The organism is Eggerthella timonensis (assembly GCF_900184265.1).
Classification (GTDB): Bacteria; Actinomycetota; Coriobacteriia; order Coriobacteriales; family Eggerthellaceae; genus Eggerthella; species Eggerthella timonensis.
This window is the reverse complement of the sequence record NZ_FXXA01000002.1, coordinates 3106538-3220850: the sequence shown is the minus strand read 5'-3', so window position 1 is coordinate 3220850 and position 114313 is coordinate 3106538. Positions and strand designations below refer to the sequence as shown.

Here is a 114313-nt window from a genome sequence, read left to right as displayed (position 1 = left end):
CATGCACATCATGAACGCGCCGGGCTACTTCGCTTTCTCCGGGTGGGACGCCGCGAGGGATCAGCCGACCGACCTGGGATTCGTGTTCGCGAGCGGCGGGATGGCCGTGAAGGCGCGCGAGATGAACGTCAACGGCGCTCCCGTCCTCGGGAGGAGGAAGCTCTGGAGCGGTTCGTTGAAGCTCAACGCCTCGGTGAACGTGCCCGGTGTGTCGGACTACATGCTGTTCGCCGTCAAGACGGAAGGCCCCGCGTGCGTCGGGGTGAAGCCTGGCGGGTACCTCGATTTCACGGGCGGGTCGACTACCCATCAAGGCGGAACCCTGCAGATAACGGGTACGACCGCCAAGTACATACTCGCGTCCAGCGGGGTCGGCAACGTGACCGAGATATGGGGGCTCGCGTAGTTTCCTCCGCGTTTCGCGAAGGGCCGCTCTCCCGAGGGAGGTCGGCCCTTTTTTTGCGTCAGGAGCCCTCCTGCTCGACCGCCTCGCGCAGCACCTCGTCGTACTCGGCCTCGCTCGTCGGCTCCATCCCGTGCGCCTCTAGCACCGGGTCGAACAGCTCCTGCTCGGCCTCGCGGCGCGCTTCGGCGGCCTCCGCGAGCGTCCTGAACGAGCCGAGGTGGCGCTTCTTGCCCTTGAGGCCGATGTATGCGACGTACGTCCCCGTCTTTGGTCGGTACGAAACCCCGCGGACTCCGGTCGAGTTGTTGGCCGGAGGACGGTTCCCGAGCATCTTGATGCACGTGCCGTCGACGTAGCCCTCTTCGAGCTTGGCGAGGTTCTCGGCGGCCCGCGCCCGCGCCTTCTCGGCATGGACGCATCCGCACGATGTCTGCGCGCCCGACACCAGCGCGCCCTTGCTCACCACCGCCTGCCGGGTGCAGTCGCATTCGCACCGGAGGTACAGGCCGTCGGCGTCCGACCTTTCGAGGCTCTTCACCACGAGCTTGCCGAAGCGCCGGCCCAGCACCGAGTGATCCCACCTCCCGCAGCTCTCCCGCTTCCCAGATGCGAGGTCGTAGCCCATGACGATGCAGCTTCGCGAGCAGTCGCATTCGCAGCGGTAGGCGATCCCCCGCTTCGTGCGCACGCGCTCCTTCGCAACGAGCCAGCCGAAACGCCGATCCGTCAAATCGGGGACGGCCTTGCCGTTCCTCGCCATGCCTACAGACCGCCGATCAGCTCTTCGACGATGGCGGATTGCGTCTTGCCCGTTCGCGACGCCTCGCGTTCGAGCTTCGCTTTGGCCGTCGCGCTCAGCTTGAGGGTGGCGACCACGGCACCGTCGTCGTCCGGCTCGCCGAACGCATCGGCGTACTCGTCGGCCGTGAGGTTCTTCTCGGCCCACGAGCGCGCATCATCGTACGCGAGCGGGCGCAACTCCTCTCCTCCGACCCACCCCGACCCGTCGGCTTTGGCGCAGCGGCTCCGGGGGCCGCCCTCCAAATGGAGGAAGAACTCGCCCGTGCGCTTGCGGTAGAGCGTCTCGCAGTAGTAGTCGAGGTCGCCGGGGTAGAGGCCGTTGCCCGATTCCCCCACGGGCTCGGCCTTGTCGGTGTCGTACCGCTTACCGTTGATAACCTTGTTCATGGTTCCTCATCCTTTTCAGGCTCATAGGTTCCGCCGAAGCGGAGCCGAATTCTATCCTACCAGGCCAGCCCGAAGAAGGGGGCGAACTCCTCGCCGCCGTGCTTCTCTGCGTGGCGCTTGGCGTACTCCTCGATGTAGCCCTGCTCCTCGCCCTCCTCGAACATGCCGTCCATGTCTTCCGTGATCTCGCCGTCCATCAGGTTGCAGGCGGCCTCGAAGTTGATCTCGTTGCCGTTGAAGTCGTTTACCTTCGTCATTGCCGGTTCCTTTCCTCGTCCCCTTCGATGCTCTCATTATAGAATACGTATATGTAAACGTAAATATGTATCGACTATAAATATTCGTAAATATTTGGGCAAAGAAAAAGCCCGCCGAAGCGGGCTGTCCATGGTTTTCCTCTTACTTGCTCACGATGAACGTTTCTCCCTCGCCGGAGTCGACTATCCCGTACTCTGCCTGGTCGTAGCCGTTGAGGAGGTCGGCTGCCATCCGCTCCGCGTCCTCTCGAGTCTCCGCTTCGAACTTGTCGCTGCACATGAGCGATCCGTTCGCTTTCGTGTAGTATTCGATATCGTACAGCTTCATAATGTGGTATCCTTTCGGTTGGCCGGAGCCGGGGAGTTTCTTCCCCGGCCCCTTCTCGTTTAGCTGATCGTTTCGCGATATCTGGCGATGATTGCGTCGATCTCCGCCTCCGCCTCTTCGCTTACCCCCATCTTCTTGATCCTTTCGAGGTCGGCGATTACGGCTCGAAGATGATCGTAATACTGCTTGTCGGTCATTTCTTCCATCCTTTTCTCCTCTCGGTAAAGCCCCTTGCCTTACCTTGTAGGTATAGTATAGTACATGTACTATATATCTGCAAGGGGCTATTCGGAACTTTCCAGCATCTTTTCCGCGAACTCGGGGTTCTCCATCGCGTAGCGGAGCATGTTCTTCACGTAGACGGATTTCTTCCCGCCCCGACTCTTAACGTCTTCGAGATGCTCCCACACGTCGAACTCGCGAGGGGAGAACTCAAGCGCGAGCGTCTTCTTCTTCTCGCGGTACTTCGCGCTCGCGCGCTTCTGCGCTTCGCTCACCATCGGTGCACCTCCTTTCTGTTGCCGCTATTGTACAGGTTGCCCCGCCGGAGCGGGGCGCACTGTTGTCACTTGACCTCTTTCCAGCTTCCGGAAATGCCCGCATAGTGTCCCATCGCGATGCGGGCTCCGCGCTCGCTGGCGTACTTCTTACTGATGACGGGGTTGCCGTAGCAGGTGCAGATGCGCAGCGTTGCGGTTCCGTCGCGGTGTGTCTGGATGCTTGCGGTGCTGCCGTAAATGCCCCGGTAGTAACGTTTCATGGTTCATCCTTCCAGGTAGCCCCGCCGAAGCGGGGCGGTGACTGTCATCGGTAGTAAAGGCATGCGATCGTTTCGATCGGCACTTGCTTGCCGCCCTCCGCGATGGCGTCGCTTGCGAAACCGTCCCGCTCTGCGGCGCGCTCGAACCAATCCGAGTACACGCTGTACTGGCTGTTCGAGCAAGACCCGCTTTCGGGCTTCTCGTTGAGCTTCTCCTCGCTCGTCGCGTAGAGCACGCTCCCGTCGTTGCCGAACATCGTGACGATCCTGTAGTAGGTTTTCATCTTCCCCATGGTAAAATCCTCTCGTTCGTCCGGCGCGCCAGCCGCCAAGCATTCGCGCGCCGGGGGTTCCTGTGCCGCCCCTGCACTCTGCGGGGGCGGCTGCTTCCTCTGACAGCTAGCAACCCAATCCCACGTAGTCAGCGCCGTCGAAGTAGTAGCAACCGTGCACAGTTCGGATGTACTGCGTGTGGATCTCATCGAGGACGCGATGCATCTGGCTCGCAACCATATCCTCGTCCGTGATACTCTCGTCGATGAGGTTCATAAACTCGACGAACTCGGCATTTTCCTTTTCCCAGTTCTCGAACATTTCCGTTCCTTCCTGTCGCTTCCCTGTGATCAGTATTATAGTACATGTACTATATATAGTGCAATAAGCAATCCGCAAAAACTTGCGTTGATGTTTTGCTGGAGCGGTGGGGTTGGGATTGCTCTATTCGCCGCGCGGCACGTGTTCGAGGATGTCGCCCGGCTGGCATCCGAGCGCCTCGCACAGCGCGTCGAGCGTGCTGAATCGGATGGCGCGCACCTTGCCGGTCTTGATGTGGGAGAGGTTGGCGTTGGACAGGCCGATCTCCTCGGCGAGGTCTACGAGCTTGATGCCGCGCTCGGCCATCAGCTCGTCCAGATGCAGCTCTATTGCCATGCAAAACGCCTCCTCCCAGGGTCTTGCGATCATCTCACGTGGTCGCGGTTCGGTCAAACCGACAACATATATGACCAGGTAAAACAAAGATTAGCTAGCATATAATTTTATTGCTTATCGTTAAATCTCACGCTACCATAGATGGCTAGAGGAACAACGGGGAAACGCTGAAAATCTATGAGCTTTCATCGCATTCGGCTGCAAGGCTGACAAGATCGTTGCGCTCAAGAGGGGAGATACCACCATGGGAAATGCATTGGCTCTGTGTGACGCTTCTGATTTTGCCGATGAGGCACCTGGTACAGACCGGGCGCTGCGTGGAGCAAGTGAAATCGTCAACCAGTGTGCTGGGATCGTCGGACTATGCGCGCTTGGTCTTGACCTGGTAGCGCACGACGAGATCGACGTTCCCGATCCATGTATTGATCTGGTAAAATCAGCAGCACCTAAACTGATTGCTAAATGCTGGGATGACCTTGCGGTTGCTGCCAGTTTAATTGACTGATAGACGACATGTATCATCAATCTAAACATGGGTGCTTCTGGCATCGCTGCCCGCGGTGCAAGCCCAGCATGCCGAAGCGCAATGTGGAGTACTGGGTGGTGAAGTTCGAGCGCAATGTCGAGCGGGACGAGCGCAGCCGGGCCGCGCTCGAGGAGCTCGGCTGGACCGTCCATGTGATCTGGGAGTGCCAGCTCAAGAAGAAGACGATCGACGAGACGATGGCCGAGCTCTTGCCTGTGCTCGCCGAGGAGTTGGGGAAGGAACTCAAGGGCATCTAGCGAGAGGCTCGCGCCGAAGGGGTCTGCAGCGAGTTTCGCGCGAGCAGGACTGTTTGAGCAGCAGACCCCTTCGGCGCGAGCCTCCGCCGTCTACCGACGCGGGCGACCGCGACGTGCCGCCCGTCGTATTCCCCGTACCGCAACGCGAATTCGGGCTGGTATCATGAATGCCGTGTATTCTGTCAAGCGAAGCAATCTGAGCTAGAGGAGAAGGTCGGGGCCCCGATGCGCTCGGTCGGGCGAGCATCCCCTTCGAAGGAGAGGAATATGACGAGAGAATTCAAATCTATGGACGGCAACAACGCCGCCGCGTACGTCTCCTATGCGTTTACCGAGGTGGCGGGCATTTATCCCATCACCCCGTCGAGCCCTATGGCCGACTTGGTGGATCAGTGGTCTGCCGCAGGAAAGAAGAACATCTTCGGCACCACGGTGAAAGTGTGCGAGATGCAGTCCGAGGGCGGCGCCGCGGGCGCGGTGCACGGCTCGCTGGCCGCCGGCGCGCTGACCACCACCTACACCGCCTCCCAGGGCCTGCTCCTCATGATCCCCAACATGTACAAGATGGCCGCCGAGCAGCTGCCGTGCGTGTTCCACGTGAGCGCACGCACGCTGGCCACCCAGGCGCTGTCCATCTTCGGCGACCACTCCGACGTCATGGCGTGCCGCCAGACGGGCTTCGCCATGCTCGCCGAGACGAACGTGCAGGAGGTCATGGACCTGTCCGCCGTGGCGCACCTGTCCGCCATCAAGGGCCGCATCCCCTTCATCAACTTCTTCGACGGCTTCCGCACCTCGCACGAAGTGCAGAAGATCGCCGTGTGGGACTACGAGGACCTCGCCGACATGTGCGACATGGAGGCCGTGAGCGAATTCCGCGACCACGCGCTGAACCCCGAGCGTCCGGCCATGCGCGGCAGCCATGAGAACGGCGACATCTTCTTCCAGCATCGCGAGGCGTGCAACGGCGTGTACGACGCGCTTCCCGCGGTGGTCGAGGACTACATGCACCAGGTGAACGCCAAGCTGGGCACGAACTACGAGCTGTTCAACTACTACGGCGCCGCGGACGCCGACCGCGTGATCGTGGCCATGGGCTCGTTCTGCGACGTGGTCGAAGAGGTCGTCGACTACCTCAACGCGCAGGGCCAGAAGGTGGGCCTCGTGAAGGTGCGCCTGTACCGTCCGTTCGTGTCCGAGAAGTTCATGGCGGCGTTGCCCGCGACGGCGAAGAAGATCGCCGTCATGGATCGCACGAAGGAGCCGGGCGCGCTCGGCGAGCCTCTGTACATGGACGTCATCAACGCGCTCGCGCACGAGGGCCGAAGCGACCTCACGGTGGTGGGCGGCCGCTACGGCCTGGCGTCGAAGGACACCCCGCCGTCTTCGGTGTTCGCCATCTACCAGGAGCTCGAGAAGGACGCGCCGGCGCGCGAGTTCACCGTCGGCATCGTCGACGACGTGACGAACCTGTCGCTGCCCGAAGATCCGAACAGCCCGAACACCGCGGCCGAGGGCACCATCGAGTGCAAGTTCTGGGGTCTCGGCGGCGACGGCACCGTGGGCGCGAACAAGAACTCCATCAAGATCATCGGCGACCACACCGACAAGTACGTGCAGGCCTACTTCCAGTACGACTCGAAGAAGACGGGCGGCGTGACCATCAGCCACTTGCGCTTCGGCGACTCGCCCATCCGCAGCACCTACTACGTGAACAAGGCCGACTTCGTGGCCTGCCACAACCCCTCCTACGTCACCAAGGGCTTCCGCATGGTGAACGACGTGAAGCCGGGCGGCGCGTTCATGATCAACTGCCAGTGGAGCCCCGAGGAGCTTGAGCACCACCTCAACGCCGAGGCGAAGCGCTACATCGCCAACAACGACATCAAGCTGTACACCATCAACGCCATCGACCTCGCCCGCGAGATCGGCATGGGCAAGCGCACGAACACCATCCTGCAGTCGGCGTTCTTCACGCTGGCGAACGTGATCCCGCAGGACGAGGCGCTCCAGTACATGAAAGACGCCGCCACGAAGTCCTACCTGAAGAAGGGCCAGGACGTCGTCGACATGAACCACCGCGCCATCGATGCGGGCGCTACGGCGTTCGTGCAGGTGGAAGTGCCCGCAAGTTGGGCAAACGCCGTGGACGAGGGCGAGGCTCCCGTGCTCGAGGGCCGCTCTGAAGTGGTGAAGATGGTGCGCGACATCATGGAGCCGGTCGGCCGCATGGACGGCGACCGCCTGCCGGTGTCCGCGTTCCTCGACCACGCCGACGGCCAGTTCGAGCAGGGCGCGGCCGCCTACGAGAAGCGCGGCGTCGCCGTGAGCGTGCCGGCTTGGGACGCCGCCACCTGCATCCAGTGCAACCAGTGCGCGTTCGTGTGCCCGCATGCCACCATCCGCCCGTTCGCCCTCACCGAGGAAGAGGCCGCCGCTGCCCCTGCCGCCACCGTCATGGTGCCGGCGAAAGGCAAGGCCGCTGCCGGCCTGCAGTACACGCTGGCCGTGTCGCCGCTCGACTGCATGGGCTGCGGCGTGTGCGTGAACGTGTGCCCGTCCGACTCGCTGTCGATGGTGCCCACGGAAAGCCAGCTCGCGCAGCAGGAGGTGTTCGACTACTGCGTGGACAACGTGTCCGACAAGCCCGCGCTCGAGGACGCCACGGTCAAGGGCAGCCAGTTCAAGCAGCCGTTGCTTGAGTTCTCCGGTGCCTGCGCCGGCTGCGCCGAGACGGCGTACGCGAAGCTGGTCACCCAGCTGTTCGGCGATCGCATGTACATCACGAACGCCACCGGTTGCTCGTCCATCTGGGGCGGTCCGGCTGCAACGTCGCCGTACACGGTGAACGCCGAGGGCCACGGCCCGGCGTGGTCGAACTCGCTGTTCGAGGACAACGCCGAGCACGGCTTGGGCATGCTGCTGGGTCACGAAGCGGTGCGCGCCAAGCTGCTGGCCGACACCGAGGCGCTGTTGGCGACCGACGTCGACGAGGCCGTGAAGTCCGTCGCGCAGGCATGGGTGGACGCCCGCAACGACGCCGAGGGCAGCAAGGCTGCCGCCGACGCGTACATCGAGGCGCTCGAGCAGATCGCCGAGGGCAACAAGCTGGCGGCTGCCATCCTCGAGAACAAGGAGTACCTGACCAAGAAGTCCGTCTGGATCTTCGGCGGCGACGGTTGGGCCTACGACATCGGCTACGGCGGTCTCGACCATGTGCTGGCTTCCGGCGAGGACGTCAACGTGTTCGTGTTCGACACCGAAGTGTACTCGAACACGGGCGGTCAGGCGTCGAAGGCGTCCAACATCGGCCAGGTTGCCCAGTTCGCCGCCGCCGGCAAGGACATCAAGAAGAAGAGCCTCACCGAGATCGCGATGAGCTACGGCTACGTGTACGTGGCGCAGGTTGCCATGGGCGCCAAGCCGGCCCAGACCATCAAGGCCATCGCCGAGGCCGAGGCGTATCCCGGACCGTCGCTCATCATCGGCTACTCGCCGTGCGAGATGCACTCCATCAAGGGCGGCATGGCGAACTGCCAGGACGAGATGAAGAAGGCCGTCGACTGCGGCTACTGGAACCTGTTCCGCTTCAACCCGGCCGCCGAGGCGGGCAAGAAGTTCACGCTCGACTCCAAGGAGCCGTCGGGCGGCTACCAGGAGTTCCTCATGAACGAGGCCCGCTACAGCCGTCTGACCCGCGAGTTCCCCGAGCGCGCCGGCGAGCTGTTCGAGCGCAACGAGAAGGCTGCTATGGAGCGCTACGAGCACCTGCTCAAGCTCAAGGACGTCTACGCAGAAGCGTAAGCCGAACCCCTGAGAGCACCGCACGTTGAAAGCCCTCGGCATCCGCCGGGGGCTTTTTCGTGAGAGCGTCACCCTGAGCGGAGGCGGCGTCAGCCGCCGAAGTCGAAGGAGCCTATGCGGCGCGGGCCGTTGGAGCCGGAGGACCCTGTACGGCACCAGCCGCGGCGCTTCCTGCTTTTCGGTGCAACAGCATGGGATGGGATATGATGCAAAATGCCCGTTTTGGCAATCTTCTCATCCTTTTGCGCACGGCATCTTCGGCAAAACCCCAGTTCGCAGTTTCTGGCAGTTCGGAAACGCCTATCCCGGACGTCCCTGGATTGCCAAAAACCCGATTCTGCCACATATACGACCGTGTTTCGGTGCATGCGAAAGGAGGTACGCGCGCACAGCGCTTCCGCGCGTCGGATCGCGAACTCGGAGACATCCTCAGGCTGACAGACGAGTGATAGCACGCAAAAGCGGCGTTCGATGCGCGAGAGAACCCCTGGCAAATGCCGGGGGTTCTTTCCGTAATGAGACGTCAGGGGCGAAGAAGGCCAAGTGTTTTACACTTGGCTGGAAGGGAGGGGCCTTTGGATTTTCTTGCTCGTTAAGAATTTGGAAAGATTCTAGTAAGAAAGTCTCAATCTTTGGAACATGGCAATTAACGTTGGGGATTTTTACCCTAGTAGCAGACTCGAAAAAGCTACTCCTGGGGGGATACGATAAGGGGGAGGGAGAATGACGAGTTGCATGGACGATAGGGGAACCGTGTCGAAGATGAGCCGTCGAGGCTTTATCGAGGCGAGCGTTGCCGCGACTGCCGCTCTTGCGGCGGGAGGCCTCGTCGGTTGCGAAAACAGGGTGACCGCAATCGAAGGCGCGGAAGACCGCGGGCCTTCCGAGGGCGTGTGGGTAAGCGCTGCATGCTGGCACAATTGCGGTGGGCGTTGCGTGAACAAAGCGCTCGTGAGGGATGGAATCGTAGTGCGGCAGAAGACAGACGATTCCCACGAAGACAGCCCCGCATATCCTCAGCAGCGCAGTTGCATTCGCGGCCATTCGCAGCGCAAACAGTGTTTCGCAGCTGATCGTTTGAAGTATCCGATGAAACGCAAGCACTGGAAACTCGAAGATCCTCAAGGCGAGTTGCGCGGTAGAGATGAATGGGAGCGCATCAGCTGGGACGAGGCCTTCAAGTACGTGGCTGAAGCGTTGAGCAAGATATATCGGGAACATGGCCCTCGGAGCGTGCTTTCGCGAGGAGGAAGCACGACGATGAGGGTGCTCGAGGCCATGGGCGGCTGTTGCGGCATCGCCGACACCACGTCCATGGGCACGTATTGCCTCGATACGACAAAGTTGGGCCTGCCTTTGATGGACAGTTCGTCAGCGTCTGCCAACGATCGATTTGATTTGAAGCACGCTGATTGGATCGTATTCGAGGGATGTAACCCCGCATGGGCATCGCCCGGATCGCCCTGCTACCATTTTATCCAGGCGCGCGATGCCGGGACGCGGTTCGTCATGATCTCGCCAAGTTGCAACGCGACGGCCCAGATGCTCGATGCGCGATGGATTCCGGTGCGGGCGGGAACCGATACGGCGTTCATGCTTGCTGTTGCCTACGAGATGGTGATGCTCGACCAAAGGCAGGGAGGCATCGTGGACTGGGATTTCCTGAACGATTGCACGGTCGGTTTCGATGCTCGGCATATGCCCGACGATGCGCGGCTCGATGAAAACTTCAAAGACTATCTCCTGGGCTTGTACGACGGCGTTCCGAAGACGGCGGAATGGGCAAGCGCCCTGTGCGGAACGCCGGTCGAGGATATCCGTTGGTACGCTGAACTGCTGGGAAAAAACAACAAGGTGATGATGCTGCATAGCTTCAGCTTCGCGAGGTGTCGCGATGCGGAAGACGTCCCCCAGCTCTTCATGACGCTCGGAGCCATGGGCGGCCATTTTGGAAAGAGCGGTCACGCATGCGGTTCGACCTATCATTCCGGCGCTGCGAACGGGGGGCCTACGCTCGTGGTTGCGGGGAAAAGCGGACTCGAGCCTATCGAAACAAACGTCGACGACCGCATTCTCGGTCCCGTCCTATGGAAGAGCATCCTCGAGAAACGATACCGCTATATCGGCGATTTCTACGCGAACGTGTTTACCGAAGGGGAGGATCGCGACATCGACATTCGTGCGATCTTCTACGAGCAATCGGCGCGTTTGCAGACGAGCCCTGACCTCATGAGGGGAATCGAGGCGCACCGCTCGGTTGACTTCGTGTTCTGCAATGCCCAGTTCTTCACAACGCAGGCGCAGTATGCCGACATCGTGCTGCCGGTCACAACCGAATGGGAGCGCGTCGGCGGCTTTGCGTCGGGAAACAGGGAGGCGCTCTTTGTTTATACCCAGGTGACCGAGCCCTTGTTCGAGGCGAAGACCGATCAGGAGATCGGGGTCGGCTTGGCGAAGGCGTTGGGCCTTGATCCGAGCGTCGTCTACCCGCTTTCGGAAAAGCAGCAGTTCATGAATCAGATTCTCGGATCAACGGTCATAAACGAGCAGGGAAAGCCAGAGCCGCTTGTTACGGTCACGGAAGACGATCTGAAGGCATGGGAATGCGAGGGCTCCCCTCAAGAAGGTCGCGTCGCGCTGGATACGTTTTTGACGGACGGCTGCTATCAGGTGGAGCGTCGGGAAGACGACGGCTACGGTTTCGTCGCATATCGGGAGTTCGTTGAGGATCCGAACGGCCACCCGCTGCCAAGCGCGTCGGGCAAGTTGGAAATTTACTGTCAATGGAAAGCCGATGCGATTGCAGGGTTCGGCTTCTCGGACGACTTCAAGCCGTATCCAACGTACCGTTCTGCAATCGGAGGCGATGAAACGGGTTCGAGCGACCATGCGCCGGAAGAGCAGGCGGCGTATCCATACGTGGCGTACAACCCACATTATTACCGCCGTTCGCACAGCGTGCTCGACAACGTCGCATGGTTGCGGGAAGCCTGGCCGAATCCCGTGTACATCAGCAGGGCGGATGCGGAGGAGAAGGGCATCGTCAGCGGCGATGCGGTGTGCGTCTACAACGCGTTCGGCAAAATCGTACGTACGGCGAGCGTGCTCGAGACGGTCATGCCCGGCATGGTGGGCGTTCCGCATGGCTCATGGGTCGACCTTGACGAGGGCGAGGAATACGACTTGGGCGGTGCCGACAACGTGCTCTGCGGCCCGGTGGTGAGCGGCATGGCGGTGACGGGATACAACAACTATGCCTGCACCTTCGAAAAGTATGCGGGCGATCCGCTTGTTCCCGATTGCGAGAAGCCGCAACGTTCGGTCGATTTGGGAGGAGTGCGGCGATGACGCGGAATAGCAGCGAAGTTGTCCGCAAGGGCTTCTATTTCAACCAGCGAAACTGCATCGGGTGCAAGACGTGCCAGATCGCTTGCAAGGATAAGAACGATCTCGACGTCGGCGTGCTGTTTCGCCATGTGAACGATTATGAAGTCGGTTCGTACCCGAATGCAAAGGGGTACCACTATGCGGCGACGTGCAATCATTGCATCGATCCCGCGTGCGTCGCGGTGTGTCCCAACGCCGCAACGTTCGTTGACAAAGATGATGGCACGGTGCAACACGATGACGAAAAGTGCATCGGCTGCGAATACTGCGTAAAGGCCTGCCCGTACGGAGTGCCGCACTACATAGCGTCGATTCAGAAAGCTCATAAGTGCGATGCCTGCATCCTCCTGAGAGCGTCCGGCGAGCGTCCGGCTTGCGTAGCCTCATGCCCTATGAGGGCCTTGGAGTTCGGCCCGATCGAGGAGCTGCGCGCCTTGCATCCTGAAGCGGTGAACAGCATCGTCGTGCTTCCCGATGCGTCGCAGACGAATCCGTCGATCGCCGTCGATCCCAAGCCTGCGGCTTTGGAGCCGGATCCTGTTCGGGTGGTGCTGTAAATGACTTTCACGTTCCGACAGAGCCGCAGCGGCGGGTACCATCCCTCCCTCCTCGCCGCTTGCGGCTCGCGTCAGGCGGGGAACGCGACGGACGGCTCCGAACCGGTCGTCCGCATGCGCGTGGAAACGAGCGGGGGCGCGTTATGAGGAACATCAAGCTGAAGACGAAGTTCGCGGGGCTTATCGTCTGCCTGCTTGCGGTGTCGCTCGTTGCCAATATTGGATGGACTTCGGTGAACAATCGCGCCCAAATGGAGAACGAGCTGCGCGAGAAGGGAGAAGTGCTCGCGCAGCAGATGGATGCGGTATGGGAGTTCATGGCATCGAACCAGTATCGTTTGGAGCAGATATCGTACACCGCTGACGGCGTGTACCAGGGCCTGCATTGCGCTATCGTCGGTCGCAGCATCGGCGCGCTGTTCACGTCCGAGTCCACGTACACGACGCGCTTCGTCAATTTCAACCCGCGCAATTCAGCGGATCAGCCTGACGAGTTCGAATCTGCGGCTCTCGAGGCATTCAACAAGGGAGAGAGCGCGGAATACTACGACATCACCCAATACGAGGGCGAAGAGGTGTTCCGCTACCTGGCACCCATGCGAATCGAGGAGAATTGCCTCGACTGCCACGGAGAGCCCGCCGGAGAGATCGATGTGACCGGCTACGCCAAAGAGGGCTGGAAGATCGGGGACATAGGCGGCGCAATCAGCATCGTCATGCCGCTTGATGTGTACATGGAAAGCGAGCAGGCCTCGACGATACAGGATGTCATCTTCTTCGGCGGCATGCTGGTAGTTTGCCTGCTTATCATCTATGCGGCGTTAACGTATTTGGTGACGCGTCCGCTGGAAAAAATTCAAATCGGCGTCGAGTGCATACAGACAGGTGATTTAGGGGTGCGGTTGGCTCAATCGGAATCCTCGCGCGAGATGAACACGTTGATGACCGAATTCAACAGGATGGCGGGCGAGCTGTCCGGCATCTACAACAATCTGGAGTCGCAGGTGGCGGATCGAACCGCGCAGCTTGCGGAGGCCAATGCCGTGCTGGAAAAGCAGCGCGCTCAACTTGAACAGGCGAACGAGCGGTTGCTCAACGACAACCGGTACAAATCGGACTTTCTGGCAATGATGAGTCACGAGCTCCGCACTCCTTTGACCTCGATCCTCGCGTTTGCGGAGTTCCTCAATCGCGATTGCGAGCCGCATGACGAGCGCGAAGCTGAGACGCGACGCGAGATCGAGGCGAACAGTCGTGCGCTCCTTCTCATGATCAACGATATTTTGGAGATGAGCCGCCTCGATGCGGGGAGGACGGATATGAACGTAGAGGTCGTGGACGTTGGCGATGTGGTGGGCATGGTGAGCACCGTGGTGCAGCCGCTCGCAGACAAAGGCAAGATCGACTTCTCGTGCGAGATCGACCCCGATGTTCCCCTTATACAGGCGGACTTCGAGAAGATACGGCACGTTTTGGAGAACCTATGCGGCAACGCGATCAAGTTTACTCCTGAAGGAGGATCGGTTGCGCTGCGCATCTCCCACCATCCCGAATGCGGCGAACTATGGATCAAGGTATCCGATACGGGCATCGGCATAGCGAAGGCCGACCAGCAACGTATTTTCGACCGTTTCGTGCAGGCCGACTCGTCGCCGTCCCGCAAGTACAACGGGACGGGGCTGGGGCTTGCGTTGGCGAAAGAGTACACCGACATGCACGGTGGATCCATTTCGGTGGAAAGCGAACCGGATGTCGGCAGCGTGTTCACCGTGCGTATTCCGGTTGAATCGAAAGGGGAATGACGATGACGAGGGCGAAGGTAATGCTCATCGACGATGACGAGAGCCTGCATGTGCTGATCCGCCGCATAACGGAAGAGGCAGGCTACGAGTTCTGCTCCGCGCTCGATGGGGAGCAGGGGCTGCGGGATCTCACGACCGAAAGGCCGGATCTGTTGCTGCTCGACGTGATGATGCCCGGCATGAACGGGTTCGACGTATGCAGGACCATGCGTGAAGACGGAAGGCGCATTCCCATCATCTTCCTGTCCGCAAAAGGCGACATCGTGGACAAGAGCATTGGCTTCAAGGCAGGCGGCGATGACTATGTGGTCAAGCCGTTCAGCTCGGATGAGCTGCTGCTGCGCATTGAGGCCCACCTTCGCCGGCATCGAGACGATCTGGCGTTCGCCAAGGCTGTGAGTCGCGAGGGCAGCAATAAGACGGGCGATCTGGAGATCCTGTTCAACCAATACGAGGTGCGCTTGCGAGGCGAGAGGGTGGAGCTCACTGCCAAGGAGTTCGAGATACTCGCGCTGTTGGCTGCCAATCCCGGTCAGGTGTTCACCCGCGGTCAGATATACGAGCACATCTGGGGTAGCGAGAGCGAAGTCGACGAGAGCAGCATCACCGTGTTCATGCGGAAGATTCGCGAGAAGATCGAGGACAATCCCTCGCAACCGAAGTACCTTCTCACGGTTTGGCGCGTCGGATACAAATTCGCCGAGCGGGTGTGAGGATGGGAGAAGCGACGGATAAGGGGGTGAGGCTTTCGACCTAGAGCTTGCACAGTTCCCATGCAACGACGAGTCCAACGAAACCAAACAAACAAAGGGGGATTACATGGACGCTTTTGACGTTGGCACGAATGCGACGAACCTGAGCCGTCGGCAGTTCATGAAGGGAAGCATGGCGGTTGCGGCATCGGCTGCAGCGCTCTCCGCTTTCGGATGCGCGCCTTCGACGGAGGTCAAGGAGAGCAAAGACGCAGCAGTTGCGGTCAATCCTGAAGAGGGTGGCACGTGGGTGCCTGCCGCGTGCTGGCATAACTGCGGCGGACGCTGCGTGAACAAGGTCATGGTGAAGGAGGGAGCGGTCGTTCGCCAGAAGACCGACGATTCGCACGAGGACTCTCCCGAGTTTCCGCAGCAGCGCGGATGCGTGCGCGGCAAAGCCCAGCAGCAGCAATGCTTCGGCGCCGATCGCATTCTCTATCCGCTGAAGCGCAAAGGGTGGAAGCCTGGCGGCGGCGAGAACTCGAACGGCTCGATGCGCGGCAAGGACGAATGGGAGCGCATCAGCTGGGACGAGGCGATCGAGCTTTCCTGCCAGGAGATCAAGCGCATCAGCGACGAATACGGCCCGACGGGTTTCTATTGCAAATCGCCCGACGCCACGATCAATGTGATGTGCGGATGCGTGCGGGGTTGGGATACCACGTCGCACGGAACCTACACCCTCGGTTGCGACATGATCGGCTTGCCGCCCACCGATACCGGAAAGGCGAACGATCGCTTCGACCTTCCGAATGCGGAGTACATCATCTTGTATTCCTCGAACCCGACCTGGTCGGCGGCCGGCACGCCCACCTATTACTTCATCCAAGCGAAGGAGGCGGGCACCAAGTTCGTCAGCGTCGATCCGCTGTACAACGCATCCGCCCAGATGCTGGATGCAGATTGGATTCCGGTGCGCAACGGCACCGACATGGCGTTCATGCTCGCAACAGCGTACGAGATGCTGCGCCTCGACGAGGAAGAAGGCGATATCGTCGATTGGGAGTTCCTCGACAAGTATACTGTCGGCTTCGATGCCGACCACATGCCTGCGGACGCGAAGCTGAACGAGAACTTGAAAGACTACGTGTTGGGAACGTACGACGGTACGCCTAAAACACCTGCATGGGCCGAGCCTATCTGCGGCGTTCCGCCCGAGCAGGTCACGGAGTTCGCTCGCATCCTCGGAAAGAACAACAAGACCATGCTCCTGCACAATTACGGCATGGTGCGCTGTAACGGAGCCGAGATGATCCCGCAAATGCTGATGGCGTTGGGGGCCATGGGCGGCCATATGGGCAAATCGGGCCATGCGTGCGGCGGCAACTATCACGCGAACTGCGGCAACTACGGCCCCAATCTTGTTGCTGCCGGAAACGCCAAGAAGCCGAAGACGACGAACCCCTGCTCGACAGGCGTCCGCCAGCCTCAGCTGTACGACATCATCCTCGAAGGCGGCGGAGAGTTCTACGACGTGTCGAACTCGTACGGCAGCTTCCACGAGCCTATCCCCACCACGCTCGGCCCCATCAAGGGCATCTTCCATGTGACGGATGCGACGCTGCAGACGTCTCTTCACCAGAAAGCCGGCATCGAGGCGCATCGCGCGGTGGACTTCGTGCTGACCCGCGCTCAATTCATGACGACGAACGCCCTGTACTCCGACATCATCCTTCCGGTCACGACCGAATGGGAGCGTCCGGGCAGCGTGACGACGTGCAATCGCGAGTTCGTGTATTGCTACTCCAAGGTGACCGATCCGCTCGGCGAGGCCAAAACGGATCAGGAGATAGGCACGCTGCTGCTTGAGGGCATGGGCATGGATCCGAAGCTCGCTTTCGATACGTCGGAAACCCAGCAGTTCTTCGAGCAGATCGCCGGCAGCACCATCATGGGGGACGGCGGCGAAATGGAGCCGCTGGTAACCATTACCGACGCCGACATCAAGGAATGGGGCGTTCAGGGCGAGCCTCAAGAAGGCGTCGTCTCCCTCGCTGATTTCGTGGCGAACGGCGGGTACCAGTACAAGCGCACCCCTGATGACGGTCATGGCTTCATCGGTTACGAGGACTTCGTGACCGATCCTGAGGCCAACCCTCTCTCGAGCGCAAGCGGAAAGCTCGAGATTTACTGTCAGGCCCGCTACGACCTCATGGCGTCCTTTGAGTACGACGGCATCGAGCAGTACAAGCCCTACCCGACGTACGTCGTTCCCTGCGTCGGCTTCGAATCGACGTTCAAGGACGGCAAGATCGACGGCGAAAAGGGCGAGTATCCGTACGTCATGTACAATCCGCACTATCTGCGTCGCTCCCATACGGTGTTCGACAACTGCCCCTGGCTGCGCGAGACGTGGGCGAACCCCGTGTTCCTCAATCGCCAGGATGCGGAGGCGAAGGGCGTCAAGGATGGAGATACGGTTCTCATCAGCACGCCGGCCGGCAAGGGTCTGCGTATGGCCGCCGTGCTCGACATCCTCATGCCGGGCATCGTGGGCGTGCCTCACGGCGCGTGGGTGGATGTCGACGAGGAGACCGGCATCGACCGCGCCGGCTCCGACAACTACCTGATCGGCGCCGAGTATGGCGGTATGGGCGTTTCGGGGTACAACAATCAGATATGCACGTTCGAGAAATACGATGGTGCAGCGCTCGAGGCCGACTGCGACCTGCCGCAGCGCATCGTGAACGCATAACGAGAGGGGGACTGACGAATGGCTATTGGATATTATTTCGATATGACGAGGTGCACCGGATGCCGTGCATGCCAGGTGGCATGCAAGGACAAGAATCGCTTGGATGTCGGAACCATATACCGGCATGCGAAGACGTTCTCGGTGGGGAAGTTTCCGAGCGTGACCGCGTACAGCTACTCGGCAAGCTGCAACCACTGCGAATCGCCGGCATGCTTTTCGGCGTGTCCGACGGGGGCCATCGAGAAGCGGGAAGACGGTGCGGTCGTCATCGATCGGGAGGCGTGTTCAGGAGACGGTTCATGCACGAAGGCGTGCCCGTACGGCATTCCTCAGATTCTTCCGGACGGCAAAGCGGGCAAATGCGATAGCTGCTATCTGATTCGCGAAGCTGGGGGACAGCCTGCGTGCGTCGCTGCGTGCCCGAACCGAGCGCTCGATTTCGGAGAGTACGACGATCTGGTGAAAACGTACGGGTCGGACTGCGTCAGCGAGATCGCGATCCTTCCGAGTGCGGACACCACGAAACCGAGCTTGTTGATCAGCGCCAAGGAGGCGGCGACCGAGACGGGTTTCGTCGACGTTAACTGGTAAATTGCGCGCTGCATGAAACAGCACGGGCGAGGTTCGAGCGCCAAGGCCTCGCCCGTGCTTGTCGCGAGGGTTCGCCCCCGCGTTTGAGCTACACTGTTCGCGTGACGAAACGCCCTTCGACAAGACGGGCAACGAGGAGGAGATATGGAAGAACGGGACATCGAGGCGTTGGGAATGCGCCTTGCGAACAGGGCGTATCTGTATAGGATTTTCCACATCGTATTCGGTGCCGAGCCGAGCAAAGAAGAGCTTTCCGTTCTCGGTTCGAACGAGACGATCGATGCGATGGAGTACCTTGCGGACGACTGCCGTTCCGAGCCGCTGCTTGACGCCGTGCGTTTGTTCGCTTCGTTTGCGGACAGGGCTCAAGATGGCGGCTGCGTTGAGTCTATGAGGTCCGATTTCACGAAACTGTTCCTCGTTCCCGGCGCATCGTACGTGCGTCCATGGGAGTCTCCCTATATCGGCAAAGAGGAGATGCTGTTCCAAGAGAGCACGCTCGACGTTCGCCATCGCTATGCGGAATACGGCTTCATTGCCGTGGAATTCGGCCATTTTCCCGAAGACCATCTGTCAATGATGCTCGATTTCCTTGCCTGTCTCAGCACGCGCGCGTTCGATGCGTTCGGAGAGGGAAGGGACGATGAGGCGCGGCGCATCCTTTCGTCTCAGAAGGACTTCGTGGAATCGCACCTGTTGAACTGGCTTGACAGGTTCCACGAAGCGTTGTGCGAGAAGGACGAGGCGGGCGTTTATCGCCGGTTTGCGGCGGCGCTCCACGCCTTCCTCGTGCTTGACAGAGAGTTCGTTGAGCGGACTCTGGCGAGTCTCGACGAGATGGGTCGGGGACGTTGAACCTGGAGGAGTATAGGGCGGCATTCGACGAAGTGCGCGCCGATTTCGAAGAGGGAGTAGCGCGCTTCGGGCTGCCGTTCGAAAGCGCGGAAGAGCAGCCGAGGGCCGCACGCGCCCTTGCGCCATGCGAGCATTGCGACAACGGTGCCGCGAGCTTGTGGAGCGGTTGGATATCGCCCGCTTGCATTGCCTGCCGTACGGGCGAGGAGACGGCGACGTTCTTCATATCGCTCAAATGCACGCGGCAGTGCTACTTCTGCTTCAACGTGAACCAGGAGGACTACGCATACCATCGCGCGCACGAGCGGGACATCGCCTCCGAGCTGCGGGCGGCCCATGCGGCGGGCGCGCGCTTCCGCCACCTCGCCGTCACCGGCGGCGAGCCGTGCCTCCATCCCGATGCGTTGCTGGCGTTCGTGCGCTGTGCGAAGGAGCTGTATCCGGGCGTGCACGTGCGTGTGTACACGAGCGGCGACTTGCTGAGCGACGAACTGCTCGACGAGCTGCGCGACGCCGGCCTCGACGAGATCCGGTTCAGCGTGAAGCAGGAGGAGGGCGCGGCGTCTCGTGAGGAGACACTCGGCCGCATTGCTGCCGCGGTCGCGCGCATTCCCTACACGATGGTCGAGATGCCGGTGATCCCCGGTACGCTCGGCGAGATGAAGGAGCTGCTGGTCAGCCTCGATCGGATTGGCGTACGCGGTATCAACCTCCTGGAGTTCTGCTTCCCGCTCGCCAACGCCGAGGCGTTCGAGGAGCGCGGGTTCACGCTGCGCCGCAATCCGTACGTCATCCCTTACAACTACTGGTATGCGGGCGGCCTTCCGGTTTCCGGAAGCGAGGCGTCGTGCCTCGAGCTGCTGCGCTTCGCTTCCGACCGCTCGCTGACCATGGGCGTGCATTATTGCTCGCTCGACAACAAGCTGACGGGGCAGATATACCAGCAGAACAAGCTTTTCCTGATCGATGACGAGTTCTCCGCCTCGCATGCGTGGCTCTCGTTCGATGGAGAAGACTATTTCCTGAAGTGCGCCAAGGTGTTCGGCGACGACGTGGAAACGGTTCTGGACCTTCTGCCCGCCGGCCGATGGCTTTCGGACGAGGACGCTTCCTCCCTCGCGTTTCCGCTCGCGTTGGCGGCGACCGTGGCGAAGCGAGCCCCCGCAGTCGAGATCGGCGTGAGCTTCAACGTGCTCGAGCCCGACGAGAACGGCCTTCCGCGCGTACGCGAGGTGGCCCTGGAACGTTTGCGCTAAGCGTCGTTTACCGAGAGCGTCTCCGCGAGCTCATCGAGCAGGGCCGCGTCGACGGCGATGAACGCGGCGACGGCTGCGCACAGCGTCGGATACAGGTAGTCCGTGCGGGCGCCTTTCGCGCGCTCGGCGAACAGCGGAAGCCACGTGAGCAGGTGGTCGTTCTCGAACGAGCGCTGCACCTCGACCAGGCGGCCGAACTCCTGTCGATCGTCACGGCGCAAGGCCTCGAGCGATCGATCGGCGAGGTGCGCCAGGAAGTCGAGTTCGTACACGATGCCGTCCTCCGCTTCGCGCGTTTCGACGTCGATGCGATAGCCTTCGGCTTCGTAGCGCTTGCGCACGTCGGTCGTGCTTTCGAGGAAGAGCAGCTCGCGCGGGTCGAGGTACACCGATTCCCAGAAGGGCGCGACGATCTTTTCCGGCCCGATGAACAGCGTCGTGTATTCGCGGCGCAGGGCGGCGAGGGTTTGCGCCGCATCGTTGTTTTGCGAGAGGGAGCGCATCGTCTGCGCAAGACGATCAAGCTCGTGATGCCCGTCGACGGCGAACGCTTCGATCGACGCGACGGCCGGCTCGCTCGCGAGCAGCTCCAGGAGCGTCTCGTCCGGCTCTTCGGCGTATGCGTGCCGGAACAACATGAGGGCGAGCATGCGTTGGCGCAGGACCGTTACGGTTGCATCTCGAGGGTCTTCCATGGTTGTTTCCTCTCCGTTTCCCTTACCGGGCGTTAAGATTCATTACTCAAAAACTATCGCGTTTACCAGGGGAAATGCTTGTTTGCGCCCCCGTTGGCGGCTATATTATAGCGTGTCGGAACCGATGATCAAGCCCCGGCGGAAACCCGGAGTTTCTCAGCTGCCGAACCGGTGCGCTGTGCGATCATCGACATGCAACGAGGAGTAGGGGGAGCTATGGGAAGCCTCATCCAAGAGGTGTCGGGCAAGGTGCTCAGTCGTCGCGGGTTCGTCGCCGGCAGCGCGGCCCTCGCCGCGTCGCTTGCGGCGTCGTCGTCGCTCGTGGCCTGTCAGCCCGGCGATCGGCAGCAGGTGGAGCAAGCGGCCGAGTCCGCCGAAGGCGAGGGCGTTTGGATTTCCGCGGCCTGCTGGCACAATTGCGGCGGCCGTTGCGTCAATCGCGTGCTCATGAAGGACGGCGTGGTCGTTCGTCAGGGCAGCGACACGTCGCACGAGGACAGCTTCGAATGGCTGCAGCAGCGCGGGTGCCCGCGCGGCCGTTCGCAGCAGCAACAGTGCTTCGGAGCGGATCGCTTGAAGTATCCCATGAAGCGCAAAAGCTGGCAGCCCGGCGGCGGCGAGGCATCGCATGGCGAGCTGCGCGGCAAGGACGAATGGGAGCGCATCAGCTGGGACGAAGCCATCGGCTACATAGCCGAAGAGGTGACGCGTATCTACGATTCTTACGGCCCGCGTGCCGTCGTGGGCAACGGAGGCCCTGGCATCGAGCAGGTGCTGGCGAAGCTGGGCGGCTACCTCGAGGTGTCGGATACCAGTTCGTGCGGCACGTATTCGTTCAACGTGTCGAAGTTGGGTTTGCCGGCGATGGATCTGGGCGAGACGAACGACCGCTTCGATCTGAAGAACGCCGAAACCATCGTCATCGTGGGAGGCAACTCCGTATGGTCGTCGGGCGGCACGACCATGAACAACTTCAACCAGGCCGTCGAGGCGGGAGTGAAGTTCGTGTACGTCGGGCCTTCGTACAACGCCACAGCCGCGTACTTCGATGCTCGCTGGATACCCATATACCCGGGAACCGACACGGCGTTCTTGCTGGGCGTCGCGTACGAGATGCTCCAGCAAGACGTGGTCGACCGGGAGTTCCTCAATGCGTACTGCGTCGGATTCGATGCCGATCATATGCCCGAGGACGCAACGCTCGACGAAAACTTCGAGGACTACCTGCTGGGAGCATACGATGGCCAACCGAAGAACGCCGCGTGGGCGAGCGCCATCTGCGGTGCCCCAGAGGAAGATATCGTGTGGTTCGCGGAAACGATCGGCAAGGACCACAAGGTCATGCTGTTCCACAACTATGCGCTTGCGCGTTGCACCAGCGCCGATAACGTTCCGCAGCTTTTCATGACCGTGGGCGCCATGGGCGGCCATATGGGGAAGTCGGGCCATGCGATGGGCGGTGCCTACAAGACGTTCGCGGGAACGCACGGCCCCACGCTGGTCTCGTACGGAGACACGGGCGTTAAGGCGATGGCGAACCCTATCAAGGAGTACATCACGGCGCCGCTCTTGTGGCAGAGCCTGCTCGACGGGTCGTTCAACAGCACGGGCAAAGCGTATTCGGACGAATTCAACGCCCAGGACGTCAAGCAGGCCGACGTCAAGTACCTGTCGTTCGAGGGCGCCGCACGCGTGCAGAACACGCCTTCGTCGGTGACCGCCATCGAGGCCATCCGCACGATGGACTTCGTCACCTGCTCGTCCCACTTCTTCAACGCTCAGGCGAAATACGCCGACATCGTGCTGCCCATCACCACGGAATGGGAGCGCGTGGGCGGGTTCCCCGGCCATCAGCGCAGCCGTGAGACCGTGATCGTCTACACCCAGGTTACCGAACCGCTGTACGAAGCGAAGACCGACCAGGAGATCGGGACGATGCTCGCCGAGAAGCTCGGCCTCGACGCGAAGGAACTGTGGCCGATCAGCGAGAAGCAGCAGTTCTTCAACCAGATTCTCGGCTGTACGTTCGTCGATCAGGCGGGCGAGGATCAGGTTCTCGTCACGGTCACGCAGGAGGATATAGACGCGTGGGGGTGCGAAGGCAGGCCGCAAGAGGGCGTTGTGGGTTTGGACGAGTTCCTGAAGAACGGCTGCTACACCATCAAGCGAGCCGAAGGAGATGCCTACGTGCGCATCGGGTACCAGGACTATATCGAAGATCCCGAAGCGAACCCGCGTCCCAGCGATTCCGGCAAGTTCGAGATCTACTGCCAGTACAAGGCGGACACGCTGAACAGCATGGGCTACAGCCCCGACGGCACGTTCAAGCCGTATCCGAACTACGTAGCCGCGCCCGAAGGCCGCGAGGGCGCCTTCGTCGACGGCGTCGTCGGCGGGGAGCCGAGCGCGTATCCGTTCGTGGTGTACAACCCGCATTACCTCCGTCGCGCGCATCCCGTGCTCGACAACGCTCCGTGGTTGCGCGAAGCCTGGCCCAACCCCGTGTTCCTCAACGCGTCCGATGCCGCCGCGAAGGGCGTGTCGGACGGCGATACGGTGCGGGTGTTCAATGCGCACGGCGCCACGCTGCGGACGGCTTCGGTGACCGAGATCGTGATCCCGGGCTGCGTCGGCCTGCCTCACGGCGCGTGGCTCGACTACGACGAGGAGGCTGGCATCGACCGTGCCGGCACCGACAACGTGCTGTGCGGCACGGTGACGAGCGGCATGGGCACGTCGGGATACAACAACTACAACTGCGATTTCGAACGTTACGACGGCGAGGCGCTCGCTGCCGATTGCACGCTGCCTCAGCGCATCGTGTCGCTGGACTAAAGGGGGAACAACATGGCCATGAAGCAAGTGGGGTTCTACTACGACCAAACCCGGTGCGCCGGATGCAAGACTTGCCAGGTAGCGTGCAAGGACAAGAATCGCCTTGAGGTGGGAACGGTGCTGCGCGAAGTTCGTTCGTACCAGGTAGGCGCGTTCCCAAGCGTAAAGATGTATCATTTCGCCGCCACCTGCAACCACTGCCAGGTGCCCGCCTGCAAAGACGTGTGCCCGGTCGGCGCCATCACGAAGAACGAGGACGATGGCACGGTGGTCATCGACCATGAGGCGTGCATCGGCTGCTCATCGTGCGTGAACGCCTGCCCGTACGGCGTGCCGCGCATCGACGAGAAGTCGGGGCTCTCGCACAAGTGCGACGGATGCATCGAGTTGCGCGCGCAGGGCTATCAGCCGGCCTGCGTGGAAGCGTGCCCGTACCGCGCGCTCGCGTTCGGCGATATCGAGGAGCTCAGGGCCCAGCACGGAAGCGACCTGGTAACCGAGATTCCCGCTATGGGGGCGGGGAAGACGGGGCCCAACACGCTCATCAAGCCACGTGCGGTAGCCGTTGAGGAGCTGGGCGTGCCGATCGTGCTGTAGCGACCCGGGAGCGTCCGCCGATCATTCCGCGCTGCAAGCCATCCCTCCCGGCTTGCAGCGCGAATGCGTTGCGGGTATCGTTCGGTGTGCGCGAACCGCGAAGGGGCCAAGGGGGTGCGGGGATGAATCGAAAAGACGCGCGTGCGCCTCGGGGGAGGCGCACGCTGATCGTGCAGTACGTCGTGCTCATGACGTGCATCGCTTCGGTGCTGGTGGTGGCGTACAGCGCGTGGTCGTACGGCGAACAGACGCGCCAGATCGAGGAGCAGATGCTGTCGGAAGCGCGCGTGCTAGAGAAGTCCGTGCAAGCTACCTGGGATTTCATCGACTACGAGCAGCCCAACATCAACTACGATCGCGATGGGACGTACAACTTCAAAGGGCTGTACTGCTCGCTCGTGGGCAAGAGCGTGGGGAAGCTGTTCTCCATGAGCACCGACTACCAGTACACGTTGCGCTATACGCGCAACGACCCTCGCAACGCTCTCGACGAGCCCGACGCGTTCGAGCGGGCGGCTCTCGACAGCTTCTACGCTGAGGGGAGCGAGGAGTACTACGACGTCGTCGATGACGGTCAGGGCGGCAAGAACTTCCGCTACGTGGGCGCCATCTACCTGACCGAGAGCTGCATGGATTGCCACGGCGGTCCGAAAGGCGAGCTCGACGTGACCGGGTTCGAGAAGGAGGGGCTGGCGGTCGGCGACATCGGCGGAGCGGTCAGCATCACGGCTCCCGCAGGACTGTACCAAGCGGGCATCGATCTCAACACGGGGCGCACGGTGCTGTTCTTCGTGCTGTTCCTCTCGGTCGCGTTCGGAGCCAGCGTCCTGTTCTTCAGGCGTAACGTGACCGCGCCCATAGCCCATCTCGAAGATGCCATGGTCGACATGGGCCGCGGCAACCTCAAGGTGGATATCGACGACGTGGGACGCACGCGCGAGTTGAACGACCTGGCCGAGGGCGTGCGCGCCATGGCCGGAGAGCTCGATGCGCTGTACACCACGCTCGAGGAGAAGGTGGACACCCGGACGAGGCTGTATCGGGAAGCCAACGAGATGCTCGAGGAGCAGCGGGAGCGGATCGCCCGAGCCAACGAGCTGCTCGCGGAAACGAACGCGAAGCTGCAGCAGGAGAACGAGTACCGCACGAACATCGTGGCCATCCTGAGCCACGAGCTGCGCACGCCCTTGACGGCCATCCTCGCATTCGTGGATCTGTGGGAGACGTCGGGGGAGGTGCATAGCGAAGAGAGCCGAGAGTGCATCGCGAAGGTGAAAACGCACAGCTTGACCTTGCTGGAGATGGTCAGCAACGTGTTGGACATGGTGCGGGTGGAGTCGGGTGCGCTCGATATCGCATGCGAGACGATCGACCTGGTCGACTTGGTTCGATCGGTGGCTGACGTCGCCGATCCCATCGCTCAAAACAAGGGAATAACCGTTGCGTCGCGCATCGACGGCGATGTGCCGCTCGTCAAAGGCGACTGGTCCCAGATCGAGAAGATACTGGGAAACCTCATGAGCAACGCCGTGAAGTTCACCGAAGAAGGAGGGCACGTGTCGTTCGACACGATGTTCGACGCGGCGAAGGGATGCGTCGTGTTCTCGGTGTCCGACGACGGCATCGGAATCGCGCAAGAGCGCCTCGACGGCATTTTCGATCGGTTCGTGCAGGCGGATGCTTCGATATCGCGCAAGTACCGAGGGAGCGGCTTGGGGCTGTCTTTGGTGAAGAAGACGGCGCAAGCGCTCGGCGGCGACGTGCGGGTGGAAAGCGCTTTGGGGGTTGGCAGCACGTTCACGGTGACCTTGCCCGTCGAAGTGGTAGAGGAGGATGAGTTCGATGAAGATACTGATTGCCGATGACGAACGCGATCTGTGCGATGCCGTTCGCAAGATCGTAGAGCGGCGGGGCCACGCGTGCCTCGCGGTGCTCGACGGGGGAGCGGTGCTCGAGACGTACCGCCGCGAGCACCCCGATCTCGTCATCCTCGATGTTATGATGCCCGAGGTCAACGGGTTCGACCTATGTCGGGAGATTCGCGAGCTCGATGCGAAGGTGCCCATCATCATGCTGTCGGCGAAGAGCGACATCGTGGACAAGAGCATCGGGTTCGCCGCCGGCTGCGACGATTACGTGGCGAAGCCCTTCAATGGCCAAGAGCTGCTCATGCGCATCGAGGCGGGGCTGCGCCGCGCCTCGATCAGCGAATCGGGCGAAACGGGACGTCGCAGCCGCGCGATCGTGCGCGTGGGCGACATGGAGATCCGCCTCAAGAAGAACGAGGTGCTCGTGCACGGCGCGTACGTCAACCTCACGCCCAAGGAGTTCCAAATCATCGCGTTTCTCGTGAACCACCTCGGCGAGGTGTTCACCGCTCAGAGCATCATCGAGAACGTGTGGGGCCCGTCGTACATGCCCGAATCTGCAAGCATCGCCGTGTTCGTCCGCAAGATCCGCAACAAGATCGAGGACGATCCCTCGAAGCCGCGCTACCTACAAACCGTATGGCGCGAAGGGTACCGCCTGGGAGACGAGAGCATGATCGGCTCCGGAGAAGACATGACGCACGACGATCCGATTCGCTAGTACGCGTCGATTTCTGCGGACCGGTATCAGGTACGCTTTGGTTGGGACAAGAGCGGGGCTATGCGCTACCATGGACGCACCCGATCGTTGAAGGAGCCGACGCACGCCATGGACGAAGCACGCGAGCCCACCCCCTATGCCCTCGACCGATTCTCAGGCGAGGTGCACGGCTGGTTCCTCGACGCCTTCCCGGCAGGGCCCACGCGGTTGCAGCAGCGGGCCTGGGACGTCATCGAGGACGGCGACAACGCGCTCGTCATCGCGCCCACCGGCTCGGGCAAGACGCTCGCGGCGTTCCTGTTCGCCATCGACGAGCTCATGCGGGAAAAGGCCCGCAGCGCGCAGCTGCCGAAGAAGGAGCGTCCCGGCAAAGGCGTGCGGGTGCTGTACATCTCGCCGTTGAAGGCCCTCGGCGCGGACGTGGAGCGCAACCTGCAAGCGCCGCTCGCGGGCATCGCGGCGCGGCTCGCGGCGGACGGCGCCGCCGCGGTCGAGGTGCGCACGGGCATGCGCACGGGCGACACGACGCCCGAGGCGCGCCGCAGCCTGCAGCGCAACCCGCCTGACATACTCATCACCACGCCCGAATCGCTCTACCTCATGCTCACCTCGCAGGCGCGCGAGACGCTGCGCACGGTGGAGACGGTCATCGTCGACGAGGTGCACGCGTTGGCGGGCAGCAAGCGCGGCGCGCATCTGGCCCTGAGCCTCGAGCGCCTCGACGACCTGCTGGAAGCGCCGGCGCAACGCATCGGGCTGTCGGCCACCGTGCGCCCGCGCGACGAGATCGCGCGCTTTTTGGGCGGCCCGCATCCTGTGCGCGTGGTCGCCTCCGAGGGCCGGCCCGACATGGACGTGCGCGTGCGGGTGCCCGTGCGCGACATGACGGCCGTGCCGGTGTACGGGGGAAGCGACCTGACCGGCGGCGACGCGGGGAAGCGCGGCGGAGGCCGTGCGGGCGGACCGCGCCGCGCGCCGGCGGAGGACGCCTGGAAGTCCGACCGCGCGATGCGCGCCGCCATGGCGAGCCGCGCGCTGCCGACGGGCGCGACGAGCCCTGACAGCCGCGTGGGCACGTCGTCCATCTGGCCCTACATCGAAGCGACGATTCTCGACGAGGTGCTGGCGCACCGCACCACCATCGTGTTCGTCAACTCGCGCGGCCTGTGCGAGAAGCTCACCGCCCGGCTGAACGACCTGTACGCGAAGCGGATGGGCATCGCGCGCGGCGTCGACGAGGACGCTTCGCCCGCGCCCATCCGCTCGGATCTCGGCTCCACGACGGAGTTGTCCACGGGCGCGCCCGCCATCATCGCGAAGGCGCACCACGGCTCGGTGTCGAAGGAGAAGCGCTTGCAGGTGGAGCGCGAGCTGAAAGCGGGCGATCTGCCGTGCGTGGTGGCCACGTCCTCGCTCGAGCTGGGCATCGACATGGGATCCATCGACCTCGTGCTGCAGGTGGCCGCCCCGCCGTCGGTGGCCAGCGCCCTGCAGCGCATCGGCCGTGCGAACCACCAGGTGGGCGGCCGTTCGGCGGGATCCATCTTCCCGCGCACGCGCACCGAGATCATCGACGCGGCCGTGGCGGCCGAGGGCATGTACGAGGGCCGAATCGAGCAGACGGCGCTCGTGAAGAACGCGCTCGACGTGCTGGCGCAGCAGACGGTGGCCGCCGTTGCCATGGACGAGCTCGCTGCGGACGACTGGTACGACACCGTGCGCCGCGCGGCGCCCTACGCCGAGCTGCCGCGCCGTGCGTTCGATGCGGTGCTGGGCATGCTTGCGGGCCTGTATGCCACGTCCGACCTGGCAGAATTCTCGCCCCGCATCGTATGGGATCGCGAGAACGGCCGGTTGAAGGCGCGTCCCGGCTCGCAGCGCCAAGCCGTCATGTCGGCGGGCACCATCCCCGACCGCGGCATGTTCTCGGTGGTGCTTCCCGAAGGAGGGGGCAACGAGGGCCGGAGACGCGTGGGCGAGCTCGACGAGGAGATGGTGTACGAATCGCGCGTGGGCGACATCATCACGCTCGGCACCAGCTCATGGCGCATCAGCGAAATCACGCGCGACCGCGTGATCGTGGAGCCCGCGCCCGGGAGATCCGCCCGGCTGCCGTTCTGGCATGGCGAAGGGGTGGGGCGGCCCGCCGAGACGGGGCGCATGCGCGGCGCGTTCCTGCGCGCGATCGCCGGCGGCATCGAAGGAGACGACGTGGAGGCGGAAGACGGCGCCTTCGGCGTCGCCGTCGGCGTGCGCGAGCGCCTGGCCGCGGACGGCCTCGACGACGACGCGCAGCGCAACCTCGTGGAGCTCGTCCGCGCGCAACGCGCGGCTACGGGGACGATCCCCGACGACAAGACGCTCGTGGTGGAGCGCTGCGAGGACGAACAGGGCGATTGGCGCGTGCTGCTGCACTCGCCGTACGGTCGTCGCGTGCACGAGCCGTGGGCGATGGCGGTGTCCGACCGTATCGCCCAGGTGTACGGCTACGACGCGCAGGCAATGGCGGCCGACGACGGCATCGTGCTGCGCATCCCCATGACCGAAACGCGCCTGCCGGGGGCGGAGCTGTTCGTGTTCGACCCTGACGAGCTCGACCGCATCGTGCGCGACCGCGTGAACTCCACCTCGCTGTTCGCGGCGCGGTTTCGCGAGTGCGCGGCGCGCGCCCTGCTCATGTCGCCCATTGCGCCGGGCAAGCGCGCGCCGCTGTGGCAGCAGCGCCTCAAGGCCGGCCAGCTGCTGGAAGCTGCGCGGCGCGAGCGCGAGTTCCCCATTCTCGCGGAAACGGCGCGCGAGTGCCTCCAGGACGTCTACGACATGCCGGCCCTGCACGAGCTGATGGACCAGGTGCAGGCGGGGTCGGTGCGCCTGGTGGAGGCGCAAACGTCCGTGCCGTCGCCCTTCGCCGCGCCCCTGCTGTTCGGTTACGTGGGCGAGCATCTCTATGCGGGCGATCTGCCGCACGCCGAGCAGCGCGCGTCGCTGCTGTCGCTCGACCCCACGCTGCTCGGCGAGCTGCTGGGCTCCGCCGACCTGGGCGAGGTGCTCGATGCGGAGGTGACCGACGACGTGGAGTCCAGCTTGCAGCGCCTCGCCGCCGACCGGCGCGTGCGCGGCGTCGAGGGCGTGGCCGACCTGCTGCGCGTGCTGGGGCCGCTGTCCGTCGAGGACGTGGCGCAGCGGCTCGAGCCGACGGTTGACGCCGAGGCGGGGGACGCAACCGCGGTCGAAGAGGATGCGCGCGCGGCGCTCGAGGAGCTTTATGCGGCGCATCGCGCGTTCCCGGTCGCCATCGGCGGCGTCGAGCGCTGGGCGGCGACGGACGATGCCCAGCGCCTCCGCGACGGGCTGGGATCGACGATCCCGCCATGGGCGAGCGCGGGAGCGGATGCGGAACTCCAAGAGGAGGAGGGCGCGCGCCATCCTCTCGACGAGCTGCTGGCGCGATACGCGAGCACGCACGGCCCGTTCTCCGCCGAGGCGGCGGCCGCGCGCTTCGGCGTCGGCGTCGCCGTCGCGCACGACAGCCTCGTGCGCCTCGCGTCGGCGGGGCGCCTCATGCAGGGTCGTTTCGGCGAGGACAGCGATGGGCGCGTGCTCGCGTGGGTCGACGCCGGCGTGTTTCGGCGCCTGCGCTCGCTGTCGTTGGCGCGGGCGCGCCGCGCCGTGCAAGCCGTGGGCCAAGACGCGTACCTGCGCTTCCTGCTCGACTGCCAGGGCGTAGGCCCGCTCGGCGAGGAAGGCTTTGAGGGTGTCGACGGGGTTGCCCAGGTGATCGCGCAGTTCGAGGGCGTGTTTTTGCCTGCCGGCGCATGGGAGGGGCACGTGTTCCCCAGCCGCGTGCGCGACTGGCGCCCGGGAATGCTCGACGAGCTGCTGGCATCCGGCGACGTGGTGTGGGCGGGAGCCCGCCGCGAGGGCGATGACGAGGACGCGCCGCCCTCGCGGCCGTCCGAGAGCCGCAGCCGCGGCGGGCGAGAGCGCGAGGGAGTCGGACTCGTCGCGTTCTTTCCCACGGACTCGCCGTTCGCGCCCGTGCAGGCCGACCTGGCCGACGCGCCCTCCGACGTGCCGGATGCGGCGTCGTCGACGGTGCCGCCGACCGTCGAGCAGGCGGTGGTGGACGCGCTCGGGTTCGGCGGCGGGCTGTTCTTCCGCCAGATCGTCGATGCGGTGCGGCGTCGGCTCGCGCCCGAGTTCGTCGACGAGGCGGCCGTGGCCGTGGTCATGCGCGAGCTCATGTGGGACGGTCGCGCGACGAACGACACGTTCGCGCCCGTGCGCGCCGCCCTCGATGCTGCGGGCAGCGCGGGGCCCAAGCCGTGTAGCGCGCCGAAGCGCCGCGTGAGCAGCCGTCGGTCGGGCCTGCGCCCGGCCGACCAGTCGGTGATGAGGGGCATCGCGTCGGCGCAGGCCGCCGTGGGCGCGGCGCTCTCGGGGCGCTGGTCGCTCACGATGCCGTCGCCTGCGAACGACACGGTGCGCGCCATCGCGCTCGTGGAGTCCATGCTCGACCGCTACGGCGTGATCTCGCGCGACGTGGCGCAACTGTCGGGCGTGCCGGGCGGCTTGGGGGCGTTGTTCCCGGTTCTGCGTCAGATGGAGGACACGGGCGAGGTGCTGCGCGGCGCGTTCGTGCAGGGGCTCGGTCCCGCGCAGTTCGCCGCGCGTCAAACCGTCGACGTGCTGCGCACGTACGAGGCGAACGACGACGCCGCCGCGCGCTCCGAGACGGTGGTGCTCGCCGCCGACGATCCCGCCAGCCTGTTCGGGGCGGGCATCCCCTGGCCGCCGGTCGCCTTCGGCGACGGCGCGCCGCAAGCGGAGCGCCCGGCGCGCCCGACGCGGCGCGCGGGCGGCCTCGTCGTCGTGCGCGGGGGCGCGGCGGTGCTGTACGCCGCGCCGGCTCTGCGCTCGCTGCTGTCGTTCACGCACGATGGCGAAGCGCTCGCCGACGCCGTGCGCGCGCTCGTGGCGCACGAGAAGCGCGCGCTCAAGCGCGCCGGCGCCGAGGGAGCCCGCAAGAAGGTGGTGGTCGAGTCGTTCAACGACCAACCCGTGCTGGCCACCCCGGTGGCCGACCTGCTGCGAGAGGAGGGCCTCGTCCGCCTCCCCGACGGTTTCCGGCTCTACGTCGATCCGTTCCGATAGGCGCCGCCTCCGCGATCCGACAATCTCGGGCGCGAGAGCGGCCCTCGCTGGCTCGCTGCGCCAACCTGCGCGCCCATCATGCGCCCTGAGGGCGCATGGGCCGCATCGCTTCGCTCGCGATCCTCGTTCGCGCTCGCGCGCGAATCGGCTGCTCCCCACATCCGGCAATCTGCGGATGGCGCGCGCTCGTCGCGTTCGGTATGGTCGACGCATGAGGCGCGCCGCAGGCGGCGCGATCGGATGCGGAGGTGAGGCGATCCATGGCATGGCGCGAAGATGAGTGCATCCTCGAGGGGCTCGACCTGCAGACGGCGCCCGCGCATTGGGCGCGGCGTCGGCCCGGCCATCTGGCGTTCGTCGACGCCGAGCGACGACTGACGTACGCCGAATTCGCCGCGCTCGTGGATCGCTGCGCGTCGGGCATGCGGGCCGCAGGCGTCTGCAAGGGCGACGTCGTGGCGGTCATGCTTCCGAACTGGCACGAGGCGCCGGTCGTGTTCTTCGCCGCCGCCCGGCTGGGAGCCGTGCTCGTCTTCTGCGACGAGGTGATGGAGGGGGCCGACCTCGCGCTCAGGCTCGATCGCGTCGATCCTGCGCTCGTCGTGCTCGCGCGTGCCGATCTGGCCGATACGGCGCGCGCCCACGCGCCCTGCGCCCGCGTGATCACCGTGCGCTTCGCCGCGCCCTGCTGCACGGCCTTCGACGACCTGCTGGCCGACGACGACGCCCCTTGCGAGCCTGCGCCTGTCGACGCGCTCGAAGACCCTTTCGTCATCGCATTCACGTCCGGCTCCACCGGTCAGGCCAAAGGCGTCGTGCTGTCGCAGGAAAGCTCGCTGTTCTCGTGGCGCAGCTACGGCCGAGCCATGCAGTGCACCGCAGCCGACGTGTTCGCCGTGCCCATCCCACTGTCGCACATGTTCGGCGTGAACATGGGCATCGTGCTGCCCGTCATGTTCGGCGCCACGGCCGTCCTCGTGGAGAAGTTCGCGCCTCACGACCTCCTGCGCACCATCGAGCGCGAGCGGGTGTCGGTGATCTACGGCGTGCCGACGGTGTTCGGGCGCGTGCTGCTCGACCTCAAGAAGCATCCTGTGGACCTGTCCAGCGTGCGCACGGGCCTCGTGGGCTCGGCCACCGTGGCGCGCGAGCTCGTCGAGGACGTGTGGGAGCGGCTGCACTGCCGCGTGGTGGTGGGGTACGGCTCCACCGAGGCCGTGGCCGTCACGTGCACCACGGTCGAGGACGATCTCGAGCACACGGCATCCACGGTGGGACGCCCGTTTCCCGGCGTGGAGGTGCGCCTGCTCGGGGACGACGGCGTGCTGCGCGAGCGCGGCGAGGGCGAGCTCGTCGTGCGCAGCCCCTGCATGATGCGCCGCTACTGGCGCGATCCCGAGCGCACCTCCGAGATGTACGCGCAGGGTTGGCTGCGCACGGGAGACGCGGCTGCCATCGACGACGAGGGCTACGTGCGCATCCTCGGGCGCATCGACGGCATGATCATCCGCGGCGGCTTCAACGTGTACGCCGCCGAGCTCGAGCACCTCTACAGCGCCCATCCCGCCGTGCTCGAAGTTGCGGCGTTCCCGCTGCCGCATCCGGAGCTCGGCCAGCAGATCGTCGTGGCCCTCACGTGCAAGCGCGGCACGCCCATGGACGCGGCGGCGTTCCGCCGTTGGGCCGAAGGCCGCATCGCGAAGTTCAAACTGCCCGACCGTGTCGTGTTCTTCCACGAGCTGCCGAAGCTGCCCACCGGCAAGATCGACGCCTCCGCCATCAAGGCGGCGGTGCAGCCCTGACAACGCAAAAGGAGCCGCCCGAGGGCGGCTCCTTGCTCGTGCGTTCCAACCTAGCCCAGAAGCTTCTCCACGTAGGCCAGTTTCACGCAGACGGTGAACACGTCCATGGCCTCGTCCAGCTCCTCGAGCGGTGGCAGCGTGGGGGCGATGCGGATGTTGCTGTCGTGCGGGTCCTGCTTGTAGGGGTAGGTGGCGCCGGCGCCCGTCATCGTGACGCCCGCCTCCTTTGCCAGCCCCACGATGCGCTTGGCGCACCCTTCCGGCGCGTCGAACGACACGAAGTAGCCGCCGCGCGGGTTGCTCCACGAGCAGCCGCCCACCTCGTCGAGGCCTTCCTCGAGCTTCGCGTTCACCAGCTCGAACTTCGGGCGCAGGATGGCGGCGTGCTTGCGCATGTGCTCCGCCAGGCCCTCGGCGTCGCGCAGGAAGCGCACGTGGCGCAGCTGGTTCAGCTTGTCGTGGCCGATGGTCTGCACGCCCACGCGCCGTCTGATCTCGGCGATGTTGGCCGGGCTCGCGGCCAAGGCGGAGATGCCCGCTCCGGGGAAAGTCACCTTCGAGGTGGAGGCGAACTTGAAGCAGCGGTCCTCGGTGCCCGCTTCGAGGCAGGCCGAAGCGATGTCGAGCAGCTGGTCCTGCTCGGCCGCCTCGTCGAACAGGTGGTGCACGCAGTACGCGTTGTCCCAGAAGATGCGGAAGTCGTCGGCGGCGCACTCCATGGCGGCCAGACGGCGCACCGTCTCATCGGAGTACGTCACGCCGCCGGGGTTCGAGTACTTCGGCACGCACCAGATGCCCTTCACGGAGGCGTCGGAGGCGGCGATGCGCTCGACCTCGTCCATGTCGGGGCCCTCGTCGGTCATCGGCACGGGAATCATCTCGATGCCGAACTCCTCGGTCACGCCGAAGTGGCGGTCGTAGCCCGGGGCGGGGCAGATCCACTTCACCGTATCCAGCTTGCTCCACGGCGTCGAGCCCAGCGTGCCGAACATCCAGCAGCGCGCCACCGTGTCGTACATGATGTTGAGGCTGGCGTTGCCAAACACGATGACGTTATCGGGTTCGTCGTCCAGCATGGTTGCCATGAACTCCTTGGCCTCGGGAAGGCCGAACCCCACGCCGTAGTTGCGGCAATCGGTGCCGTCGGCTGCCACGCAGTCCTCCATCGTGGTCACGGCTTCGAGCAGCGGCATGCTGAGGTCGAGCTGCGCCTTGGCGGGCTTCCCGCGCGCCATGTTGAGGCTCAAGCCCCGCGCCTTGATCTCGCCGTATTCGCGCTCGAGCTCCTCCTTGAGCGCTGCCAGCTGAGCCTTGTCCATCTCCGCGTACGTGGGCATCGTGCTTCCTTCCATTGTGGGTCGTGTGTACGAACCCCAGTATAAGGTTAAGGGAGAAGCCCGTCGATAGCGTTTTCGCCGAACGACGGTCCGGTGTCCGGCGCGCAACGCCGCCGCCGCGCCCGCTGCGCCGAGGAGGCTGCGCGCTACGATGCGGTTCCCCGATGAAAGGAGGCCCGCATGCCCATACCCGATCCGCGCGCCAACGAGAAGAAGGAAACGTACATCTCGCGATGCATGGAGCACATCACCCGCTACGAGAAGGACAAGTTCCCCGACCAGGACCAGCGCGCCGCCATCTGCTACTCCACCTGGGACCGCTGGCAAAAGGACCACGGCCACCCCGAAAAAGCCGAGAAGTGAGACGTAAGGACGGGGCGATGACTCGTCCCCGTCCAATTAGTCGCGCTTCGCCCCGCGGTGTTGTCGTATAATTCCCTCGTTTCGCACAGAGAAGAGGGGAGGGTACACCTGTGGTTTCCAACGATTTTTGGGTCGTATTCGCGATGCTTTTGTACTTCGTCGCGGTGCTGACCATCGGGTTCGTGTACGCGAAGCGTTCGAACTCGTCGACGGCCGAGTACTTCCTCGGCGGTCGCGGGGTGGGGCCGTGGCTCACGGCGCTGTCGGCCGAGGCCTCCGACATGTCGGGGTGGCTGCTCATGGGCCTGCCGGGCGTGGCGTACTTCACCGGCGCGTCCGACGCCATGTGGACCGCCATCGGATTGGCCATCGGCACGTATCTCAACTGGAAGTTCGTGGCGAAACGTTTGCGGAAGTATTCCGTGGTGGCGGGCGACTCCATCACGCTGCCGGAATTCTACAGCAAGCGCTTCCACGACCGTAAGAACATCGTGTCCACCGTTGCCGCCCTCATCATCATGGTATTCTTCTGCGTGTACGTGGGCAGCTGCTTCGTCACGTGCGGCAAGCTGTTCGCCACGCTGTTCGGCCTCGACTACGCCACGATGATGGTGCTCGGCGCCATCATCGTGTTCCTCTACACGCTCGTGGGCGGCTACCTGTCGGTGGTCACCACCGACTTCGTGCAGGGCGTGCTCATGTTCTTCGCGCTGGCCACCGTGTTCGTGGGGTCGGTCGCCTGGGCGGGCGGCATCGACAACACCGTCGCGTTCTTGCAGAACATCCCCGGTTTCCTGAGCGGCACCCAGATAGCGGTGCCCCTCGTTGACGACGCGGGGCGCCAGCTCGTCGAGAACGGCACGCCGCTGTTCGGCGATGCGGCCGAGTACCCGCTCATCACCATCGCGTCGATGCTGGCCTGGGGCCTCGGCTACTTCGGCATGCCGCAGGTGCTCGTGCGCTTCATGGGCATCCGCTCGGCCGACGAGGTGAAGAAGTCGCGCGTCATCGCCGTGGTGTGGTGCGTCGTGTCGCTGGCTTGCGGCATCTGCATCGGGTTGGTGGGGCGCGCCATCATCCCTACCGATTTCGCCACGCAGGCGCAGGCCGAGAACGTGTTCATCGTGCTGTCCCAGATGATCCTTCCGCCGTTCATGTGCGGCGTCGTGGTGTCGGGCATCTTCGCCGCTTCGATGAGCTCGTCGTCGTCCTACCTGCTGATCGCCGGATCCTCGGTGGCCGAGAACATCTTCCGCGGCGTCATCAAGAAAGACGCCACCGACCGCCAGGTCATGATCGTGGCGCGCCTCACCCTCGTCGCGGTGTTCATGTTCGGCATCATCGTCGCCTACGACGAGAACTCGTCCATCTTCGGGGTGGTGTCCTACGCCTGGGCGGGCCTCGGCGCTTCGTTCGGCCCGCTCACCCTGTGCGCGCTGTACTGGCGTCGCGCGAACATGCAGGGCGCGCTGGCCGGCATGCTCACCGGCACGGTCGCCGTGCTCGTGTGGCACAACTTCGTGAAGCCTCTCGGCGGCGTGTTCGGCATCTACGAGCTGCTGCCCGCATTCGTCCTGTCGTTCGCGGCCATCGTCGTGGTGTCGCTGCTTACGGCGCCCCCGTCCGAGGCGGTGGTGCGCGAGTTCGACCATTACCTGGACGACGAGGAAACGGGCGCCGAAAAGAGCGCGCAGTAACCGGCGCGCCTACGGTTCTACAACATCTAGAGAAGGCCACCACAATCCCTGGTGGCCTTCTCAGTTTTCCTATCGTGCCTGATGGCGGGCTTGTTTGTGGCTTCGTGACGCGAGGAAAACGGCTTCGGCACCGCGACGTTTCCCGACGTGGGGGCTTTGAACTGGGGTTATGAAACGCGTTCACAACCTTTTTTGACCATCCGCGCGAACGTGGTATTATGCGTTCAGCTTTTGCCCATACATACTACGTGCTCAATCTAGGAGGATTTCATACATGAGCGAGCATACAATCGGACTGAGCAGGCGAACATTCCTTACCGGCGCGGCTGCGCTCGGTGCCCTCTCCGTCATGGCTCCGACGACCGCATTCGCCGAGACCGCCGCTGAGAAGCAGGCCGAAGCCGACGCGGTGCGCAACCAGCTGATCGGTTTGCAGGCTGATCTCGAGGCAGCTGAAATCAGCTACTATGCCGCGCTCGACGAGCGCGATGCCGCGCAAAACGCGATGGAGGCCGAGCAGGCCAAAATCGACGACGCTAACAGCCAGATCGAGGATTTGCAGGACAAGCTGGGCACGCGTGCCCGCAACATGTACCGCAACGGATCCACGAGCTTCGTCGATTTCGTCCTGGGCGCCGCCTCGTTCGAAGAGTTCACCCAGAACTGGGATCTCCTCAACAAGATGAACGAGAACGACGCCGACATGGTCGACCAGACGAAGACCCTGCGCGAAGAGCTCCAGGCAGCCAAGGACGAATTCGCCCGCCAGGAGCAGATCGCCTCTGCCAAGGCCGACGAGGCCAAGCAGATCCAAAGCGAGGTCCAGGCCAAGGTCGACCAGGCCACCGAGCTGGTCAACTCCCTTGACGCCGAAGCCCAGGAGCTCCTCCAGCAGGAGCAGGCCGCAGCGGCCGCCGCAGCAGCGGCGGAGGCTGCCGCCGAGGCCGAGCGCCAGCGTCAGGCCGAGCTGGCGGCCCAGCAGCAGAACGGCGGTGGCGGCAACAACGGCGGTGGTGGTGGCGGCACCTCCGGTGGCGGTGGTGGCGGGTCCGTCGTGTACCCGAGCCGTCCAGTCGGCTCCTACGACTCGGTCGTGGGCTACGCCATGAGCCGTATCGGCTGCCCCTACATCTGGGGTGCCGAAGGCCCCGACTCCTTCGACTGCTCCGGCCTGGTCACGTGGGCGTATCGCCAGGTGGGCATCTCACTGCCGCACCAGAGCGAGGCGCAGTACTCGGCCGCCGCGCGCGTCGTGTCGGTTTCCGAGGCGCGACCGGGCGACGTCCTGTGGCGCTACGGCCACGTCGGCATCGCGGTGAGCGCAGGCGGTTCGCACTACGTGCATGCCCCTACCTTCAACGCGTACGTGCGCGACACCGATCCGCTGTCGTGGGCGCAGTTCACGAACGCGCTGCAGTTCTAAGGTTCCATACGATGACAAAGGGAGGGCTTCGGCCCTCCCTTCTTTTATACTGAGGTTCGAGCATACCGTCCGCACGCGAAAGGAGAACGATCATGCGCATATCCGTCGACCTCGAGCAAGGGCTGCTGCCCGACCGCTTCGGCAAGCACGCCCCCGAGGCGTACCAGTTGGACGGCCATCCCATCCGCTCGTTTCCCATCGAAATCGCCGACGTGCCCGAAAAGGCCCGCTCCCTCGCGCTCACGTTCCTCGATTACGACGCCGTTCCCGTCGGGGGCTTCTGCTGGATCCACTGGCTCGCGTGCGACATCGCGCCCGATGTCGTGCTCATCCCCGAGAACGCCAGCGCGTCGGGAGAGCTTGCCTGCGTGCAGGGCTCGAACAGCGATTGGTCGCCGCTGGCGGGCAGCTGCACCGATCCGCGCATCATCCATCGTTACGCCGGCCCGTACCCGCCCGACAAAACGCACGACTACACGCTCACGCTGTACGCGCTCGACTGCACCCTCGATCTTCACGAGGGCTACTTCCTCAACGAGTTCCGCCGTGCCATCCGAGGGCACGTGCTGGCCGAGGCGTCGCTCGAGCTGCCCAGCCGCGCGTAGGGGAGGACGACCGTGGAAGCCGCGCGCATCGTCCATCCGCTCGAACCTATATATACGGAGCGTTCGCGAGTGCTCGTCCTGGGCACGATGCCCTCGCCGAAGTCGCGCGAGGTCGGCTTCTATTACGGTCATCCGCAAAACCGGTTCTGGAAGGTGCTGGGCGCGCTGTTCGACGAGCCCGAGCCGCTCGGCATCGAGCGCCGAACCGCTTTTCTTCATGCGCACCGCATCGCGCTGTGGGACGTGCTGGCGTCATGCACCATCGCCGGCGCCTCGGACGCGAGCATCGCCGACCCGGCGCCGAACGACCTGACCCGCATCGCCGCCGCCGCGCCGCTCGAGGCCGTGTTCACCACGGGGGCGAAGGCGACGGCGCTCTACCGGCGCTTCGGCGCGCCCCAGCTACCCGGCATCGCGCATGCAGGGCTTCCGTCCACCAGCCCGGCGAACGCGCGCATGCGCCTCGACGATCTCGTGGAAGCGTATCGCCCGCTGCGCGACGCCCTGCGCCCTCCGGGTTCCTCCCTCGCGTGAGCCGCGCCGCGCTTTTCCGCGCTCGCACGGCATCGAGCGCCGATTCGCTGGGCGGGGAGGTCGAGAAAAGGAGGAATGATGGAGACACACCCGGGGGCGTGTAGACAGTTGACACGCTGGTGTTCCTAGCGTATTATTCTCCTGCTCGCGCGTTCGGGTTCACCGAAAAGCGCGGCAGGCAGCTTGATAAATACACATGAATTAAGCAGCGAACTATGGGCGTGTGCCCGAGTGGCTAAAGGGGACGGGCTGTAAACCCGTTGGCTATGCCTACCTAGGTTCGAATCCTAGCGCGCCCACCATTTTTCGCCTGTGTAGCTCAGTCGGTAGAGCACTTCCTTGGTAAGGAAGAGGTCGTCGGTTCAAGTCCGATCGCAGGCTCCATTTTTTGCTACCTGGCGGTGTAGCTCAGTTGGTTAGAGCACACGGTTCATACCCGTGGCGTCACTGGTTCAAATCCAGTCACCGCTACCATTGTATTATTTCGCGTCCGCTTTGTCGGACGCGTCGTTATTTTGTTTTCGTTTCGCGAAAATATCCTATAAGGAGGATGAAACATGGCTAAGGCTAAGTTCGAGCGTTCCAAGCCGCATGTTAACATCGGCACCATCGGTCACGTTGACCATGGCAAGACGACCCTGACGGCTGCCATTTCCAAGACGCTGTCCGAGAACGACGGCGCGCACGGCACCGCTCACGCTGACTTCACGGCTTTCGAGAACATCGACAAGGCCCCCGAAGAGCGCGAGCGCGGCATCACGATCTCCATCGCTCACATCGAGTACGAGACGGATTCCCGCCACTACGCCCACGTTGACTGCCCCGGTCACGCTGACTACGTCAAGAACATGATCACGGGTGCTGCTCAGATGGACGGCGCCATCCTCGTTATCGCCGCCACCGACGGCCCGATGGCCCAGACCCGCGAGCACATCCTGCTCGCCCGTCAGGTCGGCGTTCCCTACATCGTGGTCTTCCTGAACAAGTGCGACATGGTCGACGACGAAGAGCTCCTCGAGCTCGTCGAGATGGAAGTTCGCGAGCTGCTCGACAGCTACGAGTTCCCGGGCGACGACACCCCGATCATCCGCGGCTCCGCTCTGAAGGCCCTCGAGGGCGACAAAGAGTGGCAGGAGAAGGTCTGGGAGCTCATGGACGCGGTCGACTCCTACATCCCGACGCCGGAGCGCATGGTCGACAAGCCGTTCCTGATGGCCGTCGAGGACACCATGACCATCACCGGCCGCGGCACCGTTGCCACCGGCCGTGTGGAGCGCGGTACGCTGCACGTCAACGACCCGCTGGAGATCATCGGCATCAAGGAGACCGCCAACACGGTCTGCACCGGCATCGAAATGTTCCGCAAGCTGCTCGACGAGGCTCAGGCCGGCGACAACATCGGCTGCCTGCTCCGCGGCGTCAAGCGCGAGGACATTGTTCGCGGCCAGGTTCTCTGCAAGCCCGGTAGCGTGACCCCGCACACCGAGTTCGAGGGCCAGGTCTACATCCTGACGAAGGAAGAGGGCGGCCGCCACACGCCGTTCTTCGACGGCTACCGTCCGCAGTTCTACTTCCGCACGACGGACGTGACGGGCGTTGCCCACCTTCCCGAAGGCACCGAGATGGTCATGCCGGGCGACAACGTGGAGATCAAGGGCGAGCTCATTCACCCGATCGCCATGGAAGAGGGCCTGCGCTTCGCTATCCGCGAGGGTGGCCGCACGGTCGGCTCCGGTCGCGTCACGAAGATCATCAAGTAACACTGCTTGAGCATTGATCAGGCGGGGCCCGCTCCAAGCGGGCCCCGCTCATGAGAATTCATGTGTATGAGGTTCAAGCTCGTTTCAGTTGAGGCATAAAGGAGAATTCATGCGTACGTTGGTCACTTTGGCGTGCACGGAGTGCAAGCGCCGTAACTACACGACCAAGAAGAACAAGCAGAACAATCCTGATCGTATCGAGTTGAAGAAGTACTGCAAGTGGTGCCAGTGCCACACGGTGCACAAAGAGACCCGATAGCGCATCAGAGGTTTGCACGAGCATAGGCCAGTAGCTCCAATTGGTAGAGCGGCGGTCTCCAAAACCGCATGTTGGGGGTTCGAGTCCCTCCTGGCCTGCCAGCTCGAGTATATGAGCAGCTTGCATCAGGTTGCTTGGATGAGCAGCTTGTGATCAGGCTGCTTGTTTGGCGTTTACACGGATACGAATCCCCGGTTAAGGAATCAGATGGCGAAGAAATCAAAGACACAGCGAGCGAAGGCATCCGCCGCACGCGCAGCCCGCAAGGAGCAGGCGCTTGAGGCCGAGGCCGCTGCCAAGGCGAACAAGAACGCCGAAGCCGATGCTGCTGCGACCGAGGCGCCTAAGAAGCGGTTTTTCAAGAAGGCCGAGAAGAGCGACGCGGCCGCTGACGGCGGTAAGCAGGCGAAGGCTTCCGGTAAAGCCGTGGAGAAGAAGGTTGAGAAGGCTCCCGAGAAGAAGCCCGCTAAGAAGCGTCGTTTCGGGTTCCTCAAGGACGTGCGCACGGAGCTCAAGCGCGTCACGTGGCCGACCAAGCAGGACGTCCTGCGTTGGAGCGTCGTCGTGGTGGTCGCGCTCGTGTTCTTCGGCGTGTACGTTGCCGTCCTCGACAACGTCATCATCACGCCGTTGCTGATTGCTATTTCCGGTTTGGGGGTCTAAGCGCATGGCGAAGAAGTGGTACGTCCTGCACACGTATTCAGGATACGAGAACAAGGTCAAGAAGAACCTCGAGACGCGCATCGAGACGATGGGCCTCGAGAACAACGTCTTCGGCATCGAGATTCCGACGGAGATGGTCACCGAGATCAAAGAGGGCGGCCGTCGCGTCGAGAGCGAGAAGAAGGTGTTTCCGGGCTACGTGCTCGTTCGCATGGAGCTCGACGATCGCAGCTGGGCTGCGGTTCGCAACACCCCGGGCGTGACCGGGTTCGTGGGCGCCGACGGCAACCCCGCGCCGCTCACGCGCGACGAGTACAACAAGATCATGAAGCGCACGAGCCGCGAGGCTCCGAAGAAGACTTCGTCGAGCCTGGAAGTGGGGCAGTCGGTGAAGGTGGTCTCGGGTCCGCTCGCCGAGTTCGACGGCGTGGTGTCCGAGGTCTCTCCGGATGCCGGCAAAGTGAAGGTCATGGTCTCCATCTTCGGCCGCGAGACGCCGGTCGAGCTCTCGTTCGATCAGGTGGCCAAGATTTAAAGGTGCGAACACAAGCGGCGTCGCGTGCCCGCGTGGACCGGGGCTTCTCATTCGACCCATGCCGCTTTGTTGATAGATTTTGAAATGCGTTTTTGCGATTGTGATCAGCTGAAAGGAAGCTCTCATGGCTGAAAAGAAACAAACCGGCTTTATCAAGCTGCAAATCCCCGCGGGTGCCGCGAACCCGGCTCCTCCGGTCGGCCCGGCGCTCGGCGCCCAGGGCGTCAACATCATGCAGTTCTGCCAGGCGTTCAACGCCCAGACGCAGGACCAGTCCGGCACCATCATCCCGGTCGAGATCACGGTGTACGAGGACAAGTCGTTCACGTTCGTGTGCAAGACCCCGCCGGCGGCCATCCTCATCAAGGAGAAGCTCGGCATCAACAGCGGCTCCGGTCTGCCGCACGTGCAGCCCGTCGGCACGCTCACGGAGGATCAGCTCCGCGAGATCGCCGAGATCAAGATGCCCGACCTCAACGCCAACACCATCGAGGCCGCCATGGAGATCATCGCCGGCACGGCCCGCAGCATGGGCGTGCGCATCGAGGGTCGCGACCTGAAGATCAAGTACGTGCCTTCCAAGAAGGTTGCGGCCATGCTTCAGGGCAAGACGCTGGAGGACTAACTCCCCAGCCGTTTGATACGGAATGACCGGCCGCCGCAACGGCGGCCGTTGTTCGATAAGAGAGCAGTGGAAGAGCGCCGAGGGCGCTCGCTACGCACCACGAAAGGAAGAACCATGACGAAGCAGTCCAAGAACTACCGCGCCGCGGTCGAGAAGATCGGCGAAGGCACCCGCGCTCCTCTCGAGGCGCTCGCCCTCGTGAAGGACGTCGCGTTCGCGAAATTCGACGAGACGGTCGAGGCGGACTTCCGCCTGGGCATCGACACCCGTCAGGCCGACCAGCAGCTCCGCGGCACCGTGAGCCTGCCGAACGGCTCGGGCAAGACCGTTCGCGTGGCCGTGTTCGCTGAAGGCGAAGCCGCCCGTGCCGCCGAAGAGGCGGGCGCTGACATCGTCGGTACCGACGAGCTGACCCAGCAGATCCAGGCCGGCGAGTTCAACTTCGACGCCGCCGTCGCCACTCCCGACCAGATGGGCAAGGTCGGTCGCCTCGGCAAGATTCTCGGCCCCCGTGGCCTCATGCCGAACCCGAAGCTGGGCACCGTCACCAACGACGTGGCGAAGGCCATCAACGAGCTCAAGGGCGGCCGCGTGGAGTACCGTGCCGACCGTTACGGCATCGCGCACGTCATCCTCGGCAAGGTGAGCTTCACCGCCGAGCAGCTCGCCGAGAACTACGGCGCGGTGTACGACGAGATCCTCCGCATGAAGCCGGCTGCCGCGAAGGGCAAGTACGTGAAGTCCATCACGGTGTCCTCCACGATGAGCCCCGGCGTGTCGGTCGACCCGTCCGTGGTCCGTGGCTACACGGATGCCGCCGCTGAATAAGCGCAATCGCATCGCAGGGAAAAGGAGCCGCTGGGCTCCTTTTCTTTTGCCCGATGAACGAACAAATGTTTCACGTGAAACACGCGCTCTGGTTTGCGCGCCTCCCGCGTTCTCCCGTGGGTCATCGGAGACGGGGGATGCGCGAAAGGGGTCCATCGGCGAGACGTCCGCAGGGGCAGGTTGCTCCGGAGGTCATGCGGCGAATGAAATATCCGAACAAATGTTTCACGTGAAACATCCGGGGCCCTTCGGCCTTGCACAGTGGCGGGGGCGTAGGAGGGAGGTGCTCCGTGTTGGCGCTGCGGCAGGGGGGGGGTGCTCTGTGCTGGTGCCTGCGGCGGCGCGGGGCGCGACCTGCGCTGGCGCGGCCGGCGGCGCTCTAGAGGTACGAAGCGCGGGGCGCGTCCTGCACCGCTGCAGGCGGCGGTGCAGGGCTGCCTTGCGCCGGTGCCCTCGGCAGGACGGCGCGCGATCTGGACGCTTCCTATTCCGATCTCAATGTGATATCATATTCGTATCAGCAGGGGTTGAGAGAAAGGGAACATCATGTCCGTCGAGAAGACCGTCCATGCGAGGAGCGGCTGGCCTATGCTGGCGCTCATGCTCGTCGTCACCGCCGTGTGCGTCGCGCTGATCGTGGCGGGCGCCACGATGCTGCCGCCCGATGAAGCGCCCGTCACGACGGGGACGCAGGCTCTCGGCGTCGCGTTGCTGGCGATCGGCATCGTCGCCGTGTGCATCGTGCCGGTTCTGCTCCTGATGGGCTTCTTCACCATCCAGCCGAACCAGGCGCGCGTGCTCATCCTGTTCGGCGACTACAAGGGCACCGTGCGCGACGAGGGCTTCCACTGGGCGAACCCGTTCTACTCCCGCAACGCCGGCTCAACCGTGGACCCGCAAACGGGCAAGCCCGTGGGGAAGTCCACGAAGATATCGCTGCGCGCCCGCACGTACAACGGCGAGCACCTCAAGGTGAACGACAAGTGCGGCAACCCCATCGAGATCGCCGACGTCATCGTGTGGCGCATCGAGAACACGGCCAAGGCGCTGTTTGATGTGGACGACTACAACACCTACGTCCACACGCAGAGCGAGACGGCGCTGCGCCACGTGGCCACGACGTACGCCTACGACCAGATGCCCGGCGAGCCCGAGGGCGAGATCACGCTGCGCAGCAACATCGAAGAGGTGTCCGAGGCGCTCAAGGAGGAGCTGGCCGTGCGCCTCGAGAAGGCCGGCGTCATCATCGACGACGCGCGCCTCACGCACCTGGCCTACGCGCCGGAGATCGCCCAGGCGATGCTGCGCCGCCAGCAGGCCGAAGCCGTTATCGCCGCGCGCGAGAAGATCGTGCAGGGCGCGGTGAGCATGGTGGACATGGCGCTGGCCGAGCTGTCGGCGAAGAACGTGGTGGACTTGGACGACGAGCGCAAGGCCGCCATGGTGTCGAACCTCATGGTGGTGCTCTGCGGCGAATCCGATGCACAGCCCGTGCTGAACACGGGTACGCTGTACCAATAGGAAGGAACGCCTCGGCTCGGCGCAGCGCGCCGGGCCGAGGTGCGGTGGCAAGCCATGGCGAAACGAAAACAATATCCCCTGCGCATCGACGCGGACGTGTGGGCCGGCATCGAACGGTGGGCGGCCGACGATCTGCGCAGCGTGAACGCCCAGGTCGAGTTCATCCTGCGCCGCGCGCTCAAGGAGGCGGGCCGTCTCAAGGAGCCGAAGCCCGCCGGCGGGGAGGAACCGTCCGACGATGAATAAAGGGAAGCGCCCGCGGAATCATTCCGCGGGCGCTTCTCGTTGAGGGGCGACATGAGGCGCGAGGGCGAGGCGCTTAGGCCAGCACCGCTTCGCGCTCCTCCTTTGCTTGCTTCTCGACCTCGTGGGCCTTCTTGCCCTCGCCCTGCACGCGGCCGAGCACGGTGTTGTCCTTCTTGCGGTTGCGCAGCTCGGGGATGGGGCTCTCGGCATCCTCGATGCGGTAGTCCTCGCCGTCCTTCTCGATGAGCTGGCGGACGGACTTGTGGCTGGGAACGTCCTGGACGCGGCCGTTGACCGTGCTGTTCCACGTGAAGAAGCGGAAGTCGCTCGGCACGTCGTCGACGTCGACGAAGCTCTCGTCCTGCGCGGTGAGGGTGACCTGCTCGGCCAGAACCTGGCGGACGTAGTCCTTCGTGGGATGGAAGTCCAGAAGCTCGGGGAACTCGCCGTCGGAGATGATCTGCTGCCACTCGGTGCCCTCGTACTTCTGCAGCAAATCGCAGGCCATGGCAAGGTGCATGCATTCCTGCTCGAAGTGCATCTCCCACATCTTCTTGACGCGGGCGTCGACTTCGGTCTCGTAGAACGAGTAGTACAGGTAGCATTCCTGGTACTCGTGCCACAGCAGCATCTCGAGCCAGCTCATGGACGGGTCGATGAGCGAGCCGTAGTGCGTCACGTGCTGTTCCTCGACCATGCCGATCTCCTGGTAGAGGTCGCGGCCAGGGCCCTCGGGCACGGTGTTGCCCAGGTTCATGTAGAAGTTCATCGTCTGCTGCTCGCCTGCGGTGAGGATGAGCGCGCCGAGCGTGGTGCGGATGTCGCCGGTCTTGGAGTTGCGCGGCATGCGCACGGAGTCGAACGGGTGGCGATGATGCGCTATGGTCGGGCGGCCCGGGGTGATCTCGATCGTGTCTCGCACGAGCTTGTGCGCGGGGATGTCCTCGTCGAATTTGAGCTGGTCGGCGTAGCGGTACAGGTGGTCGAAGTCTTCAAGGAGCGCGAAGTCCATGCAGGACTTGGCGTACTCGTCGGGTTCGTGCATGGCCAGCCAGGCGGTCAGATCGACGGCGAGCTGCTCGTAGCCGATGGTCAGTTCGAGCGTGGACTCGTTCGACGGACTCATCCAGTTGATGCGCTTCTGCTGCTCCTGCTCCATGCGGCGGCACAGGGCCAGGTCGCGTCGCAGGTCATTGTTCTCGCAGTGGCGGTTGAAGTTGTGGCCGAACATCGCCGCCTCAACCTCGATGCCGTTCATGAGGATGATGCGCGCCTTGGTGTAGGGGTCGGCTTCGAGCTTGTCGTACGGCTTGACGGCCAGCTCCTTCCAGTTCGGGATCATGTCCATCAACGACTTCTTCGGTTTCTGCTCAAACGGGTTCATAGAGCCTCCTTTTTGCTGGGGTCGGGGCGCCGTCGGCGGGTCGATCCGCCGTGATTTCTCGTCTTCGGCGCGTACGGTCGCTTTCAATGCTAGCCGGGTAGGCAGAGGCGCGTGCCGGACGTCGGGAGGCGTTTCCGCCGTGTCGTTAGCTCGTTAGCAATGCGAAGGGGCAGTGCTATACTGGGCGACGGCAAACGAACGCGTACGAGAAAGTGCGAGCGAGCAATGATCATCAGAAAATCTCCGGCCGAGATCGAGGCCATGAAGGAAGCGGGCCGCGTGTCGGCCAAGGTGCTGCGCGAAGTGGGAGCGCAGGTGCGGCCCGGCGTGTCCACGCTCGAGCTTGACGAGCTGGCCGAAGCGCTCATCCGCGCGGAGGGCGGCATCCCCGCCTTCAAAGGCTACGGCGGGTTCCCGGGATCCATTTGCGCATCGGTGAACGAGCAGATCGTCCACGGCATCCCCTCGCGCGGCGTGGTGCTCAAAGAGGGCGACATCATCTCTATCGATACCGGCGCCATCGTCGACGGGTGGGTGGGCGACAACGCCTGGACGTACGCGGTGGGGAAGATCTCGCCCGAGAAGAAGCGCCTGCTCGAGGTGACCGAGCAGTGCATGTGGGCCGGCCTCGACGCCGCGCGACCGGGCAATCGCCTGGGCGACATCGGCCATGCCGTGCAGAGCATCGCCGAAGACGCCGGCTACGGCGTAGTGCGCGAGTACGTGGGGCACGGCATCGGCCGCGACATGCACGAGGATCCCAACGTGCCGAACTTCGGTCGCAAGCACACCGGCGTGAAGCTGGAGGCGGGCATGGTCCTGGCCATCGAGCCGATGATCAACCTGGGCACGCACAAGACGCGCCAGATGTCCGACGGATGGCTCGTGTGCACGCGCGACGGCCTGCCGTCCGCGCACTTCGAGAAGACGGTGGCCATCACCGAGGACGGCCCGGTGGTGCTCACCTGCGAGGAAGGCCACAAGCGCCCGGTGTGATGTCCCAAAAGGGGACAGTCCCCATTTGGGACATTATGCGAGGTCGTCGAGGCCGATATGCTCGTCGTCGGCCAGCTTGGCGCGCTCGCGCTCAACGAGGGCGTAGAGCTCTTCGCGCGAATGGACGCCCATTTTCTCGTACAGATGGTAGGCGTGGGTTTTGACCGTGCCGTCCGATATGCAGAGCTGCTCGCGAATGCGTGGGCGCGTGTGCCCCGCCGCCATGAGCACGAACACGTCCTTCTCACGTTCGGTCAACCCGTAGCGCTTCGCCAGCGCGTCATGCACCATGCGAACTTGATCCTCCGAGCGCATGAAGCCCTTCTTGACGAGCCGTTGGCGCTGCTTGCGCTCGATAAGCTGCGCGAATTGGTAGCAGCAGACGATGAGGCACGCGTAAAGCGGCAGCGAGGCGAGCGATGCTGAAAGGTCGGAGACGGGGAAGGCGTGTGCCTGCGCGGAGGCGAGCGAGCAGAGGGCGAACCCCAGGAAGATCGCTGTGATCACGACGGCTTTCTCCGAGATAGCGAGAAAAGCTTCGTCGAGCCCGATGCGCTCCTTGATGTCTGAGAGCTGCGCGGCCGAAAGGGCGATCCACGAGATCCAGGCGATCGATGCGGCTATCAAGGGAAGCGCGGCGCCGAGGCTGCCGAGCGGGAAAACGTAGGGCAGGGACACGGCTCCCAGGAGAACGAGCGGGGCGACGCGGAGGATCGAGAGGTCGGCTCGCTTCCTCAGAAGCATCGCGCCGAACGCCGCGGCGGATCCGAGCAGCCCTGCTATGCAGAGCGGGGCTGAGGGGGGAATCGCATCGGTTGCCGCGGCCGCGAGGAAAAACAACGGTGCCATGCAAAGCCCGAGGAACGCGCGGCTGAGATAGAACGGCACGAGCAGTCCGAGGCTGTCAGGGGAGGCGGCGCGTTCGAGCGTCGGGATGCGTGCGGCGCCGATGAGGAAGGGCACGACGCCGACCGCCCTCAGCGCGGCGGCGATGGGTGCGCCGAGCGATCCGACGGGGATGAGGAGGCATAGGAAATACGCGGCAAGCGCGACCAGCGCGCTGAGGGCCGTTGCCCGCTCGGCCTCGTGCTTTCCGAGCGACGTGTACACGATTCCCCAGAACACGATGAGCAGGGCGTGGTGCAGCGCGTTCGCGAGGAGCGCCACCGCAGCGCCAATGCCGTCGGGCAGCCCGAGGGGCGGCAATGCGATGTAGGCTGCCGTTGCGGCCGCAGCAGCCAGTCCGAGGCCGCATTGGAACCGCGGGCGCATGAGCTGCTTGTGGAACGCGAGCGTCGCGCCGATGGCGGCCGAGATGAGGAACCAGAGCAGCGCCTGAGTCGTGGAGTCGGCACCGCCGGCCGTCGCGAGCGAGGGTCGCCATACGGTGAGAAATAGGATCGACGCAGCCCAGTACAGACCGCCTCCCAGCGCTATGCAAAGCGTTTGGCCCCCTCGGTTCACCAGCATCCCCGTTTCCTCGTCTCATGTGCGGCCATCATATCATAGCGACCTCATGCTCGTCCTCATGCCTCAGGCATGAGGACGTATGCTCCTATCGGGGAAAACGAAGTTCAGTACGCCGTCCCGATTCTCAACCTGCCGTTTCCGGCTTAGGGTGCGGTCGTCGGCGAACTCGTCGGCGCATCCGTTCGATGCAGGCTGCGTGGAGCGGACGTATTCGGCTTGGGAGGAAGGGACATGATGGAAGAAGTCATAGGCAAGGCGTTCGGAAGGCGCAATTTCTTGAAAGGGCTCGCGGTTGCCGGTGCGGGCATGATGGGGGCGGGAGCGCTTGCCGCATGCGCGCCGCAGGCATCCGCCGAGGAAGGCGAGTACGATTTCGCCCAGACGGTTGCTTGGGACGGCCAATACGACGTGGTGGTCGTGGGCTTCGGCTCCGCCGGCGCGGTTGCGGCGAAGTCGGCGGCGGAGGCGGGCGCGTCCGTGCTGCTGCTCGACAAGGCTCCACTCGGTCACGAAGGCGGCAATTCGCGTTATTGCGGTCAGACGTTCATGCACAGCAACGGCGACGAGCAGGCGGCGCGCGATTACTTCACGGCCCTGTGCGGGACCTTGCCGGTGCCCGACGACGTGACGGACACGTTCGTCAAGGGCCTCGCCGGCCTCAAGGACGAATACGCGTCCTGGTACGGTCTGAACGTCGAAGACTTCCGCAACGTGGATCAGCTGAGTCCCGCATTCGCCTTCATGTCGCCGGAGTATCCCGAGCTTCCCGGTTCGGACAAGATTTCCATGACCGCGCTGCACGAGGGCAACTCGGACGGTTATATGTGGCAAGTGCAACGCGATGGCGTCGCGGCCTTGAAAGACAAGATCGACGTGTGGTTCGAGTCTCCCGTTTCTCGCTTGGTGCAGGATCCTCAGTCGAGGACCGTCGTGGGCGTCGAAGTCCAGCGTGGGGGAGAGAAGCGGCTGATCCGCGCGAGCAACGGCGTGGTGCTCACGTGCGGCGGGTTCGAGAACAACCCCGAGATGATCAAAGACTATCTGGGATTGTCGCATTGCGCCCCGTTGGGCACGTTGTACAACACGGGCGACGGCATCCATTTGGTGCAGGAAGTCGGCGCGGACCTGTGGCACATGAACTCCTACGAGGCCATGATGCTGTTCGGCGGCATGTGCTTTCTTGCCGAAGAGGGGGAGCGCGGCACGATCCTGCCCCTTCCTGCGAAAATCTACCACGGTAGTTTGATTCTCGTGGGCGCTTCGGGCGAACGGTACCTCCGCGAGGACGAACTCGCGCGGCACGGCAAGCATTACGCCAACGGCGCTTGGAAGATGCCGAAGCATCCTTCGCGGAGCTTCCTCGTTTTCGATCAGGCGCACTACGATGTTCTTGCCGCAAGCGGTCGCATCGAGGAGGAGCGGCTGGCGAAAGCGCTGTCGGCTGGGAGCATCGCCGAGCTGGCAGGGCTCATGGATGCCGATCCCGCCTCCCTCGAGCAGACCGTCGCCGACTTCGGCAAGGCGGCGTCCGAAGGCCACGATCCGATGTTCAGACGCGTTGCCGGGACGATGCGCGCGTTCGGCGACGGCCCCTTCTACGCGATCGAGGTGATGCCCGATATCCTCAACACCCAGGGCGGCCCACGGCGCAACGGAAAAGCCGAGGTGCTCGACCGCGACGGCCGGCCCATCCCGCACCTGTACGCGGCCGGCGAGTTCGGCGGAATCGCCTCGAACATGTACCAAGGCGGCGGCAACATGGCCGAGTGCATGATCTTCGGTAAGGTGGCCGGGGCGAACGCGGCTGCGAAGAAGGATCCTCTGCCGACGTACGCCGTCGCTGCGGTGGAATCGTCCCCGACGTACCTGCCGGGCAAGGAGACCGACATGGCCGAGGAGAAGTCCTACGATACCTCCGAGAACGAGTACGTTGGCAAGGGGCAGGGGATCGGCGGCGACGTCGTGGTCAAGGTGACGATGGACGGCGATAAGATGTCCGCCATCGAGGTGCTTGAGCAGAGCGAGACACCCGACATCGGCGGCAAGGCGCTCGAGAGCCTGCCGCAGACGGTGCTCGATGCGCAGTCGGTGGACGTCGATGCCGTGAGCGGCGCCACGACGACGAGCAAGGCGTTCTTCGCCGCCGTGACCGAGGCGTTGGGCCAAGCGTCGTAAAAAACCAAGAAGGAGCCCGCATCTGCGGGCTCCTTCTCATGTCGCGCCGAACGTCATCCAGACGAGGAAGATAAGCTGCCAAACGTTCATGAGGGCGAGGGCGAACAGGAGCAGCACGCGCCCGCTGTGCGCGTCGCTGCCGTATCTCGCGGCCAGCCGATCCATGTATGCGTAGGCGATCGTGGCCAGTGCGCCGAAGCCCACCAGGAACGGGGTTATCCCGAACGCGTCGAGCTTCGAGCCGATGCGGTCGACGCCGCCTGCACCTGCATGGAGCGGGATCGTGTCGGGCAGCACGAACAGGACGGCGAGCCCGGTCGTGACGAGCGGGAGCACCGTGAGCACGATCATCGCGATCAATCCCGAGCGTTTCATCCTTGCCCCTTCTTCCTGCAATGTCCCCAAAGGTGCCTGTCCCCTTTGGAGACATTTTGGGGACATTTACTTCAGCTGCTTGCCGTCGGTGTCCCAATAGAAGCGCTTGAACTTGGGGATCTGGTTCACATGCATGGCCTTCGCCCAGAAGTTGTGGACGAGCGAGTCAGGCGCGTAGTGCAGCGGATAGGGCTCGGGCGTGCGGCGCAGCGTCTCGAGGGCCTGCTGCAGGCGGGCGCGGTTCTCCATGCTGCGATCGAGCACGTAGCGCGGCACGCAGCTGTAGACGAACGGGTCGTACGCCTCGCGGTAGTCGATGGCCTCGCCCAGCAAGAACTCGCGCACGATGAGCTCGACGAAGTTCACGCCGCCCAGGCTCAGGTAGTACGTGTTGCGGCCGCAGCGCGTGTTCACCTCGAAGAAGCGGAACGCCCCGTCGCGCTCGTCGAGCTTGATGTCGAAGTTCGCGAAGCCGCGGTAGCCCACCTCTTTGAGGAAGCGCTTGGCGCAGGCGATGATCTCCTCCTCGCGCTCTCCCATGATGCATAGCGGGTTGCCCAGCGCGGTGGGGTCGTGGTCCTGCAGGCACACCACGCCGCCCGACACCACGCGCACGTCGCCCGAGGCGTCCGAGAACGTCGTGAGCGTGCGGATGGCGTCGTCGCCGCCGGGGACGAAGTCCTGCAGCACCAGCTCGTTGTCGTAGTCCGACGCGCGGATGTCGCGCCACACCTGCGCCAGCTCCTCGGCGCTATCGATCTCGTAGATCTTGCGCTTGCGGGCGATGGTGGCGTCCTGGAACTGCGCGGAGTTCGACGGCTTCGCGATGAGCGGGTAGGGGAAGTCCTCGACCGGCAGCTCTTCCGGGCCGTCCGGGCCGCAATCGAAGTACCACGTGCGCGGGAAGGGGATGTCCAGCTGCTCGCACAGCTCGTAGAAGCGGCGCTTCTGCGTGATGTCGTCGAGCAGGTCGAAGTCGATGTAGGGGACCGTGTAGCCGGCGGCCTCGAGGCGAAGCTTTCCCGATGAGAGCATGCGCGCATGGCAATCGTCGCAGCCGAGCACCAGCAGCACGCGGTCGGGGTCGTCGGCGCGAACCTGGGCGGCCACGCGCTCGAGCGCGTCGTAGAGGCCTTCCGGGTCGTGGATGAGCGGTTCCAGACGGTAGTCGGTGAAGCGGCTCGACGACAGCATCTTGATATCCTGCGTGGCCAGCACGATGGTGCGCTCGATGCCATAGGCGCGGTGCAGCTCGCGCACGTAGCTGTAGGCCAGGATGTCGCCGCCCACGACGACCGGTTGTAAGCGGCGGGCGACGTCGGCGGAAGAGGCGATGCGGGCGGTTGGTGCGGTCATGTTCGGCAAAATCTCCTTCGTGTGGGGGTCTGCGCTGCATTATCCCACACTAGGGAGCACTTGCAGGTCGCTGCATGATTTCTTCGCCATCTTCGGCCCGTTTCTGGATTCCATCGATCCCGATTTTTACCATCGATTTTAATATCAATGTTAAAATAAATGCTAAAATAGTAAAATAACGAGAATAATCGTTGAATAGAGGAAGTGCCATGACCTTTGTGGAAACATCGACGGTGGAGCTCAAGCGGACTTTCATGCCCTCCTTGAAGAAGGAGATCGTCGCGTTCGCCAATACCGATGGCGGTACGGTTTACCTCGGTGTCGAGGATGACGGCACCGTGATCGGGGTGGAAGATCCTCGCGGGGTCGCCGATGCCGTGAACAACATGATCCACGACGCCGTGGTTCCCGACCTCAGCATGTTCGCCGAGGCTCACGTGGAACGGTTCGACGACGTCCAGCTGGTGGTGGTCACGGTCCATCGCGGACCCGACCGGCCGTATTGCATCGCAGGGAAGGGATTGCGGCCGGAGGGCGTGTACGTGAGGCAAGGGACCAGCTCGCAGCCGTTGACGTTCGACGGCATAAAGCGGTTGCTGCGCGAGGAAGCAGGCGACTCGTTCGAGGAGGGCCGTTCGCTCGACCAGGAGCTGACGTTCGACGAATCGTCGTCCATCCTCTCCGAGCGCGGCATCGCGTTCGGAGACGCGCAACGGCAGACGCTGGGCGTTGCGAACGGGGACGGCTTGTTTTCGAACCTGGGATACGTGCTGTCCGATCAGTGCGCGCGCGGCATCAAGATCGCCCGTTTTACCGGCAACGCTAAAATGGTGTTTCAGACGCGGCGGGATCTGGACGGCTCGGTCGTGCGACAAGTGGTGGACGCTCTCGAGATGCTCGATATGCTGAACAACGTGCACGCTGAAGTGGGCGCCCGACCCGAGCGCGTCGAGTGGCGCGATTATCCGCCCGAGGCTTTAAGGGAAGCTCTGGTGAATGCGGTGGTGCATCGCGACTATCGCATACGGGCCGACATCGGGATCAACCTGTTCGACGATCGATGCGAGATCGTATCGCCCGGCGGTTTGCCCGACGGCGCTACCACGATGGCTGCGCTCGCTGGCATATCGGTGGCGCGCAACCCGCGGCTTGCGGCGCTTTTCTACCGATTGCGTTGGGTGGAGGCGTATGGGACGGGTCTGATGAAGATGCGGGATGCGTATGGGGGAACGGGGTTGGAGCCGGAGATCGACTTTCTCGACGGCGCGGTTCGCGTGATCCTGCCCAATGCAGGGGTTCGTCTTTCGCCATCCGCAGAAGGGGTCGGAAACGAAGCCGGCAAGCCGGGCGCCGACGGCGAGTCGGTGCTCATGACGTTGTCGGGGCGCGCATGGATGACGAAGCGCGAAGTGGCCGCAGCGACGGGCTTTTCAGCGACGAAGGCGGCGAGGTTGCTGCGCGAGCTGGTGGACGACGGCCTGGTCGAAGCCGAAGGGGCTACGAAGGCTCGCGTATACCGCCGGATCTGAGCGCCTCGCGCCTCGCGCGCGTTTCGTGAAAACCACCCAGTTGCAGGCTCGTTGCCGTATCATGTGAGGTTCACAGCATCATCACGTGAACAGGAGAACCAACCACATGTGCGGATTCGTGGGATTCACCGCGGTCGATTTCGACCGGGAAACGAACAAGGCGGTTGTCAAGGACATGGCCGATCGCATCGCCCACCGCGGGCCCGATGACGAGGGCTTCTTCGTGGACGACGACATCGCGATGGGATTTCGCCGCCTGTCCATCATCGACCTCGAAGGCTCCCGCCAGCCCATGCAGAACGCCGACGGCACCGTAACCGTCACGTTTAACGGCGAGATATACAACTTCCAGGAGCTGCGCGCCGAGCTCGAGGCGCTCGGCTACGCCTTCGTCACGAACGGCGACACCGAGACCATCGTCCACGGCTACGAGGCGTGGGGCACGGACGTGTTCGAGAAGCTGCGCGGCATGTTCGCCATCGCCATCTGGGACGCGCCGAAGAAGCGCCTCGTGTGCGCGCGCGACCTGTTCGGCATCAAGCCGTTCTACTACCAGCACGACGGCAACCGCCTCATCTACGGCAGCGAGATCAAGGCGTTTCTGGCGCATCCGGCGTTCCGCAAAGAGCTCAACCGCGAGATGCTGCCGCAGTACCTGTGCTTCGAGTACATGAACGACTCGCAGACCATGTTCAAGGACGTCCACAAGCTGCTGCCCGGCCATTTCATGGTGTTCGAGAACGGCGAGCTGAACGTCGAGTGCTTCTACCGCATCACGTACAAGATCGACGAGTCCAAGGGGCTCGACGAGTGGGCCGACGAGATCAACCGCGTGTTCGACGAATCGGTGGCGGCGCACGAGATCGCCGACGTGGAGATCGGCAGCTTCCTGTCGGGCGGCATCGACAGCTCGCTGGCCGCGTACTGCATGGGGCAGCACGCTCCCGACATCAAGACGTTCTCGGTGGGCTACGACATCGGCTGCGAGGACAAGCTGGCCGAGATCGATGCGCTGCCCGACTTCGACATCAAGCTGAACGAGTTGGACGACGCCACGGCGTTCGCCGAATGGGCGCAGCTGCCGAACTGGCAGGTGAAGGTCGACGCGCAGGAGTTCCTCGACATCGTGCCCACCGAGCAGTATCACATGGACGAGCCGCTCGGCGCGCCGAGCGCCATCCCGCTGTTCTTCGTCAGCAAGCTGGCGCGCGAGCAGGTGAAGGTGGTGCAGTCGGGCGAGGGCGCCGACGAGCTGTTCGGCGGCTACTGGATCTACCACGACCAGTTCGAGTTCGACAAGTACTTCAAGGTGCCGCGTCCTCTGCGCGCCGCCGCGGGCGCCGTGGCCGAGAAGCTCCCCTCCTTCCACGGGCGCCGCTTCGCGATGCGCGGTTCGGGCGGCCCCGAGAAGAGCTATCAGCGCGCGAGCATGAACTACATGTGGGACGAGATTCCCAACGTGCTGAAGGACTACGACGGTCCCTGCAAGCCGTGGGAGTGGTGCAAGCCGCACTTCGACGAGGCGGCCAAGCAGGACCTCGACATCATCACGCAGACGCAGTACGTGGACATGGTCAGCTACATGCCGTTCGACATCTGCCTCAAGGCCGACAAGATGTCCATGTCGCAGTCGCTTGAGCTGCGCGTGCCGTTCCTCGACAAGAAGGTGCTCGACGTGGCGCTGCAGCTGCCCACGGCCTGCCGCGTGGACGACGACCACGCGAAGTACGCGCTGCGCGTGGCTGCGAGCAAGCTGGGCTTCCAGAAGAAGGTGGCGAACATGCCCAAGCAGCCGTTCATCACGCCTTTGACCGTGTGGCTGCAGACCGACCTCTATTACAACCGCATCAAGGAGGCATTCACGAGCGAGGCCGCGCACGAATTCTTCAACGTGGACTACCTCGTGCAGATGCTCGACGACCACAAGTCGGCCGACTTCTCCACGGTGGAGGGCCGCGGCAAGCTCAAGATGATGCGCATCTGGAACATCTACTGCTTCCTGTGCTGGTACGAGGTGTTCTTCGGGAAGTCGAGCGAGCAGCTGAGGCCGAAGACGAAGGTGGCGTAAGGCCTCTTCGCGCGTATTGCGCGCATTTCGCCCTGTCGACGACCGCCTTCGGGCGGTCGTTTTGCGTCCCTCCCCGACAACGAGAAGTTGCCCCCTCGTCAATGCATGCATGACGGGGGCTGCGTGCGGGGCGTGGTACGCTGACAGCGCTGAAACACGTGTTGAACGAAGCATCACCTCGAGGGGCATCAAGCGACGATGCCGGGCCTTGTGCGGCTCGGGCATCGCATACATTCGAGTGACCGGAGGGATCACGTGGATACGTCTACATCAACGAATCATGGGGAATCGGACAACGCGAACGCGAACGGCGGCTTCTCGCGCAGGACGTTCGTCAAGGGCGGCCTGGCCGCCAGCGTCGCCGCGCTAGGCGGGATGGCGCTCTCGGGATGCGCGGCCGCGCCGGCATCGTCCAAGAAGGCGCAGGCGGCCGACGCTGCCGCGCCTGCCGACGAGGTGACCGCGCGGCTCGTCGAGCGCGTGCACGACGCCAACCTGCCCGACGCGGCGCCCATACTGCCGGTCGAGCCGCCGGCTTCCTGGGACGACGAGGCCGACGTGGTCATCGTCGGCGTGGGCGGCGGCGGAATCGTGGCCACGGCGTTTCTCGCGCAGCAGGGGCTCAAGGTCATCGGTATCGAGAAGGAGGGCCAGGTGGGCGGTGCGAGCCGTCACGCCTGTACCTTCGCCAACGTGTTCGGCGGCTCGAAGGACCAGAACGCGCTCGAGTTCGGCGTGCCCGCGTTCCCGCCCGATGCCAAGGCGTTCACTCGCATGTACGAGGAACAGAACGCGTACTCCATCGACGAGAAGTTCCTCATGAACCAGCTGCTCATGTCGGGCGCAGCGTGCGACTGGATCATGGAGCAGGACGGCATGAACATGGAGTGCTTCGGCCCCATCTGGCACGATGCCGACGTCCATAGCGGCAAGCAGAGCGTCGTGCTGGGCATGAACAACCCCACGAACGCCATGGAGGCCGTCGCGCTGGCGGCGGGCGCCGACATTCGCCTGTCGACGAAGTGCGAGAAGCTCGTCGCCGACGGCGACCGCGTGGTTGGCGTCGTCGCGAAGGGGACGGACGGCGAAGAGCGCTACGTCAAGGCATCGAAAGGCGTCATCCTATGCGCGGGCGGCTTCGGCATGAACCGCGACCTCATCCGCGCCTACCTGCCGAGCGCCTACGAAGGCACCGTGCAGGGCGGCCCTATGCCGTCGCACACGGGCGAGGCGTTCCGCATGGGTCTGGGCATGGGCGCCGATTTCTCCGGCTTCGACTCCTGGAGCTGCTGGGAAGGAGCCATCGACGAGGAGACGGCGGGCGGCGACGGTCAGTTCTGGCACTACTTCTGGCACGGCGAGCGCCAGCTGTTCCACAACCCGTGGCTCATCATCGACAAGCGCGGCAACCGCCAGCCGTACTTCGCAGCCACGCAGGAGCTGTTTGCGAACCCGGGCGGGCAGATGGGCGACCTCAGCAACTGCGCCGCGTGGATGTCGGCCGTAGGGCACCACGTGTACTCCATCTGCGACTCGAACTTCCCGACCACCGTGTTCGAGAAGAACGTGCTCACCGACGAGGGCACCGACCGTAACCGCATCCCCATCACCGACGCCAGCACGCTCATCGACACGAAGGGCCTCGTGTCGGCGGATTGGCTGGCCGAGGTGGACGAGGCGGTGGAGCGCGGCGCCGTGAAGAAAGCCGACACCATCGAGGAGCTGGCCGATATGCTGTTGCTCGACCGCGACGTGCTGGTGCGCGCCGTGAAGGAGTACAACGAGCTGTGCGCGAAGGGCGTCGACGAGGAGATGTCCACGCCGTACGATCCGACGTGGCTGCATCCCGTGCAGGATCCGCCGTTCTACGGCGCCATCGTGGGCAGCCAGATGGCGAAGACCATGTGCGGCCTGCGCACCGACGAACGTCTGCAGGTCATGCGCGAAGACGGCACGCTCATCGACGGTCTGTACGCGAACGCGACCACGGCCGGCGGGCTGTCCGGCGAGGCGAACTACGGCTGCTTCTGGAACTCGACGGTGTTCGGCGGCGTAGGCACGAGCTGGATCACCGGGTGGATCGCGGCGAAATCGCTGCTGGACGCCTAGCGCCCGATGCGCCGGGCGCGCCCGCGTCCTCGCGCCGCGCGCCCGGCCTCAGCGCCGCGCGCCGTTGCGGATGAAGCTGACCAGCTTGAGCGCCAACGGCTTCGCGAGCGTCTCGCGGTAGGCGAGGCACAGGGGGAGGTCGATCCGGTCGTTCGGGCAAAACGGCATGAAGACCGACTGCGGGTAGGCCTCCTCCATGCAGGGGTCGTAGGGTTGCAGATGCACCCCGCCGCCGCTGCAGAACGCGTCGATGGCGTCGTCGTTGAGCGGCACCTCGCAAAACAGCGGGTTGAAGCCGCGGGCGTGGCAGGCCGCCACGAAGCCGGTGGTGAACAGGTCGAAATCGAAGGGGCTCCTGATAGGGACCCCTTCGAGGTCGGCTATCGCGAGGGGCGCGCGCTCGCACAGCAGGTTGCCGCGCAGCGTGATCGCCCGCGTTTCCACGGGGCCGAGAGCGAGCAGCTTGATGCCCGGGCGCTTGTACGCGCCGTGGACGAAGCCGAGGTCGATGACCTCCTCCTCGAGGGCGTTCAGGATGGCGGTGTCGGACATCTTGAACGTCGAGACGGCGCAGCCGGGCGTCCGGGCGGCGAACTCGTTGACGAGCGCCACCGTCTCGTGCCCGCCGTTGAAGAACAGATAGTCGAGCGGGAACGACTTGAATGCGACGGCGAGCGATTCTTGGGCCTTGTCGCCCGTCTTGCGCTCTTGGACGAATCGGTCGATCTCGTCGAGCTTGCGCAGCACTGCGTCGGCGTGCGCGAGGAACTGCAGGCCTTCGTCGGTGGGGTGCATGCGCTCGCCGCGGTCGAACAGCTCGAAGCCCGCTTCGTGCTCGAGCGCGCGGATCGCCTTGGAAACGGCCTGCTTGGAGACGAACAGCTCCTCTGCGGCCCTTGCCACGCTCCCGCAATGCGCCACCGCCGACATGTATCTCAACTGATGCAGCTCCACGGCACCTCCCCTGTGCTCGCTTGCGTGCTTGCTCGCGCCCGTTTTGCGACAGGCGCTGACGCTACCCGCGACCTAGCTTGCCCTTCACCTTGTTTGCGATGGAGCTGACGAAGGCCGCCTCGGGCACGTGCAGCTTGATGGACAGGCCGAACGTCACCACGAGCGCCACGATGCCGCCGACCAGCACGTAGGCGAGCGCCTGCGGGATCGAGCCCGACAGCGGGGCTACGAATGTCTGCAGCGCGAACAGCACGCCGCCGCCTGCCGCCGCGCCCAGGCCACCGAACACGAGGCCGCCCAGGCATGCCTTCGCCACCGAGCGCAAGCCGAACGGTCCCAGGCGGCGCCGCAGGTAGACGAACAGGCACACGTCGGCCACCACGTAGAACAGCACTTCGGCTACCGCGATGACCTCGATGGGGAAACGCCCCACGTTCGACGCGCCGTACATGGTGAGTGCGATCTGCGCCGCGCCGGCCACGAAGTTGAACACGGCGAAGACGCCCATTTTCCTCAGGCTCGAGAATATCTTCTGCAGGTACGTGTTCACGCCGTACACAGGCAGCGCGAACGCGAGCACGGACATGTACGTGGCGATGGACGAGACGTTCTCCATTGTGAAGGCCCCGGCGTGGTAGAGGGTGACCAGCGGCAACGAGAACACCATGAGGTACAGCGCGAAGGGGATCATGAAGAACAGGATCTGGTTCGTGCCGCCGACGATGCCGCGCTTCACCCCCTCCGCGTCGCCTTCGGCCTGCATGTCGGCGAGCTCGGTGAACATGGCGGTGGTGATGGGCACCGCCAAGAACGCGTAGGGGAGCGTGAACCACTGGCGCGCGTACAGCAGGATGGACGGACCGTTGTCGGCGAAGCCGTACGATGCCGCGTTTTGCACCGACACCACGATGAGCGAGCACAGCATGACGAACACGGCCGGCACGCCGATGGCCACCGTCTCGCGCAGCGAAGGGTCGCGCAGGTCGATGCGCGGGCGCACGCGGATGCCGTTCTTCTTGAGCGCCGGCAGCTGGATGGCCAGCTGCACGAACACGCCCAGCGGGTTGCCGAACGCGATGATGTACAGCGCGAACTCCTGGTTCTGCGGCGCCACGATGGCGTACAGCACGAAGGTTGTGATGACGATGACGTTGTTCGCCACGGGCGCGATGGACGACCAGAGGTAGTCGCGATTGGCGTTGAGCAGGCCCGATACGATAGCGGTGGCACCGTACATCACGATCTGTATCGCGAAGAACTGGAAGAAGAACACCGACTGGGCCATCTCGTTCTGGTCGGAGTAGAAGCTTTGCGTGTAGATGGCCACGCTGGGGAAGGCCATGCACAGCGCCGACACCACGCCGAGGAACAGCACCACGATGGTGAGCAGGTTCGACGCGTAGCGGTTGGAGGCGTCGCGCCCGAGCTTCTTCTTCACCGACATATATACCGGAAGGAATGCCGTGACCAGCATGCCGCCCACCACCAGCTCGTACAGCTGGTTCGGCAGGTTGTTCGCCACCTGGTAGGAGCTCGACAGCAGGGTGGATCCCAGCGCGAAGGCCATGACCCAGGTGCGGGCGAAGCCGGTGATGCGCGAGAGCATGGTGCATATGCTCATGAGCGCGGCCGACGATCCGACGGCGGACGTGGCATCCTCGGGCTCGGGCTGCTCGACGCGGGCGAGCGTGCGGTCGGCGCCGGCGTGCTTGCTGATGATGGGCAGCTCCGAGGTCGATCCGGGGAACGCGGCGCGCTCGGCGCGCGAGCTGGGCATCGCCGGGGCGACGCGTGCGCGCTCGCGCTCGCGCGGGTCGGGCGTCGAGGGCTCGAAGGGGTCGCGGGTGCGATCGGGGCCGGCGTGGCGGCCGCCGATGTGGATCTCGGAGGTTTCCCCCGGCGCGGCCGCGCGCAGGCGGGCTTTCGCGCTGGTGGGGTCGAGCCGCGGCTGCGGCTTGGGTACCACCTGCTGGGCCACGGCCGCCGCGATGGCGGTGCGGTCGAGGCCGGCGTGGCGGCCGCCTACTCTGATTTCCGACGTGGAGCCCGGGTCGGCAGCGCGCGCGTGGGTGCGTTGGGGGCGCTGAGGCGCGGCGGGCTGCTCCGGTGCCGGTTCGGCAACGCGCGTGTGTTGAGCTCGTGCGAGCTTGTCGGACATGGACGGACGCTTCCTCATGCTTCGGATATAATGGCCCCATCATAGCAAACCCGGAAAGAAGACCTTCATGCACATCCTCATCGTACGCAATAATTCCAACTCGCAAGCGGTGGACGCATCGCTGCTGCTCGCGACGTACCTTGCGACGCAGGGCCTCGAGTATACGCTGGTCGATTCGTCCGATCTCTCGTGCCGCTGCGACCATGAAGGCGTGAACGCGGCGCTGGCGGCGGGCGTCGCGATGACGGTGGTGCTCGGCGGCGACGGAACCATCCTGCGCACGGCGCGCCAGATCGGCACGTCGGGCGTGCCTATCCTCGGCATCAACTTCGGGCGGCTGGGTTTTCTGGCGAATTCGAGCGACGACGGCGTGATCGCCATCGTGTCGTCCGCGCTGGCCGGCGACGTGGTGGCCGAGCAGCGCACGAACCTGCGCATCGACGTGGTGTGCGAGGGCGAGGTCGACCCGTGGGACGACGACAGCGATGCGGCCGTGCCCGACTTCGACGATCCTGCCCGCACGTTCTTCGCGCTCAACGAGCTGGCCGTGACGCGCGGCGCGAACGGCCGCATCATCGACTTCGGCTTGAGCATCTCGGGCGACCACATCGCCGACATGCGCGGCGACGGCCTGGTGGTGGCCACGGCCACCGGCTCGACGGCCTACGCGCTGTCGGCGGGCGGGCCGCTCGTGGCGCCCGGCTTCAACGGGTTGGTGGCCGTCCCGCTGGCGCCCCACACGCTGCACTCGCGTGCCATCGTGACGGCGGCCAACGACGTGGTGGAGATGGACCTGTCGCTCAACCGCGACCCTCGCGAGGCCACCCTGTTCGCCGACGGCGAGCTGCTCACATTCGACGCGCCGGTGAAGCGCATCTACGTCGCCCGCGGCACCGCCCCCACCACGCTGCTACGCTACCAGCGCGAAGGCTTCTACGAGCACGCCGCCAAGGTGTTCTTCTAAGAGGCGACGTTCGACGCTGTCGGTCGACAAGGTGTCTCCGGTCGGATCTTCGCTCCTAAAACACGCCACAGCGGCTGTGGCGTGTTTTAGGAGCGAAGATCGGCCTCCGATGGGGACGTGATCGCGAGGTCGCTCGTCGGATCGGCGAGCGACTCGACGGTGAACATCAGCGCTTCAAGCGATTTCGAACGTGCAAGTCGGCGCTCCTTTCGTGCAACCTCGTGGCTTTGCGGGATGCCGTAACGCCTGAGCAGAGTCTCGAAGGTGTTCGGCTCCATCACGTCTCTGTAGGAGAATCGCATGATCGGCATGCCGTACAGTGTGAGCCGGGATTCTCGATGCTGTTCGTCGGCGAGAACTCGTAGCGAAGATCTCCCTTTGCGCAGCGCGGCGTCCTCGTATTTCTGCATTCCGTCGAACTCTCCGATGACCTTGCTGCCGTCCAACCGCGTCCAGAGGAAATCGACGCGATACGCATGCCCCCGATTGAGGGGCTGAGGAAGCTCGACCTGAAGCTGCGGCAGCGCGAATCCCAGCTCGATCATGGTTGCCCGTGCGAAGGACTCCCCGGCGCTTTCGCTGCGTGCATCGGCGTAGTACATCGTCCTGAGGGCGTGGCGAACCCCAGCATGCCCCTTGTTCATACGCTTGAAACGGGATACGAACGAGCTCGGCCGTTCTCCCGTGAGGCGCAGTGCGCCGTCTGCCGCGGCCAGCGCATATTTGAAATCCGACGTACGCATACAGTCGTATGCGGTACGTGCGAGCGATGTGACGCGGAGGCCGTGTACCGTTACAGGTTTGTCGTTGTCCACGATGTGCCAGCTGATTGCGCCGCACGACGCGTTACGATTCGCGCGCGAAGTGACCACGTGGATCGTATCCGCGCGATCCAGCGAGATAGGAAGCCCGAACGCGAGCGCAGCCGATTCGTGGCAGAAGACCCAGTTGGGATGCAGCTCTTGCAGCGCCCTCATAAGGTGGAGTGCCTGTTGGTGCTTCGGCAGCGAGCACCAGTACGACGACCGTGCATAGATTCCCTTTGCCGGGCGGACGGCCTTCCCTTGCTCCACTTGGCGACGCAGGCTTTCGCGAACGCGCGCGTTCGGCGGCACGACGCACGTCGATCTCTTCTCGGAGCGCGAGAAGAGGGAGGCCATTTCCTTGTCGTTGGTTTTCGGCATCGTGCCACCGCCCTCGGTGCCCGGTTGGGTCAGGTCTCCTATTGTCTCATGGCGCGAAGAGATGGCTCAGCGCGGTGTGGCTGGAAGTGCGTAAAGAACATCTTCGCTCCCAAAACACGCCACAGCTGCTGTGGCGTGTTTTGGGAGCGAAGATGTGTACCTGAAAAGGGTTACAACCACAGGCGATAGGCGGTGCCGGAGTCGAAATCAACCAGTTGCAGGCAGAAGTCGGACGGGTCGAGGTTGTCGAACGCGTTCTGGTCCTTGAGGGCGTTCTTGTTGACCTTGAACGGCAGGATGATCTCGACCGATTCGCCGGGTTCGACTGCGTCTTGTCCCGACCTGTAGATCTCGTTCGCGAAGTAGTACGCGTCGTCCAGGCGCGCGCCCGCGCCGAGGCTGTCGTCGATGTAGTCGAGGTTCTCGCCCCATAGGGAGAAATTATGCATGGGGAAATCGCGCTGTAGGTCGATCGCCTCGGACGAGACGTTGGTGACCAGGACGGTGGCCGCGACGAGCTTGCTGCTGTCGTAGGCGGGGTAGTCGGTTCCGGCGTACTCGGGATACCAGTCGGCGAAGCTCTTGGCCGAGATCACCTTGATCTGGCTCACGGACAGGTCGAAGTCCGGAGCGTCGTATTCCCACTCGCCCGCTTCTTTCCAGGCTTCCTCTATCTCAGGCGGTATCGCCTGCACTATCTCTTCCGGCCTGCCGTTGTAGGCTTTTCCCTGCGTGATGCCGCGGGCTTTCAGCGTGGAGCCGGGCGCGAGGTCCATGATCTTGCTTGCAGCGTACCCGGTTTCGGAATAGAGCCCATCGCCGATGCGGGGCTCGGGCTCGTGCGGCGTCCCCGGGATGTAGCGCCCCACGAACCAGCCCATGACGAGCGCGATGGCGATCAGGCAGACGGCGCCGACCATCGCACGTTTGCTGCGGTTCATCTGCATCGTCTCCCCTCCTTCGCTCGTTTGGGTCGATCCTAGCATCGTGCCACGTCAGGCGGCAACGGTGATTTATTTCACCCTACCACAGGCCGGTATTCTTCGCGGGAGCGAAGCGGGAGGCTGCTACACTCCGGGCAACGGGCGCCGCTGCAAGCGCCCGACCTCGCATGAAGGAGGCTTTTATGGTGCGGAACCTTACGGCGCTGATCTTGGCGACCGTGCTGTGCCTGGCGGGCTGCGCGCCGTCCGGCGGTGCGCGGGGCACGGGGACGACGCCGTCGAGCGGCACGGCGGCCGTCTCGGCGATGGACGTTCCCCATTACGAGGAGAAGGTTCGGCTGTCCGCGGGGATGAACGAGATCCTCGACATGCGGCTCACGGAGGAGGGCGGACTGTTCGTCGCGGCTACCGATGTCGGGCGCTCGCACGTGGCCGTGTTCGCGCAGGCGGACGACGGCACGTGGGAGGAGGCGTTCGATGCCGACGGCCTCATGGAATCGCTCGGCGAGAACCGCTATTTGAGTACGGCCGCCTTGACGCCGCAGGGGACGCTGCTGTGTATCGCGTCGTCGTCCGGCGGGTCGAACCCGGCATGCTACGCGGTCGATCGCGACGGCTCGTTCTCCCGCTCGTCGCTTCCGATCGGCTCCGATGTGTTCAAGTTCCGCGTCGACGACGCCGGCTCGGTGATCGTCTCGCAGTCGGGCAGCATCACGCGTACGAAGGGCGGCTTGGTGCGCTACGACGCCGCAGGCGGCGAAGCCGTGGAGTACGAGCTTGCCGAAGGCGAGTTCGCCTCCGATTTCGCCGTGCATGGGGAGACGCTGTACGTCGTCGTCACGCGCAGCAACGGCATGCAGATGGAAAACGACATCGTGGCGTTCGAGGCGCGAACGGGAGCGAAAGTCGACGTCGACCACTCCCTGCGCGCCGCATTCGACCAGCTGCTCCCTGCTTCGGACGGATTCGACCCCGGCGCGCCACCCGTGCTGGCAAGCGGCTCCGACGCGCTGTACGCGTGCGCGAAGGGCGCCGTCTTCCGGTGCGCCGACGGCGCGGCGGAGTGCGTGCTGGACGGGGCGGGCACGCATTTGGAGAACTCCACCGAGCAGCCAGCCGGCTTGCTCCTGCTGCCCGACGGCAGCCTCGTCATCCAGTATCGGGATCGCATGTCGAGCGAGGGCGCCGTGTACCGCTACTTCGAGGGCGAGCGCGAGCAGACGGCGGAGCTGACGGTGTACACGCTCGAAGACGACGCCGACGTGCAGCAGGCGGTGGTCGCCTTCCGCGACGACCACCCCGAAACTGCGGTGGAGCTTCAGGTGGGCATCCCGGCCGGGTCGGGGCTCACCGCAGACGACGCCATCCGGGCGCTCAACGCCGATCTGCTGGCGGGAACGGGCCCCGACGTGCTCGTGCTCGATGGGCTGCCGATGAAGGACCTCGTCGAGCAAGGGATGCTGCTCGATCTCGAAGACGACGTGCAGGCGGCGCTTTCGCGCGAATCCTATTACGAGAACGTCCTCACGGCGTTTTCGAGCGATGACGGCTGCTTCGCCGTGCCTACGCGATTCGCGCTGCCGTCGGCAGTGGGCGACGAAGAGGTGCTGGGACATGCGGGCTCCCTCGAGGATTTGACCGCCTACCTGGATCGAAGCGACGAAACGCGCGCGCAGCTCGGGTCGTTGTCGTTGGCGGCGCTGTACACGGCGTCCTATCCCGTCATCGTGGACGAGGACGGTAGCGTCGACGCCGTCGCGCTCGCGGCGTTCTTCCGCAGCATGCAGCGGCTGGTGGCGATCTCCGAGGCGAATGTGGGAGAGGGCGGCGATCCCTCGTACGACTTTATCGGCGATCTGTTCAGGAATTTCGACGGCGACGCGTATGGGCTGGGCGGCGGAGTCATGGGGTTGCTCGACGGCTATGGCCGCATCGCCTTCGGGTCGCTGGTCGACGCGAACGATTACGGCATGGCGGGCATCGCCGTGGCGAACGCGGACTACCCGTGCGCCATTGTGCCGCTTGCCTTCGGCGGCGCGCGGACGTTCGAGCCCCGCACCGTGGTGGGCGTCAGCGCCGGCAGCCAGAACGCCGACGCCGCGCGGGACTTGGTCGCCTTCCTGCTGGAAAAAGCCCAGCAAGCGGGTGGCCGCGACCTCGGGCTGCCCGTGTGCAAGAGCGTCTTCGAGGAAGCCGCGCAAGCGCTCGGCGGCTACAGCATGGGCTCCATGAACGCCGAAGGCGGCATGACGAACTACGAGCGCGGCGCGCTCGCCGACGACGAGATCGCCGCGTACCATCGCATGGTGGAAAGCGCCACGGCGGCCAGCGTGCCCGACAAGGTGGTGACCGACGTGATCGCGGCCGAGCTGGAAGCGTGCTGCCGCGGCACCGTCTCGCCCGACGACGCGGTGGGCAACGCGTTGCAGAAGCTCAAGCTGTACCAGGCGCAATAGCGCTACCGCCGCACCAGCACATTCTCCTCGGTCGCGGGGTCGAACAGGAAGACGCCGTCGGCGCGCAGGCTCGCGTTGACGGCGTCTCCCGGCCGATAACGCCCGAACTGCCGTACGTCGGCCTTGACGACAAGCGGGTACCCGGCCACCTCGATTGACAGGTAGGCGTCCGCTCCGGCGATCTCCCCGCGCTGGAACCGTCCGGCAAGCACGGTCGCGTCCGCGGCAGGCCCCACGCCGCCGCGAGCGAGCGAGAGGCTTTCGGGCCGCACCCCCAAGACCAGCTCGCGTCCTTCGTAGCGCGCCGCCACAAACCGGGCGCGCGCGGGGAGGGGGACTTCGATGTCGCCGAAGCGGAGCGATCCGCGAACGAGGCGGCAGGGGACGAAGCTCATGGCCGGGGAGCCGATGAACCCGGCAACGAACAGGGTGCGCGGCTCGAAGTAGAGCTCGGCCGGCGTTCCGACCTGCTGCACCTCGCCGGCATCCATTACGACGATCTTCGTGGCGAGGGTCATGGCCTCGGTCTGGTCGTGTGTGACGTACAGCATGGTGGCGCCGGTGCTGCGGTGAAGCCGTGCCAGCTCGCCGCGCATGTGGGAGCGCAGCTTTGCGTCGAGGTTCGACAGCGGCTCGTCCATGAGGAAGAGCGCCGGGTCGCGCACGAGCGCGCGGCCGATGGCGACGCGCTGTTGCTGGCCGCCGGAGAGCTTCGACGGCGTGCGATCGAGGATATCATCGATGCCGAGCGTTTCGCTGACGGCCGCCACCCGCCGAGCGCGCTCGTCTTTCGGGATCTTGCGCGCTTTGAGGGGGAACGCGATGTTGTCGAATGCGCTCAGGTGGGGGTACAGCGCGTAGTCTTGGAACACCATGGCCACGTTGCGGTCCGCCGGACGCAGGCGCGTGACATCGCGCCCGTCGAGGACCACGCGACCGCCATCGGGCCACTCCAGCCCGGCGACCAGCCGCAGGATGGTGGACTTGCCGCAGCCCGACGACCCCACCAGCACCATGAAATCGCCCCGGTCGACGGTGAGCGAGAAGTCGCGCACCGCATGCACGGCTCCTTTGTCGAACGCCTTGTCGAGGTGCTCCAGTTCCAGCAATGCCATTCATCCCACCTGCTTTCGTGCGTGTTTGGCCCGCGTGAGCGCCGGGTGCGCGCGGAGTTGCAGCATCGCAGCCACGAGCGCGGCGAGCGCGGATAGGCCGAGCAGCACCGCCGCCGTTGCGGCGATGAGCACGGGTTCGTCGAATACGGTTTGCCGCGCGAACGCGAGGTACGCGAGACCCCCGGTCCAGCTGCGCCACGATTCCTGCCATGCGGAGAAGTCCGACCAGGTCGTAGGATAGAAGCTGCCGAAGCGCGTCAGGGAGGATGCGAACGCGGCCGTCGCTCCCAGCGCTCCTGCGCCCGCGGTTGCGAGGCACGCGAGGCGCGGCAGCCAGTGCGCGGTCGGCCGCGTCCCACTCTGGCGACACGGCGAGACGAGGGCGATCACGAGTGCGAGCGGGTACGCGAACAGGCAAGCGTACGCAAGCAGTTCGGCTCCGCGAACGTCGAGCGTTTCGACGCTCGAGCCCAGGGCGGACGCTGCGAGATCGTCGGTCACAGGAAACCCGTCGGCGTCGAACGCGAGCGTGGTGAGCCGCGTGAACGCACGCTCGGCATCGCCTTCGCGCACCGCCAGCGGCGCATCGTTCGACAGCGAACCCACCGCCCGGTAAGGAACGCCGTCGATGAGCACGTCAAGCCCCCTCGCGTCGGGCTGGCCAAACAGGGAGACGCTTGCGGCGCTGCTGAGGATGCACGCGCCGGGCTCCGCGGGGAAGAAGGCGGTATCGGGTAGCAGCAGTCCGAGGTCGCCTTCGTAGGAGACGACGTCGACCTCGACCGTTGCGGCGAGGTCGGGGTTCGCGGCGACGTGCCCGCCGTCCTGCGACCACACAACGAAGCTTCCCAGCGCGCTCCGGGCCGCCTCTGCCGCGTCGAGCGGAACGCTATCGCCGCCCAGCTCGAAGGTGCTCGTGCGCGCGCACGCCTCATGCACGCGCACCAGGCTTTCCGCGCCTGCGGCGAACAGCAAAAGCGATGCGACGAACAGCGCGGATGCGAGGATCGGCGGACGTGTTGTCGGACGGAGCCTACGCATCGGGCGCCCTGACCTTGTCGCCTTCGGCGATCACCTTGTCCGAGCGGACGATGGCCTGCTGTCGGGCGGAGAGCGCGCCGTCGGCCAGGGCGGCATAGCCATCCCCGGTGTCGAGCACGGTCACGCTCACCGATCGGGCCACCTGCTCGGTTCCCAGAAAACCCTCCCGATCCTCCACCACGTACACGGAGAACCGCGACGGCCCTTCCTGATGCAGCGCCTCGAGGGGGAGGCAGATCGCATACTCGCTCGAGGACAAGTCGACGGTCACGGCGCAGGTCATGCCCGCAGTCACGCCTTCGGCATCCACGTTCGCGCTCAGGCGGGCCCCTCCGTCGGCGTCTCGCGCGATCGAGAAGACGACGTCTTGCAGCACGAGATCATCCGAGAAACGCACCGTGCCCACGGCCTCGGACCCCAGATCCTCGATGTCGCCTCCCGCCGCCGTCGCTTCGACGACGAGCCCCATCGCGGGGTTCGCCAGGGTCAGCACGGCGGCGGTCGACGTCATGCTTCCGACCGGTGCGAGCACGGAGGCGACCGTGCCGCTGTGGGGAGCAAGCACTTCGCCGCCGGCATCGCGAAGCGCGACGAGCCGATCGAGCGTCGTTTGCTGCAGGCGCCGATCCAGCTCGAGCGACTCGATGGAGGCGCCCGCCGCCGCCCCGCTCGCCGCTGCGTCGCCGCTGCCCGCGTCGTTCGCACCCGTTGCAACCGCCGCTGCAGCGGCGTCCCGCATGCTCGCGATGTCGATGTCCAGCTTGCGCACGGCTACGCTCGCGCGTTCGATCCCGTCGTCCAGCACGCCGGCGTCGACGGCGAACAGCGCCTCTCCGGCCTGCACGTTATCCCCTTCGCGCGCGAACAGCGCGCTTACCACCTGCCCCGCTTCCGTAAGCACCGCGGTCTCGCCGCGAAACGCGACGACGCCTTGCGCCTGCACCTTGTGCGCTATCGTGCGGGCGCCGACGTTGACGGTCTTCACCTGCGCGACGCCGGCCGCATCGACGGCGCGAGCCAGCATGGCGAAGCACGCCATCGCAACGGCGAACGCGAACAGGGCGAGAGCTGCCTTCCTTCTCATCTACCGATCCTTTCCCGTGGTCGCGGCGATGCCCTGTTCCAGGTAGTCCTTGCCCATGAGGAACACGAGCACGGCGGGCACGGCCGCCACCACCGCGGCCGCGAACAGCGTGCCGACGGTTTCCGCGCTCAGGGCGGGCTGGAACAGCGACAACGGCCACAGCGCTTGATTCTTGAGGAACGCGAGCGGCTGCTCCACTGCATTCCAATATTCGAAGAAACCCAGGACGAGCGCCGCGAACACGCCCGGCGCGCCCAAGGGAAGCCCGATGCTCCAGAACACCCGCCATTCGCCCGCGCCGTCCAGGCGCGCCGCATCCACGAGGCTGTCGGGAACGCTCGCGAAGAAGTGGTGCATGATAAACACGGGAAACGCGCTGAACGCTCCGGGCAGCACGACGGAGAGCAGAGTGTCGTTGATGCCGAGCGCGTTCAGCACGAGGTAGTTCGGCAGCATGACCACCTGGAACGGCAGCATCATGAGCAGTACGTACAGGAAGAACACCGCGCGCTTGCCGGGAAAGTCGAAGCGCGTGAGCGCCCATGCCGCCGGCGTGGCGAACACCGCCTGGCCCGCCAGCACGTCCACGACGATGATCGCCGAATTCTGAACGAGCACATGGTAGGCGGGCGTGTCGACGAGCACCGCGACGTAGGATGCGAGCGTCGGGCGGCTCGGAACCAGCGGCGCATTCGCGAATCCGGCACCGGGCGCGACAACGCCGCCCAGCGTCGAAGCGAGCTCCTCGTTGCCCATGAAGGAGCCGACGATCAGGACGGCAAGGGGAAAGCAGACGACGAAGCCGACGACGGCCAGCGCCAGCGGGACGAGCCGCGAGCGCGCCGTCATCGCCGCCCGCCTCCCTGCTTGCCCCACGCGCGAAACAGCAGGCCCACCACCGCCAGCAGCACGAGGCTCAGCAGCACGCCGCCCGCCGCCAGCTTGCCCACCGACAGGCTGGCGAACCAGTTGTTGAACACGTGTCCCACGAGGTAGATGCTCTCGGGCGGATAGCTTCCCGCCACGAGGTACGCTTCGCGGTACACCTTGAACGCGTTGATCACCGCGAGCGTGGCCACGACGAAGCACGAGGGCGCCACGAGCGGCAGCGTGATGCGCCGCGCCGTGAGCAAGGCGCCGGCGCCATCGATGCGCGCCGCCTCGTAGAGGCTCGCCGGTATGCCCGACAGCGCCGCAAGCCACAGAATCACGCAATAGCCCAGGTTGCGCCAGACGTAGTCCGCCACCAGAACGAAAAGCGCTGCGTCGCCGGAAAGCCACGCCGCGGGCTCGCCTCCCAGGGCGGACAGCATGCCGTTCACGATGCCCTCGGCGTTGAAGAACACGTCGATCAGCAGCGCGGCGGTGAATGCGGGAATGGCCAGCGGGACGAGCAGCGATGCCTTCATGAAGCGGCGAAACGGTGTCGCTTTGCGCAGGGCGACGGCGATCGCCAGCGAAAGCGCGAGGAGCAGGGGTATACATACGAGCATGAAGCGTGCCGTGTTGGCCGCCGCGAGCGCGAACGCGTCGTTGCCGAGCACGGTGGCGTAGTTGTCCAGGCCGACGAACCGCTCTCCCGAGGTGTTCGTGAACGATCGGCGCGCTACGTCGACGAAGGGCGCTACGAAGAAGATCGCGAGGCCGATGAGGCTCGGGGCCAGGAAGGCGGCGCCGACGCCGCGCTGGATGATCGAAGGACGAAGGGGCTTGGCTCGCACGGCGTTCCTCCTTCGGCAGGCTCGGCAGACGGTTGCTCCCGTGGGGTCGAATCTACCACCGCTCGCTGCGCATGCCTACGGTGAATTAATTCACCCTGGTCGTTCGACCTGCACGAACGCCGATTAGCGCGCGTCGGTTCGAGCCGCCTGTGGTACCATCGTCTCAAACAAGTAGATCGAAGATGAAAGCGGGGTGCCATGCTTCCCGAAGGCATGTTGACCGGCATCGTCGTAGCCGCGACGGCCGTTTTGTTCGTCGCCTGCTGCATGCAGATCGCGCGCGCATCGTTCTTGGAGCGCGCCTCGCGTGCCGACGTGAGGCTCGCCGTGTTCTGGGTGCTTGCGTTCGCCGCTTCCGTCATCGGGTGCCTCGCCTTCACCGAGGCGTACGGCAACGAGATCGCCGCGCTCTACGCGAGCGCGCTCTGCGTCGCGGCGTTGGCCGCAGGTCGGCTCCTCCTGCGATCATGGCGCGCGGGCGAGGCTGCCGAACTCGCGCGCATGGCCGAGCTGCGTGCGCTCGTCGATCGGTATCGGGAGGGGGAGGATTCGGTCGAGTCCCGATGCGCGCGGGCGGCGCGGACGTTCGATCTGACGCGGCGCGAGGAGGAGGTCCTGGCGCTTCTGCTGAAGGGGCGCACGCGTTCCGAGATCGCGCACGAGCTGTACGTGTCGGGCGACACGGTGAAGACGCATATCCGAAATTTATACCGCAAAACAGGTGTGGCGGGGAAGGACGAACTCGTCGAAGCGATAGGTATGCAAAGCTGACCGAAGGCTTTCATGGTATTCAATACCATGTTGGGGGATAATGAATACGGCCTGATCGTAGGGGTAAAACCGTCATAATTCGAAAAACAATGGAGTGGCTCCAAATATTCCTCCGAACGCCATTGACTTGCCATCCCCCGTGGCGTATCTTAGCTTACTAAGTTCCCGCGTTACAGCACGGGGGCTATCGTATAAGGGGTACATTACGTATGAGCAAGCAAGAGACGACGAGCACGCAGAGCCTTCCAGTAGATGATGCCGGACCGAACGGTTCCGGCGTTCCTTCTGATCCGGTGTCTGCTACGAACGCAACCGATACCGGGGCTTCCCAAACCACGTCATCCGCTTCAAACGCCGCAGCCGAAGTTGCCAAGAAAACCGGCAAGATCCTCGGCATGTCCAAGCACGTGTTCGCCGGCCTCGTGGCCGTCGTCGCCGTGTCCGCTGCAGTGGTGGCGGGCGTCGTGCTGACGCAGCAGCCCGCGTTGGAGGATTGGTACGATTCGAACGCCGCGCAAGGCCAGTTCGAGGGCAAGTCGAAGGAAGAGATCCAGGCGGCGCTCAACGAGGAAGTCGCCAAGGGCATGATGAACATCTCCATCGCGGCGTCCATCACGTTCGCCGACGGCTCGTCCGAGGGCGAGGCGCGCATCGAGAACATCGCAGCGAACCCGATGGACCAGAAGGTCGTCATCACGTTGAAGGATTCGGGCGAGACGGTGTACGAATCGGCCGCCATCGCGCCCGACCAGCATATTCAAACGATCAAACTCACGAAGGATCTCGATCCGGGCGAGTACGCCGCCGTTGCTACGTTCACCGGCTACGACCGCGAGACCCACAAACAAACCGGCCAAGCGGCCGCTGAAATCATGTTGGTAGTCGAAGGCTAAAGTGGCCTTCAGGAAGAAGATACGCAGAGCACGTCAGACAACGTAAGGGCACATCAAGAAAGGGAACGATCATGAGCAAGAAAATCGGGCGTTTCGAATACGTCAAGCGCGGCCTGGTAGGAGCCTGCGCAGCCACAATGCTGGCAGGAATGTGCGCGGTCCCGGCGTTTGCGGAGGATTCTACGTTCGAGGATGGTACCATGTCCTCGTCCGTCTCCATCAATACTTCGGCGCTTGGTCAGATTAGCGTGACGGTGCCAACAAAAGCGTTCGTAGGCGTTGCGTCAACTGACGGCTCTATCCAGATCGGCAATTACACGTTCACGAACAATTCAACTCTTGGGATCAAGATATCCAATATGAAAGTCACGGCTGATGCAAGTGCGAATCTTGTCAAGGCTGATGCGGCTGACCCTGGGGATAACGCGATTAGCGTGAAAGCGAAGATTTCCGATACCGCTGTTGAGCTTGCTGATTATACTGGAGTTGATGGCGCTGTGGTGACAGGCGCTCCCACTATCGCAAAAGGTGCAACAGGCACGGTTGAGCTTTCGGGAAACATCTCCAACCCTACGAAGAGCGGCATTAATTCCAACATCAAAATTGCCGACGTAGTTTGGACGTTGGATACGGTGTAATTCGGTATTACTTTTGCATACTAAGGGGATAGGTTTCGCTTCATGACGAAGCCGGCATTACATAGCATCGCATCGCGGAAAGCCGCACCCCTTACGGGTGCGGCTTTCGCGCTTTGTTTGCTGCTGGTGTTCGGATTGCTGTGGCCGGTGCCGGTTTCGTTTGCGGCTGAGGAGGCCGAGGCACCGGCTGGCGACGTCGACAACGTGGTCGTCGAGACCCCTGCGCCGAGCGAGCCTGCCGCCAAGCCCGAGCCTCAACCTCAGCCCGACTCCCAGCCCGAGCCGACCGTCCCGGAGACCCCCGTCGCGCCCGAGCCCGAGCACGAGAACGCGTGGGCCATCGGCGCGGACGAGGCATCGTCGGTGGTGGCGGAGCTGTGGGCCGACGGGACGTTCGTGGTCGACGGGGCGGGGGAGACGGTCGCGTTCGACGACGTCGAGGACGTTCCCTGGTTGGCGGCGGGCGTGGCCGACGACATCGAGCGGGTGATCTTCGCCGACAAGGTGGAAGCGCCAAGCTTGGCGCATTGGTTCGAGGGGTGCTCGAACGTGCGCGAGGTCGCGAACGTGCCCGCCGACGTCGAGGATCTGACGCGCGCTTTCTACGATTGCCCGAAGCTCGTCGAGCTTCCCGACGAATTCGCGTTCGCCGACGAGGCGGTCGCCGAGGCGTGCTTCGGGTTCGAGGAACCGGCTGAAACGCTGCTGACCACGGCATATCGCGGCGCGGACATGAACGTGCTGGCGTACGAGTGGGAGCTCGACGGTCGCGAGCTCGTGAATCCCGATGCGCCGGAGCCGCCGGCAACCGAGGAGCCGCAAGGCCCCGCCGAGCCGACGGAATCGACGGACCCCGTCGACCCCGAAACGCCCGCCGACCCCGAGAACGCCGAGGATCCCAACGCCTCGAAAGATCCCAGCGCCCCCGCAGACGACCCTGCGGATCAGCCCGCTGACGAGCTTGCCGACGAGCCGACGGAAACGCCTGTCGAAGAGACGCCCGCCTCCGAAGCAGTCCCCGAGCCGGAACCCGCACCCGCACCCGCGCCCCAAGAGGAAGCCCAGGTCAACATCACCGTGCCCTCATCGGTTTCCATGATGCTGAACGCCGAGGGCGACAACACCGCCCTCATCCCCGTCGCGGCGGCGAACCGCTCGGAGCGCAGCGTCGCCATCGTCGGCGCGCGCCTCAAGCGCGCGAGCCAGGACCTGCCGGGCGGTTCGTGGTCGCTCACCACGGAAAGCGGCTCCACGACGTTCGTGGAGGACGCGCGCTTCACGCCGCTGGGTCTGGCGGTGACGTTCGACCGGCCGGTGATCCTCGCGGCAGGAGACGAGGGCACGATGCTCGTCTGGCACGGTGCGTTCACCGACTACGGCATGAAGCAGCTGGTGAGCGCCGCGGTGGACGCGGGCGACGAGGGGTTCGCCTACGGCTCGATGATCTGGATCGTCGCCGCCGCATAACGAGACAGAACGCACTGTCGCCCGAAACGGTCGCTTTCGAGGTGAAAAGCGACCGTTTCGGGCGACAGCATGGTGCGGCGAAGGGAGTCCCTCCCGCCCCTTACTTGTGGTAGTACCGGTGCTGCTCGTACTTCGGCTCGCAGCAGACGTTGATGCCGAGCGTGCGGTAGAGCTTCTCGTCGGTGGCCGACAGGATCACGCTGAAGAACGCATCGCATCCGCGCAGGTCGTTCACGTGGTCGATGAGCTTCTTCGCCAGCGGGTCGGTGGCGGAGCTGATGGACAGCGCGATGAGCGTCTCGTCGGAGTGCAGGCGCGGGTTGCGGCTGTGCAGCTGGTCGGTCTTCAGACGGCAGATGGGCGTGATGGCCTCGTCGCTGATCACGTCGATGTCGTCGTCCACGCCGGCCACGCCCTTGAGCGCGTTCATCAAAAGCGACGACGCGGCGCCCAGCAGCGTGGACGTTTTGCCCGTCACCACGGTGCCGTCGGGCAGCACCATCGCGCCGGCCGGGCCGCCCGTGGTCTCCTCCTTCAGCAGCGCCGCCGAACGTGCTGGCGACAGCCCCGCGTTCACGCCGGCCTGGTTCATGAGCAGCTCGAGCCGCTCCATGCGCTCCTGGCCCACGCCCGAACGCTTCACCTCGACCGCGGTCTGGAAGTAGCGGCGCACGATCTCCATCTTCGCGGCGTCGCGCACGGCGTCGTCGTCGACGATGGCGTTGCCTGCCATGTTCACGCCCATGTCGGTGGGCGACTGGTACGGGCTCGTGCCCGAGATGCGCTCCATCATGGCTTTGAGCACGGGGAATATCTCCACGTCGCGATTGTAGTTGACGGTGGTCTTCCCGTAGGCTTCGAGGTGGAAGGGGTCGATGGTGTTCGCGTCGTCGAGGTCGACGGTGGCCGCCTCGTAGGCGATGTTCACCGGGTGCTTGAGGGGCAGGTTCCACACGGGGAACGTCTCGTACTTCGCGTAGCCGGCCGCGATGCCGCGTTCGTGCTCGTGGTACAGCTGCGACAGGCAGGTGGCCATCTTGCCCGAGCCGGGGCCGGGCGCCGTCACCACCACGAGGGGGCGCGTCGTCTCGATGTACTCGTTCTTGCCGTACCCCTCCTCGCTGACGATGTGGTCGATGTCGTAGGGGTAGCCGGCGATGGGGTAGTGCAGGCAGCTCTTGATGCCGAGGCTCTCGAGGCGGCGGCGGAACATGCCGGCTGAGGGCTGGTTCGCGTAGTGGGTGATCACCACGCCGCTCGTGGCGAAGCCCATGGAACGGAAGATGTCCATGAGGCGCAGCACGTCCTCGTCGTACGTGATGCCCAAGTCTCCGCGCACCTTGCTCTTCTCGATGTCGTTGGCGTTGATGGCGATGATCACCTCGACGTCGTCCGCGAGGCTCTTGAGCATGCGGATCTTGGAGTCGGGCTCGAACCCGGGAAGCACGCGCGCGGCATGGAAGTCGTCGAACAGCTTTCCGCCGAATTCCAGATAGAGCTTGCCGCCGAACTGGTCGATACGGCTTCGAATGTGCTCTGCTTGGAGTGCGATGTACTTGTCGTTGTCGAATCCAGTGCGCATGGAATCCCTCTTCTTCTCCGAACGTTTCTGCTCTTGCACTAATGCGATAGCATACCACGATACCGGGCAAGTGTTTCGGGTGCGTTTCTGGTTGGGGGCGGAGGGTTCCGAGGCCGAAGGCGTGCTATCCTGTGAACTATATCATGCAGATGGTTCGGCAAAGGGGTTTAGGATGTTTCATGTGAAACATCCGTTCGGTGTTCCGTGGCGGCATGACGACGAGGGTGGCGGATGGACGAGCTGTATCGAGAGTACCTGGCATATCTGCGCGTCGAGAGGGGCAGCTCCCCGCTGACCGTATCCGCGTACGCCGCCGACCTCAAGGACTACGCGCTGTTCCTCAAGAAGCGCGGGATCGAATCGCCCGATGTCATCGACCGCGAGGTCATCGTCGCCTACGAGTCCGACCTCTTCGACCGCTCGTACGCGGCTTCGACGGTGGACCGCCACGTGTCGGTGCTCAAGGGCTTCCATCGCTTCCTCGTGCGCGAGGGCTACGCGCGCCGCAACCCGGCCGACACCATCCAGCTTCCCAAGGCGCCCGACCGCCTGCCCGATGTGCTGTCGGTGGCGCAGGTGGACGAGATGCTGTCGAAGCCGGTGGGCAGCGGCCCTCTGGCCCTGCGCAACCAGACCATCCTCGAGGTGCTGTACGGCTGCGGGCTGCGCGTGAGCGAGTGCACGGGGCTCGACCTCGGCGACGCCGTGCTCGAGGACGGCTACCTCCATATCGTGGGCAAGGGCAACAAGGAGCGCATCGCCCCCATCTCGGGAGCCGCCCTGCGCGCGCTGTGCGACTACCTCGAGCACGGGCGCCCCGAGCTCGTGCGCGCGTACGCGAAGCCCACCCCGGCCGTGTTCCTCAACGCGCGCGGCGGTCGGCTCACGCGCCAGAGCGTGCACGCGCTTGTCGCCGAGGCCGGCCGCTCCATCGGCGTGGCGAACCTCCACCCCCACACGCTGCGCCACTCCTTCGCCACCCACATGCTGAGCGGCGGCGCCGACCTGCGCGTCATCCAGGAGATCCTCGGGCACTCGGACATCTCGACGACCCAGATATACACCCACGTCAACCGCGCCCACATTCGCGAGGAGTATTTGAACGCGCACCCGCGCGCGAAGTAAAAGAAAGGGAAGCGGAAGCCCGGCGAAACGGCCCAACCCCGGCCGCATGCCTTCCACGCGAACGGATGTTTCACGTGAAACATCTCGCGCCCCGCGACGCGCCGCGCCCCGAGACGCGCTGTTTCACGTGAAACATCTCGCGCCCCGCGACGCGCCGTGCCCCGCGCCCCACACCGCGCCCCGAGACGCGCCGTGCGCTGCGCGGGAGCGCACGGCGCGTCGCTGCGAGAGGCGCGTACGGCGCGTCTCGCAGCGCGTCCGCGACGACGCGCCGCGCGGGACTGAAATTCGGGTTGAGGATCGGCCCTGCCACAGATTCCGCATAACTCCCCACACCATCCCACCGCCCGGGGGAGCGGTCTACATCTTGTGCCCCGTTTTGCGTGCGCGGTCTACATGTGGGCCTGGTCATTTTGAGCAAGGCGCGGGTCGAATTGACGGGACGGAATACGGGGGGTTTCAGAATGGGGAAAATGGGGGCTAAGGAGCATATTCTGTTGCGAAGTGGGGCGAAGTGGGATAGAATTCCAAACATCGAAAGGGCCGTGGGACGGCGGCGGAAAGGAAGGCATGGCGGAAGAGGACAACAAGGTTGTCGATCTCAATAGCGCGTACCGCCATAAGGTGGACGCCAAAGGCCGCATGTCTCTTCCCGCGACGTTTCGCAAGGTGCTTTCGACGGATTTGGTGGTAACCCGCAACCCGAAGGACGAGTGCCTCTACGTGTTCGAGCCCGAAGCGTTCAACGCATGGGTGGCCGGCGTGTTCGAGGACAAGTTCGAGAAGTTCGACCGCACCAACGATCTCCACGTGCGCCTGCGCCGCAAGCTGAAGTCGCGTGCAGCCGATGTGTCCATCGACGCAGCCGGCCGCATCATGATCTCGGCCGAGCAGCGCGAAGCCGTGGGCATCGACAAGGAGGTCGTGGTCGTGGGCAACACGGGCTACTTCGAAATCTGGGACGCAAAGCGCTACGACGCGGTGGACGACGAGACCGATCTCGGTCTGTTGTTCGACTGATCGTAAGGCGTGAGCGATATGACAAGCGAATATCGGCATACACCCGTTCTGCTCGCCGAGTGCCTCGAATACTCGAACCTCAAACCACAGCACACATTCGTGGACGCAACACTCGGCGGTGCAGGGCATTCCTTCGAAGCGGCCAAGCTCATCGGGAGCACGGGCACGCTCATCGGCATCGATCAAGACGAGGTGGCGCTTGCCGCCGCCCGTCGAAAACTCGGGACGCTGCCCGATGATGTGCGCCCGCGCCTCGAACTGGTGCGCGGCAACTTCGGAGCTATGGACGAAGCACTTCTCAGCACGGAGGTTCCCGGCGTCGACGCGGTTCTGTTCGACCTCGGGGTGTCCTCGGTGCAGATCGACACGCCGTCTCGAGGCTTCTCCTTCAAGGAGAACGGCCCTCTTGATATGCGGATGGATCCGGGCAAACAAACCCTTACCGCAGCAGAGATCATCAACACTTACAACGCAGCAGATCTCACTCGGATCATCCGTACGTACTCGGACGAGAAGTGGGCCAGCCGTATCGCGGACTTCGCGGTGCGCGCGCGGCAGACCGCTCCCATCGAGACGAGCGAGCAGCTGGTCGACGTCATCAAAGCCGCCATCCCCGCCTCGGCCCGCCGAGCAGGGGGGCATCCGGCAAAGCGCACGTTCCAAGCGCTGCGCATCGAGGTGAACGGCGAGCTCGACGTGCTGAGGAGCGGCCTCGACGCGGCCATCCGCTGGCTCAACCCCGGCGGCAGGCTCGTGGTGATCAGCTACCACTCGCTCGAGGACCGCATCGTCAAGGAGACGTTCGCGAAGTTCGCGAACCGATGCACCTGCCCGCCCGACCTGCCGGTCTGCGCGTGCGGGAAGCAGCCGATACTCGACATCGTCACCAAAAAGCCGGTTCTGCCGACTGCCGATGAAATCGAGCGCAACCCTCGCGCGCGCAGCGCCAAGCTCCGCGTCGCGCAGAAGAGCTGACAACCGCCCCGCTGAGACAAGCGGGCGACATACGCACCGCACACGACCTTTACACGCAGCCAAAACACAGAAAGGGGGTCGGTTATGGGCGCAGCACCAGCGTATTCGTACTACCCCGAGCGCGCACCCGAGCGTGCGCCGCGCGAGCGCATCAGCGTCGTGCCGGGCCGCGGCACCCGTACCCAAACCCCGACGCTGCCCTCGAGCGTCGTGTTCCTGGCGAAGGTCGCCGCTGTGGTGCTGCTCGTGGTGTCCATCGTGGGGTTCGTGCGCATCGGGCTCATGTCCGCCACGATATCCACAACGATGCAGTCGAGCGAGCTGACGAGCCAGATCAGCGATGCCCGCTCGTCGGGCGCCGCCCTCGAGGTGTCGCAGAGCACGCTGTCCAACCCCACGAAGGTGAAGCAGCAGGCGAACAAGCTGGGCATGGCGGCCCCTGAGACCACGGGCGTCATCGACCTGGGGAAGGACGTCGTCGCCACCGACGAGTCCGGCGCGCTGTCCCTGTCCAAGAGCGTGGCCATAGCGGCTGGCTCCGAGGCGTAAAGCCGATGTCCGATAGATCGCACACGCCGCGAGGCGAGCGCCCTGCTCGCGGTCGCGGAAGCTCCCGTTCGTCCGCGCGCCCCTCGCGCCCCCCGCATGCCGCGCGAGGGGCCCGACCTGCTCGCACCCCCGCCCGCTCGACCGCGACGGCGGACTTCAACGCCAACTCGAACCGCGTGTTCCTGCCCATCCTCGTCTTCGCCGCCATCGCGGCGCTGTTCGTGCTGCGCTTGGCGTACCTGCAGGTGATCGCCGCTCCCGCCATGGCTTCCGAGGCCGAGAACGCGCGCATGAGCTACGATTGGATCGAGCCGCGCCGCGGCACCATCTACGACCGCAACGGCGTCGTGCTGGCGACCTCCGTGGAATCCACCACCATCTACATCGACCCGGTGGAGGTGGACGACGTGGACGCCACGGCTCAGGTGCTCGTCGACGTGCTGGGCGGCCAGAAGTCCGATTACCTCGAAGCCATCACCGCGCCGAACACGCGCTATGCAGTGGTCAAGGAGAAGGCCGACGTGGCGACGGGCGAGAGCCTGCAGGCGCGCACGAGCGAGCTCTCGGCCGAGGGCGGGTCGCGCGAGGGCATGGACTTCGGCATCCGCTACAAGACGGTGTGGAAGCGCGAGTACCCGAACAAGCAGGTAGGCGGCCAGGTGATCGGCGTGTGCACGCTGGAGACCGACCAGGAGAACAACCGCGAGTACTACCAGGGGGTATCGGGCCTCGAGCTGTACTACGACGACATCCTGTCGGGCGAGGCGGGCTACACGCGCGAGGAGCGCAGCCCCGACGGCACGCCCATCCCGGGCGGCGCGCACGATTCCAAGCAGGCCGTGAACGGCGAGGACATCATCATATCCATCGACATCGAGCTGCAGCAGTACGTGGAGGAGCGTCTGACGGCCGACGAGAAGGGCATCACGGCCAACGGCGGCAGCGCGGTCGTGATGGACGGCGGCACGGGCGAGATCTACGCCGCGGCATCGCTGCCCCTGCTCAACCCGGCAGACCGCACCGAGATGGAGGCCGACGCGCCCCGCCTCAAATGCGTGACCGACCTGTTCGAGCCGGGCTCCATCTTCAAGTCGGTGTCCACGATGGCCATCCTCGAGACGAACACCATGGCGCCTGAGACCGAGGTGTTCTGCCCTGCGGTCATCACGGCTGACGGCTACGAGATCCGCGACGCGCACGAGCGCGGCGACGCTACGTACACGCTGAAGGAGATCCTCGACCAGTCGTCGAACATCGGCATCTCGCTCGCGTCCGAGCAAATGGGCTTCAAGGAGCTGTACGACCACATTCTCAAGTACAACCTGAACTCGCTCACGGGCGTGGACTACCCCGGCGAGCAGATCGGCTACCTGCTCGACTTCGACCAATGGAGCAAGGTGCAGGCCTACAACGTGTCGTTCGGCCAGGGCATCTCGCTCACCCCGCTGCAGATCACGCGCTTCTACGGCGCGCTCGTGAACGACGGCGTGGAATGCACCCCGCACTTCCTGCTGTCGAAGCCGCTGAGCGGCGAGACGCCCGAGTACGCCACGCAGGACGTCATCGAGAACAAGGAGGCCATCTCCACGATGACCGACATGCTGAAGACCGTCGTCACCAACGGCACGGGCAAGGCCGCCGCCATCGACGGATTCGACGTGGCCGGCAAGACGTCCACGGCGGAGATCTACGACGAGGAGAACGGCGGTTACCGAAAAGGGGTGTACAACCTGGCCTTTACCGGGTTCCTGGCCGATTCTTCCAGCCAATTGGTTTGTTTTGTGGGTGCCAACGAGGTTCCCACCGACGGTGTGGTCACGCCGATTTTTAAGGATATAATGACTACAGCCATCGACCGATTCAATATTTACCCGGAGTGAGGAAGCCATGGGCAAGACCTGTACCGAACTGTTCGCAGGTATCGACTGCACCATCCTCGGCAACGCCGACGACGAGGTGAGCGGTATCGCCTACCGCAGCGATCGGGTGCAACCCGGCGACGCGTTCTTCTGCGTGGTGGGCATGACCTCGGACGGGCACTCGTTCGCCCAAGACGCCATCGACCGCGGCGCGAAGGTGCTCGTGGTCGAGCGCAAAGTCTACCTGGCCGATGCCACCGACGTGACCGAGATCGTGGTGAAGGACACGCGCAAGGCCATGGCGGCCGCCGCGGCGAACTTCTACGACCATCCTTCCAAGGACATCGCGCTCGTGGGCATCACGGGCACGAACGGCAAGACCACCACCACCTACCTCGTGGAGCACATCGCCCGCGTGGCGGGCAAGCGCACGGGCGTCATCGGCACCGTGGGCATCCGCATCGGCGACGCGGCCGAGAAGTCGGCCCACACCACGCCGGAATCGCCCGACCTTCAGCAGCTGTTCGCCCGCATGCGCGACGCGCGCTGCGACACGGTGGCCATGGAGGTGAGCTCGCACGCGCTCGACCTCGACCGCACGTGGGGCACCTCGTTCGCCGTCACGGCGTTCTCCAACCTGACCCAGGATCACCTCGACTACCATCACACGTTCGAGGCCTACTTCGAGGCTAAGGCGCGCCTGTTCTCGAAGGATTACCCGGCCAAGCGTGTGATCTGCATCGACGACAAGTGGGGCAAGGAGCTGCTGCGCCGCTCGTCGGTGGCCGAGGACAGCGTGGTCACGACGGGCTTCGACCCGTCTGCGCAGATCCATCCCGTGGACGTGCAGTACGCGCCCACGCACACCACCGTCACGCTCGACGTGCGCGGGAGCCTCTACACGTTCGACTACCCGCTCGTGGGCCGGTTCAACGTCGAGAACATCATGTGCGCGTTCGGCATCGGGCTGCAGCTGGGCTTCTCGGCCGACGTCGTCGTCGAGGCGCTCGAGGAAGCGCCGCAGATCCCCGGGCGCTTGGAGCGCGTGAACGCGCCGAACACGGGCGGCGTGTCGGTGTTCGTGGACTACGCCCATACCCCCGATGCGCTGGAGAAGGCGCTCGCGTCCATCATGGCGCTCACCCCGGGGCGCACCATCTGCGTGTTCGGCTGCGGCGGCGACCGCGATGCCAGCAAGCGTCCCATCATGGGCCGCGCCGCGCTGGCGGCCGACCATGCGGTGGTGACGTCGGACAACCCGCGCACCGAGGATCCGCAGGCCATCATCGAGGACATCGTCAGCGGCATGGGCTCGGGCGAGGGCCGCTTCGAGGTGGAGGCCGACCGTCGCGCCGCCATCGCGCTGGCCATCGCGCAGGCGAAGGCGGGCGACTCGATCCTCATCGCGGGCAAGGGCCATGAGGACTACCAGCTGGTGGGCGATCAGGTGCTCAGCTTCGACGATCGCATCGTGGCCGCCGAGGAGCTGCGCCGCGCGTTCGGCGACGAGCCGGCCGCGGAGTAAGGACGGCCCATGCGTTTGAACGCGAAGCAGATAGCCGCATGCACCGGGGGCTCGTTCGTGATCGAGCCGCTCGATGCCCGCGCGCTGGCCACCGGCCTCACCTGGGACTCGCGCGACGTGCGCGCGGGCGACGTGTACGTCGCGCTGCCGGGCGAGCGCGTTGACGGCCACGACTTCGTCGGCGCGGCCCTGCGCGGCGGCGCCGTCTGCGCCCTCGTCATGCAGCCGCTCGACGAGGCTGCGCTCATGCTGGCGACCGAGTTGGGCGCGTGCATCATCGAGGTGCCCGACACGGCGCATGCGGTTGCGGATATCGCGGCCGAATGGCGCGGGCATCTCCATGGGCGCATCATCGCGCTGACGGGCTCGACGGGCAAGACCACCACGAAGAACCTCGTGCGCGACGTGCTGGCCAGTACGCTAACGGTTGTGGCCACGGCCGGCAACCAGAACAACGAGCTGGGCGTTCCCAAGACGCTGCTCGCCGCCGAGCAGGACACCCAGGCAGTGGTGGTGGAGATGGGCATGCGCGGCGCGGGCCAGCTGGCCGATCTGTGCGACTACGTGCGCCCCGACTGGGGCCTCGTGGTGAACGTGGGAGAGAGCCATATCGAGCTCTTGGGCAGCCGCGAGAACATCGCGCGCGCCAAGGCCGAGCTTCTGTGCGCGCTGCCGGAGGGCACGGGACGGGCGTTCGTGAACGCCGACGACGACTACGCCGATTTCGTGCGCGAGCATGCGCGCCTCGACGCCCGGCGCGTGGAAACCGTGCTGTTCGACGGTTCCGCCGCCGCGGCCGAGCGCCGCACGGGCGCCGACGCGGCGCGTCCCGCCGTGTGGGCCGAGCAGGTGGAGCTCGACGAGCAGGGCCGCCCGCGCTTCGAGCTGCACGCCGTCGGCTTCGACGGAGCGGACGGCGCGGAGGAGACGTCGCGCTGCGCGCTCACGCTGCGCGGGCTGCACAACGTGTCGAACGCGTGCGCCGCGGCCGCCGTCGGGCGCGCCTGCGGCATCCCGCTCGCCGTCTGCGCTGACGCGCTCGCGCACGCCGAGCCCGAGGCCGGCCGCCAGGAGGTGGTGCGCGCGCGCGGAGGGTTCACCGTGGTGAACGACGCCTACAACGCGAACCCCGACTCGATGCGCGCGTCGCTCGCCACGTTCTGCGCGCTCGACGTGCCGGGCAAGCACGTGGCCGTGCTGGGCGATATGGGCGAGTTGGGCGGCTACGCGCCTGCCTGCCATGCGGGCATCGGCACGTTCGCCGCCACGCTGCCGCTCGATCGGCTCGTGTGCGTGGGCGAGCTGTCCCTGTATATCGCCGACGCGGCAGAGCGCGCCGGCATGGATCCTGAGCGCATCGTGCGCGCGGGGTCGCTTTCTGAAGTGTTCGGCGATTTGGACGCCTGCGTCGAGCCCGGCGATGCCGTGCTGGTGAAGGCATCGCATTTCATGGGTCTCGAACGTGTGGTCGAAGGACTGGTCAATTAACTATGTTTACGGTATTCAACCAATATCCGACGTTTCTCGTATTCCTCGCCATCGTGTTCGCCATGGTGGTGACCATGGTGCTCACGCCGTTGTGGATCAAGTTCCTCAAGTCGAGCCATATCGGCCAGCAGGTGCGCGCCGACGGCCCCGAGAGCCACCTCGTGAAGCAGGGCACGCCCACCATGGGCGGCGTCATCATGCTGATCGCGGTCATCGCGGCCGCGCTGTTCATCGGCATGCCCACGCCCGAGACGTTCGTGCTGCTGGCGGCCACCGTGCTCACGGGCCTGCTCGGCCTCATCGACGACGCGTCGAAGGTGGTGAAGGAGCGCTCGCTCGGCCTCACCCCGAAGGCGAAGATCGTGGGGCAGGTGGCCATCGCCACCGCGTTCGTGCTCGTGGCCGTGAACTGGCTGGGCATCGAGCCCACCGTGGAGATCCCCTTCGTCGTCACGCTCGACTTCGGCATCCTGACGACGGTGGTCCCCCTCGGCGACGGCATCGCCATCCCCTGGCTGTTCCTGCTGTTCATGAACATCCTGCTCGTCGGCATGTGCAACGCCGTGAACCTCACCGACGGCCTCGACGGCCTGGCGGCGGGCACGGTGATGATCGTCATGATCGTCATGGCAGCCATCGCGTACCGCTCCGACTTGCTGGAGCCCGCCATCTTCGCCGCTGCGCTCGCGGGCGCGTGCATCGGCTTTCTGTGGTTCAACTCGTTCCCGGCCGACATCTTCATGGGCGACACCGGCTCGCTCGCGCTCGGCATGGCGCTGGGCTGCCTGGCCGTGCTCACGAAGACCGAGTTCGTGTCGCTCATCATCGGCGGCCTATTCGTGGCCGAGGCCCTGTCCGTCATGATCCAGGTGTTCTACTACAAGAAGACGAAGAAGCGCATCTTCCTCATGGCGCCCCTGCACCATCACTTCGAGAAGAAGGGCTGGAGCGAGACGAAGGTGGTCGTGCGCTTCTGGATCATCTCCGGCGTGCTGGCCGCGACGGGCTTCTCGCTGTACTTCGCCGAGACCCTCATGGCGGTGGCGTAAGCCATGGCGTCGCGGGAGCTCATAGCGAATCGCAAGCACGCGCCGCACCATCTGGGGCGCGTGCTCGTTTTGGGTCTGGGCAAGAGCGGCCGCGCCGCGACGGCGTACCTGCTGCCGCTCGTGGGCGATCGCGTGGACGCGCTGGCCATCGCGGCCGGCGCGCGCACACCGGCCTCCGAGGAGCTCGCAGCCGAGGCGCGCGCGGCCGGCGCGCTCGTGGCGTTCGAGGACGACGCCGTGGGCGTTCTGGCTGAGGCGGCGGGCGGGTCGTTCGACCTGTGCATCGCGAGCCCCGGCATCTCGCAGTTCTCGGCGTTCTACGAGGCGGCTGCGGCCGCGTCGGCCGAGGTGATCAGCGAGGTGGAGTTCGCCTGGCGCGAGAGCGCCGCGGACAGCCGCTGGGTGGCCGTGACGGGCACGAACGGCAAGACGACGGCCTGCGCGCTCGCCGCGCACGTGCTGGCGGGGGCGGGGCTGGCCGCCGCCGCCGTGGGCAACATCGGCGACCCGTGCATCGAGGCCGTGGCCGCGGGGCGCACGGACGTCTACGTGGCCGAGGTATCGTCCTACCAGCTGGCCTCCACGGCGCGCTTCGCGCCGAACGTGGCCGTGCTGCTGAACATCACGCCCGACCACCTGCATTGGCATCGCAGCTTCGAGGCGTACCGCGACGCGAAGCTCAAGCTGCTGGCGAACCTGGACGGCGTGCCGGGCGCTGTGGCGGTGCTCGACGCGACGAACGACGTCGTGCGCGCCGAGGTGCGCCGCCTGCGCGCCCTGGACGCCGAGGGGCGCGGCTTCGCGTACGTGCCGATGGGCACGGCGACGGGCCTCGGCGGCGACATGCGCGCCGCGTGCGGCAGCGACAACGCCGCGTTCCTCGACGCCGACGGCACGCTGCGCGTAGCGCTGGGCGAAGAGGAGCACGCGATCATGCGCGCCGACGAGCTGCAGATCAAGGGCGAGCACAACGCCTCGAACGCGCTGGCCGTGGCGGCCGCCGCGCTCGCGCTCGGCGTGGAGGCGCACGACGTGGCCGCGCACCTGCGCTCGTTCGAACCGCTCGAGCACCGCATCGAGCCTTGCGGCACCGTCGGCGGCGTCCGCTGCTTCAACGATTCCAAGGCCACGAACGTCGATGCGACGCTCAAGGCCCTCGCCGCGTTCCCCGAGACGCGCCCCGTCGTGCTGCTCGGCGGCGACGACAAGGGCACCGACCTCGCGCCGCTCGTCGCGGCCGCCCACGCCTGCGCGCGCGCCGTCGTGTGCTTCGGTGCGGCGAAGCGCGGGCCTCGCGCTCGCCTCGTCGGGTGGGGTCGTGCTGCTGTCCCCGGCGTGCGCCTCCTTCGACGAGTTCGGCTCGTTCGAGGAGCGCGGTCGCGCCTTCAAAGCGCTCGTGGCCGGCGCGGCCGCGGCGCTCGGCGCGTAGCGGGCCGCCATGGCTACCCAACGCGACAGGCGGGGCGCGCCCGCCCACATCATGGGACCGCGGATCATCCTTCTGCTGTCGGTGCTCGCCCTCATGCTCATCGGCTTCGTGATGATCTACTCCACCTCGGCCGTCATCACCCTGGCGAAGGCCGGCAGCGCGGCGGCCGTCGACCCCATGGCCGAGACGCTCAACCAGATCAAGTTCGCCGTGGTCGGCGTGATCCTGGCGGTGATCATCTGGAAGCTCGTGCCGGTGTCGCTGTGGCGCAGCAACGCGGTTTGGGCCATCTGGGCGGTGGCGTTCGCGCTGCTCGTGATCACGGCCGTGGCGGGCGTGGGCGACGAGGAGTGGGGAGCGCGCCGCTGGCTCATGATCGGGCCGGCCAGCCTCCAGGCCTCCGAATTCGCCAAGATCGCCCTCGTGCTGGTCGCGGCGCGGCTGTTCTCGGATTTCCGCGAGGGGCTCTACACCGTATGGGTGTTCTTCGCGCTCGTGGGCCTGCTCGTGCTGGCTCCCGTGCTCATCATCCTGGGGCCGCAATCCGACCTGGGCACGGCCATGATCTGCGTCGTGGGCATCCTCGCGGTCATGTGGCTGGGCGAGGTGCCGATGCGCACGATGCTCATCGTGATCGGCGTCGTGGTGGCGCTCGGCCTCGTGGGCATCTTCGGCTCGTCGTACCGCCGCGACCGCCTCATGGTGTTCATGAACCCGTGGAACGACGGCGAAGGCGGCTTCGGCACGGGCTACCAGCTCATCCATTCGCTGTACGCGCTGTCCGGCGGCGGCCTGTTCGGGGTGGGCCTCGGCAACTCGCACGAGAAGTACCTCTACCTCACCCAGGCGGACACCGACTTCATCTTCGCCATCATCGGCGAGGAGCTGGGGCTCGTGGGCGCCGCGGTGGTCATCGCGCTGTTCCTGCTGTTCCTGTACGCGGGCACCCGCATCGCGCAGTCGTCGCCCGACAACTTCGGCACCATGGTGGCGGGCGGCTGCACCATCATGATCGCGTTCCAGGCGTTCCTCAACATCGCCATGGTCATCGGCTGGTTCCCCGTGGTGGGCAAGCCGCTGCCGTTCGTATCCTCGGGCGGCTCGTCGCTCGTGGCCATGCTCATCATGGTGGGCATCATCCTGTCGGTTTCCCGCGGCGCCGAGGCGCCGAGCATCTACGATCGCCGACGCGCCGACCTGCGCGTCGTGCGCGCGACGAACGACGTCCCGCCGCCGACCCGCGGCGGCCGCTCGTCGTCGAGCAGGGGTAGGAGGTAGCACTATGCTGGTCGTTCTTTCCGGCGGCGGGACCGCCGGTCACATCAACCCGGCGCTCGCCTTGGCGGACGTGCTCGAGGAGCGCGGATGCGAGGTGCGCTTCGCCGGCACGCCTGCGGGCGTGGAGGCGCGGCTCGTGCGCGAGGCGGGCATCCCGTTCACGCCGTTCGAGGCCCAGGGTTTCAACCGCAACCATCCGCTGACGCTGCCGAAGGCCGTGCTCACCATCCAGAAGAGCACGGCTCTCGCGCGTCGCTGGTTCGACGAGATCAAGCCCGACGTGGTGGTGGGCTTCGGCGGCTACGTGTGCATCCCCGTGGCGCGCGCCGCCGAGCAGCGCGGCATCCCCGTGGTGGTGCACGAGCAGAACTCGGTCATGGGCATGGCGAACAAGTACCTCGCGAAGCGAGCCGCCGCCGTGTGCCTCACCTACGAGCACGCCGCCGAGGCGCTGTCCGACAAGAGCCGCGTGCGGGTGACGGGCAACCCCGTGCGGGAAAGCGTGTTCTCCGCCACGCGCGAGCAGGGCCGCGCGCGCTTCGGCGTGCCCGCGGACGCGCGCATGCTGCTGGTGACGGGCGGCAGCCTGGGCGCGCGGCACCTCAACCAGGCCGTCGCGGCGCTCAAGGACGAGCTTCTTTCCTACGACGACCTGCACATCGTGCAGGTGACCGGCCCCAAGGAGCTCGACGCGGTGCGCGCGCAGCTGGCGCTCGCGCCCGAGCAGGAGGCGCGCTGGCAGCTGCTGGGCTACACCGACCACATGGGCGACGCCATGGCCGCGGCCGACGTCGTCGTGTCGCGCGCCGGCGCCACCTCGCTCGCCGAGATATCGGCCCGCGCGTTGCCGGCGCTGCTCGTGCCGTTCCCCTTCGCCACGGAAGACCACCAGACCACGAACGCGCGGGCGTGCGTGGAGGCGGGCGCCGCCTACCTCGTGGCCGACGCCGACGTGGAGGGCCCCGCATTCGCGCAGAAGCTGCGCGAGCTCATCGAGGACGAGGGCCTCCGCGCGCGCATGGCGGACGCGGCGCGTGCGCAGAAGACGCGCGACGCGGCGGGGCTGCTGGCCGACGCGGTCATGGAAGCGGCCCGCGCGCAGCGCTGAGCGCGGGCGCGATAGGGTACAATAGCGGTTCGCAGTACAGGAGAGAGACCGAGGACGCACTATGGACACCATGCACATCGATCAGGTACATTTCATCGGCGTCGGCGGCGTCGGCATGAGCGGCATCGCGCGCGTCGCGTTCGACCAGGGCATGCGCGTAAGCGGCACCGACCTCAAGGAGAGCCGCTACACCAAGCAGCTGCGCGAGGCGGGCATCGACGTGCACATCGGCCACGACCCGTCGAACATCCCCGAGGGCGACCCCGTGATCGTCGTGTCCACCGCCATCCTCGACAACAACCCCGAGCTCGCCGCTGCCAAGGCGCGCGGCCTCACCATCTGGCATCGCGCCCAGATGCTCGCGCATTTGGGCGTGGGCCTCGAGACGCTCGCGGTGGCCGGCACGCACGGCAAGACCACCACGTCGTCCATGCTGGCCAGCGTGCTCGACGGCATGGGGGAGGACCCGACGTTCCTCATCGGCGGCATCGTGCGCGCCTACGGCACGAACGCGCACTCGGGCACGGGCGCGCACTACGTGGTGGAGGCCGACGAGAGCGACAAGTCGTTCATGCACCTGTCGCCGCGCGCCGTGCTCGTGACGAACATCGAGGCGGACCACCTCGACCACTACCGCGACCTCGACGAGATCTACGAGAAGTTCGCCTCGTTCATCGGCTCGGTTCCCGACGACAGGGGCGTGGTGGTGGCCTGCGGCGAGGACGCCGAGCTCGTGCGCGTCGCCCGCGCGTCGGGCAAGCGCCTGTTCACCTACGGTTTCAACGACGCGTGCGACCTGCGCATCAGCGCCTACGAGCAGAGCGGCGTGGGAAGCGATTTCACGCTCGCGCTGCCCGACGGGAGTGTCGTGCGCGCGCATATCAAGCAGAACCCGGGGCGCCACAACGTGCTGAACGCCGCCGGCGTTGTCGGCCTTCTGTGGGCGCTCGGCTACGACCCGGCCCGGGCCGCGGCCGCGCTCGCCGACTTCGCCGGCGTGAAGCGCCGCTTCGACCTCGTGGGCGAGGCGGCCGGCGTCACCGTGGTCGACGACTACGCGCACCATCCCACCGAGATAGCCGCCACCATCGAGGCCGCGTCGCATCTGGGCTTCGCGCACGTGCACGTGCTGTTTCAGCCGCATCGCTACTCGCGCGCGCCGCTGTTCACCGAGGTGCTCAAAGACGAGTTCGGCCGGGCGTTCGATGCGGCCGACGCCGTCACGTTCATGGACGTGTACCCGGCGGGCGAGGCGCCCGTGCCGGGCGTGTCGGGCAAGACGTTCCTCAACGTGGTGCTCGACCACACGGGCCATCCCGAGGCGGCCTACGTGCCGCGGCGCATCGAGGTGGTGCCGTTCCTCGCCGCCAAGCTGGGCGCGGGCGACCTGCTGATCACCATGGGCGCCGGAGACGTCACCGCCATCGGCCCGCAGCTCGTCGACGCGCTCTCGCAGACGGCCGCCGCCGCACCGGCTGCGACGCGACAGCAGGCGTGATGCGGCGATGACCGCGCGCCATACCTCGCCGCTCGAGGCGCTGCTCGTCGACGACGCGTTCGAGGGCGACGTGTACCCGTCCGAACCCATGGCCCGGCATACCATGTACCGTATCGGCGGGCCTGCGCGCTTCTACGTGCAGGTGGCCTCCGTCGGCGCGCTCAAGCGGCTCGTCACGGTGTGCGAGTCGAGCGAGGTGCCGTGGGTGGCCGTCGGCCGGGGCAGCAACCTGCTCGTCGCCGACGAGGGGTTCCCCGGCGTCGTCATCACGCTCGGCCGCGATTTCAGGACCTGCCGCTACGACGAGGACACGCACAGCTTCTGCGTGGGCGCGGGCGTGCCCCTGTCGTCGGTGGTGCAGGAGGCGTTTCGGCGCTCGCTCGCAGGCCTCGAGTTCGCCGTGGGCACGCCGGGCACCGTAGGCGGCGCGCTGCGCATGAACGCAGGCTCGCGCGACGAGTGGATCGGCTCGCGCGTGGTGTCGGTCACCACGCTGTCGCCGGAGGCGGGGCTTATGCGCCGCGACGGCGATCAGATCGCGTGGGGCTACCGTACGAGCTCGTTTTCAGCAGACGAGGTGATCGTCGAATGCGAACTTTCCGTAGAGCCTGCCGACCCGTTCTTCATACGCGGTAAGATGGAGGCGTCGCACGCGCGGCGCAAGAAGACGCAGCCGCTGTCGCTGCCGTCGTGCGGCAGCGTGTTCCGCAACCCCGAGGGCACCCCGGTGGGCGCGCTCATCGAGCAAGCCGGCCTCAAGGGCCTGTCCATCGGCGGAGCGTGCGTGTCGGAGGTGCACGCGAACTTCATCGTGAACACGGGCGACGCCACCGCGCGCGACGTGATAGAACTGATCAACCTGGTCAAGGCAAAGGTGTACGAGACGTATGGCATCGAATTACAACCGGAAGTCCGCTTCCTCGGGTTCGCGTAAGGCGACCTCCCGCAGCAGCCGCGCTTCCGGCTCGGCTGGCAGGAGCGCGCGCGGCGCAAGCGGCGCTCCCCGCCCGTCCGCGCGCGGCGGCATGCCGCGCACCTCGACGCCCGGCACCTATCGCGCCATACCCGGCGGCCAGCTGCCGCAGCGCCGCGCGAGCCAAGGCCGTCCCTCGCTGTCTTCGGTGCGCGTGGGCGACCTCGACCGCGCCGAGCGCTCGTCGCGGGCCCAGAAGACCTATCGTCGCTACCTCGTGCGCATCGGCATCATCGCGGCGTGCGTGCTCGCGGTGGTCGTCGGCGGCTTCGCCGTGTACTATTCCAGCCTGTTCGCCATCGAGAACGTGTCGGTCACGGGCGTGGAGCACCTCACGGCCACCGACATGTCGGAGCTGGCCAGCGTGCCCGCCGGCACCACGCTGCTGCGCGTGGACGCCGCCGGCATCCGCGAGCGGCTGCTCAAGGACGCCTGGGTGGAGGACGTGTCGGTGAACCGTGTGTTCCCGGACACGCTCGAGCTGGCCGTCACCGAGCGCACCATCGCGGCGGTGGTGGACGTGCCCACCGAGAACGCCGAATCGACGCAGGCGTGGGCCATCGCGTCGGACGGCATGTGGCTCATGCCCATTCCCGACCAGAACTCCGAAGCCGGCAAGCGGACGAGCCCCAAGGTGTACGAGGACGCCGCCACCGTGCTGCATATCACCGACGTGCCCTACGGCACGCGGCCCGAGGTGGGCGCGTACTGCTCGGACGCGAACGTGAACAACGCGCTTGCCATCGTGGCCGGCATGACCACCGAGCTGGCGGGGCAGGTGAAGAAGGTGGCGGCCACCGAGACCGAATCCACCATGCTCACGCTGGAAAGCGGCGTGGAGATCGTGTTCGGCACCGCGGACAACATCCGCGACAAGGAGCGCGTCTGCCTCGAGATCATGAAGGAACATCCCGACGGCCTCGCCTACATCAACGTGCGCGTGGTGGACCGTCCCACCTGGAGGGCGCTCTAGGCACCCTCCGCTCGAGCGCCCGGGCGGGCCGGCTCACAGCATCCGCGACGTCGCCAGCGCCACGGCCTCGTCGCGCGCTCCCTCCACGGCTTCGAGGAGGCGCTCGACGTCGTCTGCGGTGGTGTACGCGGCGATGCTGGCGCGGCAGGTCGCTTCCACGCCGATGTGGCGGAGCAGGGGCTGGGCGCAGTGGGCGCCCGCGCGCACCGCCACCCCGCGACGATCCAGCACGTGCGCGACCTCGCCGGCGCCCACGCCCTTCACGTTGAAGGACACGATGCCCCCGCGCTTCGCTCCGTCGTCGGGACCGGGCCCGTAGCGCCTGACCGAGGGGATGGCGTCCAAGCCGCTCACGAGGGCGCGCGTCAGCTTCTGCTCGTGCGCTCGCAGGGCGTCGAACCCGATGCCGCCCAGGTAGCGCGCCGCCGCGGCCAGCCCCACGGCCCCGGCCACGTTCTGCGTGCCGGCTTCGAAGCGATTCGGCGCCTCCTCGAACGAGGACGCGCGCTCGAAGACCGCCTTCACCATGCCCCCGCCTCGCAGCAGCGGCGGCGTTTCCGCGAGCAGCTCCCGCTTGCCGTACAGCACGCCGATGCCCGTCGGGCCGTACATCTTGTGGCCCGAGAACGCGGCGAAATCGACGTCGAGGGCCCGCACGTCGAGGGGCTCGTGCGCGATGCTCTGCGCGCAGTCGAGCACGGCGACGGCGCCGCAGGCGTGCGCCGCCTCGACGATGCGCTCGATCGGGGGAACCGTGCCCAGCACGTTCGACATGCCGGTGAAGGCTACGACGCGCGTGCGCGGGCCGACGACCCGGTCGATCTCCTCGTCGGAGATCGACCCTGCGCGATCGGGCACGAGGTAGGAGAGCCGGGCCCCCGTGATCTTCGCCACGGTCTGCCAGGGCACGAGGTTGCTGTGATGCTCGAGCAACGTGAGCACGATGCCGTCGCCCGGCTCGAGCCGCTCGGCGCAATGGCAGAACGCCACGGTGTTCAGGGCGTGCGTCGCCCCGCTCGCGAACGCCGTCTCGTCGGGCGACGCGCCGATGAAGCGCGCGAGCGTCGCGCGGGCGTCCTCGAACGCCCGCGTCGCCGCGTCGGCGAGCGCGTGCGCGGAGCGGTGCGGGTTCGCGTTCGCCGTGCGGTAGAAACCGTCCATCGCGTCGAGGACGCATGCGGGCTTCTGCGTGGTGGCCGCGTTGTCGAGGTAGGCGAGCGGCGAGGCGCCCGCGGCGTGCGCGGCGAGGAGGGGGAAGTCCTCCCGCGGCGCGCACGCCCGGTCGTCCGCCACCGTCAGGCCTCCTCGGCCTGGTCGCCGTCGGCGGCGCTCAGCGCCTCCTGCACGGCGCCGTACTGCACCATGCGCAGGGCGAGCAGCCGCTGCACGCCCTCCAGGCGATCGCGGTAGGGGTCGTCGGGCGGGCATTCCCGCTCGATCGCCTCGGCCAGCGCCCCGTCGCCCACCGTGTCGCGCGCCCATGCGGCGAACCCGTCCACGTCGATGAGCTTGATGATCTGGTCGGCGCCCTTGCCCACGTTGGCCTCGTCCCGGTCGAGCAGGAACACGGCGGCGCTGTGCAGGTTGTACAGGTACAGGTCCGACCCTCCCTTGGAGGGCACCATCCGGCCGGCCACGAACTGCTCTCCCCAGGAAAGCTCGCGCAGCGCCCAGGCTGCCTCGTCGGGCGTGGGCATCGGGAAGCGCCGGCACGCCTCGGCCATGCCGGGGACGTCCTCGACGTCCCCGGCGAACGCGTCGTCCCGCTCGTCTGCAACGGCCACGTCGATCACGCTCCCAGCTTCCCGGCGCCGTCGAGCGCGTCGGCGGCGAAGCCGAGGCCGAGCGCCTCGAGCCCCGCGCGGGTCGGCCGCCCCGTGGATTCCTCGAAGCCCTCGTAGGCGTAGAAGCGCGTCTTGAAGTCCTCGAACTTGTCGCGGTCGAGCGTGCGGCCCTGGCACAGCGAGTAGCTCCACGTCCCGTTTTCGCACACCACGAGCGGGAAGGGCTTCGTGGTCTTCACGTCGTACACGTAGTTCGTGAACACCTCCTGGTCGCGGTGACGGCCCTCAAGCGCCCAGATGGCGCGGTCGAGCACCCAGAACTTGTGCCCCAGCTCGATGCTTTCCTCGTAGGAGAGGTCGCGCCCGGTGACGGCCTGGAAGAACTTCACCTCGTACTCGGGCGTGGCGCCGTAGGTCGAGCCCGTTTCGGCGGTGTGCTTGCGGCTGACGAAGTTCGGCCACACCCAGTCGCACATGCCGAGCGATTGCAGCCAGAAGCGCCCGTAGGCGCGGTTCCAGTGGATCTCGCGCACGCGCGCGTCGGAGTAGATGCCCTCCTCGCTCCAGTCGAAGCACAGCGGGTCGCCCAGGCCGGACTGGTCGGCCAGCTGCTTGGCCATGTTCTCGGCCGACACGGGCGGCTCGGCGCCGGTGAGCACCGCCATGATGGAGGTGTTGTACACCGCGTTGTGCACGCCGTGCTCGTTGATGTCGCGCTCGCTGAAGATGCTGCCGTAGCTCCACTCCACCTCGGCGCGCGGTTCGTTGTGCTCGCAGTAGCCCCAGTTCGGACGCGCGAGCAGGCCCGAGGACGTGTCTTCGTCCCAACGCCCCCACTTCTGCGCGGCGCGCGCGATGCCCTCGGCCAAATCGTCGCCGATCTCGCGGCGGTAGGCGATGCGCATCAGCAGCTCCTCGATGAACGCGTAGGTGCCGTACTGCTCGAAGGGCAGGTCGGTGTCGATGTCCTTGCCCTTGCCCATGACGCCCATCTTGTACAGGTTGTGCAGGTACACGGGCATGTCGATCTCGTAGCCGTTCAAGCCCAGCTTCGACAGCAGGCTGTAGGCGGCCAGCTGCTCGTCGATCTTGCCCGAGTCGGTGAAGTACAGGCCGGCCGAGCAGGTCAGCTCGTTGCCCACGCCGCCGGGGTAGAGGTTGCGGCAGTTCTTGAAGCACCCGCGGCAGCCCTCGGCGCGCGACACCGTGGGACTCGTGTCCAGCACGGTGGCCGCGGCGCCCGGGCTGCCCGGCGCGCCCGGCACCTTGCCGGCGTCGATGTCGTAGCCGAACTTCTCCTGCACCTCGAGGCGCAGGCGCACGAGCGCGGCGGGGTCGGCGATGGGGATGCTCTTCGAGCCGATGAAGCTCATGGCCTTGAGGTTCTTCGCGCCGAACACCGCGCCGAAGCCGCTCTGGCCCGTCACGTGGCCGGCGTCGTGCACGATGCACGACACGCGCGCAAGGTTCTCGCCGGCCGGCCCGATGCAGATGACGGAGGGGCGCTGCGTCGTGCGCCCGCCGTCGCGGCCCTGCGTCAGCTCGTACCAGGAGCCGGGGGCGGTGCCGTGGGTCACCTCGTCCCAGATCTTCTCCTGGCACTCGAAGGTGTCGAGGCCCCAGAGGTCGGCGGCGTCGTTGAAGGTCACCTGGTCGTTCACCACGCTGATCCACACGGGGGCGTCGGCCTTGCCCCGCACGACGCACGCGTCGAAGCCCGCTTCCTTCATCATGCCGGCCAGGCGGCCGCCCATGCTGGAGCGGTTGTACCATTCGGGCAGCGAGAACGGGCTGATGCCCGTGAACTCGCAGCGCGCCGACGCGGCCGGGACCACGGCGCCCGAGAACGGCGTGGTGGCGAACACGAGCACGTTCTTCGGATCGACGGCCTCCACGGTCTTGTCCTCGCAGTAGTCCCAGAACAGCTTCGAGGCCATCCCGTGGCCGCCCACCCATTCGATGTAGGGCTCGGTGTCGATCGTCTCCGAGGTGCGCTCGGTCAGGTTCACGATGAGTATCTTGCCGGCGTAGCCGTAGTGTTCGGTCATAATGCTCCTCCTACTTCTCGTTCGATCCGGCTGCCGCCTGGGCCGCCGTTCCGCCGGCTCCGTAGCCCAGCTGCGCCGGCGCGATGCGCGCGTCGTCGTCGCTCGGCAGGCCGATTTCCAGGTAGTGGGCGTTGCGCAGGTTCGCCGTGTAGCCCTCGTCGGTCTGGACGGGCAGCACGTTGGTGAAGGTGATGGCCTTCATGGGGCAGATCTCCACGCACAGCTGCTTGCCGCCGACGCCGCCCGCCTCGTCCCAGAACGGCGTGTTCTTGCACAGGTCGCACTTCTGCGCGTGCTTGTCCTCGAAGTTCCACTGCACGCGCGACGGCGTGAAGGGGCACGCTTCGACGCAACGCTCGCAGCCGATGCATTTGCCCTCGTCCACGAGGCGCACGCCCGTCTCCGGATCGGCGTGCATGGCGCCCACGGGGCAGGCTTCCACGCAGGAGGGGTAGGGGCACTGGCGGCATTGGTTCTGCGCGACGTCGTCGGCAGGGAAGCTGCCCAGCGCGTTCTTCATCACCTGGATGCGCGAAAGCGAGGTGTTGATGCGGCCGAGGTGCGCGAGCGAGCACGAGATGACGCACGTCTCGCAGCCGGCGCACTTCTTCGCGTCCACGAGCAGGTAGCCCTGGCTCGCCTCGATGGCGTACACGTCGTCGGGCAGCAGCAGCGCCGTGATGCCGCCGCCCAGGATGGCGCCGATTCCCAACCCGCCGATGCCGGCGATGAACTGGCGCCTCGAAAGGTCGCCCTTCTGCTGCGCGTCGCATTCGCGCTGGTTCGTCTCAGTCATTTCGCTCATCTCCCTTGTGCGCCGTCGGCGGTTGCAGTGCGCGCCGCGGCTCCTGTCGTATCTTGTGCGGCCGTGCGCTCGCCGCGCTCGTGCGCGGACTCGTCCGCCCCGCGCTCGAGCTGTTCGCGCTCGAGCCGCTCCATCCAGCCCGCATGCTCCTTCTGCGCCTCGCTGCGCGGCATCCACCCGATCAGCATCGAGGGGAACGTCTTCCATGAGAACGGCGCGATGACGGCGAAGAACACGTGCGCGGCCAGGAACACCAGCATGAGGGCGGCGGCGATGTCGTGCACCCAGAACATGACGTTCATGAAACCGTCGGGCAGGGTGAGCACCACGTGCGCCAGTGCTTTGAACAGGCCCGAAACCACCAAGAGCACGGCGGTGACCACGGCCATCACGTAGGCGGCCTTCTCGCTTTCGAAGTACTTGTCCTCGGGCGGCATCGTGAACTTCTTGATGCCCACGAGCAGCCCGTAATGGCGGACGGTGTAGGCGATCACGTTCTTCGTGGGCAAATGCTCGCGCAGGCGCCATCGCGAGATGATCGTGTTGCCCAAGTAGTAGAACGTCCCGAACAGGAACACGACTGCGGCTGCGAAGTGGACGTTCTGCCACAGGACGGCAGCGGGGCCGTCGTCGACGAACGCCGGGGTGAACCGGAGCCCCAAGACGATGCCCGAGGCGAGGCACACGGCGGTGCCGATGCCGTGGGTCCAATGGGATAGGCGCGCGGGCGCATCGTGGCGGTACACCCGGTCGTCGGTGAGGAAAGGGTCTGTTCGCTTCGTGCATGCGGAAAGGAACAGACCGAGGAACGGCGCCAGGGCGACGAGCCAGGGCGCTTGATCGAACCAGGGCATGGGGTGCTTCCTTTCGGTACAAGCTTCGCCCGACCCCGCGAGGGGACCTGGAAAAGCGTATGCGTGTAAGAAAGAGGGGGAGTCGCGCCCGTTCGACGCGCGCGGGCGCCTAGACTTTGTAGGACGTGAGAGCGAGATGAGCCATGGTGAGACTCCTTTTACTGTCGCGGATGTGCGCTGCCCGCCAGCTGGCTGCCGCATTGCGGCGGTTCTAAGATATAGCGTCGGCGCCGCCGCGGGCGAACGGGAAATGCGAATGGCGCATCGCGGGTTTGCGAGCGGGTCGCCCGTTTCGCCAACGGTCGCCCGACCACGACGAGCGGCAGGGAGGTGCGCGGCGTCGCGTCGTCGCGCACGCGGCGGCGGCTCCCCGATGTTTCCGCTTACCCGGCTCATTCGCTATATCTGTGGATGTACGCATTTCATTACCGCAGCGTAATTTGCAAATGGTTGAGCATCGTGTACAATAACCGCACGTGAACTGTGCCCTGAAGGGAAACGCAGCATTTGAAAACGCAGCAGGTGTGGAGGATACAATGCCAAACAAGATAGGTTCCGAGCATTTGGCGGTCATCAAGGTCGTCGGCGTCGGTGGCGGCGGCACGAATGCCGTGAACCGCATGGTCGAAGCGGGCGTGCGAGGAGTCGAGTTCATCGCCGTCAACACGGACCGACAGGCTCTGCTCATGTCGGATGCCGACAAGACGATCCACATCGGCGAAGAGCTGACGCGCGGCCTCGGCGCCGGCGCGAACCCCGAGGTTGGCTGCCAGGCGGCCGAAGAGAGCCGTGCGGAGATCCGCGAGGCGCTCGCCGAGGCGGACATGGTGTTCGTCACGGCCGGCGAGGGCGGCGGAACCGGCACGGGCGCAGCGCCCATCATCGCCGAGATCGCCCGCGAGGAAATCGGCGCGCTGACGGTGGGCATCGTCACCAAGCCGTTCTCCTTCGAGGGCCGCACCCGCCGCAACCAGGCCGACCAGGGCATCGACCTGCTGTCCCAGAAAGTCGACACGCTCATCGTCATCCCGAACGACCGCCTGCTCGAGATCGTCGACAAGAAGACGAGCATGCTCGACGCGTTCCGCATCGCCGACGACACGCTGCGCCAGGGCATCCAGGGCGTCACGGACCTCATCACCATCCCGGGCCTCATCAACCTCGACTTCGCCGACATCCGCACCGTCATGAAGGACGCCGGCACGGCCATGATGGGCATCGGCCTCGCCTCCGGCGAGAACCGCGCCCTCGACGCGGCCCAGCAGGCGACGAACTCCAACCTGCTCGAAGCGTCTATCGCGGGCGCGTCGCGCGTGCTGTTCTCCATCGCCGGCGGCCCCGACCTCACGCTCACCGAGGTGGACGCGGCGGCGCGCACGGTGGAAGCCTGCGCCGACGAGAGCGCCAACATCATCTACGGCCAGATCATCGACGAGGGCATGCAGGATCAGGTGCGCATCACGGTGATCGCCACGGGTTTTAAGATGGGTTCTTCGCAGCAGTCCTCCATGGACTTCTCGCGCAAGGACCTGTTCGCCTCCACGACGGCGCCCGAGCCGATGCCGTCCGCTCCTCCCGTGACGTTCTCCACGACGTCGCGCGACGGCCGCTTCGCCGACGAGGACTACATCCCCGACTTCCTGAAGCGCCAGCGGTAAGGAGCGGTCGCTTGATGGTCGCGACCGGACAACTGCCCATCCCGAAGATGACCGCGCGCCGATTCGGCGCGCGTCTTCTTCCTGCGCTCACCGACGACGCCCTGTTCGAGCGCACGGGCGTGCGCATCGCGTTCACCGGGCGCGAGGGCGGCGTGAGCGAGGGCCCGTACGCCGCGCTCAACCTGGGCAACCATGTGGGCGACGACGCGGGGGCCGTCGAGCGCAACCGTGCGCTTCTGATGGAGGCCCTCGACGCGGCCGACGTGCCGCTCGTGGTGCCGAGCCAGGTGCACGGCGATGCGGTGGTGGAACTCGACGATGCGTCGCCGAAGGCGCTCGACGCCGCGCGCGACGCGGCGCGCGCGGGGGCGGATGCCCTCGTCGCGCACGTCGCGAACGTGGCGGCGCTGCTGTGCTTCGCCGATTGCGTGCCCGTGATCGTCGTGTCGCCTACGGGACGCTTCGCGGTGGCGCATGCGGGATGGCGCGGCGTGGAGAACGGCGTGGCCGCGAAGGCCGTCCGCATGCTCGCGCGTGCCGATGCCGCCGAGCTGGGCGAACGCGCCGCAAGCGCATACAACGTGTACGTGGGCCCGCACATCCACGCGGCCTGCTTCGAGACAGGTCCCGACGTGCGCAAGCGCTTCGAGGACCGCTTCGGATCCGCCTGCATCCCCGACGAGCGCCATGTCGACCTCCTGGAGGCGCTGACGCTCGGCCTCGAGGAGACCGGCATCGACCGCGCGCGGGTGGCCGACGCCGGGGTGTGCACGGCGTGCTCGAGCGACGCATACTTTTCCTACCGCGCTGCGGGCGGCACCTGCGGCCGCCATGGCGCGGTGGCATTTCGGAAGGCGGGATGATCGTCATGGGATTCAAGGAGCGCTACGAGCGCACCGTCGCCGAGGCGGCCGCCTGCTGCGAGGCGTGCGGGCGCGACCCGCGCGACGTGGTCGTGGTGGCGGTGTCGAAGACGGTGGGGCCCGACAAAGTAGCCGAGGCCATCGAGGCCGGGGCGCACGACTTCGGCGAGAACCGCCCGGACTCCCTCGTGGAGAAGCACGCGCGCTTTCCCCGGCAGACCTGGCATTTCATCGGCAACATCCAGTCGCGTCGCATCCCCGACATCGTGCGCGATGCCACGCTCGTGCACTCGCTGTGCCAGCAGCGCCACGTGCCGAAGTTCGACGCGGCGGCCGCGGCTGCGGGCAAGGTGATCGACGTGCTGCTCGAGGTGAACGTGTCGGGCGAAAAGAGCAAGAGCGGCCTCGCCCCGAGCGAGGCGGCCGACATGCTCGCGTACTGCGAGGGCTTCCCGCACGTGCGCGTGCGCGGCCTCATGACGATGGCGCCCCAGGGCGATGCCCGTCGCGCCCGCGCCTGCTTCGCGGACTTGGCCCGTCTGCGCGACGACCTGCGGCGCGGCCTCGACGCCGAGCGGGCTGCGGTATTCGATGAGCTTTCTATGGGTATGAGCGAAGACTGGCACGAGGCGATAGCCGAGGGCGCTACCATAGTGCGCATCGGGCGAGCCCTGTTCGACGACGCTTTCGAGGGCATCGCGCACGCGTGAGCGCGCGGCGCGGCCATGACGCTGAACGCAGCGGCGGCTTGACCGCCGGATAAGAAACGAAGCAGGTGAACGGTATGGAGCTGCCAAAGATCAAGAAATCGGAGCACGGAATGCTCGAGGGAATCAAGTCGAAACTCGGTTTCGCCGACGCCAACCAGAGCTACGACGACGGCTATTACGACGAGGGGTTCGACGACTACAGCGAAGAGTACGGCGAATACGGCCCCGACTACAACGAGGACGATTTCCCCGCCGACGACGCTCCCGGCTCGCGCTACGAGCCCTACGCGCCCGTGACGTCGCGCCCCGCGCGCGCCTCGCGCGCGCGCTCTTCGGCGCGCGGCTCGTCCGTGACGCCTCCGAAGCTCGTGTCCATCGACGACGTGCGCGCGCATACCCAGGTGCCCGAGAGCCTCAACCGAGATCCGCTGCCGCCGCGCCGCGTGACCTCGGCGAGCGGCTCCTATCGCGGCGATCGCACGATGGTGGACGCGGCGCAACCCGCGCCGGCGAACACGCCGATCGCCCGCGCGACCGCCGCGGCGAACCGCGAGCGCTCGGAAAGCCTGAACTCGCTGTTCACCTCCACGGCCGACGATACGCTGGGCTCGATGCCCCCCGTCACGAGCGGCTCCGTGCAGACGACCACCACCGCCTCCGGCGCCACCGTGGCCACCGCGACCGCCACGACCACCGCGACCGCCTCGTTCGATCCGTTCGACGCCTACGCGGGCGCGGGCGCTGCGAAGCACAACCCCTCCCGCTCGGTCACCGTGCTCAAACCGGCCAGCTACAGCGAGGTGGAGCGCATCGCCAAGGCGCTCAAGGCGGGCGACGTGGTGGTGCTCGCGCTGCGCAACACGCCCGACAACCTGTCGAAGCGCATCCTCGACTTCTCGTTCGGCGTGTCGAGCGCCCTCGACGCCAGCGTGGACTGCGTGGCCGACAAGGTGTTCGTCATCTCGCGCGGCGCGGCGCTCACCGATGCCGAGCGCATGAGCCTGCGCGGGCAGGGCGTGCTGTGATTCCGCATTCGATTTCCGCCGGCGCGGCCGCGGCCGACCGACGTTCTAAGGAGTAAAACGCATGTTGAGCATCAAATACCTTATCGTGTCGCTTGCCGACGCGTACAGTATGGTGCTGTTCGTCTACGTGCTCATGTCGTGGTTTCCCACGGATCGGGGCATCTTGGCGGACATCAACCGGGTACTGGCCAAAGTGTGCGATCCGTACCTCAACCTCTTTAGGAAGCTGATACCCCCGCTTGGAGGTATGGTGGACGTTACGCCCATCATTGCGCTGCTTGTATTACAATTAGGAGTACGTTTACTGATAAACTTGTTTTAATGCGTAGAATCATGTTCGCACGCGAACAAGACGAAGGGACTACAGATGGCTATCACCTCGGCTGAGATACACAACCAGAGCTTCTCGATCGACCGCAAGGGCTACGACGTCGACGAAGTCGACGTGTTCCTCGAGCATGTCGCCGACGAGATCGACGGCATGAACGCCCAGATCGCCCAGCTCGAGAATCAGCTGGACGACCGCAAGTTCGACGGCTTCGATACGCCGGCTCGCGTCGAGGCTCCCGCCGTCGTGGTGGACGACGCCGCGCTGGCCGAGAAGGACGAGCGCATCGCCGACCTCGAGCGCCAGCTCGAGGCGAAGAAAGCCGACGACAACGCCATCGCCCAGGCCCTCATCATCGCGCAGCGCTCCGCCGACGAGATCATCGCGAACGCGAACGCGCAGGCCGCGGCCACCATCAAGGATGCCGAGGACGAGGGCACGCGCATCGTGGACAAGGCCGAGGCCGAGCGCCAGAAGGTGCTCGACGCCATCAAGAAGCTCGAGGACGACCGCGAGGACGTGCGCGAGGACTACAAGGATCTGCTCACCGACTTTATCGGCGACGCCACGCGCAAGCTGGCCGAGATCGGCGGCGACGTGCCCGCTCCCATGCCGGTCAGCGCCCATGCGCGTACGATCGACGTGGTGGAGGCCAGCGCCACGGGCCGCGTGACGGCACCGGCCCAGGCTCCCATCAACCGCGACGGCGCCGGCGCGTACTCCGTGCCGCAGGCGACGACGGGCGCCGTGGTGGCTCCCGCCACGCCGACGCCCTCCGGCGTCGAGAAGGACCTGTCGGGCTTCGGCGATGCCGACGACGCCTTCGAGTTCGAGGAAATCGACTAGCGCGCAAATCGCCTCTCGTTCAATGTGCATGAAACGCGTCCCGCTTGGGACGCGTTTTTTTCGCCAGCGCGCTCGGCCGGTTGATGCGGGGCCGTCGTCGGTCGATACACGCGCTTTTTCCCTGAAAACCGTGTGTTTCGACCGACAGCGCGCATGCATACATGCGTGCGCGTGCGGGGAGGGGATCCGCGCGTTCAGCGTCTCGCTTAGGGATTTCCCCGATTTTTGTCGCTATCTTCTGTAGACCGTTGACGGTGACGTAGCGTCATCGCGTATGCTCGATTGCAGTTCGAGCGCGCGGGGGCGCGCGGCAAGACCGAGAGACGAGCATGCGACGGCCGGCGCTTCGCGGCAATCGCAAAGGAGCATCCATGACCGATCAGAACTACCTGACTATCGGCGAGTTGGCGCGGCGCGTCGGCGTGACGGTGCGCACCATCCAGTACTACGACCAACAGGGCCTGCTGTCGCCGTCGGCGAAGGGCCCGCAGAACCAGCGTCTGTACACCGACGACAACGTGAAAGATCTGTATCGCATTCTGACCTTGAAGTACCTCGGGCTGTCGCTGGCCCAGATCAAATCCGATGCAGCTCTTTACCGCGAGTCGGCCGCGTTGCAGGAGCTGGCCGACGAGCAGATGGACGCCATCGAAGAGCAGTTCCAGTCGCTGTTCAAGCGCATGACCACCCTGCGCTCCCTCCACGACGAGTCGCTTGCCGAATCGTCCGTGAACTGGGAGGCCATGGCCGACACCATCGAGCGCTGCCAGGGCGAGAGCCAGTTCTTCTGGCGCCTCACCTGCATCCGCGACGACGCCCCGGCTGCCGAGGAGGCCGCCGAGGAGCAGGTGGCGCGCGGCGAGTCCGTGTCGAAGTGGCACGAGCTGATCGCCGATACCATCCGCCTCATGCCCGCCGGCGAGCCCGTGGACAGCGAGCGCAATCGCGAGCTGGCCAAGCGCTACCTCGACCTCGATATGGAGCAGGACACGGCGCGCACCGAGCAGAACTTCATCCTCATGGAGAACATCGCCCCGCATGCGGGCGGCGACGGATCGTTCGACGAGCTGCGCCAAGCGGTGTTCGACCACCTGGAAGCCATCGTCGCCTCCTATCGCTCAAACCCCGATCCGGCCGAGTAGGCCGCGATCTTGGCGCCGTGCGGGCGCCGCAAACCTCATCTCTCCTACCTCCCTTTGCGGCACCCGCACGGCACGTCATACCCTCGCCCGATCTCAGCAACCACGGCAGCGCCGTCGAGAAGGCGCCGCCGTAACGAAGAAAGGATACGCCCATGCTCGTGTCGTGGATGACGACGAACAAGTGCAACCTCAAATGCGTCCATTGCTACCAGGATGCCGAGGAGGCCACCGACCAGGAGCTCTCGACCGACGAGGGCAAGAAGATGATCGACGAGATCGCCCGCGCCGGCTTCAAGGTGATGATCTTCTCGGGTGGCGAGCCGCTCATGCGCCCCGACATCTACGAGCTCGTGGCGCACGCGGCCGGCAACGGGCTGCGACCCGTGTTCGGCTCGAACGGCACGCTCATCACGCCCGAGGTGGCACGCCGACTGAAGGAGGCCGGAGCCTGCGCCATGGGCATCTCGGTGGACAGCCTCGACGCGGCCAAGCATGACAAGTTCCGCGGGCTCGAGCACGCCTACGACCTCACCATGGCGGGCATCGAGGCCTGCAAGCAGGCCGGCCTGCCGTTCCAGCTGCACACCACCGTGGTGGATTGGAACCGCGACGAGGTGTGCGCCATCACCGACTTCGCCGTCGAGATCGGCGCGATGGCCCACTACGTGTTCTTCCTCATCCCCGTGGGCCGCGGCAAGTTCATCCAGGAGACGTCGCTCGAGGTGCTGGAGAACGAGCGTCTGCTGAACGACATCATGCGCAAGGCGGCCGAGGTGCCGATCGACGTGAAGCCCACGTGCGCGCCCCAGTTCACGCGCGTGGCGAAGCAGCTCGGCGTGGACACGCGCTTCGAGCGCGGCTGTTTGGCGGGCCTTACGTACTGCGTCATCGGCAGCGAGGGCATCGTGCGCCCCTGCGCCTACATGACCGAGGAGGCGGGCGACGTGCGCGCGCAGCCCTTCGACGAGATATGGAAGACGAGCCCCGTGTTCGAGAAGCTGCGCACCCAGGCCTACTCCGGCTCGTGCGGCACATGCGACTACGCGCAAGGCTGCGGCGGCTGCCGCGCCCGGGCCGCCTACTACCACGAAGGCGATATCCTCGCTCAGGACGACTACTGCGCCCACGGCAACGCTTTGGTAGCGGCTGCCGTCTAGACCATCGGCATCGAAAGGACCCCTCATGACCATCATCTCCCAACGCATCGTTCCCACTGCCGTCGCCGCGTCCTTGGCCGCGACGATGATCCTCGCCGGCTGCTCGACCGCGCAGCCGAAAGCCGAAGCCGAGGCGGGCGCCCCGCAGGCGGAGGCCGGGCAGGCCTCGCAGGTCGGCGCGGTCACGTTCACCGACGACACGGGCGCCGAAGTGACCGTGGAGAACCCGCAGCGCGTGGTGGCGTGCATGGGCAGCTTCGCCAGCATGTGGGAGCTTGCGGGCGGCACGCTCGTGGGCGCCTCCGACGACGCGTTCACGCTGTCGGACTACGACCTGAAATCCGAGAACGTGCAGAAGGTGGGCGACTTCGCGAACCCGAACCTCGAGGCCATCATCGCGCTCGAGCCCGATTTCGTCATCATGACGAGCGGCTCGGGCGGCCGCGGCGGCGACTCGAACCAAGCCGACCTCAAGGCGGCCCTCGCCGCGTCGAACATCCCGGTTGCGTGCTTCCAGGTGACGACGTTCGCCGACTACGAGCGCATGCTGCGCACCTGCTGCGACATCACGGGCCGCGACGACCTCTACGAGCAGAACGCCCAGGCCACGGCTGATCGCATCGACGCGATCACGGCCCAGGTGCCCGCCGGCGAGGCGCCTACGGCCCTCGTACTGACCACGTTCTCGGGCGGCACCCGCGTGCAGGCGTCCTCCACGATGACGGGCTCCATGCTGGCCGACCTCGGCGTGAAGAACCTGGCGGACGAGAACCCGAGCCTGCTCAAGGACTTCAGCCTGGAATCGATCATCGAGATGAACCCCGACTTCATCTTCGTGGTGCCCATGGGCAACGACGACGCCGCGGCCATGAAGGCGCTCGAGGACCAGACGGCGGCGAACCCCGCCTGGTCGACCCTCGACGCGGTGCAGAACGGCCGCTACGTCGCGCTCGACCCGCACCTGTTCCAGTACAAGCCGAACGAGCGTTGGGACGAGAGCTACCAGGTGCTGTTCGACGCGCTGTACGCGTAGGCGGAAGGCTGTCCGGTGACCCCGTTCAACCGTGAGAAGGCGGCGCCGCTCGCCATCGTCGTCTCCGCCGCCGTCCTCGCGGGCGTGACGGCGGCGGCGTTCCTCGTGGGCTCGTCGTCGGTGAGCCTGGGCGACCTCGTCGCCTGGGCGACCGGCGGCGACGTGAGCGCGTCGGCGAAGAGCATCCTCGTGAACGTGCGCCTGCCGCGCGTGCTTTCGGCGCTGTTGGCGGGAGGGGCGCTGGCCGTGGCGGGCGCCATCATCCAGGCCGTGCTGGACAACCCGCTGGCCAGCCCCAACATCATCGGCATCAACTCCGGCGCCGGACTGTTCGTGCTGATCGCGGCCAGCGTGTTCCCCAGCGTGCTGTGGCTGCCGCCGCTCGCGGCCTTCCTCGGGGCGCTCGCCACGGCGCTCATCATCTTCGGCATCTCGCTGGGCGCGAGCACGTCGAGGCTCACCGTGGTGCTGGCCGGCATCGCCATCACATCGGTGTTCGGCGCGGGCATGAACACCATCCTCATCGTGAACCCCGACGCCTACGTCGGCTCGTCGGCGTTCCTCGTGGGAGGCCTGGCCGGCGTGCTCATGGACGACCTCGCGTGGCCGGCGGCCTACATCCTGGGAGGCCTGGCCGTGGCGCTGCTCTCGGCGGGCAAGCTCAACATCATGGCCCTCGGCGACGACACGGCGCATGCGCTCGGGATGAACGTGGGGGCGACGAGGCTCGCCATGCTCGGCCTTGCCGCCGTGCTGGCGGGCGCGGCCGTAAGCTTCGCGGGCCTGCTCGGGTTCGTGGGGCTCATCATCCCGCACCTCGTGCGGTTCTTCGTCGGGCACGACAACCGCATCGTGCTGCCGCTGTCCGCCGTATGCGGCGCGGCGTTCGTCGTCGTGTGCGACCTGTTGTCGCGCGTGCTGTTCGCGCCCTACGAGGTGCCCGTGGGCATCCTCATGGCGTTTCTCGGCGGGCCGTTCTTCATCTACCTCATCTTGAAGAACAGGAGGGGTTCCCTTGATTAGCGCTGATGACACGCGCGCCGCAGCCATCGAGGTGCGCGACGTGTCGTTCTCCTACGGCAAGGAGCCGTTCATCGAGGGGTTGAGCGCCGCGTTCCCCCACGGCGCGGTGACGAGCGTCGTGGGGCCGAACGGCTGCGGGAAGTCCACGATGATCAAGCTCATCGACGGGCTGTTGCGCCCGCAGGCGGGGGAGGTGCGCATCGACGGCGTGGCCACCCTGTCGCTCAAGGCGAAGGAGCGTGCGCGTCGCGTGGCCGTGCTGGCGCAGGCCAGCCGCCCGCCGGCGATGACGGTGGAGGCGCTCGTGGCGTGCGGGCGCTACCCGTACCAGGCGCATCAGGGGAGGCTCTCGCGCGAGGACCGCGAGCAGGTGGAGCGCGCGCTCGAGCTGGCGAACGTCGCGCGGTTCCGCGCGCACGAGCTGCGTCGGCTGTCGGGCGGCGAGCGTCAGCGCGCGTTCATCGCCATGACGCTGGCGCAGGACACCGACCTCATCGTGCTCGACGAGCCCACCACCTACCTCGACATCCGCGCCTGCCACGAGACGATGGAGCTCGTGCGACGCCTGAACGTCGAGGCGGGCAAGACCGTCGTCATGGTCATCCACGACCTCGACCTGGCGTTGCGGTACTCCGATTGCCTGCTCGTCATGGAGCGCGGGAGCGCCACCGCGTCCGGCACGGTGGAAGAGGTGCTGGAAACCGGCGCCATCGAGCGGGCCTTCGGCGTGAGCATCCGCACCTGCGCCGCTCCCGAGGGGACCGCGTACACGCTGTTCCCGGCGTGAAGCGAGCCGATGGCTGCGGCGTGCGCCTGACGGTTCGCTTAGCACGAAATCGCAGTTATGAACGATTTTATAGTGATGGAAAAACCTGACCTGGCCCTTTTCCACGGCTTTGCGAAAAATGGCTTCGAGAACCGTTCATAACTGCGATTTTGTGCTGGCAGGACGAGATACGGTTCCGGCATCTCGTCCTGCCGGCTGGGCGCCCCGCTACCGCGTGGGCATCTCGAACCCTTCCAGCGCCTCGTTCACGTACGCGTTGAAGTCCCGCATCACGCGGAAGCTTTCCCGCAGCGCGCGTCGGCAGGACTCGTCGTCGGCCACCGTGGCGTCGTCGAGGCGCTCCTCGACCGACCAGCACTTGCACTTCAGGTAGTCCGCGGCCGGGCTCTCGGGGTCGTAGCCCTTCGGCACGTTCTTGAGCGGCATGCCGAGGAACTGGAAGCGTTCGGCGAACGCAGGCTCTTCCACGACGGCGAGAAACGCCTGCGGATCGGCAGCGATGCGGTCGCGCATCATGCACGTGGCGTCCTTGAAGTGCGGCGCGAACAGCCCGCCGCCTGCGAACGACCTGCCCGGCGCGAGGTGGAGGTAGTATCCCACGGGGACGGGCGCGCGCCCGGCGGGGGAGATGTGCGCGCGAAACGAGGGGTTGTAGGGGGACTTGTCGTCGCTGAAGCGCGTATCGCGGTTGATGCGGAACACGAGGCTCTTGGGGTCGAGCGCGGCCAGCGCGGGCTCGTCGGCTGCAAGGTCGTCGATGCATTCCCGCACGAGGCCGACGAACGCGGCCTGCGCCTCCTTCTTCCGCTTCTCGTGGGCGTGCATCCAATCGAGCGAGTTGTGCTCGCGCAGGTCGGCCAAGAACTCCAGCATGAGGGCGTTGCGGCTAGGCATGGACGGCCTCCCCGTCCCCGCCCGTCACTGCGGCGAAGCTCGCCGTGCTCATGCAGGCCTCCAGCAGCTCCTTCGCGCGCGGCGTGGGGCGGTACGTCGGCAGCTGGTCGAACAGGCTGGCGTAGCCGTCCAGCTGCTCCATCGCGTCGACGAACGCGTCCTGCGTGCGTTCTTCCTCGGTGAGCTCGAGGTATTCCAGGTTGTGCGGCGCCAACCGGTGCGTCGCGATGGCGAAGTCCACGCGGCGCGCGCACGAGCATGCGTTCGATCCGCCGTGTTGGCAGTACGCGCCCAGGAACTCGGCCACGGTCTTGCGGGCGCGCGACAGGCGCTGGCGGTATGCCTCGGGCGTGATGCCCAGCACGTCGCCCGCCGTGACGCTGTCCACTTTGAACATGGTGCCCAGCACGTAGGCGCAGCGGCTGTCGGCGTCGAGGCACTGCAGCATCACGTTCGTGCACGACAGCTTCAGCTCGCGCGCCAGCAGGTCGCGATCGACGCCTTCGGACAGGTCGGGCACGTCGTTCGCGCGCTCGTCTGAGATGTCGGCCCCGTACATCTCGAAGCTGAAGGGAGCGTGCGCGAACTGGTGCGTACGGCAGTCCTTGAGGTGGTTCACGGCGATGCGGTACACCCAGGTGGAAAATGCGCTTTCCTTGCGGAACGTCGAGAGGCGGGTCATGATCTTGACCGCGATCTCCTGGGTGGCGTCCTCGGCGTCGTGGACGGTGCCCAAAAACCTCAGCGCGAGGTTGAACACGAGGCCGCTCGTGGAGGCAAGCAGCTCTTCGAGCGCCTGGCTATCGCCGGCGATGGCTTTGTCCACGAGGTCGAACGTGGGCGCATGGGTTGTCTTCGATTGCATGGTTCCAGCCTTTCGTCAGGGAAGGAGCGCTTGCGCGTTCCTCGTACACGATATTAGACGGCTGCATGTGCAAGGTGTGACAGAAAAAGACGGAGAAAGAGAATGCGAGCGGGCCGGTAAGCCGGGTTCTGTCGTTGGACGACCATTTATCTGAGACGCCTGTCGCCAGACGCCTTAAGCACGCAACCCGAACGTACGGCGGGCAACCGTGTCGCGTTCCTATTTGCGCTTGCTCCAGATGGGGTTTTCCAAGCCGCGCCGTTGCCGACGCGCTGGTGCGCTCTTACCGCACCGTTTCAGCTTTTCTCCCGTTGCCGCGCGCCGAAGCGCGTGTTCGCGGGGGAGTCTTCTTTTCTGTGGCACTGTCCGTCGGGTCGCCCCGCCCAGCCGTTAGCTGGCATCTTGCCCTATGGAGCCCGGACTTTCCTCACACCGAAGTGCGCGATCGTCTGGCCCGCTCGCGTATGGTATTCTAACACGTCGAACCTCGAAATCGCTGAAAGGACACAGGGAACATGGCAGGCACGTGCGCGCTCGTGGGAGCGGTCGATTTCAATGCGGAGGATTTCCAGGCCCGCCAGGCGGCCGAGGAGTTCGATTTCGTCATCGCGGTGGACGCGGGCTTCGCCCATCTCGAGGCCATCGGCGCGGTGCCCGACATGGCCGTGGGCGACTTCGACTCGCTCGGCTACGTGCCGAAGTGCCGCCGCGTGTCGCGCCATCCCGTCAAGAAGGACAAGAGCGACATGGAGCTGGCCATCGAGAAGGCGCTGTCCTGGGGCCACGACG

101 protein-coding genes, 4 tRNA genes, 1 other RNA gene and 1 pseudogene (2 of these 107 cut by a window edge) are annotated in these 114313 nt (G+C 65.4%); 72 read left to right on the top strand and 35 right to left on the bottom strand.

What is annotated here, in order from left to right; genetic code table 11:
- A protein-coding gene (locus C1A15_RS13570; RefSeq protein ID WP_146001860.1) for a hypothetical protein crosses the window boundary here: on the top strand, positions 1-406 show its 3' portion. 230 nt of this gene lie to the left of the window's left edge; the window shows 406 of its 636 coding nt (coding positions 231-636); the start codon falls outside the window, past its left edge; its stop codon occupies positions 404-406.
- Positions 407-464: 58 nt separating this feature from the next.
- On the opposite strand, the gene C1A15_RS13565 is transcribed toward C1A15_RS13570, so the two are convergent.
- The 10 genes from C1A15_RS13565 to C1A15_RS13525 form a co-directional block, all read right to left on the bottom strand.
- Positions 465-1166, bottom strand: coding sequence for an AP2 domain-containing protein (locus tag C1A15_RS13565; protein ID WP_101723051.1), 702 nt, complete (start codon positions 1164-1166; stop codon positions 465-467).
- Between the two features lie 2 nt (positions 1167-1168).
- On the bottom strand, positions 1169-1594 hold the full coding sequence (locus tag C1A15_RS13560; RefSeq protein ID WP_101723050.1) for a hypothetical protein: 426 nt from the start codon (positions 1592-1594) through the stop codon (positions 1169-1171).
- Between the two features lie 56 nt (positions 1595-1650).
- Positions 1651-1851 (bottom strand): hypothetical protein, encoded by a 201-nt coding sequence (locus tag C1A15_RS13555; RefSeq protein ID WP_101723049.1) that lies wholly within the window; start codon positions 1849-1851, stop codon positions 1651-1653.
- Positions 1852-1993: 142 nt separating this feature from the next.
- Entirely contained in the window at positions 1994-2179 is a 186-nt protein-coding gene (locus C1A15_RS13550; RefSeq protein WP_101723048.1) for a hypothetical protein, read from the bottom strand.
- A 59-nt stretch (positions 2180-2238) separates the two neighbouring features.
- Positions 2239-2385: a hypothetical protein gene (locus tag C1A15_RS17060; protein ID WP_180953105.1), complete on the bottom strand. Its 147-nt coding sequence runs from the start codon at positions 2383-2385 to the stop codon at positions 2239-2241.
- A 78-nt stretch (positions 2386-2463) separates the two neighbouring features.
- The gene (locus C1A15_RS13545) at positions 2464-2679 is read right to left on the bottom strand and encodes a hypothetical protein (RefSeq protein ID WP_101723047.1); all 216 of its coding nucleotides are present in this window, start codon (positions 2677-2679) and stop codon (positions 2464-2466) included.
- A gap of 65 nt (positions 2680-2744) precedes the next feature.
- Entirely contained in the window at positions 2745-2939 is a 195-nt protein-coding gene (locus C1A15_RS13540) for a hypothetical protein (protein WP_101723046.1), read from the bottom strand.
- A 44-nt stretch (positions 2940-2983) separates the two neighbouring features.
- Positions 2984-3232 (bottom strand): hypothetical protein, encoded by a 249-nt coding sequence (locus C1A15_RS13535; RefSeq protein WP_101723045.1) that lies wholly within the window; start codon positions 3230-3232, stop codon positions 2984-2986.
- Between the two features lie 106 nt (positions 3233-3338).
- Positions 3339-3533: a hypothetical protein gene (locus tag C1A15_RS13530; RefSeq protein WP_101723044.1), complete on the bottom strand. Its 195-nt coding sequence runs from the start codon at positions 3531-3533 to the stop codon at positions 3339-3341.
- A 123-nt stretch (positions 3534-3656) separates the two neighbouring features.
- Positions 3657-3869 carry a helix-turn-helix domain-containing protein gene (locus tag C1A15_RS13525; protein ID WP_101723043.1) on the bottom strand — a complete coding sequence of 71 codons (213 nt, stop codon included), beginning with the start codon at positions 3867-3869 and terminating at the stop codon, positions 3657-3659.
- Between the two features lie 244 nt (positions 3870-4113).
- On the opposite strand from C1A15_RS13525, the gene C1A15_RS16870 reads away from it, so the two are divergent.
- The 11 genes from C1A15_RS16870 (at position 4114) to C1A15_RS13475 (ending at position 20351) form a co-directional block, all read left to right on the top strand.
- Positions 4114-4374, top strand: a complete 261-nt coding sequence (locus C1A15_RS16870) for a hypothetical protein (protein ID WP_146001859.1) — start codon at positions 4114-4116, stop codon at positions 4372-4374.
- Positions 4375-4442: 68 nt separating this feature from the next.
- Positions 4443-4652: a hypothetical protein gene (locus tag C1A15_RS13520; RefSeq protein ID WP_245865034.1), complete on the top strand. Its 210-nt coding sequence runs from the start codon at positions 4443-4445 to the stop codon at positions 4650-4652.
- Between the two features lie 267 nt (positions 4653-4919).
- The gene (gene nifJ / locus C1A15_RS13515; protein ID WP_101723042.1) at positions 4920-8456 is read left to right on the top strand and encodes a pyruvate:ferredoxin (flavodoxin) oxidoreductase; all 3537 of its coding nucleotides are present in this window, start codon (positions 4920-4922) and stop codon (positions 8454-8456) included.
- A gap of 735 nt (positions 8457-9191) precedes the next feature.
- On the top strand, positions 9192-11804 hold the full coding sequence (locus C1A15_RS13510; protein WP_101723803.1) for a molybdopterin-dependent oxidoreductase: 2613 nt from the start codon (positions 9192-9194) through the stop codon (positions 11802-11804).
- Positions 11801-12400: a 4Fe-4S dicluster domain-containing protein gene (locus tag C1A15_RS13505; protein WP_101723041.1), complete on the top strand. Its 600-nt coding sequence runs from the start codon at positions 11801-11803 to the stop codon at positions 12398-12400. The genes C1A15_RS13510 and C1A15_RS13505 overlap by 4 nt, the downstream gene beginning before the upstream one ends.
- A 251-nt stretch (positions 12401-12651) precedes the next feature.
- Positions 12652-14202, top strand: a complete 1551-nt coding sequence (locus tag C1A15_RS13500; protein WP_245865033.1) for an ATP-binding protein — start codon at positions 12652-12654, stop codon at positions 14200-14202.
- Complete coding sequence (locus tag C1A15_RS13495) at positions 14199-14915, top strand: response regulator transcription factor (protein WP_101723039.1); 717 nt, start codon at positions 14199-14201, stop codon at positions 14913-14915. The genes C1A15_RS13500 and C1A15_RS13495 overlap by 4 nt, the downstream gene beginning before the upstream one ends.
- 106 nt (positions 14916-15021) lie before the next feature.
- The gene (locus C1A15_RS13490; RefSeq protein ID WP_101723038.1) at positions 15022-17649 is read left to right on the top strand and encodes a molybdopterin-dependent oxidoreductase; all 2628 of its coding nucleotides are present in this window, start codon (positions 15022-15024) and stop codon (positions 17647-17649) included.
- 18 nt (positions 17650-17667) lie between these two features.
- Positions 17668-18240, top strand: a complete 573-nt coding sequence (locus C1A15_RS13485; RefSeq protein WP_101723037.1) for a 4Fe-4S dicluster domain-containing protein — start codon at positions 17668-17670, stop codon at positions 18238-18240.
- Positions 18241-18384: 144 nt separating this feature from the next.
- A complete protein-coding gene (locus tag C1A15_RS13480; protein ID WP_101723036.1) occupies positions 18385-19095 on the top strand; it encodes a TorD/DmsD family molecular chaperone in 711 nt (236 codons plus the stop codon).
- Entirely contained in the window at positions 19092-20351 is a 1260-nt protein-coding gene (locus C1A15_RS13475) for a radical SAM protein (protein ID WP_101723035.1), read from the top strand. The genes C1A15_RS13480 and C1A15_RS13475 overlap by 4 nt, the downstream gene beginning before the upstream one ends.
- On the opposite strand, the gene C1A15_RS13470 is transcribed toward C1A15_RS13475, so the two are convergent.
- Positions 20348-21046 carry a TorD/DmsD family molecular chaperone gene (locus C1A15_RS13470; protein WP_101723034.1) on the bottom strand — a complete coding sequence of 233 codons (699 nt, stop codon included), beginning with the start codon at positions 21044-21046 and terminating at the stop codon, positions 20348-20350. The two genes, C1A15_RS13475 and C1A15_RS13470, sit on opposite strands and share 4 nt — an antisense overlap.
- Positions 21047-21262: 216 nt before the next feature.
- Between C1A15_RS13470 and C1A15_RS13465 the strand changes: the two genes are divergently transcribed.
- From C1A15_RS13465 to C1A15_RS13440, 6 genes are all read left to right on the top strand, one after another.
- Positions 21263-23881, top strand: a complete 2619-nt coding sequence (locus C1A15_RS13465; protein ID WP_101723033.1) for a molybdopterin-dependent oxidoreductase — start codon at positions 21263-21265, stop codon at positions 23879-23881.
- 12 nt (positions 23882-23893) lie between these two features.
- Positions 23894-24478, top strand: coding sequence for a 4Fe-4S dicluster domain-containing protein (locus C1A15_RS13460; RefSeq protein ID WP_342746819.1), 585 nt, complete (start codon positions 23894-23896; stop codon positions 24476-24478).
- A gap of 122 nt (positions 24479-24600) precedes the next feature.
- On the top strand, positions 24601-26343 hold the full coding sequence (locus C1A15_RS13455; RefSeq protein WP_101723032.1) for an ATP-binding protein: 1743 nt from the start codon (positions 24601-24603) through the stop codon (positions 26341-26343).
- Positions 26321-27067 (top strand): response regulator transcription factor, encoded by a 747-nt coding sequence (locus C1A15_RS13450; protein WP_101723031.1) that lies wholly within the window; start codon positions 26321-26323, stop codon positions 27065-27067. Before C1A15_RS13455 ends, C1A15_RS13450 begins: the two co-directional genes overlap by 23 nt.
- A 108-nt stretch (positions 27068-27175) precedes the next feature.
- Positions 27176-32221, top strand: coding sequence for a DEAD/DEAH box helicase (locus C1A15_RS13445; RefSeq protein WP_101723030.1), 5046 nt, complete (start codon positions 27176-27178; stop codon positions 32219-32221).
- A 260-nt stretch (positions 32222-32481) separates the two neighbouring features.
- Positions 32482-34023 (top strand): class I adenylate-forming enzyme family protein, encoded by a 1542-nt coding sequence (locus tag C1A15_RS13440; RefSeq protein ID WP_101723029.1) that lies wholly within the window; start codon positions 32482-32484, stop codon positions 34021-34023.
- A gap of 50 nt (positions 34024-34073) precedes the next feature.
- Here the strand turns inward: C1A15_RS13440 and C1A15_RS13435 are convergent, their stop codons facing one another.
- On the bottom strand, positions 34074-35360 hold the full coding sequence (locus C1A15_RS13435) for an aspartate aminotransferase type Ic (protein WP_101723028.1): 1287 nt from the start codon (positions 35358-35360) through the stop codon (positions 34074-34076).
- Positions 35361-35540: 180 nt separating this feature from the next.
- Here C1A15_RS13435 and C1A15_RS13430 point away from each other — a divergent pair, with 180 nt between their 5' ends.
- The 17 genes from C1A15_RS13430 to C1A15_RS13350 all read left to right on the top strand — a co-directional run bounded on the left by C1A15_RS13430 (position 35541) and on the right by C1A15_RS13350 (position 46419).
- The gene (locus C1A15_RS13430; RefSeq protein ID WP_009306308.1) at positions 35541-35723 is read left to right on the top strand and encodes a hypothetical protein; all 183 of its coding nucleotides are present in this window, start codon (positions 35541-35543) and stop codon (positions 35721-35723) included.
- Positions 35724-35833: 110 nt separating this feature from the next.
- Positions 35834-37420 carry a sodium/proline symporter gene (locus C1A15_RS13425; protein ID WP_101723027.1) on the top strand — a complete coding sequence of 529 codons (1587 nt, stop codon included), beginning with the start codon at positions 35834-35836 and terminating at the stop codon, positions 37418-37420.
- 274 nt (positions 37421-37694) lie between these two features.
- Positions 37695-38843 (top strand): C40 family peptidase, encoded by a 1149-nt coding sequence (locus C1A15_RS13420; RefSeq protein WP_101723026.1) that lies wholly within the window; start codon positions 37695-37697, stop codon positions 38841-38843.
- Between the two features lie 92 nt (positions 38844-38935).
- The gene (locus tag C1A15_RS13415) at positions 38936-39448 is read left to right on the top strand and encodes a YbhB/YbcL family Raf kinase inhibitor-like protein (protein ID WP_101723025.1); all 513 of its coding nucleotides are present in this window, start codon (positions 38936-38938) and stop codon (positions 39446-39448) included.
- A 12-nt stretch (positions 39449-39460) separates the two neighbouring features.
- Positions 39461-39982, top strand: coding sequence for a DNA-deoxyinosine glycosylase (locus C1A15_RS13410; protein ID WP_101723024.1), 522 nt, complete (start codon positions 39461-39463; stop codon positions 39980-39982).
- A 217-nt stretch (positions 39983-40199) separates the two neighbouring features.
- A tRNA-Tyr gene (locus C1A15_RS13405) sits at positions 40200-40284 on the top strand.
- Between the two features lie 6 nt (positions 40285-40290).
- Positions 40291-40366 (top strand) — tRNA-Thr (locus tag C1A15_RS13400).
- Positions 40367-40379: 13 nt separating this feature from the next.
- Positions 40380-40456 (top strand) — tRNA-Met (locus C1A15_RS13395).
- Positions 40457-40539: 83 nt separating this feature from the next.
- A complete protein-coding gene (gene tuf / locus C1A15_RS13390; RefSeq protein WP_101723023.1) occupies positions 40540-41742 on the top strand; it encodes an elongation factor Tu in 1203 nt (400 codons plus the stop codon).
- 109 nt (positions 41743-41851) lie between these two features.
- Positions 41852-42001, top strand: a complete 150-nt coding sequence (gene rpmG / locus C1A15_RS13385) for a 50S ribosomal protein L33 (protein ID WP_080803366.1) — start codon at positions 41852-41854, stop codon at positions 41999-42001.
- A 24-nt stretch (positions 42002-42025) separates the two neighbouring features.
- Positions 42026-42102: transfer RNA gene (locus tag C1A15_RS13380), tRNA-Trp, on the top strand.
- A gap of 106 nt (positions 42103-42208) precedes the next feature.
- Positions 42209-42664 (top strand): preprotein translocase subunit SecE, encoded by a 456-nt coding sequence (secE, locus tag C1A15_RS13375; RefSeq protein WP_101723022.1) that lies wholly within the window; start codon positions 42209-42211, stop codon positions 42662-42664.
- Positions 42665-42668: 4 nt separating this feature from the next.
- Positions 42669-43199 carry a transcription termination/antitermination protein NusG gene (gene nusG / locus C1A15_RS13370; RefSeq protein ID WP_009306289.1) on the top strand — a complete coding sequence of 177 codons (531 nt, stop codon included), beginning with the start codon at positions 42669-42671 and terminating at the stop codon, positions 43197-43199.
- A gap of 124 nt (positions 43200-43323) precedes the next feature.
- Positions 43324-43824, top strand: coding sequence for a 50S ribosomal protein L11 (gene rplK / locus C1A15_RS13365; protein ID WP_101723021.1), 501 nt, complete (start codon positions 43324-43326; stop codon positions 43822-43824).
- A 114-nt stretch (positions 43825-43938) separates the two neighbouring features.
- Entirely contained in the window at positions 43939-44652 is a 714-nt protein-coding gene (rplA, locus tag C1A15_RS13360) for a 50S ribosomal protein L1 (RefSeq protein WP_101723020.1), read from the top strand.
- Between the two features lie 546 nt (positions 44653-45198).
- Entirely contained in the window at positions 45199-46173 is a 975-nt protein-coding gene (locus tag C1A15_RS13355) for an SPFH domain-containing protein (protein ID WP_180953104.1), read from the top strand.
- A 54-nt stretch (positions 46174-46227) separates the two neighbouring features.
- On the top strand, positions 46228-46419 hold the full coding sequence (locus C1A15_RS13350; protein WP_021409527.1) for a type II toxin-antitoxin system antitoxin: 192 nt from the start codon (positions 46228-46230) through the stop codon (positions 46417-46419).
- Between the two features lie 73 nt (positions 46420-46492).
- On the opposite strand, the gene C1A15_RS13345 is transcribed toward C1A15_RS13350, so the two are convergent.
- Complete coding sequence (locus C1A15_RS13345) at positions 46493-47803, bottom strand: hypothetical protein (RefSeq protein ID WP_101723019.1); 1311 nt, start codon at positions 47801-47803, stop codon at positions 46493-46495.
- A 225-nt stretch (positions 47804-48028) separates the two neighbouring features.
- Here C1A15_RS13345 and map point away from each other — a divergent pair, with 225 nt between their 5' ends.
- Entirely contained in the window at positions 48029-48799 is a 771-nt protein-coding gene (gene map, locus C1A15_RS13340; RefSeq protein WP_021409529.1) for a type I methionyl aminopeptidase, read from the top strand.
- 33 nt (positions 48800-48832) lie between these two features.
- Here the strand turns inward: map and C1A15_RS13335 are convergent, their stop codons facing one another.
- On the bottom strand, positions 48833-50269 hold the full coding sequence (locus tag C1A15_RS13335) for a helix-turn-helix transcriptional regulator (RefSeq protein WP_101723018.1): 1437 nt from the start codon (positions 50267-50269) through the stop codon (positions 48833-48835).
- Between the two features lie 231 nt (positions 50270-50500).
- Here C1A15_RS13335 and C1A15_RS13330 point away from each other — a divergent pair, with 231 nt between their 5' ends.
- Complete coding sequence (locus tag C1A15_RS13330; protein WP_101723017.1) at positions 50501-52444, top strand: FAD-binding protein; 1944 nt, start codon at positions 50501-50503, stop codon at positions 52442-52444.
- 36 nt (positions 52445-52480) lie between these two features.
- Here C1A15_RS13330 and C1A15_RS13325 read toward each other — a convergent pair whose 3' ends face one another.
- The 3 genes from C1A15_RS13325 to C1A15_RS17055 all read right to left on the bottom strand — a co-directional run bounded on the left by C1A15_RS13325 (position 52481) and on the right by C1A15_RS17055 (position 54431).
- On the bottom strand, positions 52481-52819 hold the full coding sequence (locus tag C1A15_RS13325) for an SdpI family protein (RefSeq protein ID WP_180953103.1): 339 nt from the start codon (positions 52817-52819) through the stop codon (positions 52481-52483).
- A 66-nt stretch (positions 52820-52885) separates the two neighbouring features.
- Positions 52886-54175 (bottom strand): carboxylate--amine ligase, encoded by a 1290-nt coding sequence (locus C1A15_RS13320; protein WP_101723015.1) that lies wholly within the window; start codon positions 54173-54175, stop codon positions 52886-52888.
- A gap of 49 nt (positions 54176-54224) precedes the next feature.
- Positions 54225-54431, bottom strand: coding sequence for a hypothetical protein (locus C1A15_RS17055; protein ID WP_180953102.1), 207 nt, complete (start codon positions 54429-54431; stop codon positions 54225-54227).
- On the opposite strand from C1A15_RS17055, the gene C1A15_RS13315 reads away from it, so the two are divergent.
- From C1A15_RS13315 to C1A15_RS13305, 3 genes are all read left to right on the top strand, one after another.
- Positions 54430-55704, top strand: a complete 1275-nt coding sequence (locus tag C1A15_RS13315; RefSeq protein ID WP_180953101.1) for an RNA-binding domain-containing protein — start codon at positions 54430-54432, stop codon at positions 55702-55704. The genes C1A15_RS17055 and C1A15_RS13315 overlap by 2 nt on opposite strands.
- A 106-nt stretch (positions 55705-55810) precedes the next feature.
- Positions 55811-57772, top strand: a complete 1962-nt coding sequence (gene asnB, locus C1A15_RS13310) for an asparagine synthase (glutamine-hydrolyzing) (protein WP_101723013.1) — start codon at positions 55811-55813, stop codon at positions 57770-57772.
- Positions 57773-58027: 255 nt separating this feature from the next.
- Positions 58028-59881: an FAD-binding protein gene (locus C1A15_RS13305; RefSeq protein WP_101723012.1), complete on the top strand. Its 1854-nt coding sequence runs from the start codon at positions 58028-58030 to the stop codon at positions 59879-59881.
- 48 nt (positions 59882-59929) lie between these two features.
- Here the strand turns inward: C1A15_RS13305 and C1A15_RS13300 are convergent, their stop codons facing one another.
- Positions 59930-60835, bottom strand: coding sequence for a LysR family transcriptional regulator (locus C1A15_RS13300; protein WP_101723011.1), 906 nt, complete (start codon positions 60833-60835; stop codon positions 59930-59932).
- Positions 60836-60896: 61 nt separating this feature from the next.
- Positions 60897-62993 (bottom strand): murein biosynthesis integral membrane protein MurJ, encoded by a 2097-nt coding sequence (murJ, locus tag C1A15_RS13295; protein WP_101723010.1) that lies wholly within the window; start codon positions 62991-62993, stop codon positions 60897-60899.
- A gap of 67 nt (positions 62994-63060) precedes the next feature.
- On the opposite strand from murJ, the gene C1A15_RS13290 reads away from it, so the two are divergent.
- A complete protein-coding gene (locus tag C1A15_RS13290) occupies positions 63061-63957 on the top strand; it encodes an NAD(+)/NADH kinase (RefSeq protein WP_101723009.1) in 897 nt (298 codons plus the stop codon).
- Between the two features lie 86 nt (positions 63958-64043).
- Here the strand turns inward: C1A15_RS13290 and C1A15_RS13285 are convergent, their stop codons facing one another.
- On the bottom strand, positions 64044-65141 hold the full coding sequence (locus C1A15_RS13285; protein ID WP_101723008.1) for a hypothetical protein: 1098 nt from the start codon (positions 65139-65141) through the stop codon (positions 64044-64046).
- 170 nt (positions 65142-65311) lie between these two features.
- Positions 65312-66088 (bottom strand): hypothetical protein, encoded by a 777-nt coding sequence (locus tag C1A15_RS13280; protein ID WP_101723007.1) that lies wholly within the window; start codon positions 66086-66088, stop codon positions 65312-65314.
- Positions 66089-66267: 179 nt separating this feature from the next.
- Here C1A15_RS13280 and C1A15_RS13275 point away from each other — a divergent pair, with 179 nt between their 5' ends.
- A complete protein-coding gene (locus tag C1A15_RS13275; RefSeq protein ID WP_101723006.1) occupies positions 66268-68541 on the top strand; it encodes an extracellular solute-binding protein in 2274 nt (757 codons plus the stop codon).
- A gap of 2 nt (positions 68542-68543) precedes the next feature.
- Here C1A15_RS13275 and C1A15_RS13270 read toward each other — a convergent pair whose 3' ends face one another.
- Genes C1A15_RS13270 through C1A15_RS13250 form a run of 5 tightly spaced genes read right to left on the bottom strand, consistent with a single transcriptional unit; the run spans position 68544 to position 73502 of the window.
- Positions 68544-69656 (bottom strand): ABC transporter ATP-binding protein, encoded by a 1113-nt coding sequence (locus C1A15_RS13270; protein WP_101723005.1) that lies wholly within the window; start codon positions 69654-69656, stop codon positions 68544-68546.
- Positions 69657-70697 carry a hypothetical protein gene (locus C1A15_RS13265; RefSeq protein WP_101723004.1) on the bottom strand — a complete coding sequence of 347 codons (1041 nt, stop codon included), beginning with the start codon at positions 70695-70697 and terminating at the stop codon, positions 69657-69659.
- Entirely contained in the window at positions 70690-71781 is a 1092-nt protein-coding gene (locus C1A15_RS13260) for an efflux RND transporter periplasmic adaptor subunit (protein WP_101723003.1), read from the bottom strand. The genes C1A15_RS13265 and C1A15_RS13260 overlap by 8 nt, the downstream gene beginning before the upstream one ends.
- Positions 71782-72630, bottom strand: a complete 849-nt coding sequence (locus C1A15_RS13255; RefSeq protein ID WP_101723002.1) for a carbohydrate ABC transporter permease — start codon at positions 72628-72630, stop codon at positions 71782-71784. It lies immediately after the preceding gene.
- Positions 72627-73502 carry a carbohydrate ABC transporter permease gene (locus C1A15_RS13250; protein WP_101723001.1) on the bottom strand — a complete coding sequence of 292 codons (876 nt, stop codon included), beginning with the start codon at positions 73500-73502 and terminating at the stop codon, positions 72627-72629. Before C1A15_RS13250 ends, C1A15_RS13255 begins: the two co-directional genes overlap by 4 nt.
- Before the next feature lie 198 nt (positions 73503-73700).
- Between C1A15_RS13250 and C1A15_RS13245 the strand changes: the two genes are divergently transcribed.
- The 4 genes from C1A15_RS13245 to C1A15_RS13230 all read left to right on the top strand — a co-directional run bounded on the left by C1A15_RS13245 (position 73701) and on the right by C1A15_RS13230 (position 77271).
- On the top strand, positions 73701-74273 hold the full coding sequence (locus tag C1A15_RS13245; protein ID WP_245865032.1) for a helix-turn-helix transcriptional regulator: 573 nt from the start codon (positions 73701-73703) through the stop codon (positions 74271-74273).
- 209 nt (positions 74274-74482) lie between these two features.
- Positions 74483-75166: a hypothetical protein gene (locus C1A15_RS13240; RefSeq protein WP_101723000.1), complete on the top strand. Its 684-nt coding sequence runs from the start codon at positions 74483-74485 to the stop codon at positions 75164-75166.
- Positions 75167-75237: 71 nt separating this feature from the next.
- Positions 75238-75804, top strand: coding sequence for a hypothetical protein (locus C1A15_RS13235; protein ID WP_101722999.1), 567 nt, complete (start codon positions 75238-75240; stop codon positions 75802-75804).
- Between the two features lie 42 nt (positions 75805-75846).
- On the top strand, positions 75847-77271 hold the full coding sequence (locus C1A15_RS13230; protein ID WP_101722998.1) for an MSCRAMM family adhesin: 1425 nt from the start codon (positions 75847-75849) through the stop codon (positions 77269-77271).
- Between the two features lie 100 nt (positions 77272-77371).
- Here the strand turns inward: C1A15_RS13230 and C1A15_RS13225 are convergent, their stop codons facing one another.
- Entirely contained in the window at positions 77372-78853 is a 1482-nt protein-coding gene (locus tag C1A15_RS13225; protein WP_101722997.1) for a DUF1846 domain-containing protein, read from the bottom strand.
- Between the two features lie 231 nt (positions 78854-79084).
- Between C1A15_RS13225 and C1A15_RS13220 the strand changes: the two genes are divergently transcribed.
- The 14 genes and pseudogenes from C1A15_RS13220 (at position 79085) to C1A15_RS13155 (ending at position 95702) form a co-directional block, all read left to right on the top strand.
- Positions 79085-79978, top strand: a complete 894-nt coding sequence (locus tag C1A15_RS13220; protein ID WP_021409763.1) for a site-specific tyrosine recombinase — start codon at positions 79085-79087, stop codon at positions 79976-79978.
- 570 nt (positions 79979-80548) lie between these two features.
- Positions 80549-80998: a division/cell wall cluster transcriptional repressor MraZ gene (locus C1A15_RS13215; protein ID WP_101722996.1), complete on the top strand. Its 450-nt coding sequence runs from the start codon at positions 80549-80551 to the stop codon at positions 80996-80998.
- Between the two features lie 18 nt (positions 80999-81016).
- Entirely contained in the window at positions 81017-81973 is a 957-nt protein-coding gene (gene rsmH, locus C1A15_RS13210) for a 16S rRNA (cytosine(1402)-N(4))-methyltransferase RsmH (protein ID WP_101722995.1), read from the top strand.
- Positions 81974-82057: 84 nt separating this feature from the next.
- Positions 82058-82522, top strand: coding sequence for a cell division protein FtsL (locus C1A15_RS13205; protein ID WP_035585948.1), 465 nt, complete (start codon positions 82058-82060; stop codon positions 82520-82522).
- Positions 82523-82698: 176 nt separating this feature from the next.
- Entirely contained in the window at positions 82699-84402 is a 1704-nt protein-coding gene (locus C1A15_RS13200) for a peptidoglycan D,D-transpeptidase FtsI family protein (RefSeq protein WP_245865031.1), read from the top strand.
- A 7-nt stretch (positions 84403-84409) separates the two neighbouring features.
- Complete coding sequence (locus tag C1A15_RS13195; RefSeq protein ID WP_101722993.1) at positions 84410-85906, top strand: UDP-N-acetylmuramoyl-L-alanyl-D-glutamate--2,6-diaminopimelate ligase; 1497 nt, start codon at positions 84410-84412, stop codon at positions 85904-85906.
- Between the two features lie 9 nt (positions 85907-85915).
- On the top strand, positions 85916-87394 hold the full coding sequence (locus C1A15_RS13190; protein WP_101722992.1) for a UDP-N-acetylmuramoyl-tripeptide--D-alanyl-D-alanine ligase: 1479 nt from the start codon (positions 85916-85918) through the stop codon (positions 87392-87394).
- 2 nt (positions 87395-87396) lie between these two features.
- Positions 87397-88443: a phospho-N-acetylmuramoyl-pentapeptide-transferase gene (gene mraY, locus C1A15_RS13185; protein WP_101722991.1), complete on the top strand. Its 1047-nt coding sequence runs from the start codon at positions 87397-87399 to the stop codon at positions 88441-88443.
- Positions 88444-88446: 3 nt separating this feature from the next.
- A pseudogene (gene murD, locus C1A15_RS13180) lies at positions 88447-89667 on the top strand (UDP-N-acetylmuramoyl-L-alanine--D-glutamate ligase); the annotation flags it as partial.
- A 214-nt stretch (positions 89668-89881) separates the two neighbouring features.
- Complete coding sequence (locus tag C1A15_RS13175) at positions 89882-91150, top strand: FtsW/RodA/SpoVE family cell cycle protein (RefSeq protein WP_101722990.1); 1269 nt, start codon at positions 89882-89884, stop codon at positions 91148-91150.
- Between the two features lie 4 nt (positions 91151-91154).
- Positions 91155-92258, top strand: coding sequence for an undecaprenyldiphospho-muramoylpentapeptide beta-N-acetylglucosaminyltransferase (gene murG / locus C1A15_RS13170; RefSeq protein ID WP_101722989.1), 1104 nt, complete (start codon positions 91155-91157; stop codon positions 92256-92258).
- Positions 92259-92319: 61 nt separating this feature from the next.
- The gene (murC, locus tag C1A15_RS13165; RefSeq protein WP_101722988.1) at positions 92320-93756 is read left to right on the top strand and encodes a UDP-N-acetylmuramate--L-alanine ligase; all 1437 of its coding nucleotides are present in this window, start codon (positions 92320-92322) and stop codon (positions 93754-93756) included.
- Between the two features lie 7 nt (positions 93757-93763).
- Positions 93764-94690 (top strand): UDP-N-acetylmuramate dehydrogenase, encoded by a 927-nt coding sequence (murB, locus tag C1A15_RS13160; protein WP_101722987.1) that lies wholly within the window; start codon positions 93764-93766, stop codon positions 94688-94690.
- The gene (locus tag C1A15_RS13155; protein WP_101722986.1) at positions 94644-95702 is read left to right on the top strand and encodes a cell division protein FtsQ/DivIB; all 1059 of its coding nucleotides are present in this window, start codon (positions 94644-94646) and stop codon (positions 95700-95702) included. The genes murB and C1A15_RS13155 overlap by 47 nt, the downstream gene beginning before the upstream one ends.
- Before the next feature lie 33 nt (positions 95703-95735).
- Here C1A15_RS13155 and C1A15_RS13150 read toward each other — a convergent pair whose 3' ends face one another.
- Genes C1A15_RS13150 through C1A15_RS13130 form a run of 5 tightly spaced genes read right to left on the bottom strand, consistent with a single transcriptional unit; the run spans position 95736 to position 101193 of the window.
- On the bottom strand, positions 95736-96995 hold the full coding sequence (locus C1A15_RS13150) for a SufS family cysteine desulfurase (protein ID WP_101722985.1): 1260 nt from the start codon (positions 96993-96995) through the stop codon (positions 95736-95738).
- Positions 96996-96997: 2 nt separating this feature from the next.
- On the bottom strand, positions 96998-97495 hold the full coding sequence (locus C1A15_RS13145; RefSeq protein ID WP_245865030.1) for a hypothetical protein: 498 nt from the start codon (positions 97493-97495) through the stop codon (positions 96998-97000).
- Positions 97492-99534 (bottom strand): aldehyde ferredoxin oxidoreductase N-terminal domain-containing protein, encoded by a 2043-nt coding sequence (locus C1A15_RS13140; protein WP_101722984.1) that lies wholly within the window; start codon positions 99532-99534, stop codon positions 97492-97494. Before C1A15_RS13140 ends, C1A15_RS13145 begins: the two co-directional genes overlap by 4 nt.
- 10 nt (positions 99535-99544) lie before the next feature.
- The gene (locus C1A15_RS13135) at positions 99545-100330 is read right to left on the bottom strand and encodes a 4Fe-4S dicluster domain-containing protein (RefSeq protein WP_101722983.1); all 786 of its coding nucleotides are present in this window, start codon (positions 100328-100330) and stop codon (positions 99545-99547) included.
- A gap of 5 nt (positions 100331-100335) precedes the next feature.
- A complete protein-coding gene (locus tag C1A15_RS13130; protein ID WP_101722982.1) occupies positions 100336-101193 on the bottom strand; it encodes a cytochrome b/b6 domain-containing protein in 858 nt (285 codons plus the stop codon).
- A 536-nt stretch (positions 101194-101729) separates the two neighbouring features.
- Between C1A15_RS13130 and ftsZ the strand changes: the two genes are divergently transcribed.
- The 11 genes from ftsZ to C1A15_RS13075 all read left to right on the top strand — a co-directional run bounded on the left by ftsZ (position 101730) and on the right by C1A15_RS13075 (position 111765).
- Positions 101730-102851 (top strand): cell division protein FtsZ, encoded by a 1122-nt coding sequence (ftsZ, locus tag C1A15_RS13125; protein WP_101722981.1) that lies wholly within the window; start codon positions 101730-101732, stop codon positions 102849-102851.
- Between the two features lie 14 nt (positions 102852-102865).
- Positions 102866-103714, top strand: a complete 849-nt coding sequence (locus C1A15_RS13120) for a purine nucleoside phosphorylase YfiH/LACC1 family protein (RefSeq protein ID WP_101722980.1) — start codon at positions 102866-102868, stop codon at positions 103712-103714.
- Between the two features lie 5 nt (positions 103715-103719).
- The gene (locus C1A15_RS13115) at positions 103720-104424 is read left to right on the top strand and encodes a YggS family pyridoxal phosphate-dependent enzyme (RefSeq protein WP_101723799.1); all 705 of its coding nucleotides are present in this window, start codon (positions 103720-103722) and stop codon (positions 104422-104424) included.
- Between the two features lie 74 nt (positions 104425-104498).
- Positions 104499-105449: a cell division protein SepF gene (locus tag C1A15_RS13110; RefSeq protein ID WP_101722979.1), complete on the top strand. Its 951-nt coding sequence runs from the start codon at positions 104499-104501 to the stop codon at positions 105447-105449.
- Positions 105450-105510: 61 nt separating this feature from the next.
- Complete coding sequence (locus C1A15_RS13105; RefSeq protein WP_101722978.1) at positions 105511-105771, top strand: YggT family protein; 261 nt, start codon at positions 105511-105513, stop codon at positions 105769-105771.
- A 45-nt stretch (positions 105772-105816) separates the two neighbouring features.
- Positions 105817-106623, top strand: coding sequence for a DivIVA domain-containing protein (locus C1A15_RS13100; RefSeq protein WP_101722977.1), 807 nt, complete (start codon positions 105817-105819; stop codon positions 106621-106623).
- Positions 106624-106994: 371 nt separating this feature from the next.
- The gene (locus C1A15_RS13095; protein WP_035585963.1) at positions 106995-107765 is read left to right on the top strand and encodes a MerR family transcriptional regulator; all 771 of its coding nucleotides are present in this window, start codon (positions 106995-106997) and stop codon (positions 107763-107765) included.
- Positions 107766-107917: 152 nt separating this feature from the next.
- Positions 107918-108922 (top strand): putative heme d1 biosynthesis radical SAM protein NirJ2, encoded by a 1005-nt coding sequence (gene nirJ2 / locus C1A15_RS13090; protein WP_101722976.1) that lies wholly within the window; start codon positions 107918-107920, stop codon positions 108920-108922.
- A gap of 25 nt (positions 108923-108947) precedes the next feature.
- Complete coding sequence (locus C1A15_RS13085; RefSeq protein WP_101722975.1) at positions 108948-109955, top strand: ABC transporter substrate-binding protein; 1008 nt, start codon at positions 108948-108950, stop codon at positions 109953-109955.
- Between the two features lie 15 nt (positions 109956-109970).
- On the top strand, positions 109971-110978 hold the full coding sequence (locus tag C1A15_RS13080) for a FecCD family ABC transporter permease (RefSeq protein ID WP_101722974.1): 1008 nt from the start codon (positions 109971-109973) through the stop codon (positions 110976-110978).
- Positions 110971-111765, top strand: a complete 795-nt coding sequence (locus C1A15_RS13075; RefSeq protein WP_245865029.1) for an ABC transporter ATP-binding protein — start codon at positions 110971-110973, stop codon at positions 111763-111765. The genes C1A15_RS13080 and C1A15_RS13075 overlap by 8 nt, the downstream gene beginning before the upstream one ends.
- A gap of 207 nt (positions 111766-111972) precedes the next feature.
- Here C1A15_RS13075 and C1A15_RS13070 read toward each other — a convergent pair whose 3' ends face one another.
- The 3 genes from C1A15_RS13070 to rnpB form a co-directional block, all read right to left on the bottom strand.
- Entirely contained in the window at positions 111973-112659 is a 687-nt protein-coding gene (locus tag C1A15_RS13070) for a DUF2461 domain-containing protein (RefSeq protein WP_101722973.1), read from the bottom strand.
- Positions 112652-113524, bottom strand: coding sequence for an RNA polymerase sigma factor (locus C1A15_RS13065; protein ID WP_101722972.1), 873 nt, complete (start codon positions 113522-113524; stop codon positions 112652-112654). The genes C1A15_RS13070 and C1A15_RS13065 overlap by 8 nt, the downstream gene beginning before the upstream one ends.
- Before the next feature lie 101 nt (positions 113525-113625).
- An RNA gene (gene rnpB / locus C1A15_RS13060) (RNase P RNA component class A) lies at positions 113626-113985 on the bottom strand.
- 54 nt (positions 113986-114039) lie between these two features.
- Between rnpB and C1A15_RS13055 the strand changes: the two genes are divergently transcribed.
- Positions 114040-114313, top strand: partial view of a thiamine diphosphokinase gene (locus C1A15_RS13055; RefSeq protein WP_101722971.1) — the start only. The gene runs 392 nt beyond the window's last position; 274 of the gene's 666 nt are visible here — the first part of the coding sequence; it begins with the start codon at positions 114040-114042; its stop codon lies off the right edge, out of view.

Excerpts from the sequence above, each read along its gene's own strand:
- C1A15_RS13440 (WP_101723029.1), top strand. The coding sequence starts at position 32,482 with ATGGCATGGCGCGAAGATGAGTGCATCCTCGAGGGGCTCGACCTGCAG.
- C1A15_RS13110 (WP_101722979.1), top strand. The coding sequence starts at position 104,499 with ATGGAGCTGCCAAAGATCAAGAAATCGGAGCACGGAATGCTCGAGGGA.
- murG (WP_101722989.1), top strand. The coding sequence starts at position 91,155 with ATGCTGGTCGTTCTTTCCGGCGGCGGGACCGCCGGTCACATCAACCCG.
- C1A15_RS13470 (WP_101723034.1), bottom strand. The coding sequence starts at position 21,046 with ATGGAAGACCCTCGAGATGCAACCGTAACGGTCCTGCGCCAACGCATG.
- C1A15_RS13490 (WP_101723038.1), top strand. The coding sequence starts at position 15,022 with ATGGACGCTTTTGACGTTGGCACGAATGCGACGAACCTGAGCCGTCGG.
- C1A15_RS13345 (WP_101723019.1), bottom strand. The coding sequence starts at position 47,803 with ATGAACCCGTTTGAGCAGAAACCGAAGAAGTCGTTGATGGACATGATC.
- C1A15_RS13225 (WP_101722997.1), bottom strand. The coding sequence starts at position 78,853 with ATGCGCACTGGATTCGACAACGACAAGTACATCGCACTCCAAGCAGAG.
- nirJ2 (WP_101722976.1), top strand. The coding sequence starts at position 107,918 with ATGCTCGTGTCGTGGATGACGACGAACAAGTGCAACCTCAAATGCGTC.
- C1A15_RS13355 (WP_180953104.1), top strand. The coding sequence starts at position 45,199 with ATGTCCGTCGAGAAGACCGTCCATGCGAGGAGCGGCTGGCCTATGCTG.
- rplA (WP_101723020.1), top strand. The coding sequence starts at position 43,939 with ATGACGAAGCAGTCCAAGAACTACCGCGCCGCGGTCGAGAAGATCGGC.
- C1A15_RS13245 (WP_245865032.1), top strand. The coding sequence starts at position 73,701 with ATGCTTCCCGAAGGCATGTTGACCGGCATCGTCGTAGCCGCGACGGCC.
- C1A15_RS13535 (WP_101723045.1), bottom strand. The coding sequence starts at position 3,232 with ATGGGGAAGATGAAAACCTACTACAGGATCGTCACGATGTTCGGCAAC.
- C1A15_RS13415 (WP_101723025.1), top strand. The coding sequence starts at position 38,936 with ATGCGCATATCCGTCGACCTCGAGCAAGGGCTGCTGCCCGACCGCTTC.
- C1A15_RS13495 (WP_101723039.1), top strand. The coding sequence starts at position 14,199 with ATGACGATGACGAGGGCGAAGGTAATGCTCATCGACGATGACGAGAGC.
- C1A15_RS13240 (WP_101723000.1), top strand. The coding sequence starts at position 74,483 with ATGAGCAAGCAAGAGACGACGAGCACGCAGAGCCTTCCAGTAGATGAT.
- C1A15_RS13550 (WP_101723048.1), bottom strand. The coding sequence starts at position 2,179 with ATGAAGCTGTACGATATCGAATACTACACGAAAGCGAACGGATCGCTC.
- C1A15_RS13565 (WP_101723051.1), bottom strand. The coding sequence starts at position 1,166 with ATGGCGAGGAACGGCAAGGCCGTCCCCGATTTGACGGATCGGCGTTTC.
- C1A15_RS13450 (WP_101723031.1), top strand. The coding sequence starts at position 26,321 with ATGAAGATACTGATTGCCGATGACGAACGCGATCTGTGCGATGCCGTT.
- C1A15_RS13135 (WP_101722983.1), bottom strand. The coding sequence starts at position 100,330 with ATGACTGAGACGAACCAGCGCGAATGCGACGCGCAGCAGAAGGGCGAC.
- C1A15_RS13315 (WP_180953101.1), top strand. The coding sequence starts at position 54,430 with ATGCCCTCCTTGAAGAAGGAGATCGTCGCGTTCGCCAATACCGATGGC.
- murJ (WP_101723010.1), bottom strand. The coding sequence starts at position 62,993 with ATGTCCGACAAGCTCGCACGAGCTCAACACACGCGCGTTGCCGAACCG.
- asnB (WP_101723013.1), top strand. The coding sequence starts at position 55,811 with ATGTGCGGATTCGTGGGATTCACCGCGGTCGATTTCGACCGGGAAACG.
- C1A15_RS17060 (WP_180953105.1), bottom strand. The coding sequence starts at position 2,385 with ATGGAAGAAATGACCGACAAGCAGTATTACGATCATCTTCGAGCCGTA.
- C1A15_RS13275 (WP_101723006.1), top strand. The coding sequence starts at position 66,268 with ATGGTGCGGAACCTTACGGCGCTGATCTTGGCGACCGTGCTGTGCCTG.
- C1A15_RS13255 (WP_101723002.1), bottom strand. The coding sequence starts at position 72,630 with ATGACGGCGCGCTCGCGGCTCGTCCCGCTGGCGCTGGCCGTCGTCGGC.
- tuf (WP_101723023.1), top strand. The coding sequence starts at position 40,540 with ATGGCTAAGGCTAAGTTCGAGCGTTCCAAGCCGCATGTTAACATCGGC.
- C1A15_RS13465 (WP_101723033.1), top strand. The coding sequence starts at position 21,263 with ATGGGAAGCCTCATCCAAGAGGTGTCGGGCAAGGTGCTCAGTCGTCGC.
- C1A15_RS13105 (WP_101722978.1), top strand. The coding sequence starts at position 105,511 with ATGTTGAGCATCAAATACCTTATCGTGTCGCTTGCCGACGCGTACAGT.
- secE (WP_101723022.1), top strand. The coding sequence starts at position 42,209 with ATGGCGAAGAAATCAAAGACACAGCGAGCGAAGGCATCCGCCGCACGC.
- C1A15_RS13260 (WP_101723003.1), bottom strand. The coding sequence starts at position 71,781 with ATGAGAAGGAAGGCAGCTCTCGCCCTGTTCGCGTTCGCCGTTGCGATG.
- C1A15_RS13085 (WP_101722975.1), top strand. The coding sequence starts at position 108,948 with ATGACCATCATCTCCCAACGCATCGTTCCCACTGCCGTCGCCGCGTCC.
- C1A15_RS13195 (WP_101722993.1), top strand. The coding sequence starts at position 84,410 with ATGGGCAAGACCTGTACCGAACTGTTCGCAGGTATCGACTGCACCATC.
- C1A15_RS13190 (WP_101722992.1), top strand. The coding sequence starts at position 85,916 with ATGCGTTTGAACGCGAAGCAGATAGCCGCATGCACCGGGGGCTCGTTC.
- C1A15_RS13350 (WP_021409527.1), top strand. The coding sequence starts at position 46,228 with ATGGCGAAACGAAAACAATATCCCCTGCGCATCGACGCGGACGTGTGG.
- C1A15_RS13285 (WP_101723008.1), bottom strand. The coding sequence starts at position 65,141 with ATGCCGAAAACCAACGACAAGGAAATGGCCTCCCTCTTCTCGCGCTCC.
- C1A15_RS13555 (WP_101723049.1), bottom strand. The coding sequence starts at position 1,851 with ATGACGAAGGTAAACGACTTCAACGGCAACGAGATCAACTTCGAGGCC.
- C1A15_RS13230 (WP_101722998.1), top strand. The coding sequence starts at position 75,847 with ATGACGAAGCCGGCATTACATAGCATCGCATCGCGGAAAGCCGCACCC.
- C1A15_RS13205 (WP_035585948.1), top strand. The coding sequence starts at position 82,058 with ATGGGCGCAGCACCAGCGTATTCGTACTACCCCGAGCGCGCACCCGAG.
- C1A15_RS13460 (WP_342746819.1), top strand. The coding sequence starts at position 23,894 with ATGGCCATGAAGCAAGTGGGGTTCTACTACGACCAAACCCGGTGCGCC.
- nusG (WP_009306289.1), top strand. The coding sequence starts at position 42,669 with ATGGCGAAGAAGTGGTACGTCCTGCACACGTATTCAGGATACGAGAAC.
- ftsZ (WP_101722981.1), top strand. The coding sequence starts at position 101,730 with ATGCCAAACAAGATAGGTTCCGAGCATTTGGCGGTCATCAAGGTCGTC.
- C1A15_RS13420 (WP_101723026.1), top strand. The coding sequence starts at position 37,695 with ATGAGCGAGCATACAATCGGACTGAGCAGGCGAACATTCCTTACCGGC.
- C1A15_RS13175 (WP_101722990.1), top strand. The coding sequence starts at position 89,882 with ATGGCTACCCAACGCGACAGGCGGGGCGCGCCCGCCCACATCATGGGA.
- C1A15_RS13480 (WP_101723036.1), top strand. The coding sequence starts at position 18,385 with ATGGAAGAACGGGACATCGAGGCGTTGGGAATGCGCCTTGCGAACAGG.
- murC (WP_101722988.1), top strand. The coding sequence starts at position 92,320 with ATGGACACCATGCACATCGATCAGGTACATTTCATCGGCGTCGGCGGC.
- C1A15_RS13115 (WP_101723799.1), top strand. The coding sequence starts at position 103,720 with ATGGGATTCAAGGAGCGCTACGAGCGCACCGTCGCCGAGGCGGCCGCC.
- map (WP_021409529.1), top strand. The coding sequence starts at position 48,029 with ATGATCATCAGAAAATCTCCGGCCGAGATCGAGGCCATGAAGGAAGCG.
- C1A15_RS13445 (WP_101723030.1), top strand. The coding sequence starts at position 27,176 with ATGGACGAAGCACGCGAGCCCACCCCCTATGCCCTCGACCGATTCTCA.
- C1A15_RS13510 (WP_101723803.1), top strand. The coding sequence starts at position 9,192 with ATGGACGATAGGGGAACCGTGTCGAAGATGAGCCGTCGAGGCTTTATC.
- C1A15_RS13435 (WP_101723028.1), bottom strand. The coding sequence starts at position 35,360 with ATGCCCACGTACGCGGAGATGGACAAGGCTCAGCTGGCAGCGCTCAAG.
- C1A15_RS13455 (WP_101723032.1), top strand. The coding sequence starts at position 24,601 with ATGAATCGAAAAGACGCGCGTGCGCCTCGGGGGAGGCGCACGCTGATC.
- C1A15_RS13560 (WP_101723050.1), bottom strand. The coding sequence starts at position 1,594 with ATGAACAAGGTTATCAACGGTAAGCGGTACGACACCGACAAGGCCGAG.
- C1A15_RS13290 (WP_101723009.1), top strand. The coding sequence starts at position 63,061 with ATGCACATCCTCATCGTACGCAATAATTCCAACTCGCAAGCGGTGGAC.
- C1A15_RS13430 (WP_009306308.1), top strand. The coding sequence starts at position 35,541 with ATGCCCATACCCGATCCGCGCGCCAACGAGAAGAAGGAAACGTACATC.
- rpmG (WP_080803366.1), top strand. The coding sequence starts at position 41,852 with ATGCGTACGTTGGTCACTTTGGCGTGCACGGAGTGCAAGCGCCGTAAC.
- rsmH (WP_101722995.1), top strand. The coding sequence starts at position 81,017 with ATGACAAGCGAATATCGGCATACACCCGTTCTGCTCGCCGAGTGCCTC.
- C1A15_RS16870 (WP_146001859.1), top strand. The coding sequence starts at position 4,114 with ATGGGAAATGCATTGGCTCTGTGTGACGCTTCTGATTTTGCCGATGAG.
- mraY (WP_101722991.1), top strand. The coding sequence starts at position 87,397 with ATGTTTACGGTATTCAACCAATATCCGACGTTTCTCGTATTCCTCGCC.
- C1A15_RS13065 (WP_101722972.1), bottom strand. The coding sequence starts at position 113,524 with ATGCAATCGAAGACAACCCATGCGCCCACGTTCGACCTCGTGGACAAA.
- C1A15_RS13265 (WP_101723004.1), bottom strand. The coding sequence starts at position 70,697 with ATGCGTAGGCTCCGTCCGACAACACGTCCGCCGATCCTCGCATCCGCG.
- C1A15_RS13330 (WP_101723017.1), top strand. The coding sequence starts at position 50,501 with ATGATGGAAGAAGTCATAGGCAAGGCGTTCGGAAGGCGCAATTTCTTG.
- C1A15_RS13505 (WP_101723041.1), top strand. The coding sequence starts at position 11,801 with ATGACGCGGAATAGCAGCGAAGTTGTCCGCAAGGGCTTCTATTTCAAC.
- C1A15_RS13140 (WP_101722984.1), bottom strand. The coding sequence starts at position 99,534 with ATGACCGAACACTACGGCTACGCCGGCAAGATACTCATCGTGAACCTG.
- C1A15_RS13530 (WP_101723044.1), bottom strand. The coding sequence starts at position 3,533 with ATGTTCGAGAACTGGGAAAAGGAAAATGCCGAGTTCGTCGAGTTTATG.
- rplK (WP_101723021.1), top strand. The coding sequence starts at position 43,324 with ATGGCTGAAAAGAAACAAACCGGCTTTATCAAGCTGCAAATCCCCGCG.
- C1A15_RS13335 (WP_101723018.1), bottom strand. The coding sequence starts at position 50,269 with ATGCTGGTGAACCGAGGGGGCCAAACGCTTTGCATAGCGCTGGGAGGC.
- C1A15_RS13100 (WP_101722977.1), top strand. The coding sequence starts at position 105,817 with ATGGCTATCACCTCGGCTGAGATACACAACCAGAGCTTCTCGATCGAC.
- C1A15_RS13155 (WP_101722986.1), top strand. The coding sequence starts at position 94,644 with ATGGCATCGAATTACAACCGGAAGTCCGCTTCCTCGGGTTCGCGTAAG.
- C1A15_RS13235 (WP_101722999.1), top strand. The coding sequence starts at position 75,238 with ATGAGCAAGAAAATCGGGCGTTTCGAATACGTCAAGCGCGGCCTGGTA.
- C1A15_RS13120 (WP_101722980.1), top strand. The coding sequence starts at position 102,866 with ATGGTCGCGACCGGACAACTGCCCATCCCGAAGATGACCGCGCGCCGA.
- C1A15_RS13320 (WP_101723015.1), bottom strand. The coding sequence starts at position 54,175 with ATGACCGCACCAACCGCCCGCATCGCCTCTTCCGCCGACGTCGCCCGC.
- C1A15_RS13545 (WP_101723047.1), bottom strand. The coding sequence starts at position 2,679 with ATGGTGAGCGAAGCGCAGAAGCGCGCGAGCGCGAAGTACCGCGAGAAG.
- nifJ (WP_101723042.1), top strand. The coding sequence starts at position 4,920 with ATGACGAGAGAATTCAAATCTATGGACGGCAACAACGCCGCCGCGTAC.
- C1A15_RS13270 (WP_101723005.1), bottom strand. The coding sequence starts at position 69,656 with ATGGCATTGCTGGAACTGGAGCACCTCGACAAGGCGTTCGACAAAGGA.
- C1A15_RS13520 (WP_245865034.1), top strand. The coding sequence starts at position 4,443 with ATGCCGAAGCGCAATGTGGAGTACTGGGTGGTGAAGTTCGAGCGCAAT.
- C1A15_RS13500 (WP_245865033.1), top strand. The coding sequence starts at position 12,652 with ATGGAGAACGAGCTGCGCGAGAAGGGAGAAGTGCTCGCGCAGCAGATG.
- C1A15_RS13540 (WP_101723046.1), bottom strand. The coding sequence starts at position 2,939 with ATGAAACGTTACTACCGGGGCATTTACGGCAGCACCGCAAGCATCCAG.
- C1A15_RS13220 (WP_021409763.1), top strand. The coding sequence starts at position 79,085 with ATGGACGAGCTGTATCGAGAGTACCTGGCATATCTGCGCGTCGAGAGG.
- C1A15_RS13325 (WP_180953103.1), bottom strand. The coding sequence starts at position 52,819 with ATGAAACGCTCGGGATTGATCGCGATGATCGTGCTCACGGTGCTCCCG.
- C1A15_RS13485 (WP_101723037.1), top strand. The coding sequence starts at position 17,668 with ATGGCTATTGGATATTATTTCGATATGACGAGGTGCACCGGATGCCGT.
- murB (WP_101722987.1), top strand. The coding sequence starts at position 93,764 with ATGACCGCGCGCCATACCTCGCCGCTCGAGGCGCTGCTCGTCGACGAC.
- C1A15_RS13280 (WP_101723007.1), bottom strand. The coding sequence starts at position 66,088 with ATGCAGATGAACCGCAGCAAACGTGCGATGGTCGGCGCCGTCTGCCTG.
- C1A15_RS13070 (WP_101722973.1), bottom strand. The coding sequence starts at position 112,659 with ATGCCTAGCCGCAACGCCCTCATGCTGGAGTTCTTGGCCGACCTGCGC.
- C1A15_RS13095 (WP_035585963.1), top strand. The coding sequence starts at position 106,995 with ATGACCGATCAGAACTACCTGACTATCGGCGAGTTGGCGCGGCGCGTC.
- C1A15_RS17055 (WP_180953102.1), bottom strand. The coding sequence starts at position 54,431 with ATGAAAGTCCGCTTGAGCTCCACCGTCGATGTTTCCACAAAGGTCATG.
- C1A15_RS13215 (WP_101722996.1), top strand. The coding sequence starts at position 80,549 with ATGGCGGAAGAGGACAACAAGGTTGTCGATCTCAATAGCGCGTACCGC.
- C1A15_RS13525 (WP_101723043.1), bottom strand. The coding sequence starts at position 3,869 with ATGGCAATAGAGCTGCATCTGGACGAGCTGATGGCCGAGCGCGGCATC.
- C1A15_RS13130 (WP_101722982.1), bottom strand. The coding sequence starts at position 101,193 with ATGCCCTGGTTCGATCAAGCGCCCTGGCTCGTCGCCCTGGCGCCGTTC.